The sequence below is a fragment of the Streptomyces sp. NPDC033131 genome, from assembly GCF_055578365.1.
In genome coordinates this window covers 1-110,504 of the sequence record NZ_JBVIPA010000019.1, presented here as the reverse complement: position 1 = coordinate 110,504, position 110,504 = coordinate 1, and the positions used below count along the sequence as shown (strand labels likewise).

103 protein-coding genes and 13 pseudogenes (1 of these 116 running past the window's edge) are annotated in these 110,504 nt (G+C 69.8%); 59 read left to right on the top strand and 57 right to left on the bottom strand.

Annotated elements, in window-relative coordinates; translation table 11 throughout:
• The 6 genes from ACZ5XS_RS24300 to ACZ5XS_RS24275 all read left to right on the top strand — a co-directional run.
• On the top strand, window positions 1–406 hold the 3' end of the coding sequence (locus tag ACZ5XS_RS24300) for a SulP family inorganic anion transporter (protein ID WP_468654530.1). Its footprint begins 1,331 nt before the window's first position; only the last 406 of its 1,737 coding nucleotides appear in the window; its start codon lies beyond the left edge, outside the window; it ends in the stop codon at window positions 404–406.
• Complete coding sequence (locus tag ACZ5XS_RS24295; RefSeq protein WP_468654528.1) at window positions 403–819, top strand: pyridoxamine 5'-phosphate oxidase family protein; 417 nt, start codon at window positions 403–405, stop codon at window positions 817–819. Before ACZ5XS_RS24300 ends, ACZ5XS_RS24295 begins: the two co-directional genes overlap by 4 nt.
• Window positions 819–1,253, top strand: a complete 435-nt coding sequence (locus ACZ5XS_RS24290; protein WP_468654526.1) for an ATP-binding protein — start codon at window positions 819–821, stop codon at window positions 1,251–1,253. The genes ACZ5XS_RS24295 and ACZ5XS_RS24290 overlap by 1 nt, the downstream gene beginning before the upstream one ends.
• 29 nt (window positions 1,254–1,282) lie before the next feature.
• On the top strand, window positions 1,283–1,678 hold the full coding sequence (locus tag ACZ5XS_RS24285) for an STAS domain-containing protein (RefSeq protein ID WP_468654524.1): 396 nt from the start codon (window positions 1,283–1,285) through the stop codon (window positions 1,676–1,678).
• Window positions 1,679–1,717: 39 nt separating this feature from the next.
• Window positions 1,718–2,068: a zinc ribbon domain-containing protein YjdM gene (locus ACZ5XS_RS24280; RefSeq protein ID WP_468654522.1), complete on the top strand. Its 351-nt coding sequence runs from the start codon at window positions 1,718–1,720 to the stop codon at window positions 2,066–2,068.
• 181 nt (window positions 2,069–2,249) lie between these two features.
• Window positions 2,250–2,600, top strand: coding sequence for an ArsR/SmtB family transcription factor (locus tag ACZ5XS_RS24275; RefSeq protein WP_124436487.1), 351 nt, complete (start codon window positions 2,250–2,252; stop codon window positions 2,598–2,600).
• A gap of 39 nt (window positions 2,601–2,639) precedes the next feature.
• Here ACZ5XS_RS24275 and pflA read toward each other — a convergent pair whose 3' ends face one another.
• The 5 genes from pflA to ACZ5XS_RS24250 all read right to left on the bottom strand — a co-directional run bounded on the left by pflA (window position 2,640) and on the right by ACZ5XS_RS24250 (window position 8,219).
• Entirely contained in the window at window positions 2,640–3,386 is a 747-nt protein-coding gene (gene pflA, locus ACZ5XS_RS24270; RefSeq protein ID WP_468654520.1) for a pyruvate formate-lyase-activating protein, read from the bottom strand.
• Window positions 3,383–5,641 carry a formate C-acetyltransferase gene (gene pflB, locus ACZ5XS_RS24265; RefSeq protein ID WP_468654518.1) on the bottom strand — a complete coding sequence of 753 codons (2,259 nt, stop codon included), beginning with the start codon at window positions 5,639–5,641 and terminating at the stop codon, window positions 3,383–3,385. The genes pflA and pflB overlap by 4 nt, the downstream gene beginning before the upstream one ends.
• 157 nt (window positions 5,642–5,798) lie before the next feature.
• Window positions 5,799–6,722, bottom strand: coding sequence for a carbamate kinase (locus ACZ5XS_RS24260; protein WP_468654516.1), 924 nt, complete (start codon window positions 6,720–6,722; stop codon window positions 5,799–5,801).
• 237 nt (window positions 6,723–6,959) lie between these two features.
• Complete coding sequence (locus ACZ5XS_RS24255) at window positions 6,960–7,868, bottom strand: universal stress protein (RefSeq protein ID WP_468654514.1); 909 nt, start codon at window positions 7,866–7,868, stop codon at window positions 6,960–6,962.
• Between the two features lie 150 nt (window positions 7,869–8,018).
• Entirely contained in the window at window positions 8,019–8,219 is a 201-nt protein-coding gene (locus tag ACZ5XS_RS24250; RefSeq protein WP_468654512.1) for a hypothetical protein, read from the bottom strand.
• A gap of 194 nt (window positions 8,220–8,413) precedes the next feature.
• On the opposite strand from ACZ5XS_RS24250, the gene ACZ5XS_RS24245 reads away from it, so the two are divergent.
• From ACZ5XS_RS24245 to ppk2, 3 genes are all read left to right on the top strand, one after another.
• Window positions 8,414–8,878 (top strand): Crp/Fnr family transcriptional regulator, encoded by a 465-nt coding sequence (locus ACZ5XS_RS24245; protein WP_468654510.1) that lies wholly within the window; start codon window positions 8,414–8,416, stop codon window positions 8,876–8,878.
• Window positions 8,879–8,930: 52 nt separating this feature from the next.
• Window positions 8,931–9,596: a CBS domain-containing protein gene (locus ACZ5XS_RS24240; protein ID WP_468654508.1), complete on the top strand. Its 666-nt coding sequence runs from the start codon at window positions 8,931–8,933 to the stop codon at window positions 9,594–9,596.
• Between the two features lie 284 nt (window positions 9,597–9,880).
• Complete coding sequence (gene ppk2, locus ACZ5XS_RS24235) at window positions 9,881–10,684, top strand: polyphosphate kinase 2 (RefSeq protein ID WP_468654506.1); 804 nt, start codon at window positions 9,881–9,883, stop codon at window positions 10,682–10,684.
• 25 nt (window positions 10,685–10,709) lie between these two features.
• Here ppk2 and ACZ5XS_RS24230 read toward each other — a convergent pair whose 3' ends face one another.
• The 3 genes from ACZ5XS_RS24230 to ACZ5XS_RS24220 are packed head-to-tail and all read right to left on the bottom strand — an operon-like array spanning window position 10,710 to window position 13,572.
• Window positions 10,710–11,585, bottom strand: a complete 876-nt coding sequence (locus ACZ5XS_RS24230; protein ID WP_468654504.1) for a universal stress protein — start codon at window positions 11,583–11,585, stop codon at window positions 10,710–10,712.
• A 5-nt stretch (window positions 11,586–11,590) separates the two neighbouring features.
• On the bottom strand, window positions 11,591–12,613 hold the full coding sequence (locus ACZ5XS_RS24225; RefSeq protein ID WP_468654502.1) for a zinc-dependent alcohol dehydrogenase: 1,023 nt from the start codon (window positions 12,611–12,613) through the stop codon (window positions 11,591–11,593).
• Window positions 12,614–12,666: 53 nt separating this feature from the next.
• Window positions 12,667–13,572 (bottom strand): universal stress protein, encoded by a 906-nt coding sequence (locus tag ACZ5XS_RS24220; RefSeq protein WP_468654500.1) that lies wholly within the window; start codon window positions 13,570–13,572, stop codon window positions 12,667–12,669.
• Between the two features lie 319 nt (window positions 13,573–13,891).
• On the opposite strand from ACZ5XS_RS24220, the gene ACZ5XS_RS24215 reads away from it, so the two are divergent.
• The 4 genes from ACZ5XS_RS24215 to ACZ5XS_RS24200 all read left to right on the top strand — a co-directional run bounded on the left by ACZ5XS_RS24215 (window position 13,892) and on the right by ACZ5XS_RS24200 (window position 19,323).
• Complete coding sequence (locus ACZ5XS_RS24215) at window positions 13,892–15,559, top strand: SulP family inorganic anion transporter (protein ID WP_468654498.1); 1,668 nt, start codon at window positions 13,892–13,894, stop codon at window positions 15,557–15,559.
• Window positions 15,560–15,866: 307 nt separating this feature from the next.
• Window positions 15,867–17,081, top strand: coding sequence for a globin domain-containing protein (locus ACZ5XS_RS24210; RefSeq protein ID WP_468654496.1), 1,215 nt, complete (start codon window positions 15,867–15,869; stop codon window positions 17,079–17,081).
• A gap of 44 nt (window positions 17,082–17,125) precedes the next feature.
• Entirely contained in the window at window positions 17,126–17,548 is a 423-nt protein-coding gene (locus ACZ5XS_RS24205) for a hypothetical protein (RefSeq protein WP_468654494.1), read from the top strand.
• Between the two features lie 155 nt (window positions 17,549–17,703).
• Complete coding sequence (locus tag ACZ5XS_RS24200) at window positions 17,704–19,323, top strand: oleate hydratase (RefSeq protein ID WP_468654616.1); 1,620 nt, start codon at window positions 17,704–17,706, stop codon at window positions 19,321–19,323.
• 113 nt (window positions 19,324–19,436) lie between these two features.
• On the opposite strand, the gene ACZ5XS_RS24195 is transcribed toward ACZ5XS_RS24200, so the two are convergent.
• The gene (locus ACZ5XS_RS24195; RefSeq protein ID WP_468654492.1) at window positions 19,437–19,949 is read right to left on the bottom strand and encodes a hypothetical protein; all 513 of its coding nucleotides are present in this window, start codon (window positions 19,947–19,949) and stop codon (window positions 19,437–19,439) included.
• 823 nt (window positions 19,950–20,772) lie between these two features.
• On the opposite strand from ACZ5XS_RS24195, the pseudogene ACZ5XS_RS24190 reads away from it, so the two are divergent.
• Window positions 20,773–20,957, top strand: a pseudogene (locus ACZ5XS_RS24190) (IS630 family transposase); the annotation flags it as partial.
• A 429-nt stretch (window positions 20,958–21,386) separates the two neighbouring features.
• On the opposite strand, the gene ACZ5XS_RS24185 reads toward ACZ5XS_RS24190, so the two are convergent.
• From ACZ5XS_RS24185 to ACZ5XS_RS24165, 5 genes and pseudogenes are all read right to left on the bottom strand, one after another.
• A complete protein-coding gene (locus tag ACZ5XS_RS24185; protein WP_468654490.1) occupies window positions 21,387–21,929 on the bottom strand; it encodes an NAD(P)H-dependent oxidoreductase in 543 nt (180 codons plus the stop codon).
• A 247-nt stretch (window positions 21,930–22,176) separates the two neighbouring features.
• Window positions 22,177–22,275: pseudogene (locus ACZ5XS_RS24180) on the bottom strand (nitroreductase family deazaflavin-dependent oxidoreductase); the annotation flags it as partial.
• 9 nt (window positions 22,276–22,284) lie between these two features.
• Window positions 22,285–23,130, bottom strand: coding sequence for an SDR family oxidoreductase (locus ACZ5XS_RS24175; protein ID WP_468654488.1), 846 nt, complete (start codon window positions 23,128–23,130; stop codon window positions 22,285–22,287).
• Window positions 23,131–23,242: 112 nt separating this feature from the next.
• Window positions 23,243–24,007, bottom strand: a complete 765-nt coding sequence (locus tag ACZ5XS_RS24170; RefSeq protein WP_468654486.1) for an SDR family NAD(P)-dependent oxidoreductase — start codon at window positions 24,005–24,007, stop codon at window positions 23,243–23,245.
• Between the two features lie 145 nt (window positions 24,008–24,152).
• The gene (locus ACZ5XS_RS24165; protein ID WP_468654484.1) at window positions 24,153–24,725 is read right to left on the bottom strand and encodes an ester cyclase; all 573 of its coding nucleotides are present in this window, start codon (window positions 24,723–24,725) and stop codon (window positions 24,153–24,155) included.
• A gap of 272 nt (window positions 24,726–24,997) precedes the next feature.
• Between ACZ5XS_RS24165 and ACZ5XS_RS24160 the strand changes: the two genes are divergently transcribed.
• Both ACZ5XS_RS24160 and ACZ5XS_RS24155 read left to right on the top strand, forming a co-directional pair.
• Complete coding sequence (locus ACZ5XS_RS24160) at window positions 24,998–25,894, top strand: helix-turn-helix domain-containing protein (protein WP_468654614.1); 897 nt, start codon at window positions 24,998–25,000, stop codon at window positions 25,892–25,894.
• 41 nt (window positions 25,895–25,935) lie between these two features.
• Window positions 25,936–26,160: a nitroreductase family protein gene (locus ACZ5XS_RS24155; RefSeq protein ID WP_468654482.1), complete on the top strand. Its 225-nt coding sequence runs from the start codon at window positions 25,936–25,938 to the stop codon at window positions 26,158–26,160.
• A 189-nt stretch (window positions 26,161–26,349) separates the two neighbouring features.
• On the opposite strand, the gene ACZ5XS_RS24150 is transcribed toward ACZ5XS_RS24155, so the two are convergent.
• Complete coding sequence (locus tag ACZ5XS_RS24150; RefSeq protein WP_468654480.1) at window positions 26,350–27,567, bottom strand: cytochrome P450; 1,218 nt, start codon at window positions 27,565–27,567, stop codon at window positions 26,350–26,352.
• 498 nt (window positions 27,568–28,065) lie between these two features.
• The gene (locus ACZ5XS_RS24145; protein ID WP_468654478.1) at window positions 28,066–28,233 is read right to left on the bottom strand and encodes a hypothetical protein; all 168 of its coding nucleotides are present in this window, start codon (window positions 28,231–28,233) and stop codon (window positions 28,066–28,068) included.
• 154 nt (window positions 28,234–28,387) lie between these two features.
• Here ACZ5XS_RS24145 and ACZ5XS_RS24140 point away from each other — a divergent pair.
• The 5 genes and pseudogenes from ACZ5XS_RS24140 to ACZ5XS_RS24120 form a co-directional block, all read left to right on the top strand.
• Window positions 28,388–28,620: pseudogene (locus ACZ5XS_RS24140) on the top strand (fused response regulator/thioredoxin-disulfide reductase); the annotation flags it as partial.
• Between the two features lie 139 nt (window positions 28,621–28,759).
• Window positions 28,760–29,509 (top strand): SDR family oxidoreductase, encoded by a 750-nt coding sequence (locus ACZ5XS_RS24135; RefSeq protein ID WP_468654476.1) that lies wholly within the window; start codon window positions 28,760–28,762, stop codon window positions 29,507–29,509.
• A 542-nt stretch (window positions 29,510–30,051) separates the two neighbouring features.
• Window positions 30,052–30,891, top strand: coding sequence for a helix-turn-helix transcriptional regulator (locus ACZ5XS_RS24130; RefSeq protein WP_468654474.1), 840 nt, complete (start codon window positions 30,052–30,054; stop codon window positions 30,889–30,891).
• 609 nt (window positions 30,892–31,500) lie between these two features.
• Window positions 31,501–34,983, top strand: coding sequence for a SpoIIE family protein phosphatase (locus ACZ5XS_RS24125; protein WP_468654472.1), 3,483 nt, complete (start codon window positions 31,501–31,503; stop codon window positions 34,981–34,983).
• Between the two features lie 258 nt (window positions 34,984–35,241).
• On the top strand, window positions 35,242–36,075 hold the full coding sequence (locus ACZ5XS_RS24120) for a hypothetical protein (protein WP_468654470.1): 834 nt from the start codon (window positions 35,242–35,244) through the stop codon (window positions 36,073–36,075).
• A gap of 547 nt (window positions 36,076–36,622) precedes the next feature.
• On the opposite strand, the pseudogene ACZ5XS_RS24115 reads toward ACZ5XS_RS24120, so the two are convergent.
• A pseudogene (locus ACZ5XS_RS24115) lies at window positions 36,623–36,822 on the bottom strand (ABC transporter substrate-binding protein); the annotation flags it as partial.
• 331 nt (window positions 36,823–37,153) lie between these two features.
• A complete protein-coding gene (locus ACZ5XS_RS24110) occupies window positions 37,154–38,029 on the bottom strand; it encodes a sigma-70 family RNA polymerase sigma factor (protein WP_468654468.1) in 876 nt (291 codons plus the stop codon).
• 89 nt (window positions 38,030–38,118) lie between these two features.
• Between ACZ5XS_RS24110 and ACZ5XS_RS24105 the strand changes: the two genes are divergently transcribed.
• The 3 genes from ACZ5XS_RS24105 (at window position 38,119) to ACZ5XS_RS24095 (ending at window position 40,312) form a co-directional block, all read left to right on the top strand.
• The gene (locus tag ACZ5XS_RS24105; RefSeq protein ID WP_468654466.1) at window positions 38,119–38,577 is read left to right on the top strand and encodes a carboxymuconolactone decarboxylase family protein; all 459 of its coding nucleotides are present in this window, start codon (window positions 38,119–38,121) and stop codon (window positions 38,575–38,577) included.
• A 513-nt stretch (window positions 38,578–39,090) separates the two neighbouring features.
• Window positions 39,091–39,699: an NUDIX domain-containing protein gene (locus ACZ5XS_RS24100; RefSeq protein ID WP_468654464.1), complete on the top strand. Its 609-nt coding sequence runs from the start codon at window positions 39,091–39,093 to the stop codon at window positions 39,697–39,699.
• A gap of 79 nt (window positions 39,700–39,778) precedes the next feature.
• Window positions 39,779–40,312, top strand: coding sequence for a CbrC family protein (locus ACZ5XS_RS24095; protein WP_468654462.1), 534 nt, complete (start codon window positions 39,779–39,781; stop codon window positions 40,310–40,312).
• On the opposite strand, the pseudogene ACZ5XS_RS24090 reads toward ACZ5XS_RS24095, so the two are convergent.
• Window positions 40,309–40,665: pseudogene (locus ACZ5XS_RS24090) on the bottom strand (transposase); the annotation flags it as partial. The gene ACZ5XS_RS24095 and the pseudogene ACZ5XS_RS24090 overlap by 4 nt on opposite strands.
• 143 nt (window positions 40,666–40,808) lie before the next feature.
• Here ACZ5XS_RS24090 and ACZ5XS_RS24085 point away from each other — a divergent pair.
• From ACZ5XS_RS24085 to ACZ5XS_RS24075, 3 genes are all read left to right on the top strand, one after another.
• Window positions 40,809–41,621: an oxidoreductase gene (locus tag ACZ5XS_RS24085; RefSeq protein WP_468654612.1), complete on the top strand. Its 813-nt coding sequence runs from the start codon at window positions 40,809–40,811 to the stop codon at window positions 41,619–41,621.
• Between the two features lie 66 nt (window positions 41,622–41,687).
• Entirely contained in the window at window positions 41,688–42,206 is a 519-nt protein-coding gene (locus tag ACZ5XS_RS24080; RefSeq protein WP_468654460.1) for a nuclear transport factor 2 family protein, read from the top strand.
• 211 nt (window positions 42,207–42,417) lie between these two features.
• Entirely contained in the window at window positions 42,418–42,903 is a 486-nt protein-coding gene (locus ACZ5XS_RS24075; RefSeq protein ID WP_468654458.1) for an L-dopachrome tautomerase-related protein, read from the top strand.
• A 155-nt stretch (window positions 42,904–43,058) separates the two neighbouring features.
• Here ACZ5XS_RS24075 and ACZ5XS_RS24070 read toward each other — a convergent pair whose 3' ends face one another.
• The 5 genes from ACZ5XS_RS24070 to ACZ5XS_RS24050 form a co-directional block, all read right to left on the bottom strand.
• A complete protein-coding gene (locus tag ACZ5XS_RS24070; RefSeq protein ID WP_468654456.1) occupies window positions 43,059–44,171 on the bottom strand; it encodes a PDR/VanB family oxidoreductase in 1,113 nt (370 codons plus the stop codon).
• Window positions 44,172–44,182: 11 nt separating this feature from the next.
• Window positions 44,183–45,100, bottom strand: coding sequence for a metal-dependent hydrolase (locus ACZ5XS_RS24065; RefSeq protein ID WP_468654454.1), 918 nt, complete (start codon window positions 45,098–45,100; stop codon window positions 44,183–44,185).
• Window positions 45,101–45,185: 85 nt separating this feature from the next.
• A complete protein-coding gene (locus ACZ5XS_RS24060) occupies window positions 45,186–46,109 on the bottom strand; it encodes an alpha/beta fold hydrolase (protein ID WP_468654452.1) in 924 nt (307 codons plus the stop codon).
• Window positions 46,106–47,242 carry an MBL fold metallo-hydrolase gene (locus ACZ5XS_RS24055; RefSeq protein WP_468654450.1) on the bottom strand — a complete coding sequence of 379 codons (1,137 nt, stop codon included), beginning with the start codon at window positions 47,240–47,242 and terminating at the stop codon, window positions 46,106–46,108. The genes ACZ5XS_RS24060 and ACZ5XS_RS24055 overlap by 4 nt, the downstream gene beginning before the upstream one ends.
• Window positions 47,243–47,246: 4 nt before the next feature.
• The gene (locus ACZ5XS_RS24050; protein WP_468654448.1) at window positions 47,247–48,164 is read right to left on the bottom strand and encodes an SDR family oxidoreductase; all 918 of its coding nucleotides are present in this window, start codon (window positions 48,162–48,164) and stop codon (window positions 47,247–47,249) included.
• 154 nt (window positions 48,165–48,318) lie between these two features.
• Between ACZ5XS_RS24050 and ACZ5XS_RS24045 the strand changes: the two genes are divergently transcribed.
• Window positions 48,319–48,960, top strand: a complete 642-nt coding sequence (locus tag ACZ5XS_RS24045; RefSeq protein WP_468654446.1) for a TetR/AcrR family transcriptional regulator — start codon at window positions 48,319–48,321, stop codon at window positions 48,958–48,960.
• On the opposite strand, the pseudogene ACZ5XS_RS24040 reads toward ACZ5XS_RS24045, so the two are convergent.
• From ACZ5XS_RS24040 to ACZ5XS_RS24025, 4 genes and pseudogenes are all read right to left on the bottom strand, one after another.
• Window positions 48,954–49,228 (bottom strand): annotated as a pseudogene (locus ACZ5XS_RS24040) (DDE-type integrase/transposase/recombinase); the annotation flags it as partial. The gene ACZ5XS_RS24045 and the pseudogene ACZ5XS_RS24040 sit on opposite strands and share 7 nt — an antisense overlap.
• Before the next feature lie 249 nt (window positions 49,229–49,477).
• Window positions 49,478–49,728, bottom strand: a pseudogene (locus tag ACZ5XS_RS24035) (IS256 family transposase); the annotation flags it as partial.
• 6 nt (window positions 49,729–49,734) lie between these two features.
• On the bottom strand, window positions 49,735–50,136 hold the full coding sequence (locus ACZ5XS_RS24030) for a hypothetical protein (protein ID WP_468654444.1): 402 nt from the start codon (window positions 50,134–50,136) through the stop codon (window positions 49,735–49,737).
• A 149-nt stretch (window positions 50,137–50,285) separates the two neighbouring features.
• Window positions 50,286–51,161, bottom strand: coding sequence for a LysR family transcriptional regulator (locus ACZ5XS_RS24025; protein ID WP_468654610.1), 876 nt, complete (start codon window positions 51,159–51,161; stop codon window positions 50,286–50,288).
• 56 nt (window positions 51,162–51,217) lie between these two features.
• Between ACZ5XS_RS24025 and ACZ5XS_RS24020 the strand changes: the two genes are divergently transcribed.
• From ACZ5XS_RS24020 to ACZ5XS_RS24010, 3 genes are all read left to right on the top strand, one after another.
• A complete protein-coding gene (locus tag ACZ5XS_RS24020; protein ID WP_468654442.1) occupies window positions 51,218–51,712 on the top strand; it encodes a cupin domain-containing protein in 495 nt (164 codons plus the stop codon).
• A 160-nt stretch (window positions 51,713–51,872) separates the two neighbouring features.
• Complete coding sequence (locus ACZ5XS_RS24015; protein ID WP_468654440.1) at window positions 51,873–52,235, top strand: DoxX family protein; 363 nt, start codon at window positions 51,873–51,875, stop codon at window positions 52,233–52,235.
• A gap of 177 nt (window positions 52,236–52,412) precedes the next feature.
• On the top strand, window positions 52,413–52,880 hold the full coding sequence (locus ACZ5XS_RS24010) for a hypothetical protein (protein WP_468654438.1): 468 nt from the start codon (window positions 52,413–52,415) through the stop codon (window positions 52,878–52,880).
• A gap of 552 nt (window positions 52,881–53,432) precedes the next feature.
• Here the strand turns inward: ACZ5XS_RS24010 and ACZ5XS_RS24005 are convergent.
• On the bottom strand, window positions 53,433–54,203 hold the full coding sequence (locus ACZ5XS_RS24005) for an SDR family NAD(P)-dependent oxidoreductase (RefSeq protein ID WP_468654436.1): 771 nt from the start codon (window positions 54,201–54,203) through the stop codon (window positions 53,433–53,435).
• Between the two features lie 199 nt (window positions 54,204–54,402).
• Between ACZ5XS_RS24005 and ACZ5XS_RS24000 the strand changes: the two genes are divergently transcribed.
• Complete coding sequence (locus ACZ5XS_RS24000) at window positions 54,403–55,005, top strand: TetR/AcrR family transcriptional regulator (RefSeq protein WP_468654434.1); 603 nt, start codon at window positions 54,403–54,405, stop codon at window positions 55,003–55,005.
• Window positions 55,006–55,012: 7 nt separating this feature from the next.
• Here ACZ5XS_RS24000 and ACZ5XS_RS23995 read toward each other — a convergent pair whose 3' ends face one another.
• Window positions 55,013–56,035 carry a helix-turn-helix domain-containing protein gene (locus ACZ5XS_RS23995; protein WP_468654432.1) on the bottom strand — a complete coding sequence of 341 codons (1,023 nt, stop codon included), beginning with the start codon at window positions 56,033–56,035 and terminating at the stop codon, window positions 55,013–55,015.
• 326 nt (window positions 56,036–56,361) lie between these two features.
• Between ACZ5XS_RS23995 and ACZ5XS_RS23990 the strand changes: the two genes are divergently transcribed.
• Together ACZ5XS_RS23990 and ACZ5XS_RS23985 are read left to right on the top strand one after the other, a co-directional pair.
• Entirely contained in the window at window positions 56,362–57,420 is a 1,059-nt protein-coding gene (locus ACZ5XS_RS23990; protein ID WP_468654430.1) for a methyltransferase, read from the top strand.
• A gap of 13 nt (window positions 57,421–57,433) precedes the next feature.
• Window positions 57,434–57,571, top strand: coding sequence for a hypothetical protein (locus tag ACZ5XS_RS23985; RefSeq protein ID WP_468654428.1), 138 nt, complete (start codon window positions 57,434–57,436; stop codon window positions 57,569–57,571).
• 286 nt (window positions 57,572–57,857) lie between these two features.
• Here ACZ5XS_RS23985 and ACZ5XS_RS23980 read toward each other — a convergent pair whose 3' ends face one another.
• The 7 genes and pseudogenes from ACZ5XS_RS23980 to ACZ5XS_RS23950 all read right to left on the bottom strand — a co-directional run.
• The gene (locus tag ACZ5XS_RS23980; protein ID WP_383995209.1) at window positions 57,858–58,061 is read right to left on the bottom strand and encodes a cold-shock protein; all 204 of its coding nucleotides are present in this window, start codon (window positions 58,059–58,061) and stop codon (window positions 57,858–57,860) included.
• A gap of 212 nt (window positions 58,062–58,273) precedes the next feature.
• Window positions 58,274–59,290: a hemolysin family protein gene (locus ACZ5XS_RS23975; RefSeq protein WP_468654426.1), complete on the bottom strand. Its 1,017-nt coding sequence runs from the start codon at window positions 59,288–59,290 to the stop codon at window positions 58,274–58,276.
• Window positions 59,287–60,618, bottom strand: a complete 1,332-nt coding sequence (locus ACZ5XS_RS23970; protein ID WP_468654424.1) for a hemolysin family protein — start codon at window positions 60,616–60,618, stop codon at window positions 59,287–59,289. Before ACZ5XS_RS23970 ends, ACZ5XS_RS23975 begins: the two co-directional genes overlap by 4 nt.
• Before the next feature lie 154 nt (window positions 60,619–60,772).
• A pseudogene (locus ACZ5XS_RS23965) lies at window positions 60,773–60,983 on the bottom strand (hypothetical protein); the annotation flags it as partial.
• Window positions 60,984–61,050: 67 nt separating this feature from the next.
• A complete protein-coding gene (locus ACZ5XS_RS23960; protein ID WP_468654422.1) occupies window positions 61,051–61,659 on the bottom strand; it encodes a hypothetical protein in 609 nt (202 codons plus the stop codon).
• Between the two features lie 47 nt (window positions 61,660–61,706).
• On the bottom strand, window positions 61,707–61,895 hold the full coding sequence (locus tag ACZ5XS_RS23955; RefSeq protein ID WP_468654618.1) for a hypothetical protein: 189 nt from the start codon (window positions 61,893–61,895) through the stop codon (window positions 61,707–61,709).
• Window positions 61,896–62,660: 765 nt separating this feature from the next.
• Window positions 62,661–62,879, bottom strand: a pseudogene (locus tag ACZ5XS_RS23950) (hypothetical protein); the annotation flags it as partial.
• A gap of 204 nt (window positions 62,880–63,083) precedes the next feature.
• On the opposite strand from ACZ5XS_RS23950, the pseudogene ACZ5XS_RS23945 reads away from it, so the two are divergent.
• The 7 genes and pseudogenes from ACZ5XS_RS23945 to ACZ5XS_RS23915 all read left to right on the top strand — a co-directional run.
• A pseudogene (locus ACZ5XS_RS23945) lies at window positions 63,084–63,242 on the top strand (LysR family transcriptional regulator); the annotation flags it as partial.
• Window positions 63,170–63,420: pseudogene (locus ACZ5XS_RS23940) on the top strand (IS5/IS1182 family transposase); the annotation flags it as partial. The pseudogenes ACZ5XS_RS23945 and ACZ5XS_RS23940, both read left to right, overlap by 73 nt.
• A gap of 432 nt (window positions 63,421–63,852) precedes the next feature.
• Complete coding sequence (locus tag ACZ5XS_RS23935) at window positions 63,853–65,076, top strand: ABC transporter substrate-binding protein (protein WP_468654420.1); 1,224 nt, start codon at window positions 63,853–63,855, stop codon at window positions 65,074–65,076.
• A 67-nt stretch (window positions 65,077–65,143) separates the two neighbouring features.
• Window positions 65,144–66,097, top strand: a complete 954-nt coding sequence (locus tag ACZ5XS_RS23930) for a carbohydrate ABC transporter permease (protein WP_468654418.1) — start codon at window positions 65,144–65,146, stop codon at window positions 66,095–66,097.
• Window positions 66,097–66,930, top strand: coding sequence for a carbohydrate ABC transporter permease (locus tag ACZ5XS_RS23925; RefSeq protein WP_468654416.1), 834 nt, complete (start codon window positions 66,097–66,099; stop codon window positions 66,928–66,930). Before ACZ5XS_RS23930 ends, ACZ5XS_RS23925 begins: the two co-directional genes overlap by 1 nt.
• A 92-nt stretch (window positions 66,931–67,022) precedes the next feature.
• On the top strand, window positions 67,023–68,204 hold the full coding sequence (locus ACZ5XS_RS23920; protein WP_468654414.1) for an ABC transporter ATP-binding protein: 1,182 nt from the start codon (window positions 67,023–67,025) through the stop codon (window positions 68,202–68,204).
• A 53-nt stretch (window positions 68,205–68,257) separates the two neighbouring features.
• Window positions 68,258–68,436: pseudogene (locus tag ACZ5XS_RS23915) on the top strand (ISAzo13 family transposase); the annotation flags it as partial.
• Between the two features lie 164 nt (window positions 68,437–68,600).
• Here the strand turns inward: ACZ5XS_RS23915 and ACZ5XS_RS23910 are convergent.
• On the bottom strand, window positions 68,601–69,350 hold the full coding sequence (locus ACZ5XS_RS23910) for a hypothetical protein (protein WP_468654412.1): 750 nt from the start codon (window positions 69,348–69,350) through the stop codon (window positions 68,601–68,603).
• Window positions 69,351–69,431: 81 nt separating this feature from the next.
• Complete coding sequence (locus ACZ5XS_RS23905; protein ID WP_468654410.1) at window positions 69,432–70,898, bottom strand: PE-PGRS family protein; 1,467 nt, start codon at window positions 70,896–70,898, stop codon at window positions 69,432–69,434.
• A 200-nt stretch (window positions 70,899–71,098) separates the two neighbouring features.
• On the opposite strand from ACZ5XS_RS23905, the gene ACZ5XS_RS23900 reads away from it, so the two are divergent.
• Window positions 71,099–71,449 (top strand): DUF6233 domain-containing protein, encoded by a 351-nt coding sequence (locus ACZ5XS_RS23900; RefSeq protein ID WP_468654408.1) that lies wholly within the window; start codon window positions 71,099–71,101, stop codon window positions 71,447–71,449.
• On the opposite strand, the gene ACZ5XS_RS23895 is transcribed toward ACZ5XS_RS23900, so the two are convergent.
• The 5 genes from ACZ5XS_RS23895 to ACZ5XS_RS23875 form a co-directional block, all read right to left on the bottom strand.
• Entirely contained in the window at window positions 71,446–72,051 is a 606-nt protein-coding gene (locus ACZ5XS_RS23895) for a dihydrofolate reductase family protein (RefSeq protein ID WP_468654407.1), read from the bottom strand. The two genes, ACZ5XS_RS23900 and ACZ5XS_RS23895, sit on opposite strands and share 4 nt — an antisense overlap.
• 327 nt (window positions 72,052–72,378) lie before the next feature.
• Window positions 72,379–72,819, bottom strand: a complete 441-nt coding sequence (locus tag ACZ5XS_RS23890) for a VOC family protein (RefSeq protein WP_468654405.1) — start codon at window positions 72,817–72,819, stop codon at window positions 72,379–72,381.
• 230 nt (window positions 72,820–73,049) lie between these two features.
• Window positions 73,050–73,607: a telomere-protecting terminal protein Tpg gene (gene tpg, locus ACZ5XS_RS23885; RefSeq protein ID WP_468654403.1), complete on the bottom strand. Its 558-nt coding sequence runs from the start codon at window positions 73,605–73,607 to the stop codon at window positions 73,050–73,052.
• Window positions 73,608–73,613: 6 nt separating this feature from the next.
• A complete protein-coding gene (gene tap / locus ACZ5XS_RS23880; protein WP_468654401.1) occupies window positions 73,614–75,866 on the bottom strand; it encodes a telomere-associated protein Tap in 2,253 nt (750 codons plus the stop codon).
• A gap of 184 nt (window positions 75,867–76,050) precedes the next feature.
• Window positions 76,051–76,497, bottom strand: coding sequence for an anthrone oxygenase family protein (locus ACZ5XS_RS23875; protein WP_468654399.1), 447 nt, complete (start codon window positions 76,495–76,497; stop codon window positions 76,051–76,053).
• Between the two features lie 91 nt (window positions 76,498–76,588).
• Between ACZ5XS_RS23875 and ACZ5XS_RS23870 the strand changes: the two genes are divergently transcribed.
• Complete coding sequence (locus ACZ5XS_RS23870) at window positions 76,589–77,167, top strand: TetR/AcrR family transcriptional regulator (protein ID WP_468654397.1); 579 nt, start codon at window positions 76,589–76,591, stop codon at window positions 77,165–77,167.
• A gap of 285 nt (window positions 77,168–77,452) precedes the next feature.
• On the opposite strand, the gene ACZ5XS_RS23865 is transcribed toward ACZ5XS_RS23870, so the two are convergent.
• The 3 genes from ACZ5XS_RS23865 to ACZ5XS_RS23855 all read right to left on the bottom strand — a co-directional run bounded on the left by ACZ5XS_RS23865 (window position 77,453) and on the right by ACZ5XS_RS23855 (window position 81,948).
• Window positions 77,453–78,724 carry a poly(ethylene terephthalate) hydrolase family protein gene (locus ACZ5XS_RS23865; RefSeq protein ID WP_468654395.1) on the bottom strand — a complete coding sequence of 424 codons (1,272 nt, stop codon included), beginning with the start codon at window positions 78,722–78,724 and terminating at the stop codon, window positions 77,453–77,455.
• Between the two features lie 202 nt (window positions 78,725–78,926).
• Complete coding sequence (locus ACZ5XS_RS23860; protein WP_468654393.1) at window positions 78,927–80,321, bottom strand: phospholipase; 1,395 nt, start codon at window positions 80,319–80,321, stop codon at window positions 78,927–78,929.
• 187 nt (window positions 80,322–80,508) lie between these two features.
• Window positions 80,509–81,948, bottom strand: coding sequence for a CitMHS family transporter (locus ACZ5XS_RS23855; protein ID WP_468654391.1), 1,440 nt, complete (start codon window positions 81,946–81,948; stop codon window positions 80,509–80,511).
• Window positions 81,949–82,129: 181 nt separating this feature from the next.
• On the opposite strand from ACZ5XS_RS23855, the gene ACZ5XS_RS23850 reads away from it, so the two are divergent.
• The 3 genes from ACZ5XS_RS23850 (at window position 82,130) to ACZ5XS_RS23840 (ending at window position 85,481) form a co-directional block, all read left to right on the top strand.
• On the top strand, window positions 82,130–83,056 hold the full coding sequence (locus tag ACZ5XS_RS23850; protein WP_468654389.1) for a LysR substrate-binding domain-containing protein: 927 nt from the start codon (window positions 82,130–82,132) through the stop codon (window positions 83,054–83,056).
• A 180-nt stretch (window positions 83,057–83,236) separates the two neighbouring features.
• A complete protein-coding gene (locus ACZ5XS_RS23845; protein WP_468654387.1) occupies window positions 83,237–84,454 on the top strand; it encodes a CaiB/BaiF CoA transferase family protein in 1,218 nt (405 codons plus the stop codon).
• Window positions 84,444–85,481: an HpcH/HpaI aldolase/citrate lyase family protein gene (locus tag ACZ5XS_RS23840; protein ID WP_468654385.1), complete on the top strand. Its 1,038-nt coding sequence runs from the start codon at window positions 84,444–84,446 to the stop codon at window positions 85,479–85,481. Before ACZ5XS_RS23845 ends, ACZ5XS_RS23840 begins: the two co-directional genes overlap by 11 nt.
• Window positions 85,482–85,696: 215 nt before the next feature.
• Here the strand turns inward: ACZ5XS_RS23840 and ACZ5XS_RS23835 are convergent, their stop codons facing one another.
• Window positions 85,697–86,911: an outer membrane protein assembly factor BamB family protein gene (locus tag ACZ5XS_RS23835; protein WP_468654383.1), complete on the bottom strand. Its 1,215-nt coding sequence runs from the start codon at window positions 86,909–86,911 to the stop codon at window positions 85,697–85,699.
• Between the two features lie 285 nt (window positions 86,912–87,196).
• Window positions 87,197–88,381, bottom strand: a complete 1,185-nt coding sequence (locus ACZ5XS_RS23830) for an FAD-dependent monooxygenase (RefSeq protein ID WP_468654381.1) — start codon at window positions 88,379–88,381, stop codon at window positions 87,197–87,199.
• 81 nt (window positions 88,382–88,462) lie between these two features.
• Here ACZ5XS_RS23830 and ACZ5XS_RS23825 point away from each other — a divergent pair, with 81 nt between their 5' ends.
• Window positions 88,463–89,047 carry a TetR/AcrR family transcriptional regulator gene (locus ACZ5XS_RS23825; protein ID WP_468654379.1) on the top strand — a complete coding sequence of 195 codons (585 nt, stop codon included), beginning with the start codon at window positions 88,463–88,465 and terminating at the stop codon, window positions 89,045–89,047.
• 152 nt (window positions 89,048–89,199) lie between these two features.
• On the opposite strand, the gene ACZ5XS_RS23820 is transcribed toward ACZ5XS_RS23825, so the two are convergent.
• The 4 genes and pseudogenes from ACZ5XS_RS23820 to ACZ5XS_RS23805 form a co-directional block, all read right to left on the bottom strand.
• On the bottom strand, window positions 89,200–89,361 hold the full coding sequence (locus ACZ5XS_RS23820; protein WP_468654377.1) for a hypothetical protein: 162 nt from the start codon (window positions 89,359–89,361) through the stop codon (window positions 89,200–89,202).
• Window positions 89,339–89,875, bottom strand: a complete 537-nt coding sequence (locus ACZ5XS_RS23815) for a GtrA domain-containing protein (protein ID WP_468654608.1) — start codon at window positions 89,873–89,875, stop codon at window positions 89,339–89,341. Before ACZ5XS_RS23815 ends, ACZ5XS_RS23820 begins: the two co-directional genes overlap by 23 nt.
• 227 nt (window positions 89,876–90,102) lie before the next feature.
• A pseudogene (locus ACZ5XS_RS23810) lies at window positions 90,103–90,517 on the bottom strand (excinuclease ABC subunit UvrA); the annotation flags it as partial.
• 88 nt (window positions 90,518–90,605) lie between these two features.
• Window positions 90,606–91,457 (bottom strand): NAD(P)H-binding protein, encoded by an 852-nt coding sequence (locus tag ACZ5XS_RS23805; RefSeq protein ID WP_468654375.1) that lies wholly within the window; start codon window positions 91,455–91,457, stop codon window positions 90,606–90,608.
• A 401-nt stretch (window positions 91,458–91,858) separates the two neighbouring features.
• Between ACZ5XS_RS23805 and ACZ5XS_RS23800 the strand changes: the two genes are divergently transcribed.
• From ACZ5XS_RS23800 to ACZ5XS_RS23755, 10 genes are all read left to right on the top strand, one after another.
• Window positions 91,859–92,251: a hypothetical protein gene (locus ACZ5XS_RS23800; RefSeq protein ID WP_468654373.1), complete on the top strand. Its 393-nt coding sequence runs from the start codon at window positions 91,859–91,861 to the stop codon at window positions 92,249–92,251.
• Window positions 92,252–92,525: 274 nt separating this feature from the next.
• Window positions 92,526–93,566, top strand: a complete 1,041-nt coding sequence (locus ACZ5XS_RS23795; protein WP_468654371.1) for a PP2C family protein-serine/threonine phosphatase — start codon at window positions 92,526–92,528, stop codon at window positions 93,564–93,566.
• 596 nt (window positions 93,567–94,162) lie between these two features.
• Complete coding sequence (locus tag ACZ5XS_RS23790; protein ID WP_468654369.1) at window positions 94,163–95,641, top strand: MFS transporter; 1,479 nt, start codon at window positions 94,163–94,165, stop codon at window positions 95,639–95,641.
• A gap of 101 nt (window positions 95,642–95,742) precedes the next feature.
• A complete protein-coding gene (locus ACZ5XS_RS23785) occupies window positions 95,743–97,158 on the top strand; it encodes a cytochrome ubiquinol oxidase subunit I (protein ID WP_468654367.1) in 1,416 nt (471 codons plus the stop codon).
• A complete protein-coding gene (locus ACZ5XS_RS23780) occupies window positions 97,158–98,204 on the top strand; it encodes a cytochrome d ubiquinol oxidase subunit II (RefSeq protein WP_468654365.1) in 1,047 nt (348 codons plus the stop codon). The genes ACZ5XS_RS23785 and ACZ5XS_RS23780 overlap by 1 nt, the downstream gene beginning before the upstream one ends.
• Complete coding sequence (locus ACZ5XS_RS23775; RefSeq protein WP_468654363.1) at window positions 98,201–98,446, top strand: hypothetical protein; 246 nt, start codon at window positions 98,201–98,203, stop codon at window positions 98,444–98,446. The genes ACZ5XS_RS23780 and ACZ5XS_RS23775 overlap by 4 nt, the downstream gene beginning before the upstream one ends.
• Window positions 98,433–100,169 carry an ABC transporter ATP-binding protein/permease gene (locus ACZ5XS_RS23770; RefSeq protein ID WP_468654361.1) on the top strand — a complete coding sequence of 579 codons (1,737 nt, stop codon included), beginning with the start codon at window positions 98,433–98,435 and terminating at the stop codon, window positions 100,167–100,169. Before ACZ5XS_RS23775 ends, ACZ5XS_RS23770 begins: the two co-directional genes overlap by 14 nt.
• A complete protein-coding gene (locus tag ACZ5XS_RS23765) occupies window positions 100,166–101,737 on the top strand; it encodes an ATP-binding cassette domain-containing protein (protein WP_468654359.1) in 1,572 nt (523 codons plus the stop codon). Before ACZ5XS_RS23770 ends, ACZ5XS_RS23765 begins: the two co-directional genes overlap by 4 nt.
• Before the next feature lie 121 nt (window positions 101,738–101,858).
• Entirely contained in the window at window positions 101,859–102,545 is a 687-nt protein-coding gene (locus tag ACZ5XS_RS23760; protein WP_468654357.1) for a sigma-70 family RNA polymerase sigma factor, read from the top strand.
• Window positions 102,546–102,632: 87 nt separating this feature from the next.
• On the top strand, window positions 102,633–103,640 hold the full coding sequence (locus ACZ5XS_RS23755; RefSeq protein WP_468654355.1) for a cytochrome c oxidase assembly protein: 1,008 nt from the start codon (window positions 102,633–102,635) through the stop codon (window positions 103,638–103,640).
• A gap of 503 nt (window positions 103,641–104,143) precedes the next feature.
• Here ACZ5XS_RS23755 and ACZ5XS_RS23750 read toward each other — a convergent pair.
• The 3 genes from ACZ5XS_RS23750 to ACZ5XS_RS23740 all read right to left on the bottom strand — a co-directional run bounded on the left by ACZ5XS_RS23750 (window position 104,144) and on the right by ACZ5XS_RS23740 (window position 107,383).
• Window positions 104,144–104,830, bottom strand: coding sequence for a hypothetical protein (locus tag ACZ5XS_RS23750; protein ID WP_468654353.1), 687 nt, complete (start codon window positions 104,828–104,830; stop codon window positions 104,144–104,146).
• 392 nt (window positions 104,831–105,222) lie between these two features.
• Window positions 105,223–105,876 (bottom strand): hypothetical protein, encoded by a 654-nt coding sequence (locus tag ACZ5XS_RS23745; RefSeq protein WP_468654351.1) that lies wholly within the window; start codon window positions 105,874–105,876, stop codon window positions 105,223–105,225.
• Between the two features lie 880 nt (window positions 105,877–106,756).
• Complete coding sequence (locus tag ACZ5XS_RS23740; RefSeq protein ID WP_468654349.1) at window positions 106,757–107,383, bottom strand: class I SAM-dependent methyltransferase; 627 nt, start codon at window positions 107,381–107,383, stop codon at window positions 106,757–106,759.
• 556 nt (window positions 107,384–107,939) lie between these two features.
• Between ACZ5XS_RS23740 and ACZ5XS_RS23735 the strand changes: the two genes are divergently transcribed.
• Together ACZ5XS_RS23735 and ACZ5XS_RS23730 are read left to right on the top strand one after the other, a co-directional pair.
• Window positions 107,940–108,518: a TetR/AcrR family transcriptional regulator gene (locus ACZ5XS_RS23735; RefSeq protein WP_468654347.1), complete on the top strand. Its 579-nt coding sequence runs from the start codon at window positions 107,940–107,942 to the stop codon at window positions 108,516–108,518.
• A 44-nt stretch (window positions 108,519–108,562) separates the two neighbouring features.
• Entirely contained in the window at window positions 108,563–109,234 is a 672-nt protein-coding gene (locus ACZ5XS_RS23730; protein WP_468654345.1) for an enoyl-CoA hydratase-related protein, read from the top strand.
• Between the two features lie 342 nt (window positions 109,235–109,576).
• Here ACZ5XS_RS23730 and ACZ5XS_RS23725 read toward each other — a convergent pair whose 3' ends face one another.
• Entirely contained in the window at window positions 109,577–109,933 is a 357-nt protein-coding gene (locus ACZ5XS_RS23725; protein ID WP_468654343.1) for a hypothetical protein, read from the bottom strand.
• Window positions 109,934–110,504 lie beyond the last annotated feature (571 nt).

Here is a 110,504-nt window from a genome sequence, read left to right as displayed (position 1 = left end):
GCACATCGTCGCCTACCGCATCGACGGGCCGCTCTTCTTCGCCGCCGCGCACCGCTTTCTGCTGGAGCTCACCGAGGTGGCCGACGTACGAGTCGTCATCCTGCGCATGTCGCGGGTGTCGACCATGGACGCCACCGGCGCCCTCGTCCTCAAGGACGCCGTCGAGAAGCTGAACCGGCGCGGCATCCTCGTCCTGGCCTCCGGTATCCGCTCCAGCCAGCGCCAGGTCCTCGACTCCGTCGGCGCCCTCGACCTGCTGTCCCTTGAGGGCAAGGATCACGCCACCACGCCCGAGGCGATCCGCGCAGCCCGCGGTCACCTGGAGACGGCCGGGGTCCTGCCCGCGGTTCCCGCCCCGATGAGGGGACCGAAGCCCACCGAGATCGGCGAGGAGGCGGTCCGATGAGCACGACGCCCGCAGCCTTGCGCATGATCGAGGTCTCCGGCGCGGAGGCGCTGTGGCTGCTGGGAGGGTCGGCGCTGGGCCGGTTGGTGCTTGTGCAGCGGGAGCAGGCCGTCGTGCGGCCCGCCCGGCATGTGTGGCAGTACGGCAGGCTGATCGTCCGAGCCCCAGTGCAGGCCGTCGCGGTCCCGACGACGGTGACCTATCACGTGGACGAGGTCCGCGCCGCGACCGGCACCGGCACCGGCTGGACGGTCACCGCGGCCGGGCCCGCTGAGGTGACCACCGACGCGGACGAGGCGGCGCACCATCGCCGCACCCTGGCCGGTTGGACGCACGGCTCGCACGACACCGTGTTGAGCATGCGGCCACAGACCGTCACCGGGTCCCGTCTCGCCCAGGGCACGGAGCGATGATGTCCACGCGGCCCACGCAATTCGAAGCGCTGCCTTACCGGCACGTGCTTACTCTGCCCGCCGAGCCGTCCGCTGTCCGCGTCGCTCGCGAGACCGCCCAACATGCGCTGGTCGAGTGGGGGGTTGGCCTGCGCCATCCCACGGTGGACCCGGCGCTGCTGATCCTCGGCGAGCTGGTCACCAACAGCGTCCGGCACGCCGCCGTCCGCTCCCCGCAGGTCACCGTCATATACGCGGCAGGCAGGGACTGCCTCGTCTTCGCCGTCCACGACCGCCATCCGTACCAGCCGCGGCTGTACGCGTCGGCCGGCGGAACGGGAACCGGCGGTCTCAGGACCGTCGTGAAGCTCACCCTCGGCCTAGGCGGAACTGCCGTCGTCCGGGCCGACGCCGACGGCGGCGGTAAGACCATCTGGATCACCCTGCCCCTGTGACGGGCAGCTCGGGCAAGGAGTTCACTGTCATGACCATCGAGTGGCGTTACACCATCGAGCGTGGCTTCGGCGTCCTCTCCGTTGCCGGATACCTCGGCCCGGAGGCCGTGCGCCGTTTCAGCGGGGCAGTCGGCTGGGTCGTCGCGCGCGGCAGCGGACCGGTCATCGTCGACCTGACCGAGTTGCGCGGCTGGTCGGCCGAGGGCCAGATGGCCATCACCGAGGCCGCCCGCCACCTGGCCGGCAGCGGCCGGAGTCTGGAACTGGCAGCGATCCCCGCCGACGGCTCCCTGGTGCCGGCAGGCAACTGCCCGGACATCCCGGTCCACAGCGACCTGATGGCAGCTCTCGCCGCCCACGCCCGGCCCGTGTCAGCCGCCGAGGAGGGGCAGCAGGCATGGCGTACCGACGGCTGGTCTTCCTGACGGACGTATCGAGCAACCCACGACTGAAAGACATCTGTGATGAGTGAGCCTCTTCCTCCATGCCCCGAGTGTTCCGGTGAGTACACGTATGTGATGGGCGCGCTGCTGGTCTGCCCGGAGTGCGGGCACGAGTGGCCGCCAGGTGCGGAACCGGCGAGCGACACCGAAGGCAACGTGGTCAAGGACGCGGTCGGCAATGTCCTGGCCGACGGCGACACCGTGACGGTGATCAAGAGCCTGAAGGTCAAGGGCAGCCCGACGGGAATCAAGGCGGGCACCAAGGTCCGCAGCATTCGCCTCGTCGACGGGGTGGACGGCCACGACATCGACTGCAAGGTCGACGGGTTCGGCGCGATGCAGCTGAAGTCCAGTGTGGTCAAGAAGGTCTGACCGGCTCAGCGGCGGTCTGTCTCCCGTTCGGCGCGAGTCGCCACCGTGCCGAAGGCAGTCCGAGTTCGGCCGTCCCGGAGCCGCGCGCGAGGATGGTCCGCATGTTGCTGACGAGGTGGACGCGATGCTCCGGGGTCCGGCCGACGGGGCCGCGCTGTTGTGCCCGGGAGGGGACGGCACTATGAGTACGCCGCTGTACCAACTGAAGGCCGAGTTCTTCAAGACGCTCGGGCACCCGGCCCGCATCCGCGTGCTGGAGCTGCTGAGCGAGCGGGAGCACGCGGTCGCGGAGATGCTGCCCGAGGTCGGCATCGAGCCGGCGCATCTGTCCCAGCAACTGGCCGTGCTGCGCCGAGCCAACCTCGTCGTGAACCGCAAGGAGGGCTCGCACGTGTACTACTCCCTCACCAGCCCGCACGTCGCCGAGCTGCTCCGGGTCGCCCGCACCATCCTGTCCGGCGTCCTGGCCGGGCAGGCCGAGCTGCTGGCCGACTTGGAGGCCGCGCAGGGGGAGGCGAAACCACCGTCATAGCGAGAGCTCTCTCCGCGCCTGCTGAGCACGGGCACACCTTCACAGTGCACGCAGGCCGTGCTCCCGGAACTGCTCGCGGACGCGCTCCGTCAGGTCCGGATCGGGGGTAGCGGTGTCGCTCAGCGGGAAGGGGATGCCGAGCGCGTCGTACTTGTGGGCGCCGAGCTTGTGGAACGGCAGGACGTCCACCCGGTCAACGTTGCCCAGCCCGGCGAGGAACGCACCGAGTCCATCGACAGCCACCGAATCGTCGGTCCAGCCGGGCACCAGGACATAGCGGATCCACACCGGGACGCCGATCCGGTCCAGTCGGGTTGCGAAGTTGAGGGTCGGGGAGAGGTCTCCTCCGGTCAGCTTCCGGTAGGTGCGGACATCGAAGGACTTGATGTCCAGCAGCACCAGGTCGGTGTCGGCGAGAAGCTCGTCGGTGGCGCGGGCGCCGAGGAAGCCGGAGGTGTCGAGGGCGGTGTGCACGCCGAGTTCCCTGCATCGGCGGAAGATCTCGGCCGTGAACGCGGGCTGCAGAAGGGCCTCGCCGCCGGTGAGTGTCACTCCCCCGCCCGCCGCGGTGATGAAGGTCCGGTACTTCTCGATCTCGGCCATCACCTCGTCGACGGTGCGCTGTTTCCCCTCGCGCATGTGCCAGGTGTCGGGGTTGGCGCAGTACAGGCAGCGCAGCGGGCAGCCGCTGACGAAGAGGACGAACCGGGTCCCGGGACCGTCCACTCCCGTGGACAGGTCCCAGGAGTGGATCCGGCCCGTCACCGGCTCGGTCGTGGTGTTCACAGCGATCCGTGGAAGGTGCGGCTGATCACGTCGAGCTGCTGCTCGCGGGTCAGGCGGACGAAGTTGACGGCGTATCCGGAAACCCTGATCGTCAGCTCCGGGTACTTCTCCGGGTGCTCCATGGCGTCCTCCAGCGTCGCCCGGTCCAGAACGTTCACGTTCATGTGGAAGCCACCGGAGGCCATGTACCCGTCCAGGATTCCGACCAGGTGGCCCGGCCGCTCGGCCGGGTCGTGCCCCAGCCCCTCGGGGGTGATCGTCGTGGTCAGCGAGATGCCGTCCCGGGCCTCCTCGTACGGCAGCTTCGCCACCGACAGCGCGGAGGCGGCCACCCCGTGGCGGTCGCGGCCGTTCATCGGGTTGGCACCCGGGGCGAAGGGCTCCCCGGCACGGCGGCCGTCGGGGGTGTTGCCGGTGTGCTTGCCGTAGACCACGTTCGAGGTGATGGTCAGCACCGACTGGGTGTGCTCGGCGTTGCGGTACGTGGGGTGGCGGCGGACCTTGGTCATGAAGGACTTCACGAGGTCGACGGCGATGGAGTCGACCCGGTCGTCGTTGTTGCCGTACGCCGGGAAGTCGCCCTCGGTCTCGTAGTCCACGGCCAGACCGTTCTCGTCCCGGATCACCTTCACCCGGGCGTGCCTGACCGCGGAGAGGCTGTCGGCGGCCACCGACAGTCCGGCGATCCCGCAGGCCATGTAGCGGTACACCGGGTGGTTGTGCAGCGCCATCTCGATGCGCTCGTAGGCGTACTTGTCGTGCATGTAGTGGATGACGTTGAGCGTGTTGACGTACGTGGCCGCCAGCCAGTCCAGCATGCGGTCGTACGCGGCGGCCAGTTCCCCGTACTCCAGGTACTCGCCCATCAGGGCGGGCGCCTCGGGCGCGATCTGTTCACCGGTCATCTCGTCCCGGCCGCCGTTGATCGCGTACAGCAGCGCCTTGGCGAGGTTGACGCGTGCGCCGAAGAACTGCATCTGCCGGCCCACCGTCATCGCCGACACGCAGCAGGCGATCGCGGTGTCGTCGCCGGTGCGCGGGCGCAGCAGGTCGTCGGACTCGTACTGCACGGCGCTGGTGTCGATCGAGGCGCGCGCGCAGAACTCCTTGAACCCGGACGGCAGTTGAGGCGACCACAGCACGGTCAGGTTCGGCTCGGGGGCCGGGCCGAGGTTGTACAGCGTCTGCAGGAAGCGGAAGGAGGTGCGGGTGACCAGCGTGCGTCCGTCGCCGCCGATGCCGCCGATGGACTCCGTCACCCAGGTCGGGTCGCCGGAGAACAGCGCGTCGTACTCCGGGGTGCGCAGGAACCGTACGATCCGCAGCTTGATCACGAAGTCGTCGATCAGCTCCTGGGCCCGGGTCTCGTCGATGAGGCCCTCCTCCAGGTCCCGCTGCACGTAGACGTCCAGGAACGTGGAAGTGCGGCCCAGCGACATCGCGGCACCGTTCTGCTCCTTCACCGCGGCCAGGAAGCCGAGGTAGAGCCACTGCACGGCCTGGTGGGCGGTGGCGGCGGGGCGGGAGACGTCACAGCCGTACGAGGCGGCCATCTCGGTCAGTTCCCCCAGCGCCCGTATCTGCTCGGCCAGTTCCTCACGGTCGCGGATGACGTCCGGGCTCGAGGGTCGCTCGTCCAGCAGTGCGCGCTCGGCCCGCTTGGACTCGGTGAGCCGGTCGGTGCCGTACAGCGCGACCCGCCGGTAGTCGCCGATGATCCGGCCGCGGCCGTACGCGTCGGGCAGGCCGGTGATGATGCCTGCCTTGCGGGCGGCGCGCATCTCGGGGGTGTACGCGTCGAAGACGCCGTCGTTGTGGGTCTTGCGGTAGGTGCCGAAGACGCGTGTCACGAAGGGGTCGGCCTTGTAGCCGTACGCCTTCAGACTGTTCTCGACCATCCGAAGCCCGCCGTTGGGCATGATGGCCCGCCGCAGCGGGGCATCGGTCTGCAGGCCCACGATCAGCTCCCGCTCGCGGTCGATGAAGCCCGGCCGGTGCGAGGTGATGGTGGACGGGGTGCCCGGGTCGACGTCGAAAATCCCCCTGCGTCGCTCGTCGGGGAAGTGGGCGCTGACCTTGCGCCAGACCGTAAGGGTGCGCTCGGTCGGGCCGGCCAGAAACGCCGAGTCGCCCTCGTACGGCGTGTAGTTGGCCTGGATGAAGTCGCGTACGTCGATGCGGTCGCGCCAGCTCGTCCCGGCGAAGCCTCGCCATGCCTCGGCCCTTCGGCTGGCCGCTGTCACCGTGGTGGTCATCGCCGGATGTCCTCTCCCTCTTCGCGTTCGTGCGTCTCTCACTGCCGATACTCGTCCTGCGCCGTACCTACGGGCAGTGCCGGACAGACCTGTGAACGGTGCCGTCCGTCCCGGCCCCCCAGGGCCGTTCGGCCCAGCCGCCCCGTCCTGACGGACCTCAGCCGATGGGCAGCTCGGGGCGGACCAGCGTCCCCGACCTGCCGTGGACGATCTCGTACGCCGCGTCCAGGCAACCGATCGCGGCCAGGCCGCCGGTGCGTTCCACGAACCGGGCCGCGGCCTCCGTCTTGGGGCCCATCGAGCCGTCGGGGAAGTCGCCGCGGCGCAGTGCGTCCGGGGTGGCGTCCAGGACGGGGTGCTGGTCGGGGGTGCCGTAGTCGGTGTAGACGTTCGGCACGTCGGTGAGGATGAGGAGGAAGTCGGCCTTGAGTTCCTCGGCGAGCAGGGCCGCGGTGAGGTCCTTGTCGACGACCGCCTCTACGCCGGTCAACGCGCCGGTGTCGCTGTCCGCGGTGACGGGAACGCCTCCGCCGCCGGCGCAGATGACCAGGGCACGGCAGGCGAGCAGGTCGTGGATCGTCTCGGCCTCGACGATCCCCACGGGCGCGGGTGAGGCGACGACCTGGCGCCAACCGGTGGCGTCCTTGGCGATGTGCCAGCCGCGCCTTCGCGCGAGGGTGCGGGCGACGTCCCGGGGGTACACCGGGCCGACGCGCTTCGTGGGCCGCATGAAGGCCGGATCGTCGGCCTGTACCAGGGTGTGGGTGACCAGTGCGGCGATCTTGCGGCCGGGCAGGGTGTCGTACAGAGCCCGGACCAGCAGCGAACCGATCATGCCGGCGGTCTGGGCACCGAGCAGGTCCAGCGGACAGGGGGCGGTCAGGACCGGGTCGGCCGCGCCCTCCATGGCGAGCAGGCCGATCTGCGGCTCGTTGCCGTGGGTGATGACGACCTCGTGTTCCAGGGCGAGGGCGGCAACGGCGGTGGCCACCCGGTCGATGTTCGCCTGCTGCACGGCAGCGTCGGGGCGATCCCCCCGGCGCAGCAGGGCGTTGCCGCCCAGAGCGATGACGATGCGCACGGTTCAGTCCTCCATGGTGGCGACCAGCACGGCTTCGCAGGTGTGCAACCGGTTCTCCGCCTGGTCGACGACGGTGTAGGTGGGTGGGGCTCGTTGCCCTCCGACCGGTCGAGGCGCGGGTACCGAGCGGTTTCCGGTCCGGGCGGGTGCGGTGGTCGTGAGGCGCGAGCAGGTTGCCGGGGCCGAGGGGACCAGAGCCCGATCGCCCTCAGCCCTGAGAACACCTGGAGAGCCGGTTCAGACATGCGGTACGACTGCGACGGGGCAGCCGATGTGATGCAGCGCCGCGTGCGTCACGGGGCCGATGTGCGTGCCGAGGCGGCTGTCTCGTGTACGGCGACCCACGACCACGAGGGAGGCACGAGACGACGCGCGCACCAGCGCGGTGGCCGCCCCGCCTTCGGACACGGACTCGGTCACGGAGACGTCGGGGAACTTCTCGCACCACGGACGCAGCGCCGCGACGACCGCGCGTTCCTGTGCCGCGAGAAGCTCCGGACCGGATCCTGTGACCGCGTGAAGGTCGGCGCCGTCGGCCGACGGAATGCTGAAGGCGTGGATCACGTGCAGGTCGGCGCCGTAGCGGTGGGCGGCCTCGAAGGCGAACTCGATCAGTTCGTCGCAGGGGCGCCGGGTGTCCAGTCCGAGGACGACATCGCGGAAGGGGATCTCCGGAATTTCATCCGGCGAGACACCGCCGGATACCGGAAAGTGCTCGTCGGCGGACGCCTCGCCCGCGCGGACGAGCACCACGGGGCGCGGAGACCTGGCGACGACCCGCTGGGACACCGAACCGACCATGAAACCCGCGACTCCGCCGAGTCCGCGGGAGCCGAGTACCAACAGCTGCGCCTCCTCGGCTGCCGCGAGCAGGGCGGCGACCGCGGAGTCGGGCACCAACTGGTCGACGATCCGCAGCCCGGGGTGCGCGGCACGGACGCTGCCGACTGCTCGGTCCAGGATCTTCTGAGCCCACTCGCTCTCGCTCGTGCCCATGGGTACGGAGGCGGCCGGGCGGGGATGCCAGGCCCACGCGTGCACCAGCCTCAACGAGGCTCCGCGACGCAGGGCTTCCCGGGCCGCCCAGTGCGCGGCCGCGAGACTCTCGGCGGACCCGTCGACACCCGCGGTGATGTGGCGAAGCATGCTGTCTACCTCCTCCGTCCGAGCCTGTTGGCTCGTATGGTTCGAGCGTTGTGCCGGAACTGCTCTGTGCGCAGGGGCCGTACAGCCCTCGTGTGGAACCGTTCGGCCCCACTCCGGTCCCGCGAGCCACGCTCCACGGACTTCCGTGACTCAGCGACGCACCGGGGTCCTGTCAGGTCGGCGCGGCCCTTCGGTCGTCCGCGTGAGCGTCGACCGGCGACGGATGCGGCGCCGCTGCGCCCGTAGCGCCCGCGCGTCGAGCACGGCGCTGAGCACGAAGGTGACCGCCATGGAGATCACCAGGAGGACGGCGAACAGCCTCCAGAACTCCGGCGTCAGTGACGTACCCACGATGCCCACCCCCTTCCATCGGTTCCTCTGTCGCCTTCATCGAACCGCCGGGTCCGTTCCGGCGCAGGGGGCCCATCGGCTCTCACCTGGTACCGGGCGGCCCAGCCATGGGGCCGGGTGGCCCATGGCCCCGCAGGGAGCACGGGGACACGCTGGACGTGGCAGGTACGGACGCCCCTGATCGGAGGCACATCATGAACGCTCCCCCCACGGCCGGCATGCTGCGGGCGCTGCCCGCCGAGCACCGGCATCGCCTGATGCGATTCGCCCGCGAGGTGTCGTTCCCCCAGGGAACCCGTCTCTTCGAAGAGGGCCAGCGCGCGGAACGGTTCTGGATCATCCGCACCGGCACCGTCGCCCTCGACATGCACGTGCCAGGCCGCCGCGCCGCCGTCATCGAGACCCTGGGACACAACGAACTCATCGGCTGGTCCTGGCTCTTCGCCCCGCACGTCTGGCACCTGGGCGCCGAGACGACCAGCCCCGTACGCGCCTACGAGTTCGACGCCACCGCGGTCCGCTCGATGTGCAAGGACGACCCCGCGCTCGGCGCGAGCGTCGCCCAGTGGGTGGGCGACATCCTCGCCCACCGCCTGCGCTCGGCCCGCACCCGGCTGCTGGACCTGTACGCCCCCTACGGCAGCGGCAGCCTCCTGTGACCGCCCTGCTGGCCGCAGCGACAGCGACAGCGACAGCGCCCAAGGAGACATCATGCACGGCACTCCGCACATCGTGAGCGACGTCATGAGCCAGACCGTCGCCGCCATCGGCCGCGAGGCGCCCTTCAAGGAGATCGTGCGGATGATGCAGGACTGGAAGGTCAGTGCCCTGCCCGTCCTGGAGGGCGAGGGGCACGTCGTCGGAATCGTCTCCGAGGCCGACCTGCTGCCCAAGGAGGAGTTCCGCGACAGCGACCCCGACCGGTACACCCAGTTGCGACGCCTGTCCGACCTCGCCAAGGCCGGCGCGGCGACCGCCGAGGAGCTGATGACCTCGCCGGCCCTCACCGTCCAGGCGGACGCGACGCTCGCCCAGGCCGCGCGGACCATGGCACGCGCCAAGGTCAAACGACTGCCGGTCGTCGACGAGTTGGGCGTGCTGCAAGGCATCGTCAGCCGCGCCGACCTGCTCAAGGTGTTCCTGCGCGACGACGAGGAGATCGCCGAGGAGGTGCGCCGAGAGGTGGTGTCGTACCTCTTCCCCACTCCGGCGTCGGCCGCACGTGTGGCCGTACGGGACGGTGTCGTGACGCTCGGCGGCCGCATCCGGGACACGTCGCTGGTGCCGGTGGCCGCACGTCTGATCCGGGCCGTCGAGGGCGTCGTGAACGTGGACTTCGATCTCTCCGAGCACGGCGGATCCCCGAGCCGGCCATGACGCACCGCGAGTGAACGAACTTCTGAGATCGCCTCCAGAGAGGACTCCGGAGCAACGGCATCCGGGCGTGCCGGCCGCCCTGTGGCCACCGCACATGGCGTGCGGGCATCCCTGCCCCACCAGGCATTGGAGCTCAATCGGCGGCACGCAGTAAGCATGCCGAGGTCGGGAGGTCGATGATCCGCCCGCCACGATGCGCGGGTGCGGGGAGGCCAGTACGGTGCTGTCCTGGCAATCGACCTGGGCGTGGTGGCTCCCTCTAGCCATCGAGCGGTGGAGGCGGCATGACCGGCAAGAAGGCGGAGAAGGTGCCTCGCAAGGCTTACGAGGATGAACTGCTGCGCCTGCAGACGGAGTTGGTGAAACTGCAGGAGTGGGTGCGGGCACAGGGCGCCCGTCTGGTCGTCGTCTTCGAGGGCCGGGACGCGGCTGGCAAGGGCGGCACCATCAAACGGGTCGCGGAACATCTCAACCCCCGCGTCGCCCGGATCGTCGCCCTGCCCAAGCCCACCGAACGCCAGCGCACCCAGTGGTACTTCCAGCGGTATATCGAGCATCTGCCGGCGGCCGGGGAGATCGTGTTGCTGGACCGGTCCTGGTACAACCGCGCCGGCGTCGAGCATGTCATGGGCTTCTGCACCAAGGCGGAGTACCAGCTGTTCCTGCGCCAGTGCCCGGTTTTCGAACGGATGCTGCTGGAGGACGGGATCCTGTTGCGCAAGTACTGGTTCTCGGTCAGCGACACCGAGCAGCAGGAGCGCTTCCGGCGTCGGCTGGAGGATCCGACACGGCGCTGGAAGCTGTCCCCGATGGACCTGGAGTCGATCACACGCTGGGAGGCGTACTCCCGGGCCAAGGACGAGATGATGGTGCACACCGACATCCCGGAGGCGCCCTGGTACGTCGTCGAGAGCGACGACAAGCGCCGGGCCCGGCTGAACATGATCGCCCACCTGCTGGACTCCGTGCCTTACCAGGAGGTGCCGCCGCCGGTGCTGACACTGCCGGAGCGGCCACCGTCGACCGGCTACCAGCGTCCGCCGCGCGATCTGCAGACCTACGTCCCCGATCACGCGGCGAGCCTCTGACCCACCTGTTCGGCCGGTCCTTGTCTCACACCCGTTCCGGCACGACGGCGACCGGGCAGGCGGAGTGGTGCAGGGCCGCGTGGGCGACTCGGCCGAGCTGAAGCCCGAGGTGGCCCTCGCGTCGGCGGGCGCCGACGACGAGCAGGTCGGCCTCGTGCGAGGCATCCAGGAGCACCTTGCGTGCTGGGCCTTCGACGGTGCGCCGGCGCACTTCCACGTCTTCCGGGGCGTCGCGCAGCGCGGCCTCCAGCGTCTTCACCGCCTGTTCCTCGTACACGCGGGCGGGCCCGCCGGACAACAGCGGGTGGTCGGTGGTCTCGTGTGCGGGGCACCGCCAGGCCCGTACGGCCTCCAGGGGCACCCCACGCCGCCGCGCCTCCTCGAAGGCGAAGCGCACGGCCGCCGACGGTTCCGGGTGCTCGCCGACGCCCACGACGACGCGCCCACGGACCGCGGGCGTCACCTGGCTGTCGTGACTGCCACGCAGCACGATCACCGGGCAGTGGGCGTGGGCCGCCACGGCCAGGCTCACCGAGCCGAGCAGCAGTTCGGCGATGCCGCTGCGACCTCGGGTGCCCAGGACCAGGGCGCCGGCGTGCCGGCCTTCCCTCACCAGCGCGTACTCCGGCTCCTCCGGCAGCACGTCGGCGGACACCTTCAGGCCGGGGTGGCGGGCCCGCGCTCGGCGAGTCGCGCCCTCGACGATGTCGTCGGCCCGCACCTGTTCGGACGGCTTGCCGAGGTCGGCAGCGAGCGCTGTGCCTTCGTACCGTTCCCACAGCGACGCGTACACCACCCGCAGCGGCACCCCGCGCAGCGCGGCCTCGTCCGCCGCCCAGTCGACGGCCCGCAGGCTCGGCTCGGAGCCGTCCACACCGACGACCAGAGGCGGTTCCGTCATCGTCGTCACCTTCCCGCGCCGAGGTCGAAGACGATCCGGGCCTTGACGTGGCCCTGAAGGACGTCCTCGATGGACTCGTTGACCGAGGCCAGCGGGCGGCTCTCGTAGATCACCCGGGTCCGGCCCGCCTGGTGCAGCTGGAACACCTCGGCGAGGTCCTGCCGCGTGCCGACGATCGACCCGATCACGGACGTGCCGTTGAGGACGGTGTCGAAGATCGGTACCTGGACCGTGCCGTGCGCCGGCAGCGCCACCATCACCAGCTTGCCGCCGCGCCGCAGCCCCGAGTTGACGGCGGCGAACGCGGACTCGTTCACCGCGAGCGCGATGGCCGCGTGCGCGCCGCCGAACCGCTTGAGCACCTCGCCCGGATCGTGCTTGCGGGCGTCGATGACGAAGTCGGCGCCGAGCTCCGCGGCGAGTTCGAGCTTCTCGTCGGTGACGTCGATCGCGGCGACCTGGGCACCGGCGATCTTCGCGTACTGCACGGCCAGGTGCCCGAGCCCGCCGACGCCGGAGATCGCGACGAGCTGGGCGGGCCGGACTTCGGCAACCTTGAGCGCCTTGTACGTGGTGACGCCGGCGCAGGTCAGCGGGGCGGCGTCGAGGGCGGTGATGCCCTGGGGCACGGGCTGGGCGAAGTCGGCCCAGGCCAGCATTTTCTCGGCGTACCCGCCGTCACAGCCGTATCCGGTGTTGATCTGCTGCTCGCACAGGGTCTCCCAGCCGGACAGGCAGTGCTCGCACCGCCCGCATGCCCTGCCCAGCCAGGGCACGGCGACCCGCTGCCCGAGGGCGAGATGCGTGACACCCTCTCCGAGCTTCTCCACCAGGCCCACGCCCTCGTGACCGGGCACGAACGGCGGGTTCGGCTTGACGGGCCAGTCGCCGCGGGCGGCGTGGATGTCGGTGTGGCACAGCCCGGACGCCTCGACCCGGACGCGGACCTGGCCGGGGCCGGGCTCCGGGTCGGGCCGTTCCTCGATGACCAGGGGCTCGCCGAAGGCTCGTACGACCGCTGCCTTCATGATGTCTTCTCCTCGTGAGTCGGTGAGTCGGTGAGTCGTGAGTAGCGGCAGCGTCAGTCGTGCGCGATGACGGCGACGGGGGCGGTGGAATGGTGCAGGACGGCGTGAGTGACCGGCCCGATGTGGGTGCCGAGCGGGCGGCGGCGAATGCGACGGCCCACGACGACGAGGGAGGCCTCGTGCGAGGCGTCGACCAGCTGGACGGCGGGGCTGCCCCATCCGGACTCCTCGACGACCTCGACGGCCGGGTACTTCTCCTTCCAGCGGTGCAGCACCTCGGCCAGCGCGGCAACCTCTTGCCTGCCCAGCTCGGTGCTGAGCTGGGGGTCGGCTTGCAGGCCGTAGGCGAAGTACGGCGGGGGGTTCCAGGCGTGAACGACCCGCAGGGATGTGACCCGACGGGCGGCCTCCTCGAAGGCGAACGCGATCACCATGTCGTCGGGACTGTCGGTGTCGAGGCCGAGCACGACGGGCCGGAACGAAGTCGCCGCGGACGGGATGCCGGCCGGGTCCTTGGCGTGCTCGTCGGCGGCCCGCTCCCCCGCCCGCACGAGGACCACCGGAACCTCGGTGTGGGCAACGACGTCCTGGCCCACCGAGCCGACCAGGAACCCTCCGAGTCCGCTCAGCCCGCGGGAGCCGAGAACCAGCAGTTCGGCATCCTGGGCCACCCGCGTCAGCACCTCGCCGGGACGGCCGTTGACGTGGTCCACGGTCACGTCCACGCCGGGGTGACGCAGACGGAGCCCCTCGGCGGCCTCGCGCGGGATGCGCTCGCTCCAGTGCTGCTGGGTCTCGGCACTGAGCAGCGGCGCCTGCGCCATGGGCTCCGGAACGGGTTCCCAGACGTGCACCAGCCGCAGGGGAAGACCGCGCAACTTCGCCTCGCGGGCCGCCCACTCGGCGGCGGCACGGCTCTCGGACGAGCCGTCGAGGCCCACGGTGACGGTGCGGGACATACTGTCCACCTCCTGAATCGGGGTTCTGATCTCAGGATGTCGGCGGGGAGAAGGACGGTGCAGAGGCCGCAGGTCCCGACCGAGGGCCAATGGGCCCCATGGGACAGGAGGCTTCCGGCATCGCAGCGCCCGCGATGGCTGCCGGGAGCCGGGTATGGTCGCTGCGCGGCGCGGCGACCGGGGCCGCACCGGGAGGTGGTTCCCTCGCGGGCCTTTCGGCATCTCCCGGGCCAGGGCGCGGAGGATCCTGAGATCCTTCGGCAGAAGGAGGATCATGCCCCAGAGCCCGCGCTGCCATGCTGCACGATGGCGCCGAACGATGCCCGGGCTCGGGACCCTGCTCGGGTACCGGCGCTCGTGGCTGAAGGGCGACGTACTGGCCGGGGTGACCGTGGCCGCGTACCTCGTCCCGCAGGTGATGGCGTACGCGGGCGTGGCAGGCCTCCCGCCGGTCGCCGGCCTGTGGGCGATCCTGCCCGCCCTCGCCCTCTACGCCCTGCTCGGCTCGTCCCGCCTGCTCTCGGTCGGCCCGGAGTCCACGACCGCTCTGATGACGGCAACCGTCGTCGGTCCGCTCGCGGCCGGTGATCCTGCTCGGTACGCGACGCTGGCGGCCACACTCGCGATCACGGTCGGCCTGCTCTGCGTGGCGGCATGGGCGGTGCGGCTCGGCTTCGTCGCCGACCTGCTCTCCCGACCCGTCCTGATCGGCTATCTGACAGGCGTGGCTCTGATCATGATCGGGGACCAGCTGCCCAAGCTCACCGGCGTCCGCACGACAGGCTCGGCTTTCTTCCCCCAACTGTGGTCCTTCGCGGGCCACTCCTCGCGGGCCCATCTGGCCACGGTGGTGTTCTCCGCCGTGATGATCGGGGTCCTCTTCACGGTGGCGCACTTCTTCCGCACGGTTCCCGGCCCTCTGATCGCGTTGGTTCTCGGCACCGCGGCCGTGGTGGTCTTCGACCTTGACGACCGGCACGGGCTCAAGGTGATCGGTGACGTCCCGTCGGGCCTGCCCGGCGCGAGCGTGCCGGATCTGACCGACCTGCCGAGCCTCGTCCTCCCCGCCCTGGGTGTCGTCCTCGTCGGCTACACCGACTTCGTCCTCACCGCACGGGCCTTCACCCGGCGCGACGAGGCGGGTCCCGGGCTCGACGCCAACCAGGAGTTCCTGGCCCTGGGCGCGGCCAACCTCGGCGCCGGTGCGCTGCACGGCTTCCCGGTGAGCAGCAGCGCCAGCCGCACCGCGCTCGCCTCCTCCGCCGGCGCCCGCAGCCAGGTGTACTCGCTGATCGCCGGAGCGGTGGTCCTCGCGGTCCTGCTCTTCCTCAGCCCGCTGCTGACCCGCACGCCTTCGGCCGTCCTCGGGGCGCTCGTCGTGTACGCCGCCGTCCGCATGATCGACCTGGCGGGCTTCCGGCGGCTGGCGTCCTTCCGCCGCCGGGAACTCCTGCTGGCGCTCGGCTGCCTCGCCGGTGTACTGGCCCTGGACATCCTGTACGGGGTACTGGTCGCCGTCGGCCTGTCCGTGGCCGAGTTGCTGACCCGGGTGGCCCGCCCGCACGACGCCGTCGAGGGACTGGTGCCCGGTGTGGCCGGCATGCACGATGTCGACGACTACCCCCAGGCCAGCACCATCCCCGGCCTTCTGGTCTACCGCTACGACTCCCCTCTCTTCTTCGCCAACGCGGAGAACTTCCGCGGCCGTGCCCTGACGGCGATTGACAAACAGACGGAACCGGTTCGCTGGTTCGTCCTCAACACGGAGGCCAACGTCGAGGTCGACATCACCGCTCTCGACGCCGTCGACGCACTGCGTCGCGAACTCACCGAGCGCGGCATGGTCTTCGCTCTCGCCCGCGTCAAGCAGGATCTGCTGGACGACCTGACGGCGTACGGCCTGGCGGACACCGTCGGCAGCGAGCGGATCTTCCCGACCCTGCCGACGGCCGTGGCCGCGTACCGGGAGTGGTGCCGCGATCATTGAGCCGCCCAGTGCGGCAGACGCCGCAGCGCTTCGCGTGCGAGGTTCCTGTGGCCGGTGCCACGGTTGGGCGATCACCCAGGACCGTTGCCGCGGACAGGGCCGTCGGGAGGCCGCCCCGACGCCGTACGGCCCTGTGGCAGAGCGGGTTGTGGGGCCGATGTTCCCGAACCCGGGGGGCCGTTCGGCCCTTCTTCGCCCAGCGCCGCGAAACAGCGCCGGAACACTGCCCCTTGCCTGCTACACATGGGACCGCCGCCCGATGCGATGCGGCACCCTTCCCACCTCACCCCCCTCCCCGGGAGGCTCCATGCTGTCCGCAGAATCCGCCGCCGTGATCCGTGCCACCCTGCCCGCCGTGGCCGGAGCGCTCGACGAGATCACCACACGTTTCTACGGCGCGATGTTCCGCGACCGCCCGGAACTGCTCGACGGAATGTTCAACCGCGGCAACCAGGCCAGCGGAGCCCAGCGCCGTGCCCTGGCCGGTTCGATCGCCGGATTCGCGACCGCGCTCCTCGATGACCCGGGCACCCGCCCGGACACCCTGCTGGACCGCATCGCGCACAAGCACGCCGCGGTCGGCGTCACCGAGGACCAGTACACGATCGTGCACAAGTACCTGTTCGGCGCGATAGCGGAGGTACTGGGCGACGCGGTCACCCCTGAAGTGGCAGCTGCCTGGGACGAGGTGTACTGGCTGATGGCCGGCGCACTGACCGGCAGGGAGGCCCGCCTCTACCAGGACGCGGGCGTCGAGCCCGGCCACATCTGGCGGCAATGGACGGTCGTCGACCGCCGCACCGAGACCCCTGACACCGTGTCCTTCCTGCTCCGCCCGGCAGACGGCAAACCAGCCCCGCGGGCACGGGCGGGCCAGTACGTGAGCGTGCGCGCCCTGATGGCCGACGGCGTACACCAGCTGCGCCAGTACAGCCTGTCCTGCGACCCCGGCGGGGAACTGAGGCGGATCACCGTGAAGCGGGTGCTGGGTGCGTCCGGTGAGCCGGACGGCGAGGTCTCCGACCTGCTGCACACCCAGGTCCACCCCGGCGACGAACTGACACTGTCCGCGCCCTTCGGTGACGTCTTCCTCGACGACCCGGCCGACACCACCACCCCGGTCGTCCTGGTCTCCGCGGGCATCGGCTGCACCCCCATGACCGGCATCCTGGCCCACCTCGCCGCCGTTCGCTCACCCCGCCCGGTCATGGTCCTGCACGCCGACCGCTCGCCCACCGACCACGCCCTGCGCACCGAGACGCGCGAGTTCGTCGGGCAACTGCCCCATGCTCGCGCTGTGTTCTGGTACGAGCGCCCCGGCGAGGAGGAATCCGATTCCCGCGCCGGTCTGATGAACCTCGACGGCATCGGACTGCCCGACGGCGCCACGGTGTTCCTGTGCGGCCCGCTGCCGTTCATGCGCGAGGTGCGCGGACAACTGCTGCGTTCGGGCGTCCCGGCCAAGCGCATCCGGTACGAGGTCTTCGGCCCCGACCTGTGGCTGCCCGGTCCGACGGCCTGAACGACGTCCGGCAGCCCATCGCACTTCTATCCCAAGGAGCCGACATGACCAGCAAGGACACCCCAGCCGCCACTCCCACCGTGCTGCTGCGTTCGGACGGCGAGGTGGACGAGGACACCCTGGCGTACGCCCGCGCGAAGATCGACGCCGTCCTGGGCAGGCCGGGACTGCCCCCAGTCACCGGCGAGGTGCGCATCACGCGAGCGTCCGCCCACCACGCGGGCCACCCCTGGTCGGCGACGGCTGCACTGCATGTCGGACGGCGTCAGGTGGCCGTCCTCGCCGAGGAGGCCACCGGGCGGGAGGTCGTGGACCAGCTCCACGACCGGTTGCGCCGCCAGACCGACAAGGCGGCCCATGCCGGGCACCACGCCCACCACGCGCCAGCACCGCCGTGGCGCGGCGGAACCGCTGAGCCACGGCCTACTGAAGACAGCGGCAGGGCCACGCATTCTCACCCGGCGTGAGCCAGTGGTGAGTTTCGGCCGGTCGGTGACGGTCCGCAACCCGGACCTGTCCCGGCCCCACGCCGCAAGTGGACACCGTAGAGGCCGCCTCAGAGGCCCTATGGACCACACAGGTGACCAACGGCCCACTGACGGCGCCCGCCGGCTCAGAAAACCTGGGGTACTGGGTTCCCTGTCGACGGGCGAGACCGAGGAGTTGTGAGATGGCGAAGGCGTATCTGGTGGGCAGCGGCATCGCGGCGCTCGCCGCGGCCACGTTTCTGATCCGCGACGGCGGATTCGACGGCGTGGACATCCACCTCTTTGAAGAGCAGAGGAACATCGGCGGCAGCCTGGACGCGGGCGGCACGGCGAACACCGGCTACACCATGCGCGGCGGGCGGATGTTCGAGGCCGAGTACCGCTGCACGTACGACTTGTTGTCCGGCATCCCCTCTCTCGACGACCCCTCGGTGTCGGTGACCCAGGAGATACTCGCCGGCCGTGAGGAGTTCGCCTGGGACGACATCGCACGCCTCGTCGACGGCGACGGGAAAATCGTCGACACCCGCTCGATGGGGTTCACTGAGGGAGACCGGCTGAGCCTGGTCCGGTGCCTGGCGGCCCCTGAGGGGCACCTCGACGGCAAGCGCATCAGCGACTGCTTCGGCGAGCACTTCTTCACCACGAACTTCTGGTTCATGTGGTGCACCACGTTCGCCTTCCAGCCCTGGCACAGCGCGATCGAGTTCCGCCGCTATCTCAGGCGCTTCATCCACCTCCTCCCCGAGTTCGCCTCCATGTCCGGCATCCATCGGACCCGCTACAACCAGTACGACTCCATCGTGCGCCCCCTGACTGCCTGGCTCCGCGAACGCGGCGTCACCATCCACACCGGCTGCCACGTCACCGACCTCGGGTTCGCACCGGGCCGCAGGAGTACGAGGGTCGAGCGCATCCACCTGTCCCGTAGCGGCCGGGACGAGAAGATCGAGGTAGCCCCTGAAGACCTGGTCCTGGTCACCAACGGCTCCATGACCGACGCCTCCAGCCTCGGCTCGCACACCGAAGCCCCGCCCCCGCGTCACCATCGCTCGGACGCCTGGCTGCTCTGGCACCGACTGGCACGCGGGCGTGAGGACTTCGGCAACCCGGACGCCTTCGACAAGCACATCAAAGAGTCCCGATGGGAGTCGTTCACCGTCACCGCGAAGGATCCCGCCTTCCTCAAGGCACTGGAGGAGTTCAGCGGCCGGGAAACCGGCAGAGGCGGCCTGATGACCTTCACCGACTCCAACTGGCTGCTCACCATCGTCGCCAACCGCCAGCCCCTCTACCGCGACCAGCCCGAGGACGTCACCGTCTGGTGGGGCTACGGCCTGCATCCCGGCCGCGCCGGCAACCACACACCCAAGCCGATGACGATGTGCTCCGGCCGCGAGATCCTCGAAGAAGTCCTGCACCACCTGCCGTTCGACGAGCCGACGGCGGCCCGTGTCCTGGAGACCTCCACCGTCGTGCCCTGCCTGATGCCGTACATCACCAGCCAGTTCCTGGCCCGCCGCCGCGACGACCGGCCCAAGGTCGTACCCGAGGGATCGAGGAACCTCGCCTTCATCGGCCAGTTCGCCGAGGTGCCGGACGACGTCGTCTTCACCGTCGAGTACTCGGTGCGCACCGCCTGGACGGCCGTGGCCCGACTCCTCAAGCTCGACACACACCCGCCCGCGGTCTACAAGGGCCACCACGATCCCCACGTCCTGGCCGCGGCCCTGGAGACGATGCACCGCCGCTGACCCGGTGGTTTCCCAAAGCATCCAAGTCGACGCCAGACAGCACAGAGGGCCCGTGAGCAAGCACCGCGACAGCCGAAGTCGGCCACGCCTGTTGATCGCTGTTGCGACGTGGTTCAAAGGCCGCGGTCCTGGTGCGCTTCCGTGGCGAGAAAGTCTCGCGCCGCAGAGGTGACCTGCTCGCAAAGGTGCTGCTGGTCCGAAAGTTGATCACCCAGCAGCTCGAGTGCTCCTGCCAGATCAACGATGGGCTGTAGCGCGGCGGGGTAGTCGAGTTCGGCCGCAGCCTCCCGATGAATCAGCTTGGCTCCGTGTACGGGATCGAGCCGGCAGTCCACTATTTGGCCGACCCACCAACGGGCCGCAACCCATCGCGCCTTGGCAAGATCTCCCGATGCCGGCGGCAGCAGACCCAACTCTTCCAGCACAAGTTCGAACAGCTCGCGGGCCTGGGGGTACTCACCCCGCGCGAGCCCGGCCAGGAGGGGAAGCGAGGGAGCCTCCACGTCGGCCATCAAAGCGTCCAGGCCCAACTGGACCAGACAAGCGTCCGAGGGACGCTGCCAGGGTTCCAAGGTCAAGTCTGCAGCGGCCATGCGGATCAGGCTGATCGCCACCACTGCGTCCATCCTGTCACCCCCTCATCACCTTCCCCCGGGAGGGAAGTCCTGTCACCGAGAGCCGGGCGGTTGATTGGCAGCGTAAGGCCGGCGAGGGCATGACTGCCGACCGGGAATGGGACAGGGCCGCCCCTTTCGGCCGCCGGTACGGATGCCTGGGTGGGGTGAGGGAACGCGTTGCCCGCATTTTCGGCCGTGGTGACGCGTCTGCTGCTCAAGTGGCCCTGGGGCGTTTGGACCGGACAGTCGCCGCGCTGGATGCGACCGAGCCGGAGCAAGCGGATCAGACGCGCGCCCGCCTGGAGGCCTCGTGGCAGGCCCGGTTCGAGGACTTGGTGGAGTCCCTGAATGAGGCTGACCGTGTGTTGGTGGCTCGGACCGGCATCACCAGGCCCCGGAAGGTGAAGCTGAGCCGGGCGACGAGTCCGTCAATCTGTGGAGGGTCCTGAGCAACAGCCCCCGGTCGACGGCGATATTCAGCGAGTAGACGTCGATAGCTGCGTCGTCCCGGCCCCGGCCACGCCCCTTTTCGAAGGTGCCGGCGCGCACAGTGATCCGGTCGTCACCGGTGTCGAGGTAGACGGGTCGCCCTTACCCGGCAAGAGCATGACGTGCTTGATGCCGTCGGCCAGGGCATTGGCGTCACCCCTTGGTCCAGCCGCCATCCACACCGGACACCAACCGCCCGCACCGCCAAGCACACAGCAGCCCTGGGCGGCGGTCGTCGATCACGCCGCCAACCGCCCTGGTGCTGTGACCGCGCAGCTTCGCCGGGTGGGCGGTCGTGACGGGTTGGATGTGCGGTGACGTCTATTCGACCGGTGGGGGCGCGGTGGATGAGCCAGTCCGTGTACGCAGACTGACCGACCAGGAGGGGCAGAAGCTGCAGCAGATCGTGCGCCGGGGCAGCACCAACTCGGTGCGCTACCGGCGGGCGATGATGATGCTGGCCTCGGCGGGCGGGAACCGGGGGACCCTCGATGGGCGGGAGGCCGTCCCCGCCTTGCTTCTCCAGAGTCCGGGCAATGTGCAAGGCCAGAGGAGCACCGGCCTCAGCACCGCGCATAAACCAGGCGAGCACACCCTTCAGCCGTCCTTCCTCCTCCAGCATCCTGGCCGTGGCCCGCACGGCGGTGAGGCTTCCGGCCCCGGCGCGACCCCGCAGCGCTGGAGGGCCTCCGCTAGGCGGATACGGCTTCGTATCGGACATGGCCTGCTTGAGTGTGTATCAGTTTGGTATTCGGTGCCCTCCGGCCAGGCTGATGCGCTGGTCGCACAAGACCTGGAGAGCCGTCTCGGCAAGCGGCTCGGCGTTGCGAACCTTGCGGTTGAGCGGTCAGGTCTCCGGCCGCTCGACGCCGATACGGCGTAGAGCGGCCGGAGACTGGTGAGACCCAGCACCACCGCGTCGCCTTGAGGGCGAGCGGCCGCGGTGGTGAGAGCGCGTCAGGCGGCGTAGGAGGCGAGTAGTTCGTTGTACTGCTTGGCGGAGGTGGCCAGGTCCTCGTCGGAGAGGCCGAAGGCGGTGCCGTGGACCTTGACCATCGGCTGCTGGATGTCGAACTGGCACAGCCGCAGGGTCGCGTGCCAGGTGCCGAGGAGGGTCTCGATGGTGGCCTGGTTCGGGCCTTCCGGGGTGTAGTGGTCGGCGGGGACGCCGGTGGTGACGGCGACGACGGCCTTCTTGCCGGCCAGCTGCGAGGCGGAGCCGTCCATGGTGAAGGCCCAGCCCAGGGTGAAGACCTTGTCCTGCCACTGTTTGAACAGCGGGGTGGTGTTGTACCAGAACACCGGGTGCTGGAAGACGATCACATCGTGCTCGGCCAGCAGTGCCTGCTCCGCGGCGACGTCGATCCGGAAGTCGGGGTAGGTGGCGTAGAGGTCGTGCACGGTGACATGCGGCAGGTCGCGGACAGCGTCCACGAGCGCCGCGTTGGCCTTCGACTGGGACAGGTCGGGGTGGCCTACGACAAGGAGAACCTTGGGCATGGTGAGGAAACCTTTTCAGTGGTCAGTGAAGTGAGTGAACTGGGTGAATGGGGGGGCGGATTGGTCGCGTGTGACGAGGCAGAAGTTCGCCGCGACGTCAGTCCGTCGCGAAGTCCGGGTGCATGGGCTGACCCGGGCGCAGCGGCATCGGCGATCAGCGGTCGATGCTCGCCATATTGGCCTCGTCGTGGCGTTCGCCCGCGGCCGGTGTGAGGTTCTCGTCTTCCTCCCGGGTGACCAGGACCCCCAGCGTCGTTCCCTGCGTACCGCCGGAGCTTTCGTACAGCTCGACCTGGTCACGCACGAACTGCGCCGTGCTCGGCTCGTACTCGCCTTTCAGCGGCATGGTCCCCCCTCAGACGGTGGTGTCGTCGTGGGCGAGGTTGTCGCCCAGTTCGCGGGAGGCTTCGGCCTGGGCGAGGAGCTCTCGGGCCTTGGCCTCGGCGGCTTCGATGGCGTCCGCGCCGGCGACGAAGCGCTGCAGGGGCTTGTCCTGGCCGACGATGGTGAGCAGGGCGCGGGCGAGTTTGGCGGGGTCGCCGGGCTGCTTGCCGTTCATGCTCTTCATGCCCTCGATCCGCGGGGCGGTGCGCGGGGCGTAGTCGTCTATGGACAGCTCGGGCCAGTTGGTGGAGCCGTCCACGAGGAGTTCGGTGCGGAAGTAGCCGGGCTCCACGACCGTGGTGTGGATGTTGTACGGCTCGACGTCGTAGCGCAGGGACTCCATCCAGCCCTCTTCAGCGAACTTGGAGGCGGCGTAGGCGGAGGTGAACTCCATGCCGACCAGGCCGGCGGTAGAGGTGATGGTGATGACGTGGCCGTCGCGCTGTCGGCGCATGATGGGCAGAACGGCGCGGGTGACGTTCATCGGGCCGAAGAGGTTGGTCTCGAACTGCCGGCGCATCTGCGCGGGCGAGATCTCCTCGAAGTAGCCGGTGAACAGGTTCCCGGCGTTGTTGACCAGGACGTCGACGCGGCCGAAGCGGTCGACGGCGGCCTGCGCGGCGGCCTCGGCGTCGTCCAGGCTGGTGACGTCGAGCTTGGCGACCAGCAGGTCGTCCTGCGGGCCACCGAGGACCTTCTCGACCTCGTCGGGGCGGCGGCCGGTGGCGACGACCTGGTGGCCGGCGGCCAGGGCCTCGCGGGCGATGTCCGTGCCGAGACCGCGCCCGGCACCGGTGACGAGAATGACCTTGCTCATGGGTTTCCTTTCAGCCGCCGTTCATCCGGCATCTGGTGTGTGCGGTGGTGATGCTTCGTCCCCGGCCCAGCGGCCGGCCGGGCGAGGAAGGGCCGGGCGGCCTGGAGGGCGGTCAGGCCTGGTCGGTGGGCATGATCCACAGTTCGGCGATGGAGGCATGCCTGGGCCGGGTGACCATGTAGGTGACGCCGTCGGCGATGTCCTCGGGGGCGAGGATCTCGGTCGTGTCGAGGAAGGGCTGGATCATCTCGCCGTGGATCTCGGGCTTGTTGTGCGAGTCCAGTTCGGTGTTCACCCCGCCCGGCTCCAGGACACCTACGCGCACGTGCCGCTGGGTGACTTCCTGGCGCAGGGACTCGGTGAAGCCGTTCACCCCGAACTTGGTGAGGTTGTAGACGCCGTAGCCGTTCCAGGCCACGCGGCCCGCGATGGAGCTGATGTTGACGATGTCGGCGACCCGGCGCGTACCGTCCCCGGCGGCCTGGAGCAGGTGCGGGAGGGCGGCGCGGGTGGTGTGGAGCAGGCCCTGCACGTTGACGGCGATCATGCGCTCCCACTCCTCGGCGTCCGCGCCGACAATGGGGCCCAGCAGCATCAGACCGGCGTTGTTGACCAGGGTGTCCAGCCGTCCGAAGTGCTCGACGGTCTGCTCGACGGCGGCCTCGGCCTGGTCGCGGTCGGTGATGTCGGCCTCCACCACCAGCGCGGTGCCGCCGGCCTTCTCGATCTCAGCGGCGAGTGCGCCCAGACGGTCCTTGCGGCGCGCCACCAGGGCCACGGACGCACCGTGCTCGGCGAGTTGGCGGGCGGTGGCCTCGCCGATACCACTGCTCGCGTCAGTGACGAGAGCGACAGTGCCAGTCAGTTTCGATGCCATGGGGGTGTCCTGTTCCTTTGATTCTCTGCATGTGCGGCACAAGCCCGGTGGGGAGGCGGATCCGTGCCTGCCGAGGACGGGCGGGCGCCGGTCTTCCACCCTCGGCGTCGGGGAGTGGAGGTGCGTGAAGCACCGCGCTCCGCTGTTATGCGGCGGGTATGGCGCCCATCTGCGTGAGGATGCCGAGCATGTCGAGCTGGGCGCGTTCCTCGACGATCTTGCCGTGGGACAGGCGGTAGAACGCCATGCTCTCCGAGCGGATGGCCTTGCCCGTCGCCTCGACCCCGGCGAAGGGTCCTTCATGAGTGCCCGTCATGGAGTAGCGAACCGCCACGGTGTCACCCTCGGCCCGCATGTCCTGGACCGTCCATTTCAGGTCGGGGAACGCCGTCAGGTTGGCGGCGACGATGCCGAGATAGGTGTCCCGGCCCTGCCACGTCTGGCCGCCGGCGTGCACGACGATGTCCGGGCTGACGAACTTGCTCGCCAGAGCGGGTTTGCGACCGGGCAGGTACTCGCTGGTGTAGCGCTCGATAATGCGCTTGTTCACCTGAGTGATCCCGTGGTTCCAGGAGACGGACTCCGCCGTGACACGAGACGGTGACCCGGAGCCGGTGGTGCGGTCGGCCGTGTCGGCCGCGGCTCCCGATCCGAAGGCCGCGAGGCTGAGCGCTCCCAGCGCCGTGACTACGGCGGCCGACGTGGTGTATCGACGCATGATCGTCCTTCTGGCTCTGGTGATCACGGCGCCGACGGCGCCGTGAAAGGGCTGGAGACCGGCGGCACAAGCAGCGCCGTTCCGGGCCGTTCACACCGCCGTGGGCGGTGCACCACCAACAAAACCGCTTGTCACCGGCGCGTGGGAGTCCCTGATGAGGGGGTCACTGACAGGGACCCCCAAGCCGGCGGAAGCGCTCGTAGAGTGAAACGCATGGCAGGCAGAAACGACCCACATGGCACCAACCGCGACATGAGGACGTCCGCGCCCAGATCCGTGAGTTCCTGGGCACGCGACGGTCCAAGGTCACCCCCGAGCAGGCCGGGCTGCCCGTGTACGGCGGAGAGCGCCGACGGGTCACCGGGCTGCGCCGCGAGGAGGTAGCCCTTCTCGCGGGCATCTCCAGCGAGTACTACACCCGGCTGGAGCGCGGCAACGCCACCGGCGTCTCGGAGAGCATCATCGAGGGCATCGCACAAGCACTTCAGCTCGACGAGGCCGAACGAACCCACCTCTTCGACCTCCTGCGCGGGGCCGCCACCACCCGCCCGCCGCGCCGCCGGCCCGCCCAGCAACGCGTGCGGCCCACCGTGCAGCGCGTCCTCGACTCGATGAGCGGCACACCCGCATTCGTCCTCAACGGCCGCGGGGACATCCTGGCCACCAACGACCTCGGGCGTGCCCTGTTCTCCCCGGTCTACGCCGACCCTGTGCGCCCGCCCAACAACGCCCGGTTCGTCTTCCTCGACCCGCGAGCGACCGAATTCTTCCGCGATTGGGACCAGGTCGCAGGCGACTGTGTCGCGATGCTGCGCGCCGAGGCCGGGCGCGATCTCTACGACCGGCGTCTGACGGACCTGATCGGCGAACTGTCCACCCGCAGCGAGGAGTTCCGGCACCGCTGGGCCGCCCACAACGTCCGGGTGCACACCACCGGCGTGAAGCTTTTGCACCACCCGGTCGTCGGCGACCTCGACCTGCCGTTCGAAACTTTCCCGGTGGGCGGCGACCCCAGCCAGGTCCTCCTCACCTACACCGCCGAGCCCGCCTCCCCCACCCAGGACGCCCTGAACCTGCTGGCCAGCTGGGCCGCGACCGACGACGACATCGAGCGGTCCACGCCGGCCGACGACTCCGAACCGGCCGACTCGACCGGGACCCCCGACTGATCGCCCCATGGCCCCTCCCCGTCTGTGCCGCACAAGAGACGGTGGCCAGCCCTCATGCCCCACACGACGGGGTACGGACGGCCGGCGACATCGGCATGTACGCGCAGAACTTCCTGCTCTCGCTGACGGCCCGGGGGCTGGCCGGCATCCCGCAGACCGTACTCGGCGTCTACGCCGACACCGTCCGCGAGTTCCTGGGGGTCCCCGCGGAGCTCAAGCTACTGTTCGGCATCCCCTTCGGCATGGCCGACCCTGCGCACCGGTGAACGCGCTCCGCCCGGGGCGGGTTCCGCTGCAGCGGAGCGTGGTCCTGCATGACACGCCTGGAGTCCTCGACAGGCAGTAGTTCTCCGCCCGCGGGAACCGTCCGGAGCGCCTCCGCCTCCCCTTCCCTGACACCCCTGAGGTGCTGATGTCGCTGGACAACCGCTCTCAACTCCTCGCGGCAACCGGGTTCATCGAAGGACGGTGACACTCAGGGGCGCCCGGAAGGACAGCAGACCCAGCACCGGTGATTCGGTCCCACCCTGCTCCAGCCGCACTCCCGGCAGGCGATCGGCCGCCGCCCGCAACGCCACGGCCGCCTCTGTGCGTGCCAGGGAAGCTCCCGGGCAGCGATGACGACCGACACCGAACGCGAGGTGGTGGCGGATGTTCGTCCGGTGTGGACGCATCCGCTCCGGGTCGGGGAAGATCTCCGGGTCGGATCCGCTGCCCAGCAGCATCAGCAGCAACTGGGCACCCTCCGGGAGCCTCACACCGCCCAGTTCGGTCGCGCACGCGGTGATCCGGCGCCAGGTGGTGACCGGCGGTTCGCGCCGCAGCACCTCCTCCACCCAGGCCTCGGCCAGACCCGTCTGCCGAGCCACGCGCTGCCACAGGCCGGGCTCGGTGAGCCCTCGCTGCAGCACTGTGGCGAGGAGTTGTCCGGTGGTGGACTGGCCCGCGATGAAGACGAAGAAGCAGGCGGCCACCGCGGTCTCGACGTCCAGCGGCTCGCCGCCCGGCAGACGGTGGCGGGCCAACGCCCCGACGAAGGAGCTGGACGGGGCAGTGCCGCAGCGCACCGTGTCGGTCAGCCACTGATGGAACTCCCCGACGGATTCCGCCAGTTCCAGTTGCCTTTCCAGTGCGGGCCTGCCCCAGAACAGCTCCAGCGAGGCATCACTCCAGCGAATCAGGGTGGCAGGGGCAACCCCGTGGATGCCGAGGAGTTCCATCAGCACCCGGCAAGGCAGAACCTGGGCGAATGTGGTGAACAGCTCGCAGCGGCCGGTGGCGTCGAGCTCCGAGCACGCTGTGTCGAGCAACTCCTCGGCGACGCGCCGGATCATCGGTACGGCTGCGGCGACGCCTTCGGCGTTGAAGAACCGGGTCACCACGCGGCGCAGTCCGGGATGGCTGGGGGTGCCGTTGTTGGCGAGCGCATGTGGGAGTGTGAAGCCGGCCCGGGCGAGAACCCGCAGCACGGCGACCGGCAAAGGGGTGACGGCGCGCAGGGCGTTGTCCGGACAGAACACGGCAGGGTCGAGCAGTACCCGGCGCACGTCGTCGTAACGGCTGACCAGCCACAGACCGGTTGCGGCGTCGTAATGCACCGGAGACTCGGACCGTAGCCCAGCCAGCCAGGGGTACGGGTCACGGACGAAGCCGTCGCCGAACAGATCGAGCACGCCGAGCGGGTCACGTGCGCCCGGGGCTGCGGGGCAGCCCCCCGGGCCGGTGCCGACCATTGCGCTGTCGGGTGCAGAGGCATGCGATGCCTGGGAGATCACGGCCGGACGCTAACACGCCGCGCACACAGCCCCCGGCTCAGTGTGCGCGTCATCACTCGAGGTAAGCGATCGAGCTCATCGCCGCCTCGCGAGTTCGCCCGCATCGAGGTAGTGCAGCAGCACCAGCCGAACCGCGTCGGACACACGGCGACCGGAGCGGTGCTGTGACGTGACGTCGCCCCGCGAGCCCGTCGCCGACTGATCGCCGCAGTCCAGCCCCGCGAGCCGCGTCAGGCTGCCGGCACCCACAGTCCGCGCTGCCAGCCCCGCGCCCTGTCGGAATGCTGCCCCGGCCGGATCCGAGGTGCCCAGGGAGCGGATCAGCCGCGGCAGCGCAGGCCCCTCACCTAGACAGCTATGTGCCTTCCCTGCGAAGGAGCAGCCGGCACCGAGGAGCTACGTCGTCTCACGCTGGACGACGGCGAGGATGTCGGCCGCGTCTGGTCGACTCGGCGCAGTCGGGGGTGGAACGCCGACCATCGAGAGGACGCTTGAGGCGACATCGTCGGCGGCTGCGGTGAGGTCCATCCGGATGATGAGGGTTGGTACGGCGAGCGAGCTCATGGGGAGGTCGTCGACGCCGATGAGCGCCAGGTCGTCCCGAACCGCGATGTGCTTGCCCTCAACCCCCGCTACCCACGCCGTGACCGGATACGCCGTCGGGCATGCAACCGCCCCCTCCCGCCCACAGAGTCATGACGACCTTCGCCAACGGAACCTCGGTTTTCGCGACAGGGTGACCGGCCCACAGCTGACCGACAGGGCCCGGCGCCAGGCGGTGAAGTTCGGCGCGGAGATTCTCAGCACCCGGGAGGTGGTGGCGCTGGAGCCGGCCCGGCCGCGCGGGTGCTGCGGTTCAACTACGGATCCGCCGTTACCGCCCAGATCGTCATCCTGGCCACCGGGCCCTCCTCCTGGCGGCTCGCTGCGCCTGTCAGGGGGCTGACCGGCTGAGGCGTCTTCCACGCCTCCACCACGCAGGGACCGCCGATCCATGGATAAACCGTCCTCTCCCGCCCCTGCGCGGGCGCCCCTACGGTCGGGGCTGCGGGCGCTCACCGGCCCGCCGTAACGAAGGAGCGCGACCCCCATGAAGATGACCGGCAACACGATCCTGATCACCGGCGGCACCTCGGGCATCGGCCTCGGTCTGGCCCTGCGCCTGCACGAGGCCGGCAACAAGGTGATCGTCGCCGGTCGGCGCAAGGAACTCCTCGACGAGATCACGGCCGAGCACCCGGGCATCGACGCGCTCGTCCTCGATGTCGCGGACCCCGACTCGATCGCCCGGGCCCGTGAGACCGTGGCGGCGAGCCACCGTGGGCTGAACGTCCTGGTCAACAACGCCGGCATCATGCAGCGAGAGAACCTCCTCGACCCGGCCGGACTCCCCGTCGCCGAGGATCACGTCACGGTCAACCTGCTCGGCACGATACGGATGACGTACGCCTTCCTGCCGCTGCTGGTGGGCAAGGACGACGCGGTCGTCCTGAACGTCACCTCGGCGCTGGCCTTCGTACCGTTCCCGGTCACCCCGACCTACAGCGCGACCAAGGCCGCGCTGCACTCCTTCTCCGAGAGCCTGCGCATCCAGCTCGCCGGCGCCGACAACGGCGTCCAGGTGATCGAGGTGGTCCCGCCGGGTGTACGCACGACCCTGCTGGGCCAGCAGGACGACGACCACGCCATGCCGTTGGACGACTTCCTCACCGAGACCCTCGACCTGCTGCGCGAGAAGCCCGACGCGAAAGAGCTTGTCGTCGAGCGCGCCGGCTCCATCCGCGACGCGGTGGCCAACGGCTCCTACGACAACGTCCTCGCCATGCTCAGCAGCATCTGACCGACCTGTAATGACCGGCGCGCAACACGCGGACGAAGACGACGAGGACACCGTCGAGACAGCACGCGCGCGGGCCTGTGGGCTCACATCACGGGCGAACGCGAGCTGGACCGCCTCGGGGAGGTCCACCCGAGGACACGGAACGGTAAGGCAGCGCCTTCGGCTTCGCCCTGGTCGTCGTACTGGAGACGACCGGCTCCGTCCTGAGTGCCGACGGGCACGCGAGCGCCCGTCTGACACGGCGAACAATCGTCGTGTCGGCCGGGCCGGACGACGAGGCCCGGGGCCGGTCTGAAGCCTTGGACGTCCTTGACGGGACAGTCGCCGCAGGCCGTCTTCCATACCGGCAGCCTGCGGCGCACCCGCCGGCGGTCAGTGAGTTTCCCAGCGAGTCATACAGCTCAAGAGACCATCGGGGCGTCTCGCCGCGAGCGACCTCGGCGTCGGCCGTATGAGCGGCTTCGCGCGGGTGCGAGGGGAGGGCTCAGCCATGGATCGGCGGTCTCTGGATAGCCGGGCGGGATGCGGTGAGGATGGGGGGCATGGACAAGAAGGAACTGGCGGAATTCCTGCGGCACCGGCGTGAGATGTTGCGGCCCCGCGACGTCGGGCTGGTCGAGGGGCCGCGCAGGCGGACGCAGGGGCTGCGCCGCGAGGAGGTCGCGCAGCTCGCCGGCATGTCCACCGACTACTACGCCCGGCTGGAACAGCAGCGTGCTCCGCAGCCCTCCGTCCAGATCACCGAAGCTCTCGCCCGGGCACTGCGGCTGACCCTGGACGAACTCGACCATCTCTTCGTCCTCATCGGCCACAACGCCCCGGCCCGCTTCCACCGCTCCGAACACGTCAGCCCGACGCTGATGCGGGTCCTGGACCGCCTGGACGACACCCCGGCCCTGGTGCAGACCGACCTGGTCGACACCCTTGCGATGAACCCCTTGGCCGTCGCACTGCTCGGCGACCAGACCCGCCACACCGGTCTGGCCAGCAGCGGCTACTACCGCTGGTTCATGGATCCGGCCGAGCGTCTGATGGTTCCCGAGGAGAGTCACGAACGCCACGGCCGCGCCCAGGCTGCGCGTCTGCGGGCCGCGCTGACAGCCGGCAGCGACACCCCCCGAGCCGCCCGGATCCTCGCCGAACTCCAGGAACACAGCCCCGAGTTCGTCCGCATGTGGAAACTTCAGGAGGTCGCACGACGCTACGACGACTGCAAGACCATCCTTCACCCTGAACTCGGCCGCATCGACGTCGACGCCCAGCTCCTGTTCACCGAGAACCGCGCCCAGACGCTGGTGGTGCTGACCACTCGCCCCGGCACGGAGAGCCACAGCAAGCTCGAACTCCTCTCCGTCATCGGACACCAACAGCTCACCCCCTGACGTCCGGGACCGGGGCGGGCTCTGGGCTTGATCATTTGACTTCGCTGCTGTTTCAGGCGGACGTGTTCGGTGAGGGTTCCGCTTCGCTTCACGGTCTTCCCAGCCTCGTGACGTGGGACTGACCTGCGGTTCTTCGAGCCGGGTGGACGGCCAGGTCCGGGCTTGGAGGGTCTGGGCACATCCGAGGGACGGATGATGTCCACGCTGCAAAAGACGGCGACAGCTCCTCGGTGAGGGGCGGACGAGGCGGAGTTGAGTGTGCGCGGCGATGTTGAGGCACGTGCACAGGTCGGCGGTGTGCGGATCGCGGACCTTGAGGGGCAGAACAGCAACACGGGGCGCGTCGTACATCGCCCTGTACCCACGCCCGTGCTCGGCGGTGAGTGTCAACTCGACCAGCAACGTCACCGGGCCGTTCGAGCACAGCGCAGGCGTACACTGCTGTGCAAATAGCCTTTTAATTGTTTAAACTTAATAAATCGGGCAAAAGTGTAGCCGGAACCGTTGGATCCGGCCTCAGATCTGCCCGGAAGTCCCGCAGCGAGTGACCGTCGGCAGTCTTGAGAGGGCGCGGGCGGATCGCAAAGGCGCCAGGAGGAAGAACTCTCGATGACCCGCCGGCCCGATGACCCGCGCACCGCGGCGGCCCGGGTGTTCGCCGAGGGAGGTGCGTTCGGCGAGCTTCTGTCAGGGATCGACTGGGCGGCGACGCCGCTCGGCCTCCCCATCTCCTGGCCGGGTCCCCTGGTGGACACCCTGCGCCTCATGCTCACCTCTGAGCATGGGATGGCTCTGTACTGGGGGGCTGAATTCGCCACGCTGTACAACCTGGGCTCCACACCCATTGTCGGCGCCAAACACCCCTGGGCGCTCGGCAGGCCCTACAGCAAGGTGTTCCCCGAGGTCTGGGCCCACCCTGTGAGCTCCCACTTCCACTATGTGACCGGCAGCCGCAAGCCCCTGCTGGTCCCGGACGAGCTGCTCATCTTGGAGCGCCACGGCTTCTTGGAGCAGTGCTACTTCGACTCCGCCTTCCAGCCCGTGCTGCTGGACGACGGCACCGCCGGCGGCGTGCTGCAGATCCTCACCGAGACCACCGGCCGGGTACTGGGCGAGCGCCGGCTGCGTCTGCTGAGCGAGACCGGCGCGCGCACCACCGGGCTGACCGCCCCGGGCGAGGTCGCCCGCGTGGTCGCCGAGGTCGCGGGCTCCTACCCCGAGGAGATCCCGTTTCTGGGCCTGTACCTGACCTCCGGGCCGGGGTTGGAGCGGCCGGCGGCCGAGACCGTCGGGCTGAGTGGGGCCGCCGGGCCGCAGGTGGCGGCCCGGCTGGCGCAGGTGGTCGCCGACGGGGCCCCGGCCACGCTGCCCTCCGCCACGTTCACCGGCGCCGGCACGGCCGGGCAGCACGCCGCGGCCTCCCGGCTCCCGGTCGAGCAGGTGCTGGCCCTGCCGCTGCACTGCGCGGGCCAGGTGGAGGGCGTCCTGGTGGTGGGCGTCAACCCCTGTTTCCCTCCGGCCGGGGCTTACCACGACTTCCTGGAGGTGCTCGCCTCCGCCGTGGCCGGGGCGCTGTCGGCCGCGCTCGCGCACGAAGAGCAGCGTGGGCGGGCGGAGGCGCTGGCCGAGCTGGACCGTGCCAAGACTGCCTTCTTCGCCAACGTCAGCCACGAGTTCCGCACGCCCCTCACCCTGCTCCTGGGCCCGCTCCAGCAGGCTCTGGCCGACGAGGACCGGTCCGAGCGGCGCGAGCAGCTGGAACTGGCCGAGCGCGGCGCCCTGCGCCTGCTGAAGCAGGTCAACACCCTCCTGGACGTCGCCAGGGCCGAGGCAGGGCAGATGCGCCCGGCCCTTGAGCCGGTCGACCTCGCCGGTGCCACGGCCGAGCTGGCCGGGGTGTTCCGCTCCGCCTTCGAGGCGGCCGGCCTGACGCTGGAGGTGGTCTGCCCGCCGCTGCCCAAGCCGGTGTCCCTGGACCGGGAGATGTGGGAGAAGATCATCCTCAACCTGCTCAGCAACGCCCTGAAGTTCACCTTCACCGGCGGTGCTCGGGTGCAGATGGCCGCGGCCGGCGACCGGGCCCGGCTGACGGTGACCGACACCGGCACCGGCATCACCGCGGACGAGCTTCCGCGCCTGTTCGAGCGCTTCCACCGGGTCCGCGGCGCCCGCTCCCGCTCCCACGAAGGCAGCGGTCTCGGGCTGGTGCTGGTGAAGGACCTGGTGGAAGCGCACGGCGGCACCATCGGCGTCCAGAGCCGGCTCGGCCTGGGCACCACCGTCACCGTGGACCTCCCCTTCGCCGCCGCCCACCGGCCCCGCCCCACCCCGCCCGCGGCTGTCGCCGGATCCCCCAGGCAAACCACCAGCCAAGGCGGCGACGGCCGGCCCGGCCGTGCCGCGGCCTATGTCGACGAGGCGCTGGGCTGGCTGGCGGCCGACCCCGTCCCCGCCGCGGCCACCGCCGCGGCACGCACCCCGCACGCCCCCGCGAACCACGATGCCCCCCACGCTCCCGGCCCGCACGAAACCGGCCGTCCCCATCGGGCCCGCCTGCTGGTCGTCGACGACAACGCCGACATGCGCGCCTACCTCACCCAACTCCTGCAGCCCGACTACGACGTGCTGCTCGCCGCCGACGGCAGGGCCGCCCTGGAGACAGCCCTGGCGCAGCCGGTGGAGCTGGTGCTCAGCGACGTGATGATGCCCCGCATGGACGGCTTCGAGCTGGTCCGGGCGCTGCGCGCCGACCCGCGTACCGCCCGCCTGCCCGTCGTCCTGCTCACCGCCCGCGCCGGCGAAGAGGAATCCGTCCAGGGCCGGCATGCAGGCGCCGACGACTACCTGGCCAAACCCTTCTCCGCGCGCCAGCTGCTGGCGCGCGTCCGCACCGGGCTGGAACTGTCCCGGTTGCGCGAACAGGCCCTGACCGAGACACGCAACCAGCTGGCCGTGCTGGCTTCCCTGGCCGACGCCGGCCTGCGGCTGTCCGCCACCCTCGACCCGGACCAGATCCTGCAGACTGCCGGCCAGATCCTGCTGCCCGACTTCGCCGACCAGATCAGCATCCACCTCACCGCCGTGGCACCCGCCCCGGCGCAGTCACCCCCGGCATACATCGCCGGCGCCCCCCTTCTCGCCCGCGAGGCTCTGGCCAGTGCCGCCACCCACGCGATCAACGGCACCGCCCCGGCCCCAGCCGGCCCGCACCCGGCGCCCGCCGCCGTACTGGCCCTGCCGCTGCACGCCCACGACCAGACGCTGGGGGCCCTGGTACTGGTCCGGCACACCGGCGGGTACTCCGAGGTCGAACACAAGTATCTGGAGAACCTCGCCCACCGTCTGTCCCTGGCCTACGACAACGCCACCCGATACCACAACGAACGCCGCCTCGCCCTGACCTTGCAGCGCGCCCTGCTGCCCCACCATCTGCCCCAGGTACCCGGCGTGCGCCTGGCCACCCACTACCGGGCCAGCAACCGCGGCGCCGAAGTCGGCGGCGACTGGTACGACGTGCTCGCCCTGCCCGACGGCGCCGTGGGACTGGCCATCGGCGACGTCATGGGCCACGACGTGGAAGCCGCCACACTGATGGGCCAACTCCGCTCCGCCCTGCACAGCCTCGCACTGGAGGGCGCCGGCCCGGCCCAGGTGCTGACCAGGCTGGACGCCTACATGCGGTCACTCGCCACCGAACGGTTCGCCACCTGCCTCTACGCGGTCTACGACCCCCGCCATCACCGCCTGCGCTACGCCGCCAGCGGGCACCTGCCGCCCTTGCTGATAGCCGCCGACACCGCCTACCTGGAGCTCCCCCCGGCGCTGCCGCTGGGACTGGGCAGCACCCCGGTCGACCGCGAGGTGGAATTCAGGCCCGGCACCAGCCTGCTGCTCTACACCGACGGTCTCGTGGAGAACCGGGCACTGTCCCTCAACGACGGCCTGGCAGCCCTGCGCCGGATGTGCGGCGCGCTGCCCGCCGCCGCCCGCCCCGACCCCCAGCAGATCACCGAACGAGCCATGGAACTGCTGAACACCCCCGACCGGGTCGATGACGACGCCGCACTGCTCGCAGCCACCGCCGCCCCCTAGCGCCGAACCGGCGACCCGCAGACCGGCCGAAGCGCCGAACGACCAACAGCTCCCGCTCGTAGTCACTGCTGAACAAGCTGCGGAATTGCCAATCGTCCGTAAAAGGCCGGGCATGCACGCTCCCGGACACAGCCCAAGCGATAGACCGTCAGGCGATCATCGCCCCATGGAGCGAGTCATCAAGGGCCTTGGCCTGCATGGTTGATTGGGTGGGGGCCACGGCCGACCGCTGCACGCTGTCCGCTAGCATCCCTGCGCATGACGAGACGGGGGTGGCTCCTGGGAGCCGCGGCGATACTGGCGGCGATCTGCGCTTCCGGTCCAGAACGCCCGGAGGCCGTCCGTACGGCGTCGGACCTCGGCCCCCTCCCGGCCGACCGCTACGACTACACGCCGCAGGACTACCAGCGATCGCAGCGGGCATCGGCGTTGCTGGTCCGGCAGTGCATGGCGGAGCGCGGCCACCCGGATTTCCCGCTCGACCCCCGCTACCCCACCGATCCCATCATCGCCGCCGCGGTCAGCACCGACTACGGTGCCCTGGATCTGGCCGCCGCCCACCGCTGGGGCTACGGCTGGGACCCGGCAAAGTCCCAAGCTCTCCGGCCGAAGGGCCGCCGGATGACCAACGCAGAGTATGCGGACTTCCCCGCCTGCAACGCCGAGGCGAGCCGGCGGCTGATGCGCGGCATCGACCTGAAGAGGGACTGGCTCTACGCAAGTGAACGGGCGATCGAGGTCGACAAGGCGGTCAAGCGCGACCCGCACCTCCGCGCGGCTTGGGATGTGTGGTCCCGCTGTGTGGCGGAACAAGGATTCACGCGTTATCCCGACCCCGTCGCGGCGTACACGGACACCGCCTGGCAACGAGGCAGTGACGGCAACACCCGGCATACGAAGCGGGAGCGGGCCACCGCCGCCGCGGACGTCACTTGCAAGCGCCGCCACCATACGGCCGAGCTCTGGCACGCTGTACGGGCGCAGAAGCAGACCGCGGACATCACACGGCACCGCGACCGCTACGCCGCCGGACTGCACGCGTTGCAGACGTACCGGGCCACGATCGCCGAGGTGCTGCGGAAGCTCGGCTAAGGGGTCCTTTCACTATGAGCGTCCGATCAGGTCGCGTGGTCTGGTGCCGTGCATCGCAAGGCGCCGGAGCGGCCTCGATGGGGGTCCCCCCGCGCGAGGTTGTTCGAGCGTGGGGGAGGAGCCACGTGGGCGTTTCGGCAACGCGGCGAGGTGCGGTGCCAGACCACGCGACCCGGACGGGCATAGTGCAAAGACCCCTAAGGCCTGTCCGGCGAGGGGATGCCTTCACGTCTCGGCGCGGTGGAACTTACGGTTTGTGAGTTGCCCTTGGAGTCGGTACCGCTCGCGGAAAGGAATACCTCCTTCTGTACTTGAGCGCCCCTGTCGCACCCCCGAACAGCGCTCCCCGGCACAGCTCGGCCTGCCACGCGACGCGTCCGACGCGCAGGCTGAACGACGGTGAAGAGCTCATTCCGGGTGGCTCTTGGCCGGTGATCGGGGGGTGACGGCATCCCCACCCGTCGAGGGGCGGATGGGGATGCCGAAGACGTCGTAATGCGACGGCCCGGAGGCCGTCGGGCCAGACCGGTACGGGGCCTGTCGGGCGTCAGGCGCCCGGGTGCAGACCGGGCCAGCCGGGTGTCGGGTCACCCTTGACCTCGCCGAAGTAGAGGGCGAAGGTCTGCTTCAGCCGCTCGACCTGGGCCCGCGGTCCTCCATGAAGCGAGGGAACCCCTCCAGGTTCGCGTTCGGGTACTCCCAGACCGGCTTCAGGCCGGCGGGCGGCGCGATGTCCGTGCGCACCGCCGATCACAGGGTGATCGGAGCTGAGAACGTCACGCGCGACCGTGGTCGTCGCAGCCAGCAGGGCACCGCTGTGCAAGTACTTGACCATCTCCCGAGCGCTGACGGACGCCTCGGCCCTGACCGCAGACCACAGCGACAGCCCATCCGGGCTCCCCTGGGAAAGCTTTCTGAAGTCACCGACGAAGGGAACTCGTGCATCGCTCACCAGCAGAGGCTAAAACACCTCCTCACCCACGGCCCACGTAGACCTCAAACGCGGCCCCAGAGGCTGACGTCTCTGCGGGAACAGCTGTGGACCCCTTCGAGCATGCGCGGCCTTCGCCGGTAGAGGTCACACCGGGTCCGGCAGGTCCATGAGCGCGAGTTTGGCCGGGTCGACCACGGCGGTGATCTCGGTGATGTGGCCATCGGCGACAGTGAAGGCCAGGAGGGAAAGCGGAGCTCCGTCCTCGCTCCAGGAGATGACACCGGGGCGGCCGTTGACGGTCGTCGCATGTCCTCGTGCCGCGCCGCCGGCCACTCGCGCGCGGGTGGCGACTTCGGTGGCCCCCAGCGTGACGAACGTGCCGTTCGGGGTGTGGACGGTGAACTTCACCTCGGGGTGGAGAACCTGCAGCAGCTGCTCGAACCGGCCGTCGCGGGCTGCGGCCAGGAAGGCCTGGGCCACCTCGCGTTGTTCTCGTCCGGCGCCGGCGGGCTGCTGGGCGGCGTGTACCTTCCTGCGGGCGCGGCTGGCGAGCATTTTGGTCGCGTCGGCGGATTTGCCGAGAATGGTGCCGATCTCCGCGAAGGGCACGGCGAACACGTCGTGCAGCACGAACGCCAGTCGTTCGTCAGGGCGCAGCGAGTCGAGGACCGTGAGGAGCGCGAGGCCGACGGAGTCCCCGAGTGCCACAAGGTCTTCCGGAGCGGGAGCGTCGTCGAGCGTCACGGTGAATTCGGGCAGCTGGTCGTCGAACGGGACTTCTGGGCGCGTCCGGCCCGACCGCAGGACATCGAGGCTGATGCGGCCGACCACGGTGGTCAGCCAGCCGCCGAGGTTGTCGATGGTGCCGGTGTCCTGGCGGGAGAGACGCAACCACGCCTCTTGGACCACGTCTTCCGCATCGGCGTGTGATCCGAGCATGCGGTGGGCGACGGCGCGGAGCCGGTCCCGGTGGGACTCGAAAGCGTCGACGATCGGGTCCGTCGGATGGGTGCCGGCCATGTTGTTGTTACCTCCGTGAGAGCTGCTCCGTCATAGGGATGACGCGCACAGGCGCCGCAACGTAACCCGATGAAGGAGAGCACTCCCCTATGGAAAACCGGCTCAAGAACAAGAAGACGAACACCACCGAGGTGTGGACCGCGATCCAGCACCTCCAGAAGGCGATCGCCGCCGGGGGCGTCGACCCGAAGCTGCTCGCACTGGTCCACCTGCGCGCCAGCCAGATCAACAGCTGCTCGGCGTGCGTCTACGCCAGTGTCGCCGGCGGGAAGAAGGCCGGTGACACCGACGAGCGGCTGCACAACGTCGCAGCGTGGCGCGAGGCGCCGTTCTACACCGACGCGGAACGCGCGGCACTGGCGCTGGCCGAGGCCGCCACCCGGTTGCAGGACGGTGCGCCGGGCGTCACCGACGAGATCTGGGAAGAGGTCAATGCCCACTTCACCGAGGAGCAGATCGGCGCGATCAACCTGGAGATCGCGCTGACCAACTTCTTCAACCGGATCAACCGCACGATCAAGGAACCGGCCGGCAAGTCCTGGGGCTGAGCCCAGCTTGGCTCTTACCTCTGAGGCTTCGCCAGCGAAATGATCTCCGGGTGGCCGCGAGGCCGGGCAGTCGTGAAGCCCCTGGAGGAATGGTCTGCGTGCACTGCCTGCCCGGGACTCCGGGGTCTCGCAGGCCACCGGCTACCGCTACCTCCATGAGGGCATCGGTGTGCCGGCCGCCCAAGCACTCGATCTGCACGCGGTGTTGGGTTTTTTGCCTCGCCGAGGGGATGACACACGTGGTGCTGTACGGCACGCGCATCGCCGCGACCGGCTGCCCGGGGTCCGGGGTCCGGGGTCCGGGGTCCGGGACAACGACAACGACCGGTGGTTCTCCCGGAAAGGGCTCCTGGACATCAGCTGTCCGCGATAGGGATGCGCTGGGTGTAGAAGTCCCGTCGCGGCTGCTGTGGACGGTCACTCAATTTCCCCGGATAGTCCCGCAGTTGCCCAGACACCCGTGTGTCGTGTCCGTCGAAGACGGTTGTCAGTGACGTCTGCCAGCATGCACAGATGCCCTCAACTAGCCATCCGTTCGCCACCCCTGACGATCCACCGCGCGCCCACCTTCTGGAACTGATCGGCGCTGTCGAACCGTGGGACGAACTGGAACGCACTCATCGGGAGACCGCTACGCAGTGGATTTGCAGCGGAGCCCCGGTCTGGCGGGTGCGCAAGCCGGATGTTCCCGCGATGCATTTGGTGAGCTACTTCGTCGTCCTGGACGACACGCTCGGGCAGCTGCTGCTCGTCGCGCACCGCAAGGCAGGCCTGTGGCTGCCGGCCGGAGGACACGTCGAGCCGGGTGAGAGCCCGTGGGCCGCGGTGGTCCGCGAATGCCGGGAGGAGCTGGGGATCGAGGCCGTGGCATCACCGATCACCGGCGAGCTCCCTCACTTCCTCACCGTGACCCGGACCCGTGGGCAGCGCTCACACACCGACGTCTCGCTCTGGCACCTCCTCGCGGCCGACGCGGACACCATCACCTCCTACGACCACGGCGAGTTCGACGGCATTCGGTGGCTGACCGACGAGCAGGTACTCAAGGAGCCGGCTGGGGTGCTCGACCCCCACATGCACCGCTTCACACACAAGCTGCGAGGAATCCGGCGCCGCACTTGATCGGGGTACCGCTCGCGGACAGACTGCTCTCCATGGGATCAGTAGGCATGGCCACCGGGGCGCAGATCGGGAACCGGCGATGAGTGCCAGCCTGCCCTTCTTTCGTTGTCACCCGGATCCGCTGGCAAGCGGGTCCATCCGCGAGGCCGCCGAGACGTGCGCCTGCTGCAAGCGCAACAGGGGATGGATCTACACGGCCACGTTCTACACCGCACACGAGGTCAACGGACGTTTCTGCCCGTGGTGTATCGCAGACGGGAGCGCGGCTGAACGCTTCGCGGGTGAATTCGCTGACTCTTACGGGCTCGACGGTGTCAGCGAGGGCGTCTTACACGAGGTCACCCGCCGCACCCCTGGCTTCCACGCCTGGCAGGATCCGCACTGGCTCGTCCACTGCCAGGACGCGGCCGCCTTCGTGCGCGAAGTCGGATACACCGAGCTGGCGGCGCACGTTGAAGCCCGCGACCAGCCGCGGACCGACATGCGCCTCGACGGCCGGCACGACGAAAACCAGCTTGAGCACGTCCTGGCCAACCTGGGCGACGGGGCGACCGCCATGCTCTTCCGCTGCACCGTCTGCGGCACCCATCTCGCCTACGCCGACGCACCCTAGAAGTCGTCTGCCTGGGCGAGTCGTCGGCAGCAGATGAGAGTGCAGGCGTTGCTGGTGAAGGCAAGGAAGTGGGTCGCCTTGCCTTCGTAGCGCCGGTACGGACGTCGGCATCCGCCGAGCCAGGCCATGGTTCGTTCGATGGTCCAGCGGTGCCGACCCGGCCGCTGGCTGGAGTCTGTGCCCTTGCGTCCGATCCGGGGCGTGATCCCGCGGCTGCGTAACCATCGTTGCAAGTGGTTGGAGTCGTAGCACTTGTCGCTGTGGAGCTTGCCGGGCCTGCGTCGCCGTCGGCCGCGCCGGGACCGGATCGGCGGTATTCACTGCATCAGCGGGATGAGGGCCTGGCTGTCGCGGGCGCCCGTCGGCTCAACCGGAAGGCAGCCGCTGACTCGGCCCGGGATCAGTTCTGTGCTTGAGCTTGCACATGGGAAACCGCTCGGTTTACAGTGAGGCCAAGTGGAAACCGATCGGTTTCTCGTGAGTTCGGGAGTGCATGATGACGACAAATCGGCCGGTGGCCCTCGTGACGGGCGCGTCCTCCGGTATCGGCAAGGAGGCGGCGCTCGCACTGGTCGCGGCAGGTTTCGAGGTGGCCGGCACGGGTCGTGACACCTCACGGGTCGCTCCGCTCGGCGGGGTGACGTTCTTCGACCTCGACGTCGTCAGTGACAAGTCGGTCACCGCAGCGGTCCAGCAGGTGATCGACCGGTTCGGGCGGATCGACGTCCTGGTCAACAACGCCGGCATCGGCTCGATAGGTGCGGCCGAGGAAACCTCCGTCGCGCAGGCCGAGGGCGTCTTCGACATCAACGTCTTCGGAGTCATGCGCATGGTGAAGGAGGTCCTGCCGCACATGCGCGCCCAGGGACGAGGGCGGATCATCAACCTCTCATCCGTGCAGGGGTTCATCCCCGCTCCCTACATGGCCGTCTACGGCGCGTCCAAGCACGCTATCGAGGGCTACTCCCAGTCCCTGGACCACGAGGTCCGGGAATACGGCGTGCGGTCGCTCCTCGTCGAACCCGCCTACACCAGGACCGGCTTCGAGGCCAACAGCGCGAAGCCCGACACGCCCCTGCCGGTCTACGCGGATCAGCGGCACATCTTCGACCGCCTGATGACAGAGGCGATCAAGGGCGGCGACGACCCCGCCGTGGTCGCCAAGGCGATCGTCACGGCAGCGACCGACAAGAAGCCGAAGCCGCGCTACACCGCCGGTCCCATGGCCGGACGCGCACGCATGCTCCGCTTCGTTCCCGCCTGGGTCCTGGACAAGCAGATCCGCTCGATGAACAAGCTGGCCGGCTGACATCCCCCGTCACCCGCACCCCGTCACCCGCAAACGCGTTCGCGCCGTTGATACCGGGAGAGACCCATGTCCGAGACCCCTCACTCCGCCGCCGCTACCATCGCGAGCTGGCGCGCCGCCTCAGAACGCGGTGACGTCGACGCCGCGGTCGCGTGCCTGAGCCGGGACGTCGTGCTCAGCTCGCCGCTCACCGAGCAGTTCCGCTTCGAGGGACCCGACCAACTGCGCTCCTTCCTGACCTCGGCGTTCACCGCGGTCCAGGACATCCGCTTCCACACCCAGACCGGCGAGAACGACGCGTACGCGCTGTTCTACCGGGCGCGGGTGGCATCCCAGCCGTTCGAGGAGGCGCAACTGCTGCGGCTCGACGACGAGGCACGCATCAAGGAGATCACCCTCTTCGGGCGTCCGATGCCGGCCCTCACGGCCCTGATGATCAGCGCCGGGTCGGAACTCGCCCGGAGGCAGGGCCGCCGGGGCGTCGCGGCGCTCATGCGCGCCAGCGCCACGCCCGTGCACGCGATGGTCACCTTCGGAGACCGCCGCCTGGTCCCGCTGACCCGGCCGGCAGCCCGGCCGACCTGAGAGAACCTGGGCTCCGGCTCGCCCTGACCACACGGCCGAGGCCGGCTCCCGACAACTGCTGCTGGAGGCGCCGTCCTCCACCGGCCACAGCAGCGTCCGGCCGATCCCCCCACGCAGCGAGGTGACGCGCAACTCACCACGTCCTCCAGCGGCTTGACCCAGTGGAGACGCTCCCCTTGAAACGGCGTAGGTTTCTTACGGCGACCCTTTCATGGTCGGCCCGGCCGGCGGCGAGCCCACGTACTGCGATTCCGGTTCCGACGGCATCGCTCTGAGCGCCGACGGCACACGCCTCCACTACTGCCCGCTGTCCAGCCGCCGCCTGCACAGCGTGTCCACCGACACCCTCGCCGACCCGGACGCCACGGACACCGAGGGGGCCGCGACCGTCGAGGACCTCGGGTTCAAGTCGATGGCCGACGGCCTGGAGAGCGACGACAAGGGACGGCTCCACGGCGGACACCTCGAACACAACGCGATCTGGTGCAGAAGTCCGAACGGCACCTACCTGACCCTCGCCCAAGGGAGCGACCTGATCTGGGTCGACACCCTGTTCGTCGCCTCGGACCGGCACCTGTACGCCATCGCCAACCAGCTCAACCGGCTGTCCCCCTTCCACGAGGGCCAGGACCTGCGCCGTAAGCCCTACCTGCTGGTCCGTCTGCCGATCGACGCCGGACCGGTCAGGCTCGTATGACCTCACCGCCCAACACGCTGAGAGCGTGAAACTGGCCAGTGTCCCCGATGGACCGTCCCCCGTCCAGGCAGTGCGTCGTGTCATGGGTCGGATCCACCCTTGCCGCTGAGGTTCCTCGCGGCGACGGCCGCGCTCCGCGGGCGCCCGGCCGTCGCTCAGCACTCCAGCACCAACCGCTCTCCTTCCGGTGCACGCGAGACGCAGGGCAGCATGGCGCCGGCCGCACGTTCGGTGGCGGTGAGCCGGCGGTCACGGTGATCGACACGGCCGTGGGCCACCCGTACCCGGCAGGTGCCGCAAAACCCCTGGCGGCAGGAGAACGGCAGGTCCGGCAGGGCCTCGTGGAGAACATCCAGCGCGGAGCGGTCGTACGGCACCGGCAGAACCCGTCCGGTGTCGCCCAGTTGCAGTTCGAAGGGACGGCCGTCCGTGATCGGGGCCGGGGCGAAACGCTCGAAGTGCAGGGCTGACGCGCGGCTGCCGGCGAACGCGCGCCGGACGCCGTCGATCATGGGCGCGGGCCCGCAGCAGTACACCGCACCCGCCGCCGGGCTCGAACTCAACAGATCGGTTGCTTCGGGCACGCCGGACTCGTCGTCAGGACGGATGCAGACCCGGCCAGGGGCTGCGGCTGCGAGTTCGGCCAGCTCTGCCGCGAAGGGCATCGAGCCGCGGCTGCGGCCGGTGTGCACGAGCCTCCAGTCCAGCCCGCGTCGGGCGGCTTCCCGGGCCATCGGCAGGATCGGGGTGATGCCGATGCCGCCCGCGATGAGCAGGACGAATGCTTCGGCGGCGAAGGGAAAGGCGTTCCGGGGTCCGGTGACAGCGACCCGCATACCGTCTCCGAGGGCGTCGTGCACCTCGGCCGAACCGCCTCTGCCGTCGGCGATGCGGCGCACCGCGATGCGGTACTGGTACCGCTCGGCGGGGTCGCCGCACAGCGAGTACTGCCGCTTGCGGCCGGAGGGCAGGCGCAGTTCGATGTGGGCGCCGGGCTGCCAGGGCGGGAGTACTCCCCCGCCGGGTGCTGCCAGCCGCAGGGAGACGACATCCTCGGCCTCCTGGTGCCTGGCGGCGACCACCAGTTCCCGGATCACGGGCGTCTCGGTGACCGGCGGGCGCCTGGGAGGAGTGCCGCGCCGCGCGAGGCTCGAGACCGCATGGTCGCTGAAGGCCGCCAGCTTCCGCATGAAGGAGTCGCCGCGGGGCCTAACGTACAGATCCGGCGGCATGGTGACGGGTGTGACCATGTCCGTGGGCGGCCTCACGGGTTGCCGGGTCATCGGGCAGCCGCTCGGGCAGCGGGGGACGCCGCCAGGTAGGCGACCGCCTGCTGGGTCGAGCCCTCCTGGGTGGGGTGGTAGCCGGGGCGGAAGTAGCGCAGCACCGAGCGGGCGAACGAGCCCGGTGGGGGCAACAGGTCCTTGCGGGCCGCGGCCAGGTAGTCGCGGAAGCGGACCTCGACCCGGTCGTCGAGTTCGGGGTCGGTGCTCATCAGGAAGCGGACTCCGCGGATCCACAGCCGGGTCAGCACCGGAGCGGTGACGAGCATGCCGACCACTCGGCGCCGGTACCGGGGATCGAGGTGCACCAGCAGGTCGAACGCCACCGAACGGTGTTCGACCTCCTCCGCGCCGTGCCAGCGGAACAGATCGAGCATCGCGGGGTCCGCGCCGGCTTGGTCCAGGTGCCCGTTGCCGAGAATCCAGTGCCCCATGTACGCGGTGAAGTGCTCGAAGGCCGCGATGAGGGCGAGCCGTTGGAGGAGGTGGGCGTGTGCGGCGGCGGGCGTCAGCTCCGGCCGGTCTCCGAGCACCCTTCGGAAGATCCATTCGGACTGCAGGGTGTACGGAGCCGGGTCCAGCCCCTTGGCGAGCAGGTGCTCCAGGACCCCCTGATGTGCCTCGGCGTGCATGGCTTCCTGGCCGATGAAGCCGCGTACGTCCTCGCGCAGCCGGTCATCGGTGATCAGTGGCAGTGCCTGCTCGAAGGTGCGCACGAACCAGCGTTCGAGCTCGGGGAGCATGAGGTGGAGCACATCGAAGGTGTGGGTCGCGAAGGGCTCACCCGGCAGCCAGTGCAGCGGGGTGTCGCCCCAGTCGAAGGTGACGTCACGGGGTTGCAGCACCAGGTCGTGGTGGTCGAGGGGCTCGGACGGACGTGGCGGGTGGGCATGTGCGTGTGCGGCTCGGAACATGACAGGTTCCTCCTCCGTCGGCGATCGGTGGGTACGAAGGGGCGGTCAGGCAGTCGTCGTGCACTACTGCCTATGTGTTGGGCTGTCAGATCGGGTGCGCGGTGTGGTCCGGATCGCGGCGGGAGCCGTCTTCGACGCGGTCGGCGAATTCCGCGATGCGGGACGCGATCTCCTCGGGGTGGCTGAGCTGTACCCAGTGCCCGGCGTCGATCGGTCGCCGTTGTATCCGGCGCGTCCAGTGCTCCACTCCGTACGACAGCACCGGGGTGACGCAGAAGTCCCGGGTGGGGATGATGAGCTGGACCGGGACGGTGGTCGGCCGGTCCCTGGGACGCAGCAGGCGGGGCAGCATGTTGGCGCGGTACAGCGCGGTGCCGGCAACGGCGTCGCGGGCGATTGTCGGCGCGGGGTAGGGGGTGTGCCCGGGCACACCTTGGGAGCCGGTGAGGAAGGCGCCCCAGCGGTGTCCCAGTGCCCTCCAGGTCAGGGCGGGCAGGAGCGGAAGATGGAAGTAGGCGATGTACCAGGACCGTGCGGCCTGCCTCAGCAGCTTCGGCAGATCCGGATGCCGCGGTCGGAGGCGGGCCCGGAGCAGGTGGCCGACGTGGTCCAGGCAGGGTCCGGAGATGGACGTGAACGAGGCGATCCGCCCGGCCAGGCGGGTGCCGGTGACCGACTCCCAGGAGTGGATCGATCCCCAGTCGTGTCCGACCAGGTGCACCGGGCGGTCGGGGCTCACGGCGTCGAGAACCGCTTCCAGGTCGGCTTCCAGGCGGGACATCCGGTAGGCGCGTAGCCCCCTGGGCCGGTGGGAGGCACCGGCTCCCCGCACGTCGAAGGCGGTGACGTGGAAGCGGTCGGCCAGGCGCTCGGCGACCGGGCGCCACACGGCGCTGGTGTCCGGATAGCCGTGGACCAGCACCACCGGAGGAGCCGTGGACGCTCCCCATTGGTAGGCGGCCAACTCCACGCCGTCCGCGGCGATCCGGCGGGCGGCCGGGCCGGTCATCGGCCACGACCGGCAGGGGTCAGCTCGCCGTAGTGGAGACCGCCGTGGAGGAAGCTGGGCAGCACCGGCCACTGCCGCTTGAAGGGGGCCAGCTCCGAGGAGGGCAGGATCTGCAACCAGCGCGGATCACGCCGGCTGGGGTCGGCGAGGGTCTTCTCCTTGACCATGGAGTCGTACTGGTCGAGCGAGTCCTCCAGGGTGTTGGCGTTGGGCACCACCTCATGGCCGTAAAACGCGGCGTGGCGGCGCACCCCGGGGATGCGGGAGAGCTCGGGCTGCCAGTTGTCGGCCGAGATGCCGTTCTCGGAGGAGACCCACACCCCGTCGGGGGTGTTCAGGACCAGGGAGTGGTTGCCGTCCGTGTGGCCGGGGGTCCACAACAGGCTGACGCCGACGCCGAGTTCGACATCGCCGTCGAAGGCGGTGACGCGCTCGGCCGGTACCCCGTCCATGCCTCCGTCGACGTACCAGGCCCACTGCATCGGATGCGTCGACTCGAAGGTGCCCAGCTCCCTGCGGTGCACCAGCAGCCGGGCGCGCGGGAACAGTGCTTCGCGGGGTGCCCGTTCGCCCGGAATCGTGCGGGTACTTCCCATGATCATGCGCACGTCCTGGACGTGCAGGTGGTCGAAGCTGACGAAGTCCACGTCCTCGGGTCGCAGACCGCAGGAGGGCAGGACGGTGTTCGGGTCGTGGTAGTAGCGGGTGAAGACGTGCTCGGTGAGAAAGTCCCCGGCCAGCCGCTTGAGCTGGGCGTAGAACGGCGCTTGAGCCGTTCCGGCGGCGACGGTCGGCTCCCACACCAGTGTTTTCGGCTCACCGTCGAAGCCGTCGAACTGCACGACGAGCATCCGGTTGACGATGCTCACGAACGGGTTGACCGCGAGCGCGGCGCCATGGAAGCCGAACCGGGTCGGGTACGGGGCGGCGGCGATGTCGAAGCTGCGGACGGCGTGGATACGGCCCTGCTGGACGAACCGCTCACGGTAGGCGGCCGCGGCGCTGCGCACGGCTCGCAGCCGGTCACCGCGGGGCCATACGTCGTGGACGCCTTCGAATTCGGGGATCGGACGTGGAGCGGCGGCGTCCTGGGCCTTCTTCGCGCTGGGCGCCGGCTTGGGCGTGGTGGCCACGGGCTCATCCTTCGGGTAAGCGGGCGGTCCGGGTGCGCTGCTCGTAGGCCGCGCGGACCGACCGGTCGGACAGGGCGGCGAGTTGGTCGGGGACGAAGAGGTGATGCAGGGCGTCGCGGGCTCGGCCCGGCAGCAGCGCGGCCAGCCGGGTCAGGCCGGCTACCTGTCGTGGAACGAAGACCTCGAACCGCGGGCGCAGCACGACGTCGAGCACCGCGTCGGCCACCTGATCGGTCGTCAGGCGCCGGGTGGGGCCGGTCGCGGTGCCCACGGCCAGCTCGGTGTCCACGACGGCGGGCATCACCAGGGACACCTGCACGCCGGTGCCGCGCAGTTCGGTGCGGACGGCTGTGCTGTAGCCGTGGACGGCGTGCTTCGTCGCCGCGTAGGTGGCCTCGCCGGCCGGGGCGATCTTGCTGGCGGCGGAGGCGATGTTCACCACGTGTCCTCGACCGCGTTTCCGCATCCCCGGGATCACGAGTTTCATCCCGCGCAGTACGCCGTGGACGTTGACGTCGAACTGGCGCAGGGCGGCTTCCTCCGGTTCCTCCGCGAAGGGGCCCACCCACATGATTCCGGCGTTGTTGATCAGTACGTCGATCGGCCCCAGCTCGGTCTCGACGGTGCGCAGGAAGTCTTCGAAGGAGGGTGTGTCGGTGACGTCGAGAGACAGCCCGAGCAGTCGGCCACCGGGACGCGCGCCGATGGCACCGGCCGTCTCCGTGGCGAGCTCCGCGTCGAGATCGCCGATCGCCACGGCGGCTCCCGCCGCGGCGAGCCGGGCCGCGACGGCACGCCCGATTCCCCGGCCGGCCCCGGTGACCGCGATCACCCGTCCGGTCAGCGGTTCTGTGCGGGGGAACCTGTCGCGGCCGCGGTCTTTCCGGCTGAACGTGTACGGGTACCTGGGCGGTGCTGCCACGGTCGAGCCCCTTTCCTTGCCCTGAGCATGAGCGGAACGCTGAGCGGCAAGGGGCCTCCCCGCGTTTCTGACACGATGCTGTGTCAGATGATGTGACAAGCTAGAGTGTCAGTTCAGAGCACACCGGTGTCAACACCTCTGCGAAGGCCAGAACATGACCGGCACACAGTCCGCCGGGCGGCGCTACGGCGGACGCGATGCGGCGCAACGACAGCAGGAGCGCCGCACCCGCCTCGTCCAGGCGGGCCTCGACCTGTTCGGCACGGCCGGATACGCCTCGGTCTCCGTCAAGCAGGTGTGTTCGCACGCCGGACTGACCGAGCGCTACTTCTACGAGTCGTTCCGCGACCGCGAGGACCTTCTCGCCGGGGTCTACAACGAGCTGATCACTACGATCCAAGCCGAGACCGCGCAGGCAGCAGCCGCTGCCGCACCCGATGTCGACGCCCAACTGCGCGCCGGCCTCGACGTGTTCATCCGCGCACTGGCCGGCGACGCCCGCATGGCCCGCCTGGTACTCATCGAGGTCGTGGGCGCCAGCCCCCGCCTCGAAGTGCGCCGCCGTGAGGTCCTGCACGAGTTCGCCGCACTGATCGCCGCCGTCGTCGGACCGCTCCCCGGCCCGGAATCCTCCTCCAACCGGCTCACCATGACGGCGATGACCCTGGTCGGCGGAGTCAACGAACTCCTCGTGGACTGGACACTCGGCCACCAGAAGGCCACCGTCGAAGAACTGATCGACCTGTGCCACACCCTGTTCACCGCGGCCTGCCGAACCATCAGCGATCAGCCCTGATCACGCAGGCCCGGTTCGGCGACGATCACCCGTGGCGCCGCACCCGTGTTCTTCAGCAGGCGGCGGAAGTGCCTCGCCGCGGCGGTCCCGCCGGTTCCGTACGAGGATGTCGAGCAGCATCCCGTCCTGGTCGACGGCCCGACAGAGGTACTTCCAGTCACCGTGGGCTGGGGCTGCCTGCAGCACAGCGCGTCGGCGTAGGCCGGGCCGAACTTCACACACCAGCGGCGGCGCGTCTCGTAGGAGACGACACACCGCGCTCGAGCATCGATTTTCGGCATCCTCCATGGCGTGCCGCACAGGAGCAACCGCACGATGACGCAGAGGGTGGCGCGCTGGTGGCCCACGACACGATCGGTTCTCGCGTGGTGGGCGATTGTCATGCTCGTCGTGGCTGCTGGGCAAGGTTCTCGGTCAGCCTGCGGGGCTCGCCCGGTGCGCTGCGTCCGCGGCATTGCTGGTCGCGATCAGGGAGGCCGGCGACTGGCTGCGGCGGCGGTGGAATGCGCGCCTTCGTACGGCACCACGGCGGCAGGATCGCGGAGGAGAACCGCTTGCGCTCGCCGGTCTCGGCGTCGATGCGCTTGTCGTTCACCCACGGGGCCTTCACCTGGTCAGCGCCGGCCACAGTGTGACCTTCCGGGGCTGGTGGTAGACGTTGCGGACCACGAGTAGGCGCCCGTTCTCGTCGCGCTGATCGGCGAACTCGGCTGTGTGAGCGTTGACTTCGTCCTCCAGCGCGGCCGGCATCCGTCGCGCGGACGATCTCGTCGATCAGAGAGGAGCCGGACCGAACACCCTGGACACGCAACGGTCGAGGAGATTCCCGAAGGCTTGCGGTGAAACCACATCCGGGGCAGGGAGCACACCGGCGTCATCGACGCTCGCAATGAAGTCCACATCGGCCCAGCCGCCGCGGAACAGCACCACACAGAGCTCGGTCTCTGCCAGCCCCGTGATACGGACGCCGATTGAATCGGGATCCTCCACTCGCGAGCGGTCCGTCTCGAGCCGCTGAGGCCAAGAAGCCGCTTCGTCACGCCAACCGACAGGCGCGACAGCCAATCCTGCGGACTCCCACCCACGTCGACGCTCTGCAATTTCGACGACCGCTTGATCAAGATCGATGACTCTCTCCACAGTCCGATTATCGATCACGCCGAGGCTGAGGGCCATTGCTTACGGCTCGAGCAGACACCGGACCTCGCCCCAGGCCAGGTAGTGTCCGTCCAACGGGCAGCAGATGTTCACTACTTCGGGACGCAGTCCCGAGGACACCGCGTTCGAACTGCTCACAAGCTGCGGCAGCACCTTTTACCAGGTACTCACTGGCGGTACGCGGCTGTCGCGATCTCGACGAACGATCGGATCAACGGGTTGGTGTCACCCTCGTTCCATACCGCCACCACGCGACTTGGCGCCATGTCGATCAGCGGCACCACGGCCAGTTCCGCGGGCAGGTCGTGCCCGAGCGGGGCCAGGCCGACTGTGCCGTTCCACAGCACGGCCTGCAGGCATTCCTGGACGACGCGCACCACTGGGCCCTCGCGCGGCTTGCCGCCGTTCCAGTACGACTGCCAGATCGGGTCGGTCCCCTGTGGGAACTGGAACCAGCGGCGCTCTTTCAGGTCGGCCAGCTGCAGCCTGCCGCGGCGGGCCAGCGGATCGTCGGCGCGCAGGACCACGCCCACCGGATCGGCACGCAGCTCACGCACCGTCAGGGCGGTCTCGGCAAACGGCGCCCGAGTCAGGGCGACGTCGACCATTCCGGCGCGCAGCCCGCAGGTGGGGTCGGTCAGGTCTGTGTCGCGGATGCGGATGTCGATGCCGGGGTGGCTTCGACGGTAAGCGGCGGCCAGCCTGGTCGCTCCCGGGTCAGTGCTGTCGCCCAGGATGCCGACGGTGATGGTCGCGACGCCGGCCGCCGCGCTCACGCGTACGCGGACGCGGTCGGCCTGGTCAAGCAGGGCCCGCGCCTCATCGAGCAGCACTGCGCCCACAGCCGTGAGTGTGACGCCCACTGGCGAACGAGCGAACAGCAGGGCGCCGATCTCGGTCTCCAACTGCTTGATCGCCCGGCTCAACGGCGGCTGGCTCATGTGCAGTCGAGTGGCGGCCCGGCCGAAGTGGAGTTCCTCAGCGACCGCCACGAAGTAACGCAGGGTACGTAGCTCCACGCTGCAACGATACCCATACGGCATCGGCGTTGCGGAACGGGTCTTGGACAGCCGCGGCGCCCTGGCGGTGCACTCGGAGCATGACCGAAGAAGCGAAGACCAGCGCACCGCAGCCCGACCCCGCCGTATCGGTGGTCGGTCCCGACGACGGCGAAACGATCGTCATAGGCACCACGCGCATGCGCGTCCTCGAAGACGGCAGCCATACCGGGCACCGCCTCGCCATCACCGAATCCGTTCTCGCCCCGCACACCCCGGGCCCGCCGCAGCACCGGCACGCCCAGCACGACGAGGGCTTCTACATCGTCTCCGGCACGGTGCGGTTCATCGTCGGGGACAAGGGTTACGACGCCACCAAGGGCACGCTCGTGATGGTCCCGCCCGGCGCCCCACACACCTTCGCCAACATCACCGACCAACCCGCCGTCATCCTCAGCACTTTCACCCCGGACCTGTACGTGCAGTACTTCCGAGACCTCCAGAACGTGATCGCCGGCGGCCGGCCGCTGACGCCACAGGCCGGCGCCCACGCGATGAGCCGCTACGCGACCGAGCCCGTCACCAACCTCCGCTGAAGCCGGCGAGACGACACCGCCCGGCCGTCCTCCACCTGCCCAGCGCAGCGGGGCGCCCACCTTTCAACCTCCGGTCACTCAGACCATGGCTCCTGCCTTCTCCAGGAGTTGCCCTGGAATTCGACGGGTCATCTGCAACCGGTGACCGTGGATGGGAATCATGAACATCGCGTACTGGATCGTCGCCGGACTGCTCGCCCTCTTCTACCTCTACGCAGGCGCGGCGAAGCTTTTCCGTAGCCGAGATCAACTCCGCCCGATGATGGCCTGGGTCGATCGCATGCCCCTGCCCGCCGTGCGGGCGCTGGGGACGGTCGAAACACTCGGCGCGGCCGGACTGATCCTTCCACCCCTGACCGCCATCGCACCCTGGCTGGCACTCGCCGCGGCCATCGGGTTCGTGCTCCTGCAGATCGGTGCGATCGCCGTCCACCTGACCGGCGAAGACCGCCGGATCACACTCAACGTCGGGCTCATCGCCACTGCGGCCGTGACTATCTGGCTGGCCATCCCCTGGCTGTGATCGAGCACACTTCCTAGGTGACGCTTACACCTGCTGTCGCTACTCGCGTTCTGGCTCAGTTCCGTGCAGCAGTGACTGAGAGTTGCGTGCCAGGAGGCGGCTGTCTCGCTGATCAGAACCGGATTTGATCCGGCCCTGCGAGGTTAGGGTGCTGATTCACGACGCGAGGAGAGCTGAGTGCACGACAGACCGCGGGTGGAGGAAGCCCTCCATCTCCTGTGTGCCGAGCTGGAGGCCGGGCGATCGACGAAGACCGAGTTGACCACTCGAGCTGCATGGCTGGCCTTCATGCGATTCGGGCGGCAGCGCTTTGCCACGGCTCCCACACCGGACTCAGACGGCTTGCTCTTCCAGTACGGCACGTACGCCTTCGGCGGGCGACCGATGTTCACTGTGGACCTCACGCGACAGTTCGACATCAGTGACACCGACGGTGAGCACGACCACTACGTACAGGTTCACTGCGAACTCCGCTACGAGTGCGAACCCGCCCTGGACGCCCTGGGAGGCTTCGACTCCTGGTTCTTTCACGACGCCGACGCCGATGCGCACCTCGACGAGTGGCACGCCGCCATGGAGGAGCACCTCGAACTGTTGCTTGCTCGTGCGCCCTCCGAGATCGACGTGTACGAGGAGCCGGTATAGGTCGTCCGTCATGCACGCAGGACCTGATGACTGGGAGATCGAAGCCGGCTCGGCCGAACAGCTGACGCTCGAGCATCTTGATTCCGTTGACGTGGCATTCGACGACACCGGAGTTCCAGGGCGGAGTGAGAGCCGGTGTCCTCGCGGCCACGGCGAGCCGGACGGGTCCGCAGCCGGGGCGGGCTCCGATTCCGACTCGGGAGCAGCAAGGACGAGGACGCGCAGGCAGTGGCGGTGCCGGGCAACGCTTCGTTCGGCGGCATCGCTGATGTTTGTGCCAGAGATGCCATCGGTCCGCGACCTGGATCGCCTGCGGAACTCCGGCTGCGGCGTCTTCCGCGAAGAACGGCGCGCGGTCCCGGCAGACGCCTCGACACCGGGCCCCTGCGCGAGCCAGGCGGCCAGCCGGCCAGGCTCGATGCTTCCCGATGAGAGAGGAGACCGAAGGAACGGCGGTTTTCGACGTCCACCAGGACGGTGCCGTAGTGGCGGCCCTTGCGGGTGGCGTACCACCACCTGCGCCGGTTCGGCATGCAGTCCCTGACCGTCGGATCAGACCTGTGCCAGGCCGCCGTCCACGAACAGTTCGACGCCGGTGACGAAGCTGGAGTCGTCGCTGGACAGGAAGACCGCGGCCTTTCCCATCTCACGCGGGTCCGCGATCCGTCCGGTGGGGTTGCCCTCGCCGAGCGAGGCGATGAGCGCGTCCACGCCGTCCACGCCGTCCACGCCCCGCGCCATCTCGGCCGCGCTGCGCAGCGAGGCCGTGTCGACGGCTCCCGGGCTCAGAACGTTGATGCGGATGCCCGATCCCTTGACGTCCTGGATCCAGGCCCGGACGAAATTGCGTACGGCAGCTTTCGAACCGCCGTACAGGCTCATCCCCTGCGGGGGCTGGACAGAGGCCGTGGATCCGATGACCACGACGGTTCCGCCCGGGCGCATCAGCGGCAGCGCGGGCTGCACGGTGAACAGGACGCCCTTCGCGTTGACGCCGAACGTCCGGTCGAACTGCTCCTCGGTGATGGTGCCGAGGGCTCCGTGGTCACCGATGCCGGCATTGGCGACGACCGCGTCGAGACGTCCGTGGCGTGCCACGACCTCTGCGTAGACCGCCTCCATGTCAGAGCTGCGGGTGACGTCGGCAACGATCCCCGTGCAGTGGGGACCCACCGTTGCGACGGCGTCGTCCACGTGGTCCTGCCGAAGATCCGTGATGACGACGTGGGCGCCGTGGTCCACGAACTCCTGGGCGATGCCCAGGCCGACGCCTGACGCGCCACCGGTGACGACGGCGACTTTTCCTTCGAGTGACAGATTCATGCTGTTCTCCTGTGTGTGCGGTTCCGCAGATGACGCGGGAGCCCGCGGGCAGCGCGGGACACGGCGGGACAAGGCCGTTCCGCTGGAAGATGGGATGGGCCGAGAGGTGCCCTAGAATGAAGTGGAGGCGCCCCCACTTCTTGGACTCTAAGTGGAGGCACCCCCACTTAGCAAGTCGGTTCGACAGGAGACCCGCATCATGGCCAGACAGACAGGTGGTCCGTTGCGCGCCGACGCCCAGCGGAACCGGGACAGGATCCTCTCGGCCGCGGTGCGGGTGTTCGCCGAGGAAGGGCTCGACGCGCACCTGGAGCGCATCGCCAAGGAGGCCGGGGTCGGCTCGGCCACCCTCTACCGGAACTTCCCGACCCGGGAGATCCTGATCGAGGCCGCCTACCGCAACGAGCTGGCCAAGCTCTGCGACTCCGCGCCCCAGCTGCTCGCCACGATGGAGCCGCGCGACGCCCTGCGCGCCTGGATGGGCCGCTTCATCGACTACGCGACCGCCAAACTGGGCATGGCCGAGGCCCTGAGGGCCCTGGTCGCGTCCGGCGTCAACCCGTACGCGCAGAGCCACGAGATGATGCTGTCCGCCCTCGACTCCCTGCTGTCGTCCGGCGCCGGCGCCGGGACCATCCGCTCGGACATCACCGCAGCGGACATGTTCGCCGCCCTCACGGGCATTGCCCTCGCGTCCGGCAAGCCCGATCAGCGGGAGCAGGCGGAGCGTCTCCTCGACCTCACCCTGGACGGGCTCAGCGCCGGTCGGCGTCAGGGTCCGCCGGCCGCCGAGTGCGGGTGACGCCGTGTCACATGGTGGGCGGCCCCGGCGCCGGGTCCCTCGACCGGACGAACTGGCTGGGGGTTTCGCCGTACTGCTTCTTGAAGGCACGAACGAAGTGACTGCTGTCGGCGAACCGCCAGCGGGCGGCGAGTTCCGAAATGCTCGGTCGGCCGAACGGTGACGTGAGCGGTGACGCGAGCTCAAGGCGGGCCTGTTCCAGCCGCCTGCGCCGGATGTACGCGCTCACCGACTCCTCGGCCGCGGCGAACGCCCGGTGCAACGTCCGTACGGAGACGTTGAGTTCGCGGGCCAGGACCGAGGGGGAGAGCTCAGGATCCGTCAGGCGGCTGTCCACGATGTCCTTCGCCGCTTCGGCCAGCGCCGGGGCCAGCCAGGGCTCGTGGTCGTCGAACCCCTGCGTCAGCACTCCCTTGATCAGTTCGATCAGAGAGTTGCGGGCGGCTTGTACACCGGCGGGCGTGAGGTCGTTCAGCGTCGCGTCGATCAACTTGGCGTAGCCCATGAGCAGACGTACCTCGGTCGAGTCGGCCGGTCCCACGACCGGCCGGTCGCCGATCAGCGGCCTGAGCTGTGCGGCGGGCAGGATCAGCACCTTCGCTGTCGTGCGCGGTTCTATCTCGAACCGCACCGGCGGACCGTTGTGCCGCGCGATGAACTGCCCGGCCGGGACGGCGACCTCGCCGCGGTCGCGCGGTCGGACGAAGCGCCATTCGCCACGCCGCATCACATGCACGAGGACCCGGTCGTCGAGGTGGTGACCGGCGCCCTTGGTGCCGCCGGCCAACGACTCACCGTAGAGGTCCGCGATCACCGCGTCGTGCATCTTGGAGGCGCGGACAGTGACCCGGAAGTCACCGGAGCCGAGCGGTTCGAGGGATGGCAGGGGAAGCGCCTCTCCGACCTGCCCCTCCCACTCGCGTCGGAAGACGTCGAAGCCGTCCCGCGCGGTGCTCGGAGCTGTGACGTCCACGAAGAAATTCCTGCCCGGCCCGCCGGCCCTCGGCGCGGTGCTTCCCGTGGTGCTCATGACCAATGCTCCAACTCGACAACGGCTCGCAGGGCATACGCGCCCCGCTTCATCTTTCACCATGCGCACGTCCATGGCACTGACGTTCTGTCGGAGTGACGCTGCGGTACAAGCGTGCGCCGTAACGATCTCTCTAAGGTGAGCTGTGGGGCCTGTACCGCAGAGCACGGAGGCCGGGTTGCGCCTCCTCTGCAGCGGAATCACGGCAACTCAGGTCCGGCGCCGTGCCGCTCAAGGAGCCGCCGCGTCGCCGGACGTGCGGACCTCCCGCCCTCGCCTTCCACGGGCTCCGCCCCGTTCTGAATCCTGAGAGGTTACTGGCTGTCATGACTGACACGACCGACATGACGCGTGGCACTGAAGCCGTGCCGAGCGATCCCGCAGCGGACGCTGCCGCCGTTTTCGACCTTCTGGGCGGCCTCGTCGTCGCCCAGATCCTGCGGGCCTTGGCCGCCCTGCGCATACCCGACCATCTCGCCGACGGAGCCATGACGGCCGAAGAGTTGGCCGAGCGCGAGGGCAGTCATCCGCGGGCCACGTACCGGCTGATGCGCGCGGCCGCGTCGTCGGGCCTGCTGAGCTACGAAGGGCGTCATCGTTTCGCTCTCACCGGGCGCGGCCGGCTGTTGCGTTCAGGTGTGCCCGGCTCCTTGCGCTCGTTGGTGATGACCCAGACGGGACACTCGCACTGGCAGTCCTGGGCCCACTTCCCCGAGGCGGTGCGGCAGGGGACCGCTCAGACCAGGAAGGCGCTGGGGTCGGACATTTTCGAGTACTTCGCGCAACCGGAGAACGCTGACGAAGCCGCGCTCTTCGCTCAGGCGATGGGAGACCTGTCCGGCCTGGTCACGCAGGGCGCCGTGGGCGCGGTCTCCACCGTCGGTGTATCCACCGTTGTCGACGTCGGCGGTTCGAACGGTGACTTCGTCCTGGCGCTGATGGAGGCCGACTCCCAGCTGAGCGGACAGGTTCTCGACCTGCCTCACGCCGTCGAGGGTGCACGCGGCGAGGCCGGGAAGCGTGGTCTGTCCGACCGCTTCTCCGCGGTGGCGGGCGACTTCTTCGCGGAGGTTCCTCCGGCGGACCTCTACCTCCTGAAGACGATCCTGCACGACTGGGACGACACCCAGTGCGCCGTGATCCTCCGGAATTGCCGCTCAGCCGTGAACGAGGGGGGACGGGTACTGGTCGTGGAGACGGTCATCGGCGAGATCGGTAAGCCCGACTTCGCCACCCGGGCGGACATGACCATGCTCACCATGACCAACGGTATGGAACGCGATCTGGACGAATTCGACGCCCTCTTCGCGGCCTCGGGATGGCGCCGCTCGCGGATGTACCCCGTGGGTGGCGGTTACTTCGGTATGGAGCTCGTCGCCGTCTGACGCTTGCGCGGGGGTGGGGCTCCCAGTGGTCACGGGGCGGATCTACTTCGCGAACCGCATCGGCCGCGTCCTGGCCCTGGACCTGAGCACCGGCAGGGAACTCTGGCGGACCTCCGCCGTCGACTTCCTCGGGGACGCGTCCCAGGACTGAGCGCCGAGAGTGGCGCTCGTCAGGGACGAGATCGTGGCGATGGCCGGCAACACGCTCTCCTCCGTCGGTCCGGACGGCCCCACGGCACAGGCCACCGGCTGACGGCCATGGCCGTGCGTCGGCAGAGGTCTCGCATGCCGAGCCACCTCAGCCGGGCTGCCCTCCCACCCACTGGGAGCCTCTTGGTGGCGGCGGGAGGGACCGTAAAGATCCTTTATGGAGCACCTTCATGAGCGAGGCGGCTGCCCGACCGGACAGCCGCCTCGCTCTGCATCCCTGCGCCCGGTCAGCTGCGGATGATGTTCTGGGCCTGCGGGCCCTTCTGTCCCTGACCGATGTCGAAGGTGACGTGCTCGCCCTCGGTCAGCTCGCGGTATCCGCTGCCTTTGATCTCGGAGTAGTGCGCGAAGACGTCCGGGCCTCCGCCGTCCTGCTCGATGAAGCCGAAGCCCTTTTCGGCGTTGAACCACTTCACGGTGCCGCTGGCCATACTGGTCGATCCTTCGTTCATGCCCAAGGAACAGCCCTTCATCCGGGCATGCTCCGGCTCACCACAATCGGAGGAGCCAACAACCGTTCTACCCCGGAACACGGCTCTCACCCGGCTGGCGACACAGGCTGCGCGCATCGAAGCTCACCGGGCAACGGCGCCTTCACGTCTGCTGGCACACGACCCGGCATCCCCGTTTCTGGAGCGAGTGATCATGCGGCCGTTGGTCCCACGAGTTCGGACAGGACGTCTTCCATGGTGACGATGCCGATCACCGTTCCCTTGTCGCCGGTGACGGCGGCGAGGTGGGTGCCACCCGCCCGCATTGCGGTGAGGGCGTCGTCGAGCGGGGTGTCGATCTGCACGCGGGTCACGGGGTGCAGGGCGGAGCGGGGGAAGGGCTTGTGCCGTTCGGACATGCCGATGGCGTCCTTGATGTGCAGGTAGCCCATGATCGTGTCGCCGGGGCCCAGGACGGGCATTCGGGAGTAGCCGGCGCCTGTGGCCGCCTTCTCGAGCTGGGCGGGGGTGACGCGGTGGTCGACCGTGCTCATCCGGGCCAGGGGCACCAGGACCTCGCCGACCGGGCGGGTGCCGAGCTCCAGGGCGTCGCGCAGCCGTTCGCCGTCGGCGGGATCGAGGAGGCCGGCCTGGCTGGAGTCGGCCACGAGGCGGGCGAGTTCGTCGTCGGTGTAGACGGCGGCGACTTCGTCCTTGGGCTCGACTTTGAGCAGGCGCAGCACGGTGTTGGCGAAGGCGTTGATGCCGAAGATGACGGGCTTGAGCGCACGGGTGAGGGCGACCAGCGGCGGGCCGAGGAACAGCGCGGTGGGCACCGGGGCGGCCAGGGCGATGTTCTTGGGGACCATCTCGCCGAAAAGCATGTGCAGATACGTCGCGAGCGCGAGGGCGATGACGAAGGCGATCGGGTGGATGAGCCCCTCGGGCACACCGATGGCGTGGAACGGGGGTTCCAGCAGGTGGGCGATGGCCGGCTCGGCGACGGCGCCCAGGACGAGGGAGGAGACGGTGATGCCGAGCTGGGCGGTGGCCATCATCGCCGACAGGTGCTCCACTCCCCACAGGGTGGTCCTGGCGCGCTTGTTGCCGGCCTGGGCCTGGGGCTCGATCTGGCTGCGGCGTACCGAGATCAGGGCGAACTCGGCGCCGACGAAGAAGGCGTTGGTGAGCAGGGTCAGGGCGCCGATGAGCAGCTGGACGGTGGTCATCGGACGGTCTCCTGCTCGGCACGGTCCGCAGCGGGGGCGGTGAGGGTGAGGCGGTCGGCACGGTGATGGTCGACATCGACAACGGTGATGTCCCACCCATCGAGGTGCACGGTGTCTCCAGGCTTGGGGATGCGTTCGAGGAGGGTGGCGGTCAGGCCGGCGAGGGTTTCGTAGGGGCCGTCCGCGGCGCTCAGGCCGATCTCGGCGAGCTGGTCGGTGCGGATACTGCCCTCGGCCTGCCAGATGCGGCGCCCGTCTTCGGTTGCGGGGCGTGGCAGCAGGTCAGGGCGCTCAAGGGGGTCGTGTTCGTCGCGGACCTCGCCGACGACCTCCTCGATGATGTCCTCGACGGTGGCGACACCGGCCGTGCCGCCGTATTCGTCGATGACCACAGCCATGGTGCGCTCCGTGCGCATCCGGGCCAGCAGGGTGTCTACGGGCAGGCTGTCGGGCACCAGCAGCGGCGGCGTCATCAGGTCGGTCACCGGCGTGCCGGGGCGCCTGTCCTCGTCCAGGGCGAGGATGTCGCGGATGTGGACGGTGCCGATGATCTCGTCCAGGCTGTCGCGGTAGACGGGGAAACGGGACAGGCCGGTGGCGTGCGTGACGTCGACGGCGTCCGCGGCGCTGGCGTGGGCTTCGAGGGCCTTGACGTCCACCCGCGGGGTCATCACGTTCTCGGCCGTCAGCTCCCCCAGATGCAGGGTGCGCACGAACAGCTCGGCGGAGTCCTTTTCCAGCGCGCCCTGGGCGGCGGAGTGCCGAGCCAGCGCCACCAGCTCCTCCGGGCTGCGGGCGTGGGCGAGTTCTTCGGCCGGCTCCAGGCCGAAGCGGCGCACGAAACGGTTGGCGGTGTTGTTCAGGTGCTCGATGAAGGGTCCGAAGGCGGCGGTGAAGCCGCGCTGCGGGGTGGCGACGACCTTGGCCACGGCCAGTGGCCGGGCGATCGCCCAGTTCTTCGGTACCAGCTCACCGACGACCATCAACACCACAGTGGAGACAGCGACACCGAGGATGGTGGCGATCGTGGAAGCCGCGCCCGCCAGGCCGATCGCGGTCAGCGGGCCGCGCAGCAGCGCGGCCAGGGACGGCTCGGCAATCATGCCGATCACCAGCGAGGTCACGGTGATACCCAGCTGGGCGCCTGACAGCTGGAAGGTGAGGCGGCGTACGGCCTTCAGCGCGCCGTCGGCGCCGCGCTCACCCGCCTCAGCCGCACGCTCGAGATCAGCGCGCTCGACCGTGGTCAGGGAGAACTCGGCCGCGACGAACACCGCGCACGCGAGAGTCAGAGCCAGAGCAAGCAGGAGCAGCAGGAACTCGGTCACCGTGCCACCCCCGATTCCCTGCTGGCTGTCGGGCGGGGTATGGCACGGCTCGTACTGGGAGGTTCACCCATTGCGGGTCCGCTGCTCCTTCATCACTCAACCGCCCCCGGCACGGGTGCGGAACGTCTTCGTCAGGGAAGGAAGTCTCCCCCACTCAATAGTAAAGGAACAGTAAAGCCACTTCTCGCATTTCGTGGATGCGGGCGCTCGGCTTGTTCAGACCGAAGATCGGGACGGTCTTGCCCCGCTGGGTGTACGTGGTCTCGATCGCATCCAGTGCGGCGCCGAAAAGGCGTCCCAGATGTGGGCGGCGCTCAGATCGATGACGACCTCGTCGGGGTCGGGGCGTAGTTGAACTGGCCGACTGACACCCTCACCATCACCGCGACCAGGGCGGCCATCGCCGCACGTGGCCGCAGCCCGCCTGACGTACTACTTCTGCACTTGGCCCGCGACCTCTGGGACGCCCGCCTCCGCGTACACGCGGCGCACCGCCTCCAGGTCGACCGGCCGCTCGTAGTAGTCCTCCGCCCACTCCCGGAACGCCTCCGGAGTGCCCTCGAGGAGGAGGTCGAGGAGCCACTCCGCGCCGTCCACGTCGTCCTCCTCCTCGTCGGGGAACGCGATGTCACCGGTGTGCCAGTGCGTGTCGCCAGTCTCGCGCCAGATGCAGGCCGTGACGCGCGGCAGGCCGTCGTCGGTGAACGCGGGCTCGTCGACGTACGCGCGGAAGACCTCGGGCACCGAGTCGAGGACGCCGGGCCAGGCCTGCTCCTCGTCGTTCCCGTACGGGCTCATCGGCGACTCATGGCTGAACACCCGTATGTAGACACCGGCCGGCGCGAAGACGACCGTGCAGTCGTCCCCCGACCCGGTGTCCACGGACAGCGCCTCCTCGGACTCGCCCCAGTTCGCTGCGTACACGTGATACGCGTACTCACCGCTGGGGTTGACCATCGCCTCCGCCGCCGCGAGGGCACGGCACAGGGAGCGCAGGGTCGGGATGTCGGGTAGCCGGCGGGCGGCGTCTGGAGCGGTCATGCACCGATTGCACCAGACGCCACTGACAACGCCCGCCCGTACGCCCGTCAGCCCCTGCCGCGCCGGCCCCAGCGCGAGCACTTGCCGACGGTGCTCGTCTTCTCCGGGCCCGGCACCGCGAACGGAGCGAACGTCTGGGCGGCGACACCGTCCTCGGGCGGGGTGTCCGTCGACTTCCCGACACCCCTGAGCCTGGCCCGCCATGGGCCGTCCGCCCTCTCCAGCTCGACAATCACCGGACGCTCGGGCAGCGGGTGAGTCTCCCGGCGGGCGCCGACCTTGTTGACGAAGTTCTCGTGGCGCGGGAGCGTCGCGTGGTCGGCGTGGCCCTCGAGCTCGTACCGGTGGGCGATGAGGTTGTCGTCGCCCTTGTAGCGGATGGCGATGTCCGCCGGGCCCGCGGTGTCAGCAGGACGTCCGGGCCGCGCCACTCCAGCCACTCTCCGGTCAGCCGGTGGGCCGCGGCGAGCGGCAGCGCCGTCACCTGCCAGCGCCCCTCGGCCTGGAGCCGCAGGCGCAGCGGGCCGCCTTGCGGGACCGTGGTGAGCAGCCTGCCCTGGAAGTTGACCTCGGCGCTGTTGACGAGGGAGGAGCCCTCCTTGTTGCGCCGGTCGAGGGGCGTCAGACACGTCCACGCCTCGCCAAGCACGAACAGCTCGACGACGACCGGACCCGGCGGGAGGCCGTCCACCTGGATGACGTCGTTGTCGCGGCCGGTGAGCGTGCGCGGCTCGAAGACGGGGCCGAACACCCAGTCCTGCGGCGCCGGTTGAGGCTGCGGGGGTGCAGCCGCCGTGCCCGGCACCGCCACGGTCGGTGCCGGTACCTGGGCCTGTGCCTTTGCCGGAATGGGTGTCGGAATCGGTGCGGCCGCAGGCGCCCCCGCCGGCGGCGCGAACGGCACGCGCACCGGCGCCGCCCCCGACACCGGCATCACCCCCCACACCGTGATCCGGCGCCAGCGCCTCGAGCCCGACCGCATACCCCTGGCCCACCGCCCGGAACTTCCAGCCGCCCGCCCGCCGGTACAACTCCGCGAGCACCAGAGCCGTCTCGTCCCCGCCTCCGCCACCTCGTACCGGGCGACCGACGTCCCGTCCGGCGCGTACGCCTCCGCCGACGGAACCCCCGTCTCCCGCACCGTTCCACCGCGCGTGGACCCGGCGACGAGCACCCGCTCGACGTCCGCCTCCACCTCGCCGAGCCCCGCCTCCAGCCATGTGGTGCCGTCCGCGCCCCCCGCCAGGCGCACCGCGCCCGACGGATGTGCCGACGCGCCGTCGGTCACGACGTCCTGGTCCCCCCGGACCCGGCCGTCCGCCGCCAGCAGCAGCGCCGTCGCCCGCAGTTCGCCACGCACCGCGATGCGCAACGGCACTGCCGGAAGGAATGTGTTGGCCCCCTTGACCAGATCCCTCACGGAAATGCCCCCTCCGTCATCACCGTCGCATTCCATACGGCGACGTGTCGTCACCTCCGCGGAGCGGAAACATCTCACCGGATTCGTGGCCGTCGCCGAAGAGTTGCACTTCGGGCGGGCCGCCGAGCGCCTGTACATCGCGCAGTCGCCGCTCAGTCATCAAGCGGGCCTGCACCACTCGACGACGCAGGCCTCATCGATGTCTCCCGCGTCGTCCGCAACTCCGTGCACGCACGCTCCAAAGGGGCGAACACACAGGTCCGAGCCCCGAGGACCGGAGCAAGCCGGGTACCAAGATGCACATCCTGTCAGACGCGAACGGACTGCCCCTGGTCGTCGGCCGCAACCACGACTTACCGCGGCCCACACCCCGGATCACCGCACCAGCGTGCGCTCGTCGGCCTGGTGCACGGACAGCGCGCGATTGACGGTCTGCTGGGTTGGTGTGAGGTGAAGCGAATGTCGTCAGTCGCCGCCGCGGTCCTCACCACCCGCAGCCCGGCACACCGCACAAAGGCTGCACCAGAACACGTTGGTTACCCAATGAGAATTTCGAGTCAAAATGTGCTTGATGTCGCCATACATCCCGTTTAGTGTCCCCCGGGAAGAGAATTGGTGCGGATGCGAGTCACGTGACTGTCGACCCCGGAAGCGAGGTGTGGAAACGAGTGCACGCCGGATGTGGCTTCCGGCCGGATCCCAGGCTCCGGTCGGCTGAGGAAAGAGCGCGGCTCACAAGGTCTCGGCGGTTGCGGGCGTTCGCCGTACTGCCGATGCTCGCGTCGGTACTCTCCGGCTGCGGTGGTGACGATGCGCAGGATGGCCGGATCACCCTGAACTGGTACAACTTCCCCGACGACTCCGGTGCACTTCAGCAGGCCGCCGACAAGTGCAGTCAGGCGTCCGGCGGTCGCTACAGGATCATTTACAACAAGCTTCCGCGCGCCGCCGACGGGCAGCGAGAGCAACTGGTGCGCAGACTCGCGGCCGAGGACACCTCGGTCGACATCATGGGTCTGGACGTCACGTGGGCCGCGGAGTTCGCGGAGGCCCGCTGGATCCGCGAGTGGACCGGGCAGGTGAAGCAGCAGGCGACCGAGGGCACGCTGCGCGTACCACTGCAGACCGCCACCTGGAAGGACAAGCTGTACGCCGTCCCGTACAACACCAACACGCAACTCCTGTGGTACCGCAAGGACCTGGTGCCGACCCCGCCCAGAACCTGGGCCGAGATGCTGGACATGGCCCGCGACCTTGCTCAGCAGGACAGACCGCACTTGGTGGAGATTCAGGGCGCTCAGTACGAGGGTCTCACCGTCTGGTTCAACAGCGTGGTCAACAGCGCGGGCGGCTCCATCCTCAACGCCGGCGCCACCGAGCCCTCTCTCGGTCCACCCGCCGTGCGAGCCGCCCAGATCATGCGCGATCTCGCGAAGTCCCCGGCCGCGGACCCGTCCCTTCCCAACCAGATGGAAGATCAGAACCGCCTTGCCATGGAGTCCGGGGTGGCGGCGTTCGAGATCAACTATCCGTTCGTCTATCCGTCGATGAAGGCGAACAACCCGAAGCTGTTCAAGAACTTCCGCTGGGCGCCCTACCCGCGGGTCGACGCCGACCGTCCGTCACGCCCCACCATCGGCGGTATCGACCTGGCCGTGAGCGCGTACTCGCGCAACTCCGGGCCGGCCTTCGAGGCTGCGCTGTGTCTGCGCAACCGGGAGAACCAGCTCACGGCTGCGCTCAAGGGCGGTCTGCCGCCCACGATGCGCAGTCTGTACGACGAGCCGTCGTTCATCAGGGACTACCCGTTCGCCAAGGATGTGCTGGCGGCTCTGGAGTCGGCGAGCGTGCGCCCGATCACCCCGGCGTACCAGAACGTGTCGATCGCGGTTTCCCACACGCTGTCTCCACCGGCCGCGATCAGTCCGCAGAGCTCGGTCGACACCATCAGAGAACAGATCGACCAGGCTCTTGAGTCCGAGGGTGTGATTCCGTGACCCACCTGCCCCGCTGTCCCGCCCGTCTGTGCTCAAGCGCGCGGGCCTGTTCCCCCGGCGGCCCGCAATGAGCATGCAGGCGAAACCGGCCGGGACCCCGCAGCCCTTCGATGCGGGGCAGTTGCGGAGGGACCAGGCGGCACTGTCCGCCGGTGCCCGGCAGGAGCGGCGGCTCGGCTGGCTGCTGTGCGCTCCGGCGGTCACCGTCATGGTGGCCGTGACCGCGTACCCCATCGGGTACGCCATCTTCCTGTCGCTCCAGCGATACGACCTGCGCTTCCCCGCTCAGGCGAAGTTCGTGGGCTTCAGCAACTACGGAGCGGTACTGTCGTCCCCCTTCTGGTGGGACGCCTTCTGGGTGACGCTGTTCATCACCGCGGTGTCCGTAGCCATCGAACTGGTCCTGGGCATGGGGCTCGCGCTGGTCATGCACCGTACGATCTTCGGCCGCGGCACCGTACGCACGTCGGTCCTCGTCCCCTACGGGATCGTCACGGTCGTCGCGGCGTTCTCCTGGCAGTACGCCTGGACGCCGGAGCTCGGATACCTCGCCGAGCTGCTGCCGAGCGGTGAGGCTCCGCTGACCGAGCAGTGGCCGGCCCTGTGGCTGATCATCCTCGCAGAGGTGTGGAAGACCACCCCGTTCATGGCCCTGCTACTCCTCGCCGGCCTGGCTCTGGTCCCCGAGGAAACCCTGAAGGCCTCCATGGTGGACGGGGCCAATGCCTGGCAGCGCTTCACCAAGGTCGTACTGCCGCTGATGAAGCCGGCGATCCTGGTGGCACTGCTGTTCCGCACCCTCGACGCGTTCCGGATCTTCGACAACATCTTCATCCTGACCTCGGGAGCCCAGGGGACAGGCTCCCTGTCGATCCTCGGCTACCACAACCTGTTCACGGCCCTGAACCTGGGCATCGGGTCGGCGATCTCCGTGCTGATCTTCATCTGCGTCGGGATCATCGCCTTCGCCTTCATCAAGCTGTTCGGGGCGGCCGCACCCGGCGCGGAGGTGAAGCGCTGATGACTGCTGTGGGCAAGGCACACGCCACCCGTTGGGCAGTGGTGAACGTGGTGGTAGTGCTCTACGCACTGTTCCCGGTGTGGTGGATCGCCGCGCTGTCGTTCAAGGACCCGAGCACGCTGACGGACGGCAACTACATCCCCAGGAAGTGGACCTGGGAGAACTACCAGGGCATCTTCGAGACGTCCGAGTTCACCCGCTCCCTCATCAATTCCATCGGCATCGCGCTGATCGCCACGGCCATCGCGGTGGTACTGGGCACCATGGCCGCCTACGCCGTGGCCAGACTGCGATTCCCCGGCAAGCAGGTGCTCATCGGCATGTCACTGCTGATCGCCATGTTTCCCCCGATCTCGCTGGTGTCACCGCTGTTCAACATCGAGCGGATCCTCGGCATCTTCGACACGTGGATCGGGCTGATCATCCCGTACATGACGTTCTCCCTGCCTCTGGCGATCTACACGCTGTCGGCGTTCTTCCGGGAGATTCCCTGGGATCTCGAGAAGGCGGCCAAGGTGGACGGCGCCTCGCCCGCGCAGGCATTCCGACTGGTCATCGTGCCGCTGGCGGCGCCGGGCGTGTTCACCACGGCTATCCTGGTCTTCATCTTCTGCTGGAACGACTTCCTGTTCGCGATCTCGCTGACCTCCACGGAGAGCGCACGCACCGTGCCGGCCGCGATCGCATTCTTCACCGGCAGCTCGCAATTCCAGCAGCCCACCGGATCGATCGCCGCGGCGGCCGTGGTGATCACCATTCCGATCATCATCTTCGTCCTGCTCTTCCAGCGGCGCATCGTCGCCGGACTCACCTCCGGAGCGGTCAAGGGCTGACCGGCCACCGTCGCCGGCCGGCCGCCGGTCCGCAGCCACCCGATCCGGGACACCCCAGAGCCGGATGGCAAGAAGGCAAGGAGACACCACCCATGGCCGAGATCATCCTCGAGGGAGTCACCAAGCGTTTTCCCGACGGAGCCCTCGCCGTGAAGGACGTGGATCTCGACATCGCCGACGGCGAGTTCGTGATCCTCGTCGGTCCGTCCGGATGCGGCAAATCCACCACCCTGAACATGATCGCGGGTCTGGAAGACATCACCGAGGGCACGTTGCGCATCGGCGACAAGATCGTCAACGATCTCACGCCCAAAGATCGCGACATCGCGATGGTGTTCCAGAGCTACGCCCTGTACCCGCATATGAGCGTCCGGGAGAACATGGGTTTCCCCCTGCGCCTGGCCAAGGTCGACAAGGCCACCGTGAACGAGAAGGTCGAGCAGGCCGCCCGGGTCCTCGACCTGACCGAGCACCTGGACAGGAAGCCCGCCAACCTGTCAGGCGGCCAGCGCCAGCGGGTGGCCATGGGACGGGCAATCGTCCGCGATCCCAAGGCCTTCCTGATGGACGAGCCGTTGTCCAACCTGGACGCCAAACTCCGCGTACAGATGCGCACCCAGATCTCCCGGCTGCAACGGCGCCTGGGCACGACAACCGTGTACGTCACACACGACCAGACCGAGGCCATGACGCTCGGCGACCGCGTCGTCGTCATGCGACAGGGCCTCGTCCAACAGGTCGGCACACCCGCACAGCTCTACGACCACCCACGCAATCTCTTCGTCGCGGGCTTCATCGGCTCCCCTGCGATGAACTTCCTGACGGCCACCCTGGAGGACAACACTCTCCGCTCCCCCGTGGGCCGTCTGCCCCTGGACGACCGTACGCGTCAGGCACTGGAGCGGCAGAACGCACCGCGCGATGTCATCGTCGGCCTCCGTCCGGAGGCCTTCGAGGATGCGGCACTGGCACAAGAACGGGGCCGCCCTCGCTTCACCGTCACCGTGGACGTTCTCGAGTCGCTGGGCTCCGACGTGTTCGTCTACTTCACCGCGGAGGGCGCGGCCGCGAAGACGTCCGAACTCGAGGAACTCGCTGCGGACGCGGGCCTGCGTGACACCGGCTCGAACACTCCGCAAGTCGTGGCCCGCCTGGACGCAGCTACTCGCGCCCGCGAAGGAGAGTCCGTTGACCTACAGGTCGACGTGGGCAAGGCCCATGTGTTCGATCCGGCGAACGGCGCAAACCTCACTCACCCGGAAAGTGCCGCTTAGGGCCTGCAGATCATTGATTCGCGGCTTTCCGTTCAGTGGTTCGCTGGTCTGGAATGAGCGGATCGGTTGGGCAACGGGCCGTGTGGGCAGCCAAGTTCGAGGCGATTCTGCCGCACCTCGACGAGCGGCAGCGTCGCCTGGCTGACTCCGGCCATGGCCCCGCTGGGACGTTTCCACCAGCCCGGCGCCGGTCGGCAAACGCGTCGCCGACCGGAACCCGGCCGTTCGGGAGCACTCCTCGCCTACGAGACGCCGCTCGACGCCTCGGCCAGCAGCGGCGCTCGAGGCGCCAGGCCGCCAGGGCCGGCTCGACCAGTTCCAACGGGAGCCCGCTGAGACGGCGCCGGCCTGGAGACGCTGGGCAGGAAGGGGTGGACGGTCGGCCACGACGCCCGGTCACTGGTCCGGCAAGAGGAGCCAGGCTTCGGAGAAGGCGAGGCCGTGCTCGTGGGTCACCGCCCCGCACGGGCAGCCCAGCCACATCAGGCGCCAGTCGCAGATCACAGTCCACGGGCCGGCCTTACCCCCGCACGTCGGGCAGCCGACGGTTTCGGCCGTCCACACGCCGAAAGCGGGTCTGCCGTAACGACGGAAGCGGCCCGCGTAGCGGACCTGCCAGGGCTCGACCGGGGGTGTAAGCGAGACGGTCCCGGGCGGGCTCGCCGAGGCCAGCACGGCGAACAGTGCGTTCAGATCGGGGAGCAGGGCCTCGCCCGCCGCAGTCGGTGGCACGGCCAGGCCGTCTGCCGTCCCCGCCGGGGTCCCGTATCTCGGGGCCGCCGCTGCGCTCGGAGGGTTCGGGCTGGCGTGCCAAGGCAGGAAGGCACGGGCGACGGAGGCCAGGAGGGCGGCCGCGGGCGGGCTGACGGCGCCTGCGTCGAGGTGGTGAAGGGTGGTGCGCAGGAGGCGTTGGAGTCGCCGGTCCCGGTCCGTGGCCAGCGTCCGTGCGGGCGCTGCCCGCCGGGCCGGCAGCGGGGCCGCGAGGCGGGCCAGAACGGCCGCTGCTGCTTCGGAGTCCGCCGCGGCAGGGCGCCACTCCCCCTCGGCCAGGAGCTGCCGTGCCCGCCCGGCCTCACGGGTCAGGGCGCGCGTCTGCAGCGGCCGCGGCCCGAGGCCTGCCCCGTGAGTCTCGTGCCTGCTCGTCATGGCACCTCCCTCCCTGCCCTCGTTCCTGCGTCTGTCGCGTCGTACCGGCGCACCCACTGTGTGCACCTGGCGGGCATCCCATCACACGAGCGGATCCGATCCGGAGACGCTGGGGTTCGCGTCAGGCTGCGTGGCCCTCTGTGATGCTCGGACTGGCCAATTCAGACCGCCACGGCTGCCGCGGCCGCGGTCAGGATGCGGTGCAGGACGGGGACCGGGATCGCCGGATTGGTGACCGCCGCGCTTGCCGTGTCGCGGTCGTGCAGCACCCCGGCAAGGACGCGGGCCGGCAGCCGTGGATTGCGCATCGCGGCCCCGCGGACGTGGCCCGCCGGGTCGTTCAGCATCTGCACCGCGTCGGCCGGTGACAGCCGGACGTCCTCGGCCGCGCGACGGCGCACCTCGGGCTTCTGGGTCGCGGGCGAGACGTGCGACGTCGGCAGGCGTGGACTCTGGATCGTTCAGGTTCAAGCGGCGCATCCGCGCGCTGGGGTCGTCGGCGTAGCGCAGCAGGCCCGTATGGGGGAAGTTGGGGTGGCTGCGGGGGCGGTCGGGGTGAGCGAAGCTGCCGTCCCACCAGCGCCAGACCTCCAGCAGCATGTCGGCCGGCGCGTCGTCGCACGATTCGGCGAGGAACAGGCGGACCGTCCGGTCCTCGTCCCGCGCCAGACGCTCCACGACGTCCGGTGGGAGATGCCGGGCACGGGCCACACTTCGGCGGATGAGCGGATGGGACGAAACGGCGAGGCGGCGCATCGCGTCGGCATCACCGTGCAGGCCCTTGACCCAGGGCACGGTGTGCGACATCGACGTCGGGTCGAAGTCGTAGCGCACCGCAGCACGCTGCTCCTCGCTGAGGTCGGACCGCAGTGCCACCGCCGAGCGGATGTCGTCGTATGGGTCCTCCGCCAGGACGGCGACGCTGTGTGCACTGAGCCGCGGGTTGGCAGCCAGCGCCCGGCGCACCTCCGCGTCCCCGTCCCTGACCAGCTCCGCCTCCAGCTCGGGCGAGAGACGGCACTGTTCGAGCGCGCGCCGGGGCGGGGGCAGCGCGGCGAAGACCTCGCGAGGCATGGGGACGCCGGTGTGGTGGGCGAGCAGCGCCGCCGTACGCACCGCGTCGTCGGTGTCGACCAGCAGTCGCTCCCGCAGCGGCGCGGCGAGGTCTTCCCACCGGGCGCAGGAAGTCGCCCGCACCCGGGGATCGGCGTCGGCCGCGAGGTTGGGGAGGTGGTGTGCGGGGAGTGCCGGAAGTTCCGCGGCCTGAGCGCGGGACGGGCCCGTGAGGAGGTCGTCGTACAGGTCCCCCGGAAGTTCGACGCCCCAGGCGCAGGCACGCTCGGCCCAGAGCACGCGCCGGCTCGGCGACGGTTCTGCGCGGACCAGGCGTACCCACTGTTCGGACGTGAGCTTGGGCCGGAAGGTGTCCGCGGGCCTCGAGCGCACCTGCGGATCGGGATGCGCCACGGCGGCGTCGAGTACGGCGGGCCGGTCGCAGCCGTGCAGGAAGCCCACCTCCACATGCGTCGGTGCCCGGCCGGCCGGCATGACCTGTGACTGCCTGCCTATGCGCCGACCTGCAGGCCGCTCACAGGTACGCGCCATCGGCGTCCCCGGCGTTTTTCGGGCCGCGCAGCGGGCGCAGGCCAGGACCGGGCAGCTCAGCGAGCATGCCCGCGGGCCTGCCGGTCGCGGCGGTCCGGGATCCGCTACAGCGCCTCTCTCGGCAGGAACCTAGAATCGAACATGTGAACGATGTACCGTCGCGACTTCAGATGCTCCGTTTCGCCCGCCGCGTAGTGGTGCAGCAGGCGACGGCGGCCCTTGCCCAGCTCGATGACTGGATCGAGGTGGAGGAGCAGCGCGAGGCGGAGCGGCGCCAGGGTGAGGAGATGCGGCCGCCACCGCCTGAGTGGCTGATCCAGTACGGGCTCAACCGCACGAACGTCGACGCCGTGCACACCGGTGAGTGCTGGGCGGCTGCCGAGAGCGGCCGGTGCCGTCCGGTCGCCCGGCAGCAGGCGCTGGAGGCTCTGCGCCAGCAGGTGCCGGCCTGCGTCCACTGCCGACCGGACACGGCCCTCGGCATCCTCGACTAATAGCTGTCGTAGCTGGGCTTACCGTTCGGCCGGTAGACGCCGACGATGGTGCCGCCCGTCGTCGTCGAGACGCTGACCGGCTCCAGCGCAGTGGGGATCGCTCCGTCGGCGAACAGCCGCTTGCCGGTACCGATGATCACCGGATGGATGGTCAGCCGGTACTCGTCGACGAGGCCGTGCTGCATGAGGGTCTGGGCGAGGTCGCCGCTGCCGACGACGTTGATGTTGCCGCCGTCGGACGCCTTCAGCTCGCGTACGGCATCGACGAGGCCGCCCTCCAGCAGCATGGAGTTCTGCCACTCGACGGACGTCAGGGTCCGAGACGCCACGTACTTGTGCATGCTGTTCATCCGATGGGTGAACGGGTTGTCGGGATCGGCGGTCGGCCAGTACGACGCGAAGATCTCGTACGTCTTGCGGCCGAGCAGCATCGCGTCGGAGTGCTCGTACCAACCGGCGATGGCCGCGCCGACCTCGTCGTCGGCCACCGGTTTCTGCCAGCCGCCGTGCTCGAAGCCGCTCTCAGCGTCCTCGTCCGGACCGCCCGGGGCCTGCATGACGCCGTCCAGCGTCAGGAACGTGCAAACGATGATCTTGCGCATGGTGCGCTCCCTTCGTCGACGGGTAGACCGCACAACCGCCGGGAACTCATCGGCACAACTTCCGGGGCGCCGGGCTGCGGTGACCGGCTGCCGGGCGACTGCCTGCTCCCGCTCGACGGGGCTGCCGGTCCTCGACGGGGAAGGAATAGCGGTGGTCCTTGCCCGAGACAATGCTGACCCTGGCCGTCGGAAGGCCGGTACGTTGCGCGCGGGTCCGTCCTCGGCAACGCAGGCCGGGCGGGTCACGTCACGGGCCGGCAACTCCTGGCTGACCGGCGGTTCGGAACTTCGGTGATCTCGTTCGGCTGCAGGGTTCGGTTTCTCTTCTCAGCGTAGTTGCTCGGCCAGTCCGACGATGATGCCCTCCGGGCCGCGGACGTAGCAGAGCAGGTGGCTGTCCTCGAACCGGGCGATCTGGCCGACGAGTTCGGCGCCGTGAGGGCGCAGGCGGGCAACGGTGTCCTTGATGTCGTCGACGGCGAGCATGACGCGGTGCGTGCCCACGATGTTGTGCGGCCGGTTGCGCGGCCCGGCGCTGATCACCGCGGGACTGCGGTACTTCGCCAGCTCCAGCCGGCTGTGACCGTCCGGGGTCCGAAGCATCGCGATGTCACAGCGGACCCCGTCGAGCCCGGTGCACTGGTCGGCGACCAGGCCCTCTACCTGCGCCCTGCCCTCCAGCTCCAGACCCAGTTCCACGAAGAACGCGATGGCGGCATCCAGGTCCTCGACGACGATGCCGACGTTGTCCATCCGCTGAATCGCCATGCTCGGTTCTCCCTCTTCCTCGTGCGGCCGGTGGCGGTCGCTGATGTTCCCGGGACGGAGCCGGTGGCCCGTTCTCGACATCCCCGGACCGCCGAACTCGAAAGGTCTGGATCACGCCTCAGCACCGCTCCAGCAGACCGGAGCCAGACGCCACCACCGAAGGTGAATGCGGCGCAGGTGGCCGCTCCTATGAGGCCTGCCGCCAATTCGCCGGCGATCCCTGACTGCGCCTACAAGTCGAACTCGAGGTGCTCGATGTCGGTGAAGCGGACCTCTTCCAGGCTGCCGGCGCGGCGGCCCCTGTCCTGGAAGTAGACCTCCTTGAGTCCTTCGGCGGCGATGTCCTGCAGGTGCTGGTCGGACGCGCCCTGCTGCTGGGCGTCGAAGAGGCGGGCGGCGTACTGCGGCGGAAGCGCGACGGTCAGGTGCCGGATGCGGGCGTCGTCGGTGGAGCCGATCGGGGCGGTGTAGCCGATCCGGGCGCGGGTGTCGATGACGATGCCGCCGGTCGTCGCCGCCTGCTGCCGTGCTCTGGCGCGGATCTGTGGCTGCCACCTCTTCCTGACCTCGGTCTCCAGCCGCGAGGCGAGGTCCGGGCGGGGCTTCTTGATCTGGTCCTTCACGTACCGCTCGACGGTGCGTTGGGAGATCCGCAGCATCTGGGCGACCGCCCTGGTGCCCTTGAGCTGTTTGACCAGGTACCGCATCTGCGCGCCCGCGCTCTTGGGGATCGGGCGCGTGAACGCCCGCTGCACGGCCTGTTCCAGGCCCTGGCCGAACACGCTCATCGCCCTCTACTCCCCGTTGTCCTGGTCGGTGACGGTGCCGTCCTTGATATAGCGGGCGAGGTTGAGCTCGGGCGCCTGCAACTGCTCGCGGACGCCCTCGCCCCACAGCACGCTCTGGGCGCCCTCCCACTTGACCAGCCCGGGGTTCACCCCGAGCTTGAAGCCGCCCGGCAGGGGCTTGCCGTCGCGGTAGGGCAGAAAGTCCAGCGGGCTCTCGCCGTCGGCCGCGTACACGGCACAGTCGGACAGGACCGCGACCGGGTACTGGCCGGTGAACGCCGCGTGCTTGACGATCTTGCGGTGCAGGTTGATCCGGGTGCGGGAGATGACGGCCGCGCGGATGTCCGGCCGCCACGTCGGGCGGGACAGGGCTCGCCACGGCCGGCCGGGCTTCCAACCCTCACCGCGCGGGCGCTCGCGCAGCTTGCCCAGGCCGCCCTTGACGGTCGCCTTGATCGCGGACGCCACGATCGCCAGTTCCGGGTCGCGTTGCCGGTAGCCGTCCATAGCTGCCAGGAATTCGGCCGGCGACAGCTCCGCGTGGACGCCGAGGTCGGCCATCGTGGCGAGGTAGGCGTCGCGCAGCCGCTGGTACCAGGCGTCCAGGTAGCGGCCGTTCTCGTAGCGGACGTACGCCTCGATCGGCGTGACGTCGTAGCCGAGTTCCACCGCGTAGGCGACGGTCGGCGTCGCGTACCAGGCCGGGCCCTGCGGTTGCTCGCCCTTCGGCGTGAACGGGCTGGGCAGCAGACTCGCGTCCAGGTCCGCCCACTTGTCCTTGGCGACCTTCACGCGCGACAGGTCCACATGGCTGAGGTCGACCAGCCAGGAGCCGGGCAGTTTCGCATCGAACACCGGCGCCTTGACATGCGTCGGCGCGCCGAGGCCGACGACGAGGCCGTTCGCGCCGGCGGCGAAGGCCATGTTCACGTCGATGCCGACCAGGTGCCGCAGGGTGCATTCAGCGTCGGTGAGCGGCCGCGCCCAGTCGTACGCCTCCTCGAACAGTTTCTCGTCGGGGCCGCGGACATGGAAGCGCGGCAGATCCGCCAGGAGCGGGTGCCCGTCGGGGGCCTCGCACGGCGCGCAGTCCACCGGCTCCTTGCCGAGGCTGCCGGGGTTGCGCTCGGAGTGCCGCTTCCCTGTCGCGTCGGGCTCGGAGGCGCGGGTCGGTGGATGCAGCGCGGTCATCAACTCCAGGCCGGTCACCGCGGCCGACCCACGCGGGGTCATCACCCGCGACGCGTACACGCCCAGTACGCGCGCGAGGTCCGCCGGCGGAAGCTGCCCGGCCTCGCCCCAGTGCCGGGAGTCCAGCGCGTTCCATGACGGGATGCACAGCTGCACACAGGCCCGCTCCGAGCCCTGCGCGGGGCGGTAGATCCTCGCCCACGGTCCGAACCCGCGCTTGGTGAGTTTCCACTCGGCACGCGCCAGCTGCTTGATGACCTTGTGGCCCTCAGGGATCCGCCCTGCCAGACGCTCCTCCTGGGTGAGGGCGACCGGCAGGCCGTAACGCTCCAGCGCCGACTCGGTGAGCACCAACAGCGGGTCGGCGTCCTTGCCCGGCCCGGACAGCTTCGGCTGTCCGAGCTTCGCCTCCTTGAGGGTCCAGTCCACCAGTGCCGGGATGCTCTTGGCGGGCACGTCCAGGACCAGGCCGCCGTCGCAGTACGCGTACACCTGGCCGTCGGCGTCGACGTCGACGACCGCCAGCGGACCGTTCTCGAACCGCGGGTCGGTGCCATCCGCCGGACTTCCAGCCGCGACAGCCTTCCGCGCGCCGGGGCGGCGCGACGCCGACGACGACGGCTCGGAGATGCGCGCCGGACCGGTCGCGGCAGCCGGAGGCACGGCGCTGACGGCGGGGCGGGCCCGGGTCGTCTGCTGGGCCGTCATGGCCTCAGCCTCGGACGCTGCGTCTGTGGGCGCAGGCTGTGCCTGCGGAGCCGGGGCGGGAGCGCTCGAGAACCTGGCCGGAACGGCCGTGCCTTGAACGGGCGCCGTGGCGTTGGGGTCGGCGGGGTAGAGCTCCGCGAGCTTGCCGAGCAGTCGCGCGTAAGCCTCACGTTCCGGCGGCCGCGGCTCGGTCTTGCCGGACTCCCAGCCGCTGACGGTCGCCCGCCGAACGTCCAGCGCCGATGCCACTTCGTCCAGTGTCAGACCGTGTGCCTGGCGCAGCCGCTTGCGCTCCGCCGGCGGCGGCAGAGCAGACCGGGACGCAACCAGCGCATCGATCCGATCGAACAACTCGGACATGGACCACCTCCTGGGCGACATCCTAGCCAACGAAACGTACGAATCGCGTATCTATCCCGTACGTGTCACGTACGAATGGCGTACAGCAGATGTCGATGCTGGTAGCGGTGGGGACGACTCCGGTTCGGTCCCTCATTCCCAGGGGAGTGGGGATGTGCGCCCAGCGCGGTGTCGGCCCGTGGGCTCAGGCGAGGGCGGCGACCAGCAGGGTGAAGGCGGCGATGATGACAGCGACGCGGACGTAGTGGAAGCGTTCCCAGCGGCGCATCTGCTGCTTCCAGTCGGCGGGCCGGTTGTCAGGGGTCCAGGTCTTGTTCCGGTTGTTGATCGGAACGAGCAGCAGGATCGACATGGCCACACTGAGGAGCAGCAGCGCGCCGGCGGTGACGACGAGGCCGGTGCCGCGGTCGTGCCATCCGGCGACGGCCCAGACCGCGACAAGGGCGAGCGAGCCGATGTACCAGACCGGCATCACGGCGCCGAGCATCCGGCCCCCGTGGGCATGGCCGAGTTGCCCACTGTCCTCGGGGAGCGCGTTGAGGATCGGGTGCATGACGAAGGCGACGGAGAACTCCACCCCCACCATCACGCCGACGAGCACGGTGGTGACGACCTCGAGTGCGTTGAGCATGATGACCCCTCCGGGAATCTAGCGTTGCTAGCTGACAAGGCAACGCTAGTACTACTGCCGCTCGATTGTCTAGCAGTGCTAGGATCGAATCATGTCGGTACAGGAACGCAAGGAGCGCGAGCGGGCGGGCCGCGAGCGCCTCATCGTGGCCACCGCCCGCGAACTCGCCGAGCAGCAGGGCTGGGACGCGGTCACCACCCGCCGGCTCGCCGAGCGCATCGAATACAGCCAGCCCGTCCTCTACAGCCATTTCCGCGGCAAGCGAGAGATCATCGGCGCCGTCGCCCTCGAGGGCGCCGCCGAGCTGGCCGCGGCGGTGCGCGCCGCGACCGCCGCCGCAGACGGCCCGCGCGAGCGGGTGTACGCCCTCGCCCGCACCTACCTCGACTTCGCCGCACGCAACCCGGCGGTCTACGACGCCCTGTTCCAGCTCGACGGCGGCCTGGCGTACGCGCAGGAGGACACCCCGGAGCCGCTGAAGGACGCCTTCGCCGCCCTGCTGGAGAGTCTCGGCGAGGTCGCCGGGGACGGCGTCCACCCCGGAGTGTTCACCGAGACGTTCTGGGCGGCCCTGCACGGGCTGGCCACCCTGACCCGGGCGCGACGGCTCCCGCCGGAGGACACCGAGCGCAGGGTGGAGCTGCTGGTGGACCGGCTCTCCATGGTCTGACACACCAAGTGAAGTGCGCGGCGACGTCGTCCAGGCTCACGGTCACGGAGCGATCGCTGTCGATCCGGTGTGAGTGGCGCCAAGGCGGCAACCGGGAGCGGCGGGGGTTCCGAGGCCTCGCAAGAGGCCGGCGGAGGGTCTCCCGGTCTTTGCCGGTCTCCACGCCGCCGTGGAGACCGGCGCCGCGGACTTCGGCGACGCCGTGCAGAGCACGGGCATCGACGGCTCGGGCAGCAGACTCGGAGCGCTGCGTCGGCGAGCCGCGGAGCGCTCCGAGCGGGCCGGTCAGAACGCGCAGGTGTCCATCCAGCGCGTGACCAGGGATGTGTCGTTTCTGTCGGCGTCACGCACGGGACCGCACAGGAACGGGCTGAAACGGGTGTCGGCACGCAGCCAGAGGCTGAGGAATGACACGATCCACTTGCCCTGCTTGGCCTTGTTGCCGTAGCCCGTCATCGGACACAGGTGGTCGCCTGGCACCTCGATGTAGAGCTTCTCGGCCTGGGACATGGAGGTGTACCAGGGCACCGCGTAACTGTCGCCGTGGGCGACGGGGTCGCTTTGGCAGGTCAGGAAGAGCGTGGGCTCGGTGACTGCCGAGAAGTTCGCGTTCGGGTAGTACGGGGCCGTCGGCACGCCCGCCCGGAAGCGCGGGTCGTCGCGGAGGGCCGCCATGACGCCACCGCCGCCCATCGAGTGACCGGCCGCGCCGAGTGTGCCGTTGAGCTTCCCGGATATCGGGTTGCCGGGGGAGTTGCCGAGTGCGAGCAGCTGGGTACCGGCGGCAGTGATCTGGCGGCCGCGCGATGCGGGATCGTCGGTGAGTGTGTGGGTTCCGACGTTGATGACGACGAAGCCCCAGGAGGCGAGGCGGGGTGCGAGCCACTGCAGGTTCTGCTGTGTGCCCTGATAGCCGGGCATCAGTACGACTCCCGGGTAGGAGCCACTGTTCGTGGGGTAGGTGACCGTGCCTGAGCCGTACCCGCTCGGGCTGGGAACGGTGTAGGTGGCGGTGGTCAGCGGCCCGTTGGCGGCCTCGAGGGAAGCGGTCGTCGGGTCCGGTATGCCGTTGCCCGGAGGGGTGCCCTCACCGGAGCCGTACACCTGGAACTCCCACAGCGAGTAGCCGTAGGCGGTGCCGCGCTGGGTGCCGTGGAAGCGGACGTACCGGCCGTTGCCGTTCACGTCGAGGTTCTGCACGCGGCCGGTGCCGGTCGTGGTCGAGTAGATGGTGGTCCAGGCGGTGCCGTTGTCGGAGGCCTGGATCTGGAACGCGCGGGCGTACGCGGCCTCCCAGCGCAGCACCACTCGGCTGATGGTGGCTGTGGCGCCCAGATCGACTTCCAGCCACTGCGGATCGCTGAACGTGCTCGACCAGCGCGTCGCGGTGTTGCCGTCCACCGCCGCCGACGCGGGAGTGGACGCGTTCTCGGCGGACGAGGAGGTCGCGGGTTTGCCCTGGGACAGCAGGTCGGCGGCGGCCGCCGGCGGGGCGGCGGCTGTCAGCAGAGCCAGCGCCAAGCCGATGGTGGTGACCAGAGAGATCAGCGCCGACACGGCACGGGGTCGGGTCCGTAACGGCGCGGTCGTGTTGCTTGAACGGCTCGTTGGGTCCATTGGTTTACCTCCGGAAAGCGGTGAGAGCGCGGTAACCGGACAGCGAGGTGCGCCCGCGCTGTGAGGGGTGCCGGATTCGCCGGCTCTCACAGTGCGGAAGAAGGAAAGAAGGAAGGAAAGGAAGGGACACCGCGTGCGGCGGCTACCGGGACTGTGCGAAGAGCCAGTCGATGACCACGTCGTTCTCGTACGTCTGGGCCCATGACAGGTGTGGGTTCACCGGTGTCGTTCCGGGCGTGTAGCTCGTGAACAGCACGTGACTGCGCGTGGCCCGGGCCTGCCGTAGGAGCGCCCGGGACCGGGCCTCGAACTGTGCCTTCGGCAGATCGTTGGCCCACTCCCCACGGCTGACCCGAGCACCGGCGGTCTCCAGCGCGTTCATCAGTGTCCAGGTGCCGGGCTTGCCGAACCGGCCCTCCCGGTAGGGGACGACCGGGTCGTCGACGGAGTGGTCGGCCCACATCGGGATGTGCTTGATCCTCTCCATGGTGGCCTCGTCGCCCCAGCCGGCCGTGGGAAGGGCAGCCGCGAACCCGTCGGGTCGCTTCGCCAGCAGGCTGTAGATACCGCGCGCACCCGAGGACAGGCCGACGAGGTAGACGCGGGCTGTGTCCACGTTTCGGGAGTGCTCGCTCACGAAGGTGTCGATGAGTTCGATCAGAGCGGCCTGGACCTTGGCGTCGGTCCAGTCCGTGCCGTCGGGTCCGTCCATGGGACGGGGCAGGGGTACTTGCGGAGCGAGGACGAACGCGGGGTCGCGGCGCTGTCGTTCCGGTTTGGCGAACGTGACCGCGATCCGGTTGGAGGTGAGCTGGGTCATGTTGTTGTCCGCGACTTCGCCACCGCCATGCAGGGTGACGACGAGTGGGTACCGCTTGCGCGTCTGCGGGTTCCGTACGTACCCCTCGGGCCGGTACAGCCGGAAGTCCAGTTCGAAGCCTGCGGAGTCGGTGAGGGAGCCGGCGGCGAAGTCGTCGACCACGGGAGTGATGACGTCGTCGTTCCGGCTCGCGAACGGACCGGCCTTGAGTACCGGTGCGCCTTCCGGGGTGTGCACGTCCGCCGCTTGTCTGACGGAGTACGCGCGGTCGAGCGGAAGGGGGTCGGTGCCGACGGCCCGCGCGTTGGAGTCGTTCGGGTCGAGCTCGATGATCAGGCGGTCCCCCGGCCGTCCGGGGTGAGATCGGTCGTCCACTTCGGCGGTGGTGCTGGAGTAGACCCGGGTCACCGTGCGAGCCGCCGTTTGTCCGCCCACAGTGGCCTTGACCTGGAAGGCCGAGGGCGGGACCACCACGCCGCGTAGGTCGATGGGATACGAGTACTGGAGGGCGACGGCTGTCACCAGCCAGTTGTTCCTCGGCGTCACCCGCGTGACGAGGTCCGTTCGCAGGACCGGATTGAGTCCGGAGGCCGCTTGTCGTCCTTGTGATGTGGCTGTCGTGGTGTCGGCGGCCGCGGCGGCTGCCGTGCTCACGGCCGGCGCCGCGAGCGCACCCGCTGTGGCTGCGAGCGCCGTACGCCTGGTGATCCGTCTCATGCGTCCTCGTCTCGGTTTTGTGGGGCACCCGGACCGGGTGTCTGGGGTGTGTGGAGGTGTTCGCCCTCCTCCGGACTCCCGGAAGCCGGCGGCGCGTTGTAAGTCCGAGCGGCATGTGCGGTGGCTGCCGGGAGCCCGCGGCCGGCGGGACTCCGCTCAGTGGGTTCGACCTCGAACGGAACACCGGTCACAGGGGGAACGCACCCGTCAACAGGGCGCCGGCGGTCATGACCAGGGTGGTGGCGAAGGCCCAGCGGAAGATGAAGCGCTGGTGTTCGCCGAGCGACACACCGCTCATGCCGACCAGGATGAACGTGGACGCGGTGAGCGGACTGAGCGGGAACCCCGTGGTCATCTGGCCGAGGATGGCGGCCCTGGCGATCTCGGCCGGGTCCGTGCCGAAGCCCTGCGCGGTCTCGGCGAGTACGGGCAGGACGCCGAAGTAGTAGGCATCCGGGGTGAAGACCAGGCTCAGCGGCATGCCGGTGACGGCCACCGCGACAGGCAGGTGCGAGCCGAAGGAGTCGGGGATGACGGAGACGAGCGTCTCGGCCATCTCGTCGATCATCCTGGTGCCGGTGAGGATCCCGGTGAGGACACCGGCCGCGAAGATCATCGTGGTGACCAGGACCACGCTCTTGGCGTGCTTGTCGAGCAGCGCCTGTTGCTGTTCCCAGGTGGGGTGGTTGACCAGCACCGCGATCGCGAACCCTAGGACGAACAGCACGGGAAGTGGCAGCACTTCCTGGATGAGGCAGACCAGGAGGGCGACGGTGAGCAGGAGATTGAAGATGTTCAGCCAGGTCCGCGGCAGCGGCGGGACCCGGACGGTGCCGGGCCCGTCCCCGGGAGCCCGGAGGGCCTGACGCTCCCGGTCAGCCGTCGCAGAGGTGGCGTGCCGACTCGTCTCGCGTTCCGTGGTCGCCGTGACCGTCGTCGAAGCGGCGGGGGCATGGTCGTCCCGCTCGTCCTCGGCCCCGCGCACGCCCGTGACCGGACCCTGCGGGGACAGCGCGGCAAGACGGTTGCGTTCCCGGCGGCCGAGCAGGTAGGAGGCCACCAGTACCCAGGCGACACCGAAGCCCATGGCGGGCAGCACGGGGGTGAAGACCTCGGAACTGTCCAGCTTCAGTGCCGCCATGGCTCGTACGGTCGGGCCACCCCAGGGGACCATGTTCATCACGCCCGCGCCGAGGCAGACCACTCCGGACAGCACCAGGGGGTTCATCCCGAGCCTCTGATAGACCGGCAGCAGTGCGGAGACGGTGATGAGGAAGGTGGAGGCGCCGTCGCCGTCCAGGGCCACGCACAGGGTGAGGACGGCCGTGGCGACGGTGATCCGCAACGGGTCGCCCTGTGCCACCCGCAACAGACCGCGGATCAGCGGGTCGAAGAGGCCGGCGTCCACCATCAGGCTGAAGTACAGGACCGCGAAGGCGATCATGATGCCGGTGGGGGCCACCTTGGACAGCCCCTCGAGAATGAACTCGCCCAGATCGCCTGCGAATCCGCCGATGAGCGCCGCCAGCACCGGAAGCAGGATCAGAGCGACCAGTACCGACGCGCGTCTGGTCATGGTGAGCAGCAGGAGGACGGCGATCGTGGCGAAGCCCAGGGCTGCCAGCATGGCGGCGCTCGCTTTCTCGGGGACGGCCCTCGGCGGCGGGCGGGGCTGGGCGGGGGGAGGCAGGCCGAGGTGTTACGCGAGAGTTTCGGAGCACCGGTGGATCGGTGTCCAGCATCAAACCGAGATCTGTCCATGCGATAAGCGCATCAATCCAGGCGGGCGAGCCCTATGCTCGTCGGCCATGGAGGCCACCACCCTGCGTCAACTGGCGGCATACGCAGCCGTCGCCCGAGCCACGAGCTTTACCGCGGCCGCCGCTGAGATGCACGTGTCCCAGTCCTCACTCAGCCGCGCGGTCGCGGATCTGGAGCGACAGCTCGGCGTGCAACTCCTCGAACGAGACACCCGCAACGTGCAGTTGACCGCGGCGGGCGTCGAGGCCCTGCGTGTCGCCGAACAGATCGTCACCGCTCACCGGGCAGGCATGAAGGAGCTCAGGCGATACCTGCTCGGCGAGTCGGGAACGGTCGCCGTGGCCACCCTCCCCTCGGTTGCCGCGGTGCTCCTGCCGCACGTGATCTCCGACTTCCGCGAGCGGCGGCCACAGGTGGCGGTACGACTCCTCGACGGCCTGGAACGGTCGGTACTGGACCGGGTCCTCTCCGGCGACGCCGACTTCGCGATCACCACCATCGGTAATCCGCCGGAGCAGTTGGAGCACCGCCCCCTGGTCAGGGACCGTTTCGTCGCGGTGCTGCCGGAAGGCCACCCGCTGGCCGACCGCCACGAGATCGCCTGGGACGACCTGGCCCGTCAGCCGTTCCTGGCCGTCGGGCGCGACTCGAGCGTGCGCCGGCTCACCGACGCGGCGTTCGCCCAGATCGACGCCCACGCCGTACCGGCGGCCGAGGCGGGCAGTATCGCGACCGTGGGGGGACTGGTGACCGCCGGCCTCGGGGTGTCGGCGATGCCCGCCCTCGTGCTCCCGCTGATGGGTGCCGGGCCCGTCGCCTGCCGTCCGCTGGTGGACCCCGTGGTGGACCGGCGCCTGGACATCGCGCTGCGCGCTCGGCGAACGCTCCCGAGCGTGACGGAGCGGTTCCTGGAGACGCTCGAAGAGTTCCGCCGCCAGGGGCATCCACTTCCACCCGGGGTCGCGTGGGCTTGAGGCCCCGTACCGACCCCTCCGCACATTCATGCGTTTTTCGCATTGATTCATGGCCTTCTGTTGCTCGACAGGCATTTCTTCGCTCCGGCAGTCTGAGGACAACGGCGACGGCCGTGCCGCGCCAACGCGGACGACGCTGTCGGGGACCCACGCGGAACGGCAGGGCAAGGGAGCTCAGCGGTGTCGGACGACGAGCGGAACACCACCGGAAGCGGGCAGTTGCACGGACTGAAGGTGGTCGAGTTCGCCCATGTGGTGGCCGGTCCGCTGGCGGGCTCGATGCTCGCCGACCAAGGGGCCGACGTCGTCCACGTGGAGCCCCCCGGCGCCGGAGACGCGGCCCGCGCCATGGGGCCCCAACGTGACGGTGTTCCCCTGTGGTTCAAGGTCGCCGGCCGCAACAAACGCTCGGTCACCCTCGATCTGCACCACGAGGCCGGCCGGCTCGTCGCCCACCGGCTCGTCGCCTGGGCGGACGTCGTCATCGTCACCCTGCGCGCAGGACGCCTGCGCAGCTGGGGACTCGACTGGGACTCCGTGCACCGGATCAACCCCCGGGCCGTGCTGTTGCAGATCTCCGGCTTCGGCGCCACCTCGTCACAGGCGGACGCCCCCGGCTTCGGCAAGGTGGGTGAGGCGCGCAGCGGAGTAGTCCACCTGACCGGCTTTCCCGACGGCCCGCCCGTCCACACCGGCTTCTCGCACGGCGACGCCGTGACCGGCCTGATGGGCGCCTACGCCGTCCTCGCCGCCCTCCACCGCCGCGACCACGACCCCGGCTTCGACGGCGAGTGGATCGACCTCGCTCTCTTCGAGTCCCTGTTCCGGCTGGTCGAGTGGCAGGTCATCGTCCACGACCAGTTGGGACGAGTACCCGAACGCTCCGGAAACCAGCTGGCGGTCGCCCCGGCAGCCGTGATCAACACCTACCGCTCCCGCGACGGCGAGTGGATCACGGTGACCTCCGCGACGCTGCGATCGGTCCGCAACATCGCCCGCCTGCTGGGACTCCCCGAGAAGGAGTTCACCACGGCACAGCAACAGTACGACCGACGCGAACAGTTGGACGACAACCTGCGGAACTGGGTGGCCGAGCGCGACACCGGCGAGTGCCTGGAGGAGTTCGCCCGTGCCGAAGTCGTGGCCTCGCGGGTGTTCGACGCCGCGGACATCGCCGCCGACCCCGTGTACGCCGAACGCGAAGACATCGTCACCGTCGATGACCCCGATCTCGGTCCGGTGCGTATGCAGGCGGTGATCCCGCATTTCCGGCAGCGCCCCGGGCGGGTCTGGCGGACGGGGCCCGCCCTTGGACAGGACAACCACCTGGTCTACGGGCAGTGGCTCGGGCTCAGCGCGGAAGAGCTGGCAGACCTGGAGAAGAGCGATGTCATCTGAGGAGTCTTCCAGGAGCCCTGGCGAGGTCGACGCGGGAGTGGTCGACCGGCCCCCGCTGCGCTCCCTGCTCTTCGTCCCCGGCACCAGAACAGACTGGCTGCCCAAGGCCCGGGCGGCGGGCGCCGACGCGGCCATCCTCGACCTGGAGGACGCGGTGCCCGCCGCGGGCAGGCTCGCCGCCCGCGCGCAGGTGGCCGCCGCCGTCGCACGGGCCGCCGCCACGTCGGCCGAGCAGACGGGACGGATGGCGCTGTTCGTCCGGGTCAACCCGCTGGACGACTGGGCGGGGGCCGAGGAACTGCGGGCGGTCGTACGGCCCGGTCTCGCCGGTGTCGTCCTCCCCAAGGTCCGCTCCGCGCAGGACGTGAAGCTTGCCGACCGGCTGCTGGCCTGGTGCGAACAGGAACAGGGCCTGCCGCTGGGGCGGATCGCGCTGGTTCCCCTGCTGGAGACCGCGCGCGGCCTGCGCGAGGCCTACGACATCGGCCGAGCCGCCGCGCGTATCGCCTACTTGGGTGCGCTCAGCACCCCCGGCGGTGACGTGGAACGTGCCGTCGGCTACCGCTGGAGCCCTGAGGGAACCGAAACGGTGGCACTGCGCTCCCGCGTACTGCTGGACGCCAGGGCAGCCGGAGTGCCGTGCCCGGTCAGCGGACTGTGGACGCGCATCGGTGACCTGCCCGGACTGCGTGCCTTCGCCGAACAGAACCGCTCCCTCGGCTACGAGGGCATGATGGCGATTCACCCCTCCCATGTCCCCGTGATCAACGAGGTGTTCTCCCCCAGCTCCGCCGAACTCGCCCGTAGCGCAGAGCTGATCGCGGCGGTCGAGTCGGCACAGAGAGAAGGGACGGGCGCCGTGACCTTCCAAGGTGAGATGGTCGACGAGGCCATGGCCCGTACGGCCCGCCTGATGCTCGAACGACACGGAGCGCGGGTTCGCGTGGCCCGCACGAGTTCGGCGTCGAGGCCGCGGGCCAGCGACGCTCAGGGTCCCCTGATGGACACTCGCCCTCGCTCGATCTGACCGCCGGCTGGCGGGTGTCGCCGGGGCCGGCCCCTTCAATTGGCACGGGCCGGGGACGGGCGATGGTGCTGCCGTCGTCGCCGAGGGCCCTGCCGTGCCGACCAGGGATCCCACCCCAGCCACCCAAGCGATGGGCCGTGGGGCGGGTACTTGGGTGGCTGGTGCTCCCCCGCGCCGAAGCGGTCGGCGCGGACCTCCGCGGTGCGGCTGCGCGGTCAGTTCCCGAAGGCGATCAGGACGCCGTTCTGCCCGGGCGTGAACACCCGGCCGCGAGTGGTCGCGATGCCGGGGTTGACCCAGCCCGCCCAGTCCTCCTCCGCGATCACGTTCTCCTGCGGATGTGGCTCGGCCCACAGCCGGTGGGACCAGACGACGGCGCCGGTGCGCTCGTTCAGCACCACGAGGCGGCCGTCACCGTCCTGGACGTACACATGGCCGCCGGCGACGAGGCGGACGGTGGCTGCCTGGCGCGGGCTGCGGTAACTCCAGGCTGTCGTGTACGTCGTCGTGTTGATCGCCTTCACGGTGCCGCGGTAGGTCACGTAGACCCGGCCCGGACCGAACGCGGGGGTGGCGTCGGCGGGGAAGGAGCGCAGGACGGCGCCGGTGTGCTGGTCGTAGGCCACGGTCCGCTCGTCGTCGGCGGCCTTGCTGCGCAGCCACAGCGCTCCGGCGCCCCGCACGATCGGGTTGCCGCCGAGCGCGGTGAGGTCGGGTACGTCGTAACGCCGCAGTTCCCGGCCAGTGCCCCGGTCCAGCAGCTGGTAGGAGTAGTTGTCGAAGCCGAACCACACCCCTAGGTCGTCGACGACCACCGGCGACATTCCCCAGTCGACGAGCGGAGCCCGCCAGAGCTCCGCTCCGTCAACGGCACGCAGCGCCATCGCCGTGCCGCGGCCGTCCTGCGTGTACAGGACGCCGTCGTACCAGGTGGGCGGATACTCGCAGATGCCGGAGCCGATGCTGCGAGACCAGCGCTGCACGCCCGTCGCGGGGTCCCAGGCTGTCACCACGCCTCGGCCGGTCTGGGTGAAGAGCAGCCCGCCGCCGTAGGCCAGGGTGGCCTTGGGATCGTTGTCGGCGATCAGGCGCTGGGGCCACAGTCTCTTGCCGGTGGCCGCGTCCAGACCCACGAGTTCCATGCGTGGGCCACCGGTCTCCTCCTCGCCCACCGCGTTGACCACCACGAAGACCCGCCCGCCGATCGCCACCGGCGCGGAGACGGCCGAGCCGAGGTCGACCGACCAGAGCTTGGTGAACGGCGGGGCCGCCGTCGCCTGGGCGACGAAACTGTCGTGGCGGGCGTTGGCGCGGTACCCCAGCGTCGCGTCCGCCGGTTCCGTACTCGCCGTGACGGATGCGGGTCCCGGGGTCGCCGCGCCTCCCGGACCGACGCCGACGGCCAGGACCGCCAGAACTGTCGCCGTCACACAGCCCGATCTGGTCCACACTCGCCTCGCAGTGCTGCCCATGAGCCCCCCTCTTGGGTCGTCACTCCGTCCACGCGGGCGGAGTGGGTGGAGTCGGCCGGTGCCCCGACCGCCGCTTCGATTACCCAGGATGCTCGAGGTAACTCCCTTTGCCTGAAAGGCATTTGGCTCTCTCCAGATGCACCGCCTGCGTGCGGGGTTCGTCGACCATGCCCGCCGGTCGCATTGCGGCGTGACCCAGCGCGTCAGCCGGCCACGGACGGCCCGGAGTGGATGGGGCCGCCGTTATTCGGTGACGTTGAAGGCGGCGGATGGTGGTTGCCAGTCCAGGACCGTGTCCAGGGCTCTCAGCGACAAGGCCTGAGGCGTGGCTCGTACGGCCAGGTTCCGGATGGACACGGCAAGCGGGTGGGAGAACCGGGCGAGTTCACCGATGCGCCGTGAGCGGCGGCTGATCCGGGTGGTCCGCGTGTGCCTGGCCTTCGTGTAGGCGGCGAGCGCGGCTGGCACGTCGTCGGCTTGCGCCAGGAGGTGCGCCGCGACAACGGCGTCCTCAATGGCCTGGCAGCCACCTTGTCCCATGTTGGGGGTCATCGCGTGGGCGGCGTCGCCGAGCAGGGCCACCCGGCCGACGTGCATCCGGGGCAGGGGCGCGGCCAGTTCGTGGAAGTCGTGGTGGAGTATGGCCACCGGGTCCGGGTTCCGCTGGTTGAGCCGGTCCAGCAGTGCGGGTATCGGATCGTGCCACGCGCCGAAGCGCCGGGTCAGCTCTTCGTGATGGTCGGCCGGTCTCGCACCGGGGTCGGATACGGCGGTGGCGTAGACGTAGATACGTCCGTCGGTGAGTGGAACGACGCCGAACCGCTCGCCTCGCCCCCAGGTTTCGGCAGCCTGCTGGGCAGGCAGGCCGGTGCCGGGAAGCACCGCTCGCCATCCGGCTTCACCGGCGTGACGCAGCCCGCGGTGAGCCGGGAAGAGTTGTCCGCGGAGCACGCTGCGCATGCCGTCCGCCGCGAGTACGACGTCGGCCCGCAGGTCGCCTGCCGACGTACGCACGGTCACGGTGTCCCCCGCGTCCTCCAGGCCGGCCACTGACACGCCGAGACGTACGACGTCGGCCGGCAGGGCGGCCACGAGAGTGTCGATCAGGAAGCCGCGGTGCACGGCGTGCGGGGAGAGCCCATAGCGGGCGGACACCGCGCCGTCGTCGGATCGACTCAGCCAAGTGCCGTCGGGCGTACGCAGTCCGACCTGACCGGGCAGGGCGTCACCCGCGCACAGAGCGGGACCCAGGCCGATCGAATCCAGGGCGCGCAACGCGTTCGGGGCGAGCACGATGCCGGCGCCGATGCCCGTGAGTACGGAGGCCCGTTCGCACACGGTGACGCGCCAGCCGCGGCGGCTCAGGCCCACCGCCGCGGTCAGGCCCCCGATTCCGCCTCCGGCCACCACGGCATGACGAACACCCATGTCGACCGCCCCCCCCCATCCCCACCACCTCTACATCTGTAGAGGCGACATGCCCGCACTCTACATCTGTAGAGTGCGGGCATGTCCACCCCTGACCGCCGGGAACTGATCGCCGATGCCGCCATCAGCACCGTCGCGACCGCCGGGCTGCGCGGCCTGACCCATCGCGCGGTCGACGCCGCCGCGGGCCTGCCGGCCGGCAGCACGTCGTACTACTTCCGCACCCGCAGCGCCCTGATCAGCGCCTGCTATCTCCGCCTGGCCGCGCTCTCGGTCGCCGACGCGGATCGCTGGGAAGCGGACCACGGGCGCCTGGACCTGGACTCCGCAGCAGGCATGCTGGCCGCACTGCTGCACCACTGGCTGACGGCGGCGCGCGACCGCCAGCTCGCCCGCTTCGAACTGAGCCTGGAGGCGACCCGCCGACCGGAGCTGCGTGCCGACCTGCGGACCGCCGGCCTCAGCGCACGGTCCAAGGCCGCGGCCCTGCTGGCAGCTCTCGGGGCTCCCCGTCCGGAGCCGGCAGCGGATCTGCTCGTCGCCTGGACCGACGGCCTGCTGTACGACTGGCTCGCCGGCGCGCTGGCCACGACCCGCCCACTGCCCGATGCGACCGAGCTGACCGCAGTGGTACGGCGAATGCTGAAGGCCGCGCTTTCCACCTGACCGAGGAAGCGGTCATGGGCACCTCGATCGCGGGCGCCAATCTCTCTGGCGGCAGCGGCCCGACTCCGTCTGAGCAACGAGGGCGTCAGCCGGCGACTGTCCAGTCTGTGCCCGACATCTGGAAACGGCGGCGGGAACTGTGGGTACGGCTGTCACCACCGCCCCTCACCCGCGTTCCGGCCGACCTGGTCGGCGACTTCGCCGGACCGCTCCCAGCGACTCTGGTGGAGGAAGCCGTCGATGCAGCCGTGGCAGCCGTGTTCGTCGGCGCGCGGCAGGATCGCGAGGTCGTCAGGCCATTCGCAGACGATCATGACCGGCGGGCCGTCGTGAATGACCGGCAGAACGCGCAGTCGCGGGGCGGACCGCCACGTCGCCCGCAGCCCGCGACCGGGCGCCGCCGCCGGTCCGGGGCCGCGGGGCGCGCTCCGCAAACACCATCAGACGCAGGACGAGATAGCGGCCGATCCCGACGAGCGCGGTGGCCGACAGGTACACCGTCTGCTGCAGGACGAGTCCGGAGTCGGGACGGAGCACGGCCAGCGAGCCGACCGCGGCGGACGTGACCAGCCAACCGAGGGCAATGGTGGCCGCGCTCTTCAGGTGGCCGGCCAGACCGGGCCGTCCGTGGCCGAACGAGACGCGGGCGTGCAGCTCCGTGGCGACCACTGTGGAGGCGACGGTGGTCAGCGCGTTCGCCACCATCCACGGGATCCACTGCGCGAGCAGGACCAGGGCTGCCGAGGCCGCCAGGGTGACCCCGCTGCCCAGCCCGGCGAAGCGACCGAAGGCCGCCGCGTGCCGACGGATCAGTCCCAGGCCGTTCATGGTGATCTCCTCCCGGGCTGTCCCTGACAAGGCCGTCGTCGTCATGCCGCAGAGCGTGACCGACCCCCCATTCAGCCCGGTTTCAAAGAGTTCTCAGCCGTGCCGGCGGTGGTGAAACCGGTGCGGCGACACACCACCGCCCGCCTTGACCGTGATCAGCTGCTCAATCGACCGGAGTTGAGTGAGCGCCCGGAGCCGGCCGTGCCCGCCGGCTCGAACCGTTACCGTCAAGGACGCCCGACTAGCGGGGAGTTGAGGAATCGTCCAGTGTGCGACCGGGCGTCGGCCGCGATCTGTTCAGGGGGTGCCTTCGGCGATGACCTCGCCGCCCCGCTGGCCGCCTTCCGGTCCCATGTCGATCAGCCAGTCGACCGACTTGATCACGTCGAGGTTGTGCTCGATGACGAGGACCGTGTGGCCGTCGTCGACCCTTCGTCTCAGTGCCGTCAGCAGCCGGTCGACGTGGGCGGCGTCGAGTCCGGTGGTGGGTTCGTCGAGTACGTAGAGGGTGCTTCCACGGGTGCGGCGCTGGAGTTCGGCGGCGAGCCCGCGGGCGCGGCGCTGGAATTCGGCGGCGAGCTTGACGCGCTGCGCCTCACCGCCGGACAGGGTGGTGGCCGCCTGGCCCGCGAGCAGAGCGCCCTACCTCGACATCAAGCGTGTGGGCGACGCAGCCGAAAGCCGGTGCTTCGGCGCTTCCGTCGTCCATGTCAACGTATTGACGTCCCTCTCAGCGGAAGTCCGCCGCGTGGTCCACCGCCCACTCCCGGAACGACCGGGCCGGGGTGCCCGTGATGCGCTCCACCTCATCGTTGACCGGCTCCGGATTGTCGAGCATTTTCGCCTGGGCCGGCAGCACGGCCTCCACCAGCTCTGCCGGGTAGCCTGCGGCCTTCATCTGCTCGATGGCCTCGTCCAGTGTGACCTCCTCGAACCGCACCGGCCGCCCGATCGCCTCGCTGATCAGCGCCACCTGCCGTTCCTGGGTGATCAGTTCGGGGCCGGTGATCAGGGGGCGTGCGCCGAGCAGGGCGTCGGTCGTCAGCGCCTGAACGGCGACCGAAGCGATGTCCGCCTCGTGGATCAGCGGGCGGGCCAGTCTTGCCAGCGGCGCGCGTACCGCACCGGTCGTGCGGACCTCCTTCGCCCAGCCCAGCGTGTTGCTCGCGAACCCGGTGGGCCGCAGCGCCGTCCACTCCAGACCTGATGCCTCGATCAGCTGTTCCAACTCCGTGTGGAACATGGTGATCGCCTCACCGGGCATCTCCTCCTGGCTCCCGACCCCGGCGGATGACAGGTACACCAGCCGTCGGGCGCGCTTCCCGATAGCGTCGATCACGTCCGACGCGCCCTCGGCGCTCAGGAACGGCCACACCAGGAAAACCGAATCGACGCCCTCCAGAGCGGTCTCCAGCGACGCGGGATCACCGAGATCGCCGCGTACCGCCTGCACACCCTCCGGGAAGTCCGCCTCCCCTCTCACCAGCGCCCGCACGGGCACGCCCGCCGCCTGCAGTTGGGTCACCACCGCGCCGCCGACCTTTCCCGTCGCGCCGGTCACCAGGATCCTGGGCTGTGTCATCGGAACCTCCTCGTCTCGCCGTTCGATGACACGACTCTCGTACATCAACCAAGGTTCAGGTCAAGAGTCACCCGGCCGGAGCGGCCGCCACCGAGAGTCACAGGCCAACCGAGGATCCAAGAACGCCAACTGCAAGGAAACACACACTGGGCACGGTCGAACTGACCGGGAGCCGCAGCCACCAGATCTACGCGACCGCCCACGAGGTGGCGTTGCCGTTGCGGGAGTTGGATCGGCTACGCGACCGAGGGACTCGCCTTGATCGCGGCTGATGGACCGTTGTACGTCGACCTCCACGTCGGACCAGGACTCCTCCGGCCAGAGAGGGCGGAGGTCCTTCTTGAGACGATGATCAGCTGAGTAGCGGGATCCCGCTGCCGGCGAGATCGTATGATCTCGCAGTGGAAATCTGGAGGGAGCGCCCCGCCAAGACCGACGTCGAAGCGGTCGTTCGCCGCTACTTCAGCCTGCTCCGAGCCGGGAGGAGGCCTGAGGCCGAACAACTCATCGATCACTACCCGGTCCGGCATGTTCTCAAGTCGCTGTGGACCGGTTCCGTCGGACCGAGCGCCGATGAGGACGAGGCGAGCGGCAGCCCTGCTGCCGACGAGTGGGAGCAGGACCTGTCCTGGCTCGGCGAACTCGATCTCGGGGACTTCCACTGGGGCCACACCGGCAGCCATGTCAACGTTGAGATCACCTACCGCGCGCAGACGATCGAGGTGGCATTGGGCTTCTGGGTCAGGCCCACCGATGCCGGCTGGGTCGTCACGGGACCGGCCACATACTGGTAGGACACACGAAAGGCCGAAGGCAGCGGCTTCAGCAGCGTCGGTGCACTGGTTGCCGTCCATCGGCAGCTGTCCCGCGCCGGCACCAGCTTTGCGCAGCAGCCGTTTCTTCGCGGCGGGGCGACATGACACCCGCGGTTTTGCGGCGGCGGGCGGACCGCGGGAGTCTGAAGAGGTGATTCGTCGGCGTGTGGCCGCCCGTGCGCCCGGCGCTCCTCTGAGGTCACGTACCGCGAACGATGTGGAGTCGGCTCCCAGAGGCGCCGTCAAGGCGCCAATGGCCTATGTGGTCGCAGCGACCGTACCGATTGTGCTGCCGGAGTTGATGATCGATGACCGCACGGTGCGGCTCATCCCCCTGCTGATGCTGCTTCCCGCGTTCCCGGCGGCGGTCGGCACGGTACGCCAGACCGTCTACGCGGTGGTCTGGGTGCTGATCGTCATCACCGCGGTTCTGATCTACCGACCACTCCCCTCGTCGTACGACTTCGCGATCTTCATGGTTCTGGCTTTCGTGCTCGGTGTGCTCTGCGTGGTGACCTGCCACTGGCGGATTCGGCGGGAGGAGGAGCTGCTGCGGGTCCGGTCCACGGCTGTCGCTCTCCAGCGGCAGATGCTGCGGTCCCTGCCGATCCTCACCGACCGGGTGATCGTCGACGGTGTGTACCTGCCGGTGGAGGCGGACAGGCTGGTGGGAGGAGACGTCTACGAGGCGGTGGCCTCGCCGTACGGCACGCGGCTGCTCTTCGGCGATGTCCAGGGCAAGGGTTTGCCGGCGATCGGAGCGGCCTTCGCCATGCTCGGCGCTTTCCGCGAGGCCGCGCTGCGCGAGCCGACCCTGACCGCGCTCGTGAATGACCTGGAACAGGCCGTAGTGCGGCACAACGCCTTTGCCCAGCAGACCGGCGAACCCGAGCGATTCGTCACCGCGCTCGTCCTGGGCATCGACGCCTCGACGGAAACGCAGGCCGTCAACTGCGGCCATCCGCCGCCCTACCTGCTGAAGGCCGGACCGGTCGCCCCTGTGCAGCTCGGCGACCCGGGCGTACCACTTGGTCTTGCTGACCTCTCCCACGAGCCCAGGACCGTCGCCTGGTTTCCCTTCCCACCGGGCGCCACCCTCCTCAGCTGCAGCGACGGCGTCACCGAGGCCCGCAGTGCCGCCGGTGCCTTCTATCCCCTCGAAGAGCGCATGGGGGCCTGGGCGAACATCTCCCCCTGGGAAGTCGCCGACCACCTGACGAAGGACCTGAACCGCCACACCGCCGGCAAACACCGGGACGACATCACCGCGCTGGTCGTCCGCAGGACTGACTGAACGCTCTCCGTCCGGGCAGAACACCGCCACGGTTCACAGGCGATGCGGTCGGCGCTGTCGTAGGTGGTGGTCCGGGTCCTGCCTCCCGTGCTGGTGCAGTCCTGGCCGGCCGCTGAGACGGCGGTGGTCAGGCTCGTGCGGTTGCTCCGCTTGGCCCGGCCGAGTCCGGTGGTGTGGGCGGTCACGCCGCGGCCGCCCCCCGGGGCGGCGCGTCGTCCGACGAGGCCCTTGCGTTCCAACCCGCCCAGACTGTTGGACAGATGGGTGCGCTGCAGTCCGGTGGTGGTGACGATGCGGCTGGTCGAGGCGGAGGCTCGCGCCGCGGGTAGCGCATCACCATGCCCTCGGACGGGCACAGCTGGACGGCCCGCTCGCCGGTGCAGCCGCGCAACTGGATCTCGCGGCTGATGATCAGTCCGAGGTCCGCAGGCTGGGCTGTCCCTGTTCGCCGTCCGGTCCTGCGGCCGGATCCGTCTGGTGCGTTCGGTCCTCCCTCGCCGCTCCCGAGTACGGGTTTGCCAGTAAGTAGTTATGAGCGCATACTCCTTATGACTTCATAGTTATGAAGTCATAATATCCCCTTCCTGGGAGCTGTCATGACGACCACCACCTCCTCCCGGCATACCGGGGCGAGCGCGCTCTCGCCCCGTGCCACGGCCCGCGCAGGCGGCCTGCATCCGATGGGCGTGCTCATCCTGCTGGCCGGCGCGTTCCTGCCGATCATGGACTTCTTCATCACCAACGTGGCCCTGCCCAGCATCGACGCTTCGCTCCACGCGTCCGCGTCCTCCCTGGAGCTGGTGATCGCCGGATACGGCGTCGCGTACGCGACTCTGCTGGTCCTCGGCGGCCGGCTGGGCGACCGCTACGGCCGCCGCCGGATCTTCCTCGGGGCGCTCGTCGGCTTCGTGCTCGCCTCCCTGGCCTGCGGAGTCGCCCCGAACGTGAGCGCGCTCATCGGAGCCCGCATCGCCCAGGGCGCCACCGCCGCCCTGCTCATCCCCCAGGTGCTGGCGACCTTCCACCACGTCCTCGAAGGTGAGCGCAAGGCTCGTGCGGTGGCCCTGTACGGGGCGACCTCCGGCATCGCCGCCGTGGTCGGACAGCTGGTGGGCGGCCTGCTGGTCAGCGCCGACATCGCCGGCACCTCCTGGCGCCCGATCTTCCTGGTGAACGTGCCCATCGGCGCGGTCGTGCTCCTGCTGGCGGCCAGGCTGGTGCCCGACACCCGCTCGCAGCACCCTGTCGGCATCGATCTGCCCGGCACCGTCCTGTTCGCCAGCACTTTGACCGCGCTGCTGGTGCCGCTCACCGAGGGGCACTCGCTGGGCTGGCCCTGGTGGACCTGGGTGCTGCTCGCCGTCGCCGTCGTCCTGGGTGCCGTCACCTACGTCGTGGAGAAGCGCACCGAGCGGCGCGGCGACGTACCGCTGCTGCCGCCGTCCCTGCTGCGGCTGCCCTCGATGTCACGCGGCCTGGCCATGGTGTTCGCCTTCAGCATCGGCTTCGGCGCCTTCATGTTCGTCTTCGCCCTCACCGTCCAGGACGGCCTGCACGCCGACGCGCTCCACAGCGGCCTGGCCATCCTGCCGATGGCCCTGTTCTTCTTCGCCGGTTCGCTCATCGCGCCCCGCCTGATCACCCGGTTCGGCCGGGGGGCGCTGTCCGCCGGCGCCGTCGTCCAACTCGTGGGTCTGGCCGCACTGGTGACGATCGTGCTCCAAGGCTGGCCGCACGTCAGCCTGTGGTCGATGGCCGTACCGCTCGCCCTGGTCGGTGCCGGACAGTCGATGCTGTTCGCCGGCCTGTTCCGCAGCGTGCTCGCCGACGTTCCCACCCACCTGGCCGGTATCGGCAGCGGCGTGCTGATCACCTTGCAGCAGAGCGGACTCGCCCTGGGCGTGGCCACCCTCGGCACGCTCTATCTGGCCCTCGCGCCGCACAACGTCTCCCACGCGTTCGCCGCAGTCGAGTACGTGCAGATGGGCATCGTCGCCCTGCTCGCGGTCGGCGCTCTCGCCCTGCCGCGCTTCAACCAGGCCGCGTCGGCCGCCACGCCGGTCGTCGACGCCTGAACCCGCCGCCCCGCCCATGCGGACACGGAAGCACTCATGGCCACCACCGCGCATGAGCGACACCGCGGCCGCCCCGAGGGACCGCGCGAAAGGGAGCACTGATGAGTCTCCTGGACCTTTCCCGATGGCAGTTCGCCATCACCGTCATGTTCCACATGACCTTCCCGGCGATCACCGTCGGACTCTCGATCTTCCTGGCGGTCGTCTACGGCATGTACTGGCGTACCGGAAGGGCGGTCTACTTGCAGATGTTCCGCTTCTGGCGGCGCATCTTCGCCGTCGGCTTCGCCATCGGCGTGGTCGCCGGAGCGGTCATCACCTTCCAGATGGGGCTCAACTGGGGTGTCTACGGCGCCAGGACGGGCCCGATCATCGGACCGATCATCGGCATGGAGGTCGTGACGGCCTTCTTCGTCGAGGCCGGCTTCATCGGGGTCCTGCTCTACGGGGACGGCCGCGTCCGCAAGGGCACGATGTTCGTCTCCACCGTGATGGTGGCGGTGGGTACCGTCCTGTCGTCCACGTGGATCATCGCGGCGAACTCCTGGATGCAGACACCCGCCGGATTCAGGGTCGTGCACGGGCAGTTCGAGCCCACGGACTGGGTGCACGTCATCTTCAACCCGTCGTTCATCTGGCGCTGGCCTCACATGCTGGCCGCCGTCCTGATCTCGGCGAGCTTCTTCGTCGCCGGGATCTCGGCCTGGTACCTGGTCAAGGGGCGCGCCAAGGGCTTCGCCCGCCGCTCGATGTCGATCGCGCTCGGGATCGCGGCGCTGCTGATGCCGGTCCAGCTCTACCTCGGCGACAACGTGGCCGGACACGAACTGCCGTACCAGCTCTCGAAGCTGGAGGCGATCGAAGGCAACTGGGACAACGGTGACACCGGCTTCGTCCTCTTCGCCGTCCCGGACCAGCAAGCCGCGCGGAACATCGCCGAGCTCGACATCCCCTGCCTGGGCAGCTACATCGCCAAGGACCTCACCTGCAAGACGGCCATGCCCGGCCTGAAACTCACCCCGGCGGCCGACCGGCCTGACATGGCCGCGACCTTCTGGGGCTTCCGCGTCATGTTCCTGGCGGCCGTGCTGATGTTCGGCACCGTGTTCGCCGCCACCGTCCTGCGCATGCGCGACCGCCTGTGGACCGCGCGCCGCTTCCACCGCTTCGTCCTGTGGACCACACCGATGGGCATCCTGGCCATCCTCGGGGGCTGGGTCACCGCAGAGGCGGGAAGGCAACCGTGGATCGTGTTCGGGCAGCTCCGCACCTCGGCCGCGGTGTCCCGACTGGCCCCCGGCGAAGTCCTGTTCTCCGTGATCGGCTTCTCCGCGCTCTACCTGGTCATGCTGGTGGCCTACGTCGTCTACGTCGTCCGGACCATGCGCACGGGCCCGGAACGCGACGACCCCGGGCACGCACCTCCACCCGAGGATCTGCCGGACAGCGGCCTCGCCGGGCACCGCGTACCTCTGGAGCCTGCCGTGCCCCTCGCCTCCCGGGAGGTGACGGCGTGATGACCACCACCCTCTGGTCGGTGACCGTACTCGTCTGTCTCCTCATGTACGTCGTCCTCGACGGCTACGACCTCGGCATCGGAGTGGCCAGCCTGTTCGAACGCGATCCCGCGCACCGGCGGCACCTGCTGGAGTCGGTCGCGGTGGGCTGGGACGGCAACGAGACCTGGCTCATCCTGCTCGGCGTCGCGCTCTGGGCGGGCTTTCCGCCGGCCTTCGGCACGATCCTGCCGCACGCCTATCTGCCGATGACCGTCGTGCTGTTCTCCCTCATCGTGCGCGGCGTGAGTGTCGAGATGGCGTCCCAGGCGCCGCCGGCTCCCCGCTGGACGACCGCGTTCGGCGTGGCGTCGCTGCTGGCCGCCTTCGCGCAGGGCTTCGTCCTGGGAACGCTGACCTCGGCGGTGCGACTGCGGGGTGACGTGTACTCCGGGTCCGCCTTCGGGGCCTTCAGCTGGTTCTGCGTGCTGTGCGGGCTCACGGTCACGGCCGCGTACACCGCGCTCGGCTACGCGTACACCAGGCACAAGTCGTCCGGGCGGCTGCGCGAGTCGGCGGGACGCCGGGGCGCCGTCGCCACCGCGGTCGCCGGAGTGCTGCTGATCCTCGTCCTCGTCACCGTCGACACCACTGCGGCACCGCTGAACCTCCACAGCCCGGGACGCGCCACGGCGTTCGGCGTCCTGCTGCTGTTCGCCGCCGGCGGTGCCGCCACCGCCCTCGTCACGTTCCGCTGGAGGCGTCGGTCCGCAGCGACGGACACACTGCCGCTCGGCGGGCTGGTGGTCGCGACGGTGTCGGTGCTCCTCGCGATCGGCGTGGCCCGTTACCCGGTGCTCCTGCCGCCGGGTCTCACCGTCGGCAGCACTGCCGCCCCGCACTCCACGATGGTCTTCATCCTCGTCGGCATCGGCCTCAACATGCCGCTGGTGCTGGCCTACAACGTGTTCGCGCACCGCGCCTTCGCCGGCACGTTCCCGACCGAAGTCCCGGACGGGGAATCCCCGGCCGCCCCGGGCCCCCTTGTCACAGGAGCACGCTCATGACCACCCGAGACTCCGGCCGCACGGTGCCGCTGCCGCTGCCGATCCGTGTCGTGCTGCGACTGCTCGCCTCGGTCGCCTGGACCGCGCTGGGCCTGCTCGCCTACTGCGTCAGCCAGGGGATGTTCGGTGGCTACCGGCAGATCCACTCGCGGCTGCTGACCACCCTGGGCATGATCGCCATCGCCGTGACCGGTGGCATCGCGTGGATCGTCGACGAACGGCGCCCTCATGACGACGCATGAGAGGGACGAGAGGAACGACAGGGGTGAGCCGGGCGCCGTGGGACAGCGGCAGGACGACGACGCGTGGCTCGCCGCATGCGCCGCGCCGGGGCGTCGCTGGTTCGTCCTGTCGGGCACCTTCCGGACACTGGAGACGCTGTTCACGATCACCCGCTGGGGCGCCCTGGCATGGACGGCCCAGGCGGTGATGGACCGGGTCACGGCTCACGAGACACGCGGTCCGGTGGCCTTCGCCGTCACGAGCGCGCTGGCGGTGGGCGCCGGCTGGACGGCCGGCACGCTCGCCGAACGAGGCGCGCGTGCCGTGGCGACCGGTCTGCGACAGCGGCTGACGGGCGCTCTGCTGCCGGCCACCGGCCGGATCAGCGAGACCGGTCCGGCCGAGGCCGCGTGGGCGATGGTCGATCTCGCCGAGGACGTTGCCGACTACCATGCGCAGGCCGCTCCGCTGAGCCGCTCGGCGCTCCTCTCCATGGCCGCCGTGCTGGCGGCCACGGCCGCTGCCCACTGGCCTGCCGCGATCGTGCTCCTCCTGACCACCGCCTTGCTGCCCCTCAACATGCGCCTGGCGGGACTCTTCGCCCAGCAGGGCGCGGATCGGCAGTCGGCCGCGACCCGCAACCTGAACGCCGTCGTCCTCGACAGCTTCCGCGGCATGCGGACGCTGCGCGAGCTCGGCGCCGCCGACCGGCGCGGCCGCACGCTGACCACGGCCGCCGACCGGCTGACCAAGACGACGATGAGCGTCCTGCGACGCGCCTTCCTGTCCGGGATGATCATGGATGTGGTGATCACGTTCTCCATCGCGGTGAACGCCACCTACATCGGCCTGTCACTGCTCGGCTACGTCCATGTGCCGCACGCACCACGGCCCGACCTGTTCACCGGACTGCTGGTGCTCCTCGCGTGTCCGATGTACTTCGCGCCCATGCGTGCCCGGGCCGCCGCCTTCCATCAGCGAGAACGCGCCGGCGTCGCGGCCGGCGCCCTCCGCGCCATCGTCGAGGACACCCCGGCCCCGTTGCCCCCGGCGGCGCGTCCGCAGCTGGCCGAGCCGGTCGGTGTATCGCTGAACGCGGTCCGGTTCCGCCACAGAGGCGCCGACCACGACACCGTCGACGCCGACGCCGAGTTCACGCCGGGCAGCTGGACCGCGATCACCGGGGCCTCCGGTTCCGGGAAGAGCACACTGCTGTCGTTGATCGCCGGTCTGCGCCGGCCGTCGGCAGGAGCGGTCCAGTGGCGGACCTCGTCCGCACGGCAGGCGCCGGTCCTCGGCGAATCCGCCTGGGTCGGACAACAGACCGTGCTGCTCGACGCGACCGTCCGCGACAACATCCTCCTCGGCCGCCCGGACGCGACCGAGCGGCAGATCCGGCGGGCCGTCCACGCCGCCGGACTGAGCGCCGTGATCGACGGACTCCCGGCGGGACTGAACACTCGCCTGGGTGAGGGCGGTTGGGGAGTGTCGACCGGCGAGGCCCGCCGGATCGCCATCGCCCGCGCCTTCCTGAGCGGAGCCCGGCTCTGGCTGCTCGACGAGCCGACCGCCCATCTCGACGCGGACAGCGAACGCGCGGTCGTCAAAGCCCTACGGCGCGCCACCGACGGCTGCACGGTCGTCATCGCCACCCACTCCTTCACCCTGGCCGCCGCGTCCGACACCGTGCTCTCGATCGACGGCGGTCGTCTGCGCGGCCTGAGGCCGGTGACCGCGCGATGAACGGCGGTCCGGGTCTCCGCGCCCCCGGCCGACGGGCGGATTTCCTCGCGGCGGGCGGGCTGGTGCTCGCGGTCGTCGCCGAACTGTCCTCCACCGGACTGCTCGGTCTGTCGGGCTGGTTCATCAGCGCCTGCGCCGTCGCCGGGGCGGCCACCTTCGGTTCCTTCTCCTACGTCGCCTCCAGCGGCGGAGTGCGTGCCTTCGCCCTGGCCCGCGTCGCAGGCAACTACAGCAAGCGTCTGCTTTTGCACGCGGCCGCCCTGCGCAGGGTCGCCACCGCCCGGGCCGGCCTCTTCGACCGTGCCGCGGCGGCCGAACGAGCTCAGACGGACGGACTGTGGTCGGGCGAACTGCTCGACCGCAGCATGGCCGATGCCGACAGCGCCGGGATGGCGCTGATCGAGTGCACCACCCCCGTCGTGGTCACCGCGGTACTGACCGTCGGCGCGGTCCTCGGCGTCGCCGTGTCCACGTCCTGCGGTTCGGCAGCCGTACTCGCGGCCGGCGCCGTCGTCATGGCGTTGATCGCCCACCGTGCGCCCGGCACCGCCCGCGAGACCGAGCAGCACACCCGCAAGGCCCTGCGCGCCGAACTCGTCACCGCCGTCGACGCATGGACGGAGATGGCATCGCTCGGCGCCGCCGAGCAGCTCGCGGCGCGTACGACGAGCAGGTTCGCCCGGCTCGACAGCGCGCGGGCGGCAACCGGCCGGCGCAGACACCGGACCACGCTGACCACCGGCCTGACCGGTGTGGCCACACTGACCGCCACGGTCGTCACCGGAAGCGCACCGGACGCCCCCGCCTTCGTGTTCGTCGCGCTGCTGTCCCTCGGCGTGCTCGCCCAGACGGAGCAACTGGCGAACGCCGCAGAGGCCCTGGCCACCGCGAAGGCCGCACGGCTCAGGCTGACGACGAGCATGCCGCCCACCGCACGTGACACCGCCCTCACGGAGATACGGTCCTGGTCCACCGGGCAGGGCGTGGGCTTCACCGGCCACCGCCTCCCGCCGACGGCCCTCCGGCCGGGGCGCGTCGTCGGTGCCACCGTCGCCCGGGGCGCGATGCTCGTCGTCACCGGCCGCTCGGGCAGCGGCAAGAGCACCTTGCTCCAAGCCCTCGCCTCGTCACTGCGGACGTCTACCGACGGCCGGCCCGCCGTCGTGGCCGTGGCCGCCGACGACTACCTCTTCACCGGCACCCTCGGTTCCAACTGGCGCCTGGCAGACCCCGACCTGACCGACGACGACGTCGATCAACGCCTCGCCGAACTGCGCCTGCACGCCGGCGGGTTGACCGCCCGGACCGCCGTCGGCCCGGTGGGCAGGCAACTCTCCGGCGGTGAGCTCCGCCGGGTCTACCTCGGCCGGGCCCTGGCCAGGCACCCGCACGTACTGATCGTCGACGAACCGACCACCGGCCTGGACGACCACACCGCCCGGCATGTACTCGGCATCCTCCGGAACCTGCCGGACACCAGCGTCGTCATCGCCCTGCACGAACTGCCGACGTGGCTTGAGCCGGCCCCGCACGTGACGCCGCTGCCGCTCGATCACATCGGACCGTAGGTCCTCCGCTCCCGACGGCGCCGCGACGCCCGTTCGCGAAGACCCGCGGCCGAGCCGGCCGCTGAGAGCTGCCCTGACCGACGGCGGCAGACAGGCCGTCGCCCCACCTTCAGGAGGCACCATGACCCAGACCCCACCCCGCTCCGCGGGCGCCCCGGGCACGACGCTGGATCCCGCCCGGTTCACCGCGGCCCTGGCCCATGGAGACCGTCTCTATTCGGCCGCCCTGGGCATGACCGGCCATCCGGCCGACGCCGAGGACCTCGTCCAGGAGACCTACGCCAGGGCCTACACCTCGTTCCACCAGTTCCATGAGGGCACGAACCTCAAGGCATGGCTGTACCGCATCCTCACGACCACCTTCCTCAACTCCCGCCGCACACAGCGAAGGCGGCCACAGCACGGCGGCACGGTGGACCTGGAGGACTGGCAGCTGGCCCGCGCCGCGTCGCACACGTCGACAGGGCTGCGCTCGGCCGAAGCCGAGGCCTTCGACCATCTGCCCGACCCGGACGTCACAGCGGCCCTGCGGGCCATCTCCGAGGACTCCCGGGTCGTCGTGTACCTCTTCGACGTGGAGGGCTTCACCGTCCGGGAGATCGCCCACATCATGCGGACCCCCGTCGGCACCGTGCTGTCCCGACTGCACCGCGGGCGCGTCCGGTTGCGCTCACTGCTGGAGGGCTACGCCCGCGAGCACGGGCTCGTCGCGGCGGACGGGACAGTGAGCGGAAGCGATGTGGGCGCGCATGCCAAGCCGCAAGAGGCTCCCCCTCCGGCCGGAGCCGGACACATGGGTTCGGTATGAACCCGGTATGACGACGGCGCGTCAGGTGCGCGCGGGACCTGCCCGGGAGTACATGGCAGTAGGTCTCGGCGAGGAAAGGAGGTCGCGATGGGCAGTCTGCCCGAGCTGACCACGGGACGGTTGCTGTCATCGTGGCACCTGGATGTGCCGGCCCTGCTGCTGGTCGCCCTGCTCGGCGTGCTGTACGGCTGGGGGGTGGCGCGGGTGAGGCAGCGGGGCGAACACTGGCCCGTCCCCCGCGTCGTGGCCTTCGCCCTGCTCGGGCTCGGCACGCTCGTCGTGGCCACGATGTCCGCACTCGCCGTGTACGACCGGGTGCTGTTCTGGCCGGCCGCCGTCCAGAACGTCCTTCTCGACCTGATCGCTCCGCTCGGGCTGGCCCTGGGCGATCCGCTGCGCCTGGCTCTGAGCGCCCTGCCCGGGCCGGCCGTCGGCCGCGTGCGGCGGGCGATGGCCGGGCGAACGGTGCGGCTGCTCACCTTCCCGCTGGTCAGCACGGCCCTGGTCCTCGCGACCGAGCTGACGGTGTACTTCACCCCCTACTTCGCGACCGCCCTGCGTGACAGCTGGCTGCACGAGCTGATGTACCTGCACCTGCTGCTCGCCGGATGCCTGTTCGTGGTGCCGGTACTCACCCGCGAGCAGGCACTGCCGAGGTGGTGCACCCATCCGGTCAGGGCGGCGCTGGTGTTCCTCGACGGCATCATCGACGCCGTGCCGGGCATCGTGGTCATGACCCACGGCACTCTGATCGCCGGGGCCTGGTACCTGCACCATGCGCCTTCCTGGGCCCCGGACACGCGGCACGACCAGCAGCTCGGCGGCGGCGCCATGATCAGCATCGCGGAACTGGTGGCATTGCCCTTCCTGCTGGCCGTCCTCGTGCAGTGGGCGCACACCGAACGCGCCCAGACGACGGCCCTGGACCGCCGCCTGGACGCGGAACTGGTCCCCGCACCGCCGGCGACGGGGGCCGCACGGGAGCAGGGTGCGGTGGCCGGCGGCGACGGACGCGGTGCGGACCTCGTCCGCCCGTGGTGGGAGACGGAGAACGGAGAAGTGGCCGAGCGCATCCGACAGCGGCGGCCGCGCTGAGCGGCGTCGACAGGCCCGCCCGGGAACCGGCGCTGACCCTTACGAACGGAGCGTATGCCGCACACGAAGATGCGTCTGGGTCCACGCAGCCCCAGCGTGCTAGCCCGGCCGGGAGACGCCCACGCAGGGACCGCCTTGGCCGCGGTGCGGCGGTCGCCGTCGCCGCGGGCCGGCGACTGCTGAGGACGAGGTCCGTCCACCTCTGTAAGGTGGCGCGCCCGGCCTCGTTAGGCCGAGCTTGAGCCGTCAGTCAGTGCCAGTTGCGCTCCCCCCGGTCGCCGTGGTCGCGGTGGTCGCCGTGGTCGTCCGGTCGTCGCTCCAGGAAGCCTCGTCGATGAAAAGTCGCGGTCGTTGCGCAGGGTGGCAGTGTCGGAGCGGTTGCCCCATACGTAGTCGCCGGGTCGATGCGGACGGTCGCGCGGCCGGCCAGGCGGTAGGAGTTGAAGGTGGAGGTGTGGCCGTCCTCACCGGACAGCTCGAGGTGTCCTGCCGCGGCGCATGCCTCACGCCTCCTCATGCCAGGGGAAGCCATCCGGGTCCGCTGCGGCACGGGGCCAGACCCGCTCATCGTCATGGCCGCGCATCTGGTCCAGGAACGGGAAGTCCTCCGGCTGCACGCCCAGTTTGGCGACAGGGCTCACTGGCAGGGGACTTGCCCATTGGGCCGGCTGCACCGAGACATCGCCGGCCCGCATCCGCGGCTGCAGCTCGAAGGTGTCGGCGGGCAGCAGGTACACCGTGCCCGGACGCCAGGGCTGCTGCTTCAGCGCCTGCGCGCTGATGGAGAAGTAGTAGTGTGGCTCGCCGAGCTGCTCGCTGCCGTTGACGATGCGGGCGCAGCCATTGAGCAACGACATCGGGTGACGGTCCCGGTCCAGGATCGCGTAGTACATCGGCCAGAGCCCGTCGCCGGCGGCGAAGACCGCGCGCCGGTTGCCGAACTCGCTGCTGTCGTCCGGCTGCCGGGGTTCGAAGCGGCTGATCGCCGGGGCGCCCGAGCCGTGCAACAGCAGTCTGCCGCGGTCTGCGACATGGCAGAGGAACTGCCATTTCGGCGCCTCGAGTCGGTAGTCGATGGGCTCATCGGGACCGCTCGCGAGCGCTTGCTCCAGCAGTCGGTCGAAGGATGCGGACGTTTCGCGGTCCGGGGATGGAGCGGGACGCGTCATCCAGTACCCAGGCAGCTTCATGTGAGCAACTTAACCGGAGCACCGCTGGGGACACCACGAATCAGGCTGGATGCGCAGCCCCAGGTCAGCAGGAAGCAGGCCGACATACGGCGGTGGTGCGAAGCGGGCTGCGATGAGGGCCAGGGAGGGCGCCGGAGTTGGGGCCTACTTCAGGCCGGAGTGGTGGCGGTTCCGGCACCGAAGTGGTGTGGGAGGAGGAGGACGAAGCGTGTGAAGTCCTGTCCGCTGCTGACCCGGGGCGACGCCAACGGGGAGGGTGTACTGGCTCTCGTTCTGGGCGACGACCAGGGGCCACAAACCGGACACAGGGCGAAGGCGGCGGCGTGTGCGGGTTCCGGCTTGGCTGACGGGATCCGATTTTCCGAGCGTTCGCCGTGCCGCATCCAACCTTGCTAGCCCGCAGGCCAATATGGGTTCGGCCTGCCGTCATCGCTCATGTGCGCCCGCTGCCAGATCCCATGCCAGCTGAACGGGATCTCCGTCACGAACCGGTGCCGCTGCCCGCACGGACATGGCGCCAGCACCCACCGGCACCCACGGCACAGCTCGATCCACCCGTGCCCGGTCGAACTCAGCACCCGCGGTCCTTCATCCCCGCAGGCCGGGCAGCCGGGCGGCTCGGCACCGTCCAGAATCGCGTTCTGCCGCCGGACATACTCGAACAGTCGCATCGACGGGTGGCGAAACGGGTCTTGATGCCAGACGTGGTCCGGTCCGTCCCACCTGCTCCGCAGCCACCACGGTCGCGGGCTCGGCACGGCCCGCCGCCCGGCCCGCTTCTCCGCCCGGCGTTGCGCGGCGTACTCCTCCGCCCGCGCGAGCCACAGCACGCGCGCCTCGTGCAGTTCCTCCACCGCTCGCACCAGCGCGTCCGGATCCGCCTCCAGGCGCCGGGGGATCGCGGCACTGAGCGTGAGGTGGTGGTACGTCGCCCGCAGGCCGTAGGGCGCAAAAAGGGTGAGGCAGGTGCGCAGCGCGCCGTGCCGCTGGTGGAGGGGAAGCCGGGCGTCGTGGACACGATCCCGGTGGGTCAGGAAGCTGGGCACTGTGTGAGCTCCAGGTCCAAGGTTCGGGCCAGGGCGGCGGTGACGGCAGCGGCGTGTGCCGGAATCACCATCACACGAGGATGATGCCGGACCCATTTCCACAGCGCCACAGGCTTTGGCTGCGGCATTGGACTCGGAGCGGCCCCACTACCTGGGCAATTCCGCGGTTCGCTCCGGGTAGGCAGCGCGGCCGTGCATGAGCAGGTCGGCCTGGAACGCGGTGTCGTACGTCTGAGTCGTGGTGCCGGCGCGTGCGGTGCTGTCTTGGGACGGGTCCGCGTTCCAGGCGAGCGGGGTCGCCGCCGCCCAGGTGCCCCCGCTGGTGGTCCAGCCTGTGCGGTCGGTGGTGACCGCGGAGAGGGAGGGCGGTCCGAAGATGACGGGGCCCTTGGGCGAGAAGGAGCACCGGGCCGGTGTCGTGGCAGTGGCCTTCGGTGTGTATGAGTCGTCGACCGTCGGCGTACCCGGCGGCCCAGGTCAGCGAGGCCGCAGTCCTCCACGGCGTGGATGAGTTGGAGGCCGGTGAGGCGAACTCTCCGGGGATGGTGAAGTCTCGATGCGTGCGTTGGCTGCGGGGGCGGAAAACCATCACGCTGGGGCTGCCGGCCAGTAGTCCGCGACGCCGGAGAACCTTGTGGGAGTGCCGTCGGCAGCGTTGTCGATGCCAGCGTGCGCGTCTGCAGCATCGAGCGGAAACGACGCCATCGCCTACCAGGCCGCACTCCACCTCGCCGTGAGGTTGTGGGTCGGGGTCAGGCAGTAGGGCGGGAATGCCAGGGGCATGCGCCTGACAACGGCCACCCCGTCCAAGCCCTCAACTCGCCATGACCCACCGGTTGGTCATCGCCGTGAGCAGGACGGTCGCGGACATGGCGCGCACTCACGTGGTGGGGCGGGAGTGCACGCTGACGGCATAGCCGCAACCCTGGTAGTAGGGATCGCCGCTCCAGGTGGCGTAGCGCTGCCGCAGGGTCAGTCCGGCCTGGGCGCACCAGTGGTCGAACTCCGTAAGAGTCACCGTCGGTTCCGGCAACGGCAGGTGTGCCGCGTCCAGGCCCATGCCCGTGACCAGCAGTCCGGCAGGGCGCAGTACGGCGGCCAGCTGCCGGACGACGGCTGCTTCGGTGCCGCCGGCCAGCAGGGGGATGACGTTCCCGGCGGCGAGCGCCAGGTCGAAGTCCGGATTCAGGCCGAGGGTGTCCAGCCGGGCCAGGTCGCCGAGGAGCCACTCCTGATGGGGGGCGTCGCGGCGGGCGACGGCGAGCATCGAGGGGTCGACGTCCACGCCGGTGCAGTGGTGGCCCAGCTCGGCGAGCCGGATCGCGATCCGGCCGGTGCCGCAGCCGGCGTCGAGTATCCGGGCTGCGGGTTTCAGCAGCGCGGCGCAGAAGGTGGCCTCGCCGTGGATGTCGTGGCCCGACGCGGCGAGTCGCGCGAAACGCTGGGAGTATTCCTCTCCAGCTTGTCCGCCTGTCAGTTCCGACCAACGGTCGCGGGGCCCGGTCATGTTCAGCGTGCCTTCCGGTCAGCCTCGTGGGTGTAGACCTCGCGGCCTGCTACGACGGTACACAGAGCGGGGCGCGAACGGCAGTCCGGCCGGGACCTCAGCACCCGTACCCGACCCCGTGGTGCCCTCCATCATTCTCCGCGCCCCCTTCGACCGCCACCGGGTGGGAACGCCGGCTCCCAACAACCGTCAGCCGGAAGGGTCGTCGTGGACGTCGGCAAGCTTCGACATCGTCCTCAGGAAGAAGTAGGGCCGGTCAGAGACTCAGGGCAGCCGCCCTGCCCAACGGCTCCGGCCTCGACTTGCCCACCGAGGACAGCGGCATCGAACGTGTCGGCGTCGCGCTGGACACACCGACCGACCTCACCTGCGCGATCCACGGTCACGTGGTGGCGCCCGGACTTGGACGTCCTGCACGCTGCGGACCCCGCCAAGGTGTTGCATGTTCTATGCCATACCCCATAAGTTACCGACAGGTAGCTCGCTCGACGGGCCACCTCGTCGTGGGGAGGGTGGTGGGCAGGTGAGTCCGCGCAGGAGTGAGAGCCGTGACCGGATGATTCTCAGTGCTGCTGCACTGCTGCGGGAGTACGGGGCAAGCGCGACCAGCATCGACCGGGTGCTCGCCCACAGCGGAGCCCCTCGGGGCTCGGTGTATCACCACTTCCCCGGTGGGCGGACGCAGCTCATCGACGAGGCGGTGGCACTGGCAGGGGACTTCATCGCGGGCCTGATCGACGCCGCCATGCAGGCGGATCACCCGGTGGAGTCCATCGACGCGTTCTTCGCGCTGTGGCGCGACCGGCTCGTGGAGAGCGACTTCCGGGCCGGCTGCCCGATCGTGGCGGTAGCCGTCGAGACCAACGACGACGCACCCCAACTCGCCCTCTCGGCCGCCGCCGTCTTCGCCCGCTGGCAGGAGGCGCTCGCGTCCCTCTTCCTGCGGCACGGCCTCACCGAGGAACGCAGCCGGAGGCTTGGCGCCTTCGTCATCGCCGCGGTCGAAGGCGCGGTGATCATGTGCCGGGCCGAGCAGAGCACCGCCCCGATCGAGGCCGCTGCCACCGAGATCCACGACCTGGTCCTCCACGCCCTGAGCGACCGCCCCGGTGCCGAACCACGGTCCCGGCCGTAGTCCGCAGCCACTTCACCCAGTCTGCCCAACTCGAAGGAGTCGCCATGCCCTCGCTCGACCGCCACGACAATGTCTTCGTTCTCGACCTCGGAGACGGGGAGAACCGCTTCCACCCCGACTGGCTCACCGCCGTCGGCGCCGCGCTCGACGAGGTGGAGAAGGCGGAAGGTTCCCGCGCCCTGGTCACCACCGCCGCCGGCAAGTTCTACTCCAACGGCCTCGACCTGGACTGGCTGTCCGCGCACGCCGACCAGTACCACGCCTACGTCGTCTCCGTGCACGAACTGTTCGCGCGGATGCTGGCGCTGCCGGTCATCACGGTGGCCGCGCTGCAGGGGCACACGTTCGCCGCCGGCGCGATGTTCTCCCTCGCCCACGACTTCCGCGTGATGCGCGCCGACCGCGGCTACTGGTGCCTGCCCGAAGCGGACATCAACATCCCCTTCACCCCCGGCATGGCCGCCCTCATCCAGTCCCGGCTCACCCCGCAGACCGCGCATGAGGCCATGGTCACCGCCCGCCGCTACGGCGGCTCCGACGCCGCGGCCGCCGGCATCGTCGACCAGGCGGTCACCGAGGACGCCGTGCGCTCCACCGCCATCGAGATCGCCCAGGCACAGGTGAACAAGGCCGGCGACACCCTCGGCACCATCAAGGCCCGCATGTACGCCCCGGCCCTGGCCACCCTGCGCGACACCGCCAACCCGCTCGGCTGACCATCGTCCCACCGACCGCACACCCCGGCCTCGGGCTCGCCACCGGGGCCGGGGCCGTCCCAGCCGCCCACCGCATGAGGAGACAGGGCGGCGGCCGCCGCGGCGATCATCGGGAACACATCCGCAACAGCCGGGCGGGATCATCGCCGCTCGGTCTCAAGGACTCTCGCGCCGGGTGGGCTCTGTGTCCGACGGCCGCTTCGCCGCCCAACTCGCCAGAAGATGGTCAGGTCGTACACCGCACGGTCGGACAGAGGCAGATCCATGGATCGGTACGCCAGTTCCTCGCCTTCGTCGGTCTGGCGGCGCTTCTGATCGGATACCGCCGCCTGACCAAGACCGTCAGGGCCTGAGTCGATTCTGCTGAGGATCGAAGCAGACGAGCCCCATCGAGTCTGCGAGGGCCGCTGCCCAAGCAGAGACCTCCTCAGCCCTGCTCCAACTCATCGGGAAGTAGACGAGCGGTCCACCGGCCCCGCCGACCAACGGCCCCGCGGCCCAAGGTGAGGCGTCCTCCACGTCATCAGTCACATCACCCCACCGCTCAGCAAGCGCGGCAACGTAAGCCTCGATGCGCTCGGTCGGAGGAGAGCCCACCTCTGTGTCCAGGTAGCGGTCGAAGAGATCCGTGAAGACTCGACCGGCGATCCTGTCGTCCGCTGGCCGCTCGCCTTCCCAGACGGCCAAGTCGTAACTCATTCCCAGAGGCTCTCACACCGCAATGACAAGACAACGTCCACGGCCGACAGGAGCCAAAAGAAACGATGTCTAAGAGATTTCCGCTCGGGGCCCGCATGTTCGCGATCAGCCGTTCAGGACGATCGGGCGCTCGGGTGCGCGTCCTTCGACGACGGCTGCGACCGGGTCGGCGGAACTCACCGGGTAGACCGGCTCCTTAGTGGCGCCCGGAGTCCGGCGAAGGTCCATCCGCGGTGTTTGCAATCGTTGCCCCGCCTCATCCGCCCGGGCCTGCAACCCGGTCAGCAACCTCGTCCAGGTGCCGTCGCACCGCCGGCGGCGAAAGAGCCCGTAGACCGTCTGCCACGGCCCGTACTCCTGCGGCAAACACGGCCTGGGGGCCTAGGGGTGCTCCCGGAAGGCATCCGTCGACTTCCCACCCAGTGCCCTGTCCCGGCAGGCAGGGACAGGGCAGGTCGAGTGGCTCCGCGGCTCCGCCCTTAGGGGTCCTTTCACTATGCCCGTCCGGGTCGCGCGGCCTGGCACCGCACCTCGCCGCGTTGCCGAAACGCCCACGTGGCTCCTCCCCCAC

Excerpts from the sequence above, each read along its gene's own strand:
- ACZ5XS_RS24075 (WP_468654458.1), top strand. The coding sequence starts at position 42,418 with ATGGTCGGCCCGGCCGGCGGCGAGCCCACGTACTGCGATTCCGGTTCC.
- ACZ5XS_RS23975 (WP_468654426.1), bottom strand. The coding sequence starts at position 59,290 with ATGACCACCGTCCAGCTGCTCATCGGCGCCCTGACCCTGCTCACCAAC.
- ACZ5XS_RS24290 (WP_468654526.1), top strand. The coding sequence starts at position 819 with ATGTCCACGCGGCCCACGCAATTCGAAGCGCTGCCTTACCGGCACGTG.
- pflB (WP_468654518.1), bottom strand. The coding sequence starts at position 5,641 with ATGACCACCACGGTGACAGCGGCCAGCCGAAGGGCCGAGGCATGGCGA.
- ACZ5XS_RS23790 (WP_468654369.1), top strand. The coding sequence starts at position 94,163 with ATGACGACCACCACCTCCTCCCGGCATACCGGGGCGAGCGCGCTCTCG.
- ACZ5XS_RS23785 (WP_468654367.1), top strand. The coding sequence starts at position 95,743 with ATGAGTCTCCTGGACCTTTCCCGATGGCAGTTCGCCATCACCGTCATG.
- ACZ5XS_RS23870 (WP_468654397.1), top strand. The coding sequence starts at position 76,589 with ATGTCGGTACAGGAACGCAAGGAGCGCGAGCGGGCGGGCCGCGAGCGC.
- ACZ5XS_RS24025 (WP_468654610.1), bottom strand. The coding sequence starts at position 51,161 with ATGCCGTATGGGTATCGTTGCAGCGTGGAGCTACGTACCCTGCGTTAC.
- ACZ5XS_RS23850 (WP_468654389.1), top strand. The coding sequence starts at position 82,130 with ATGGAGGCCACCACCCTGCGTCAACTGGCGGCATACGCAGCCGTCGCC.
- ACZ5XS_RS23815 (WP_468654608.1), bottom strand. The coding sequence starts at position 89,875 with ATGAACGGCCTGGGACTGATCCGTCGGCACGCGGCGGCCTTCGGTCGC.
- ACZ5XS_RS24020 (WP_468654442.1), top strand. The coding sequence starts at position 51,218 with ATGACCGAAGAAGCGAAGACCAGCGCACCGCAGCCCGACCCCGCCGTA.
- ACZ5XS_RS23805 (WP_468654375.1), bottom strand. The coding sequence starts at position 91,457 with ATGACACAGCCCAGGATCCTGGTGACCGGCGCGACGGGAAAGGTCGGC.
- ACZ5XS_RS24220 (WP_468654500.1), bottom strand. The coding sequence starts at position 13,572 with ATGTCCCGCACCGTCACCGTGGGCCTCGACGGCTCGTCCGAGAGCCGT.
- ACZ5XS_RS24110 (WP_468654468.1), bottom strand. The coding sequence starts at position 38,029 with ATGGCCGGCACCCATCCGACGGACCCGATCGTCGACGCTTTCGAGTCC.
- ACZ5XS_RS23875 (WP_468654399.1), bottom strand. The coding sequence starts at position 76,497 with ATGCTCAACGCACTCGAGGTCGTCACCACCGTGCTCGTCGGCGTGATG.
- ACZ5XS_RS23755 (WP_468654355.1), top strand. The coding sequence starts at position 102,633 with ATGGGCAGTCTGCCCGAGCTGACCACGGGACGGTTGCTGTCATCGTGG.
- ACZ5XS_RS23830 (WP_468654381.1), bottom strand. The coding sequence starts at position 88,381 with ATGGGTGTTCGTCATGCCGTGGTGGCCGGAGGCGGAATCGGGGGCCTG.
- ACZ5XS_RS24130 (WP_468654474.1), top strand. The coding sequence starts at position 30,052 with ATGGACAAGAAGGAACTGGCGGAATTCCTGCGGCACCGGCGTGAGATG.
- ACZ5XS_RS23905 (WP_468654410.1), bottom strand. The coding sequence starts at position 70,898 with ATGCCGGCCGGCCGGGCACCGACGCATGTGGAGGTGGGCTTCCTGCAC.
- ACZ5XS_RS24185 (WP_468654490.1), bottom strand. The coding sequence starts at position 21,929 with ATGCCCAAGGTTCTCCTTGTCGTAGGCCACCCCGACCTGTCCCAGTCG.
- ACZ5XS_RS24000 (WP_468654434.1), top strand. The coding sequence starts at position 54,403 with ATGGCCAGACAGACAGGTGGTCCGTTGCGCGCCGACGCCCAGCGGAAC.
- ACZ5XS_RS23990 (WP_468654430.1), top strand. The coding sequence starts at position 56,362 with ATGACTGACACGACCGACATGACGCGTGGCACTGAAGCCGTGCCGAGC.
- ACZ5XS_RS23780 (WP_468654365.1), top strand. The coding sequence starts at position 97,158 with ATGACCACCACCCTCTGGTCGGTGACCGTACTCGTCTGTCTCCTCATG.
- ACZ5XS_RS23760 (WP_468654357.1), top strand. The coding sequence starts at position 101,859 with ATGACCCAGACCCCACCCCGCTCCGCGGGCGCCCCGGGCACGACGCTG.
- ACZ5XS_RS24045 (WP_468654446.1), top strand. The coding sequence starts at position 48,319 with ATGACCGGCACACAGTCCGCCGGGCGGCGCTACGGCGGACGCGATGCG.
- ACZ5XS_RS24125 (WP_468654472.1), top strand. The coding sequence starts at position 31,501 with ATGACCCGCCGGCCCGATGACCCGCGCACCGCGGCGGCCCGGGTGTTC.
- ACZ5XS_RS24065 (WP_468654454.1), bottom strand. The coding sequence starts at position 45,100 with ATGTTCCGAGCCGCACACGCACATGCCCACCCGCCACGTCCGTCCGAG.
- ACZ5XS_RS23935 (WP_468654420.1), top strand. The coding sequence starts at position 63,853 with ATGCTCGCGTCGGTACTCTCCGGCTGCGGTGGTGACGATGCGCAGGAT.
- ACZ5XS_RS24085 (WP_468654612.1), top strand. The coding sequence starts at position 40,809 with ATGACGACAAATCGGCCGGTGGCCCTCGTGACGGGCGCGTCCTCCGGT.
- ACZ5XS_RS24095 (WP_468654462.1), top strand. The coding sequence starts at position 39,779 with ATGAGTGCCAGCCTGCCCTTCTTTCGTTGTCACCCGGATCCGCTGGCA.
- ACZ5XS_RS24100 (WP_468654464.1), top strand. The coding sequence starts at position 39,091 with ATGCCCTCAACTAGCCATCCGTTCGCCACCCCTGACGATCCACCGCGC.
- ACZ5XS_RS24030 (WP_468654444.1), bottom strand. The coding sequence starts at position 50,136 with ATGGCCCTCAGCCTCGGCGTGATCGATAATCGGACTGTGGAGAGAGTC.
- ACZ5XS_RS24255 (WP_468654514.1), bottom strand. The coding sequence starts at position 7,868 with ATGCTTCGCCACATCACCGCGGGTGTCGACGGGTCCGCCGAGAGTCTC.
- ACZ5XS_RS23840 (WP_468654385.1), top strand. The coding sequence starts at position 84,444 with ATGTCATCTGAGGAGTCTTCCAGGAGCCCTGGCGAGGTCGACGCGGGA.
- ACZ5XS_RS23740 (WP_468654349.1), bottom strand. The coding sequence starts at position 107,383 with ATGACCGGGCCCCGCGACCGTTGGTCGGAACTGACAGGCGGACAAGCT.
- ACZ5XS_RS24135 (WP_468654476.1), top strand. The coding sequence starts at position 28,760 with ATGAAGATGACCGGCAACACGATCCTGATCACCGGCGGCACCTCGGGC.
- ACZ5XS_RS23730 (WP_468654345.1), top strand. The coding sequence starts at position 108,563 with ATGCCCTCGCTCGACCGCCACGACAATGTCTTCGTTCTCGACCTCGGA.
- ACZ5XS_RS24295 (WP_468654528.1), top strand. The coding sequence starts at position 403 with ATGAGCACGACGCCCGCAGCCTTGCGCATGATCGAGGTCTCCGGCGCG.
- ACZ5XS_RS23895 (WP_468654407.1), bottom strand. The coding sequence starts at position 72,051 with ATGCGCAAGATCATCGTTTGCACGTTCCTGACGCTGGACGGCGTCATG.
- ACZ5XS_RS23795 (WP_468654371.1), top strand. The coding sequence starts at position 92,526 with ATGGCCTATGTGGTCGCAGCGACCGTACCGATTGTGCTGCCGGAGTTG.
- ACZ5XS_RS23890 (WP_468654405.1), bottom strand. The coding sequence starts at position 72,819 with ATGGCGATTCAGCGGATGGACAACGTCGGCATCGTCGTCGAGGACCTG.
- ACZ5XS_RS24215 (WP_468654498.1), top strand. The coding sequence starts at position 13,892 with ATGCCCGGGCTCGGGACCCTGCTCGGGTACCGGCGCTCGTGGCTGAAG.
- ACZ5XS_RS24145 (WP_468654478.1), bottom strand. The coding sequence starts at position 28,233 with ATGAGCTCGCTCGCCGTACCAACCCTCATCATCCGGATGGACCTCACC.
- ACZ5XS_RS24105 (WP_468654466.1), top strand. The coding sequence starts at position 38,119 with ATGGAAAACCGGCTCAAGAACAAGAAGACGAACACCACCGAGGTGTGG.
- ACZ5XS_RS24275 (WP_124436487.1), top strand. The coding sequence starts at position 2,250 with ATGAGTACGCCGCTGTACCAACTGAAGGCCGAGTTCTTCAAGACGCTC.
- ACZ5XS_RS23925 (WP_468654416.1), top strand. The coding sequence starts at position 66,097 with ATGACTGCTGTGGGCAAGGCACACGCCACCCGTTGGGCAGTGGTGAAC.
- ACZ5XS_RS23855 (WP_468654391.1), bottom strand. The coding sequence starts at position 81,948 with ATGCTGGCAGCCCTGGGCTTCGCCACGATCGCCGTCCTCCTGCTGCTC.
- ACZ5XS_RS24170 (WP_468654486.1), bottom strand. The coding sequence starts at position 24,007 with ATGGCATCGAAACTGACTGGCACTGTCGCTCTCGTCACTGACGCGAGC.
- ACZ5XS_RS24280 (WP_468654522.1), top strand. The coding sequence starts at position 1,718 with ATGAGTGAGCCTCTTCCTCCATGCCCCGAGTGTTCCGGTGAGTACACG.
- ACZ5XS_RS23980 (WP_383995209.1), bottom strand. The coding sequence starts at position 58,061 with ATGGCCAGCGGCACCGTGAAGTGGTTCAACGCCGAAAAGGGCTTCGGC.
- ACZ5XS_RS24205 (WP_468654494.1), top strand. The coding sequence starts at position 17,126 with ATGACCAGCAAGGACACCCCAGCCGCCACTCCCACCGTGCTGCTGCGT.
- ACZ5XS_RS24015 (WP_468654440.1), top strand. The coding sequence starts at position 51,873 with ATGAACATCGCGTACTGGATCGTCGCCGGACTGCTCGCCCTCTTCTAC.
- ACZ5XS_RS23735 (WP_468654347.1), top strand. The coding sequence starts at position 107,940 with ATGATTCTCAGTGCTGCTGCACTGCTGCGGGAGTACGGGGCAAGCGCG.
- ACZ5XS_RS23910 (WP_468654412.1), bottom strand. The coding sequence starts at position 69,350 with ATGACGAGCAGGCACGAGACTCACGGGGCAGGCCTCGGGCCGCGGCCG.
- ACZ5XS_RS23995 (WP_468654432.1), bottom strand. The coding sequence starts at position 56,035 with ATGAGCACCACGGGAAGCACCGCGCCGAGGGCCGGCGGGCCGGGCAGG.
- ACZ5XS_RS23765 (WP_468654359.1), top strand. The coding sequence starts at position 100,166 with ATGAACGGCGGTCCGGGTCTCCGCGCCCCCGGCCGACGGGCGGATTTC.
- tpg (WP_468654403.1), bottom strand. The coding sequence starts at position 73,607 with ATGAGCGTGTTCGGCCAGGGCCTGGAACAGGCCGTGCAGCGGGCGTTC.
- ACZ5XS_RS23920 (WP_468654414.1), top strand. The coding sequence starts at position 67,023 with ATGGCCGAGATCATCCTCGAGGGAGTCACCAAGCGTTTTCCCGACGGA.
- ACZ5XS_RS24240 (WP_468654508.1), top strand. The coding sequence starts at position 8,931 with ATGCACGGCACTCCGCACATCGTGAGCGACGTCATGAGCCAGACCGTC.
- ppk2 (WP_468654506.1), top strand. The coding sequence starts at position 9,881 with ATGACCGGCAAGAAGGCGGAGAAGGTGCCTCGCAAGGCTTACGAGGAT.
- ACZ5XS_RS23725 (WP_468654343.1), bottom strand. The coding sequence starts at position 109,933 with ATGAGTTACGACTTGGCCGTCTGGGAAGGCGAGCGGCCAGCGGACGAC.
- ACZ5XS_RS24230 (WP_468654504.1), bottom strand. The coding sequence starts at position 11,585 with ATGACGGAACCGCCTCTGGTCGTCGGTGTGGACGGCTCCGAGCCGAGC.
- ACZ5XS_RS23775 (WP_468654363.1), top strand. The coding sequence starts at position 98,201 with ATGACCACCCGAGACTCCGGCCGCACGGTGCCGCTGCCGCTGCCGATC.
- ACZ5XS_RS24245 (WP_468654510.1), top strand. The coding sequence starts at position 8,414 with ATGAACGCTCCCCCCACGGCCGGCATGCTGCGGGCGCTGCCCGCCGAG.
- ACZ5XS_RS24080 (WP_468654460.1), top strand. The coding sequence starts at position 41,688 with ATGTCCGAGACCCCTCACTCCGCCGCCGCTACCATCGCGAGCTGGCGC.
- ACZ5XS_RS23825 (WP_468654379.1), top strand. The coding sequence starts at position 88,463 with ATGTCCACCCCTGACCGCCGGGAACTGATCGCCGATGCCGCCATCAGC.
- ACZ5XS_RS24285 (WP_468654524.1), top strand. The coding sequence starts at position 1,283 with ATGACCATCGAGTGGCGTTACACCATCGAGCGTGGCTTCGGCGTCCTC.
- tap (WP_468654401.1), bottom strand. The coding sequence starts at position 75,866 with ATGTCCGAGTTGTTCGATCGGATCGATGCGCTGGTTGCGTCCCGGTCT.
- ACZ5XS_RS24175 (WP_468654488.1), bottom strand. The coding sequence starts at position 23,130 with ATGAGCAAGGTCATTCTCGTCACCGGTGCCGGGCGCGGTCTCGGCACG.
- ACZ5XS_RS24165 (WP_468654484.1), bottom strand. The coding sequence starts at position 24,725 with ATGCGTCGATACACCACGTCGGCCGCCGTAGTCACGGCGCTGGGAGCG.
- ACZ5XS_RS24195 (WP_468654492.1), bottom strand. The coding sequence starts at position 19,949 with ATGGACGCAGTGGTGGCGATCAGCCTGATCCGCATGGCCGCTGCAGAC.
- ACZ5XS_RS23930 (WP_468654418.1), top strand. The coding sequence starts at position 65,144 with ATGAGCATGCAGGCGAAACCGGCCGGGACCCCGCAGCCCTTCGATGCG.
- ACZ5XS_RS23750 (WP_468654353.1), bottom strand. The coding sequence starts at position 104,830 with ATGAAGCTGCCTGGGTACTGGATGACGCGTCCCGCTCCATCCCCGGAC.
- ACZ5XS_RS24120 (WP_468654470.1), top strand. The coding sequence starts at position 35,242 with ATGACGAGACGGGGGTGGCTCCTGGGAGCCGCGGCGATACTGGCGGCG.
- ACZ5XS_RS24210 (WP_468654496.1), top strand. The coding sequence starts at position 15,867 with ATGCTGTCCGCAGAATCCGCCGCCGTGATCCGTGCCACCCTGCCCGCC.
- ACZ5XS_RS24060 (WP_468654452.1), bottom strand. The coding sequence starts at position 46,109 with ATGACCGGCCCGGCCGCCCGCCGGATCGCCGCGGACGGCGTGGAGTTG.
- ACZ5XS_RS23860 (WP_468654393.1), bottom strand. The coding sequence starts at position 80,321 with ATGAGACGGATCACCAGGCGTACGGCGCTCGCAGCCACAGCGGGTGCG.
- ACZ5XS_RS23820 (WP_468654377.1), bottom strand. The coding sequence starts at position 89,361 with ATGATCGTCTGCGAATGGCCTGACGACCTCGCGATCCTGCCGCGCGCC.
- ACZ5XS_RS24225 (WP_468654502.1), bottom strand. The coding sequence starts at position 12,613 with ATGAAGGCAGCGGTCGTACGAGCCTTCGGCGAGCCCCTGGTCATCGAG.
- ACZ5XS_RS23960 (WP_468654422.1), bottom strand. The coding sequence starts at position 61,659 with ATGACCGCTCCAGACGCCGCCCGCCGGCTACCCGACATCCCGACCCTG.
- ACZ5XS_RS23770 (WP_468654361.1), top strand. The coding sequence starts at position 98,433 with ATGACGACGCATGAGAGGGACGAGAGGAACGACAGGGGTGAGCCGGGC.
- ACZ5XS_RS24005 (WP_468654436.1), bottom strand. The coding sequence starts at position 54,203 with ATGAATCTGTCACTCGAAGGAAAAGTCGCCGTCGTCACCGGTGGCGCG.